Origin of the sequence: Xanthomonas sp. 3793, from assembly GCF_024806835.1 — a bacterium.
Lineage (GTDB): Bacteria > Pseudomonadota > Gammaproteobacteria > Xanthomonadales > Xanthomonadaceae > Xanthomonas > Xanthomonas arboricola_F.
In genome coordinates this window covers 108,616-223,958 of sequence record NZ_JANTYU010000002.1, presented here as the reverse complement: position 1 = coordinate 223,958, position 115,343 = coordinate 108,616, and the positions used below count along the sequence as shown (strand labels likewise).

Genomic DNA, 115,343 nt, shown 5'->3' with positions numbered 1-115,343 from the left:
CATCGGTGCTGGAACTGCCGCTGGATGCCTACAAGCGCTGGGCTGACCCAGTTGAACAAGGGTTCCTGCGTGCGGCCAAGTTCCTGCGCCAGGAATGCTTCACTGCGCCACGCGACCTGCCTTACCGCACCCAGCTGGCGCCGTTGGCAGCGGTGCTGGCATTGATCGGGGCCAACGAACACTGGCGCGAGCCGCGCATCCACCAGAAGCTGGCGCAGTGGTTTTGGTGCGGCGTGCTGGGCGAACTCTACGGCGGCGCGGTGGAGACCCGTATTGCAAATGATGTCGATGAGTTGCTGAGCTGGATCGAACACGATGGCCAACCGCCGCGCACGATTGCCGATGCCACCTTCCAGATCGACCGCCTCGCCTCGCTGACCTCGCGACTGAGCGCCGCCTACAAGGGCATCAACGTGCTGGTGCTGCGCGAAGGCGCACAGGACTTGTTCTGGAAATCGCGTATCCGCGACCTGGAAGCCGACGAGGTAGCGCTGGACATCCACCACATCTTCCCGCGCGATTGGTGCGAAAAGCAGGACATCCCGCGTCGGCGCTACGACTCGATCATCAACAAGACGCCGATCTCCTACAAGGCCAACCGCATGATTGGCGGATCGGCCCCCTCCAGCTATCTGGCCGCCCTGCAGGCCCACAAGCAGGTCCAGCTGGACAACGTTGGCATGGATGCGCTGCTGACCAGCCATCGCATCCCGGTCGCCGCCCTGCGTGCCGATGACTTCGACAGCTTCTGCGATCAGCGCCAGCAGAACCTCTTGGCGCTGATCGAAGCGGCAATGGGAAAGCGCGCTGCAGCGGTGGAGACTGATTGACAGCCATCGCTTAGAGCTTCGCCACAAGCTCCTACTGCAGCGCCCCAGGGCGCTGCGTTTTCCAGCTCAGGGGGTAGGTATCGAAGACATCCGACGCCATGGCGCGCTTGCGGTTCGCGTAGACCACATCCGCGTTTACCGGACTCCAACCGTCTTTCGACGACATTGAGGACGTCCTCCAGGTCGTGACTGGAAAGTAGGTCCAGGCCTGGCTGGCCTGGGCGACCTGCTCGTACAGCACCACCAGATCCTGGGGCTTCAGTTCCACAGCCGGCCCGCCATATTCCATATTCTGGAATATGGAATATCCGTCGAGCGACAGGTTTTTGCAGCACGTGGTCAATCCGCTCGATCCCGTGCTCTTTTGCCAGACTGGCCAGGCTGGCGCTCAACCGCTCGCTATGCGCATCGCTGGCGCGGCCATACTGGCGTCCAACCGGCCAACCAAGGTGCTGGCCTGTGCATGCAACGGGTGAGACGCGGGTTGGGCGTCTTCTGCTGCGTGTCGCGGCCTCCCAGGCGCGGGCGCTACAGGCCCGCCGTTCTGCCGCTGCGGCTGGGCCGGCGGATGCCCCCGCTCTTTCTGCCCTGGCTGTGCCCCTTCATGCACTTGCCCTTGGTCCCGTGGCTGCACCCGCACCGGCCCGGGTGTGGTGCTGGTCAGCACGTATTGCCAGCGCGTCTGTGCAGGGTTGCTTTGAACCGCTCGGCCTGGATGCCAACATAGCGATCCAGGCTTTCTTGTACCACCTCTGGCTGCCCTTGGCGATGCGGTTCCAGCAAGGCAACTGCCACTGCGGAACGGTTGGCATTGAACAACGCAGCCACCTCGTCTGCACGCGCTTTGATGCTGATCTCTATGATCCTTGCCATCCGTGCTCTCCCTGCATGGAAGGCGTGACAAAGCGATCGCCCCTGCTGTCCAGCGCGTTGGAACAGGCAGGCTTTCCTTCGGCCACCGGCCTGCACGGCCATCGCGAGCGATCAACCTTGTCCATCAATTCAAAGCGCTGCCCGGTCCAGACCAGAAATCCGAAATGCAGATACGCCCAGTCGTTGTAATAGCGCGGGTCATTGGCAAGCGGCGCATCCGGATCCGACTCGATGACCCAGCGCAACACGGGAACCTGCCACAGGCGCGATACATCCAGAAGGGGAACCGGCTCGGCATAGGCTTGATAGCGCCGAACCTCCTGTTCGGACAAGGTGGGCGCAGCTGGCAACACCTCTCCACTGACATCCACCAGCCGGCCTTGCCCCTCAAACCGGAACGCGCGGACGCCCCCCGAATCCTTGCAGTCCATTGCCTGATCGGTGCACGTCGCCCCGCCAACCAGGTAAACGGTATTGCTCGGCTCGCGCGACTCGAACGAGCGCACCCAGAAAGCATTGGTCGCCAACGTGAAATCCGCGCGTGCGCCCAACCCAGGCGAAGCAACGTACGTGGCATTCTTCAAGGCCTGCATACGTGCCTCGGGGGCAACCGCCAGATCAGACGATGGGAGCGACAAAATGACCTCGGCCAGCGGACGCGGCGCAGGGCCGATGCATTCGTCGGCAGGCAGCAGCGCGCTGCGACCGGAAGCGCTTCGCTGCGACCGCGTTGAACAGGCTGCCCCCATGCCCTGCTCCAGCGCGAAGCGCTTCCAAGGTTTTGGAGAAGACGAAGGCACTGCCGGGTAAGCATTTCCGGTGGCGGGTGCTGTCGCAGGGGGCCGGGGTGCCGAGCGGGCGCTGTCTTGGGCGCATCCAGCTGCGACGATGAACACGGCCCCCACAACCAGTCCGTTCAAATGGCGATGCCGCATGCTCTGCTCCGTCTGGATGGCCTGGCTTAAGACAGGCCGATTTTTACCAGATGACACTCTTAGTGTTCTGTCGCACCGGTTACTGCTCTGGCCTGGTGCGACCTGCGCGTGAGCCGCTCACCTCATGCCGCACGCCATGCTTGGCAATCTGCACTGCCACACTGCATTACCGGGAAACGAAAGGGTCCTCACTCTCTGGATACTCCGCACATGCCGGTTCGCCGGTGCGCTGCTGGCGACAAGGCCACTGCGCTCTAGCGACTCGTTCTACCAGCTCGAAGCGTTCGTCTGTCCACCGAAGAAAACCAAAATGGGCGTAAGACCCGACGCGCTTCGGGTCATCGGTGGCCAGCGGCTGGTCAGGATCGAATTCCATCAACCATCGCATTGTCGGCGCCAAGGGCAGTTTGTCATCGAACAGAAAAAGCTCAGAGCCGCCGTGGTCGTTTTGCCGGGCAACATCTTCTGCAGTCAGGCTAGGCGCTGGTGGAAACACCGCTGCACTGACATCGCGTGCGGTGCCGTCCTTGGTGACGCGATACGCCTTTCGCCCTTTGCCTGACTGGCACGCGAGGCCAGCTTCGCCCGCGCCACATTTCACCGGCCAGACCAAGTACACCGTTTTGTCGGGATCAGCACTTTCAAACGAACGGATCGTTAGATCACCGGCAACCACGGTGAAGTCAGCGCGCCGTCCCAATCCGGGTGCGGCCACGTACACGGCATCGCGCAGGCTCGCTTCGCGCGCTTGCGGCGAGGCATCGACCGCATCTGCAGGCAGGGCAAGCAATGCAGCCGCCATATGCGCAGGTGCCGGGCCTTTGCAAAACCCGTCCCGTAGCAAAGGCGCAGGCGAGGAGCCCTGTGATTGCGTACGGTCCACACAGACGGCGCCCATCTGCCGTTCCAGTTTGAAGGGCACCCAAGGTGAAGGCGTGGCAGCAGGCGCCTGAGGAAAAGACGCTGCTTCGTGTGCACCACTTGGGGGCTTTGCGGCAGCCTGTTCCATCGAAAGCCGTGCACACCCAAGCGTCATGATGGGCACCAGCGCGGTCGCCACAATGCAATGCGTCAGCTTCTTCACGGGCATCCTTGAACGCAGAGGGCGAACGTCCCGGACTGTGGCCGCATGAAGAGGATGGGTCAAGCGACTGATCAAAGACGAAAAATGGTCCTGCAGCGCTCCCATTGTTGGACCGAAATAGACACGGGATCTCGCAACGATGCCATCTGGTAGGCATTCAGTGCGACCGTCCGGTTTGGACAGCAATTCGGCTAGTTTGAAACGTTCAACCAACACGCTGCGCGCGGCTCCCTGTGATCGCCAGCATTGCACAAGGAGGTTGAAGTGGCCTGTGTTGAAGCCAGCCTAGAACATGGAATGGCTCATAGACGCTGCCCTGCCCCATCCCGATTCACCGCACCAGTCACCCGACAACGACTTCGCCAGAGCGACGGCAGATCGCGACCATCCTGTACCACCTGCCGATTGACCGTACTGCGTAGTTGCAAGGTCACCTCGATTAGCGGGCAGGTGCGCTCACGCCACCGACAGCCCTCTGCCCGCGCGCGCTTTGCCTATCCGCGCAGCGCCACCCGAAGCGCCTCCCCCGCCAACCGCGCACTCGCCAACAGACGCCCCAGGCTCTGCCCATGCCGGGCGCTGGCGGAAAGCCCGGCCATGGTGGTGCTGACAAAATCCGCCAGCCGGTCTGCGTCGTGCGGGCACTCCTGGGCGATGTGGGAGCGGATCAACTCCTGGGCTGCGACATGAAAACCGCAGGCCGCCTCACGCGCCTGCGCGTCGTTGCTGCGCGTGCCTTCCAGCACCAGGCAGCCAGTGGCGGCGGGGTCTGCGGCGTAGCAGCGGGCGGCCTGCTCCAGTACGTCGGCCAGCGCGTCGGCCAGCGGGCGGGCGGTGCCCAGGATCTGGGGCAACGGGATGGCCCCGGTCTGCGCGTAGCGGTCGAGGATGCGCGCGTACAGGCCGGCCTTGCTGCCGAAGGCGGCGTAGAAACTGGGCGGGTTGATGCCCAGTGCCTGGGTGAGGTCGGCCACGCTCAGTGCGTCGTAGCCGCGCGCATGAAACAGCTGCTGCGCAGTGGCGACCGCTTGGTCCGGGTCGAATGCGCGTGGCCGGCCGCGGGCCCGGGAGATTTTTGTAGTCATTGTTACAAAATCCTTGACGGCAAGCGAAATCTATTATGTATTACTCGCTACATTAATTGCGAGGTGATGCATGTCAGCATTCAAAGACAAGTCGGTATTGGTGCTCGGTGGCAGCCGGGGCATTGGGGCCGCCATCGTGCGGCGCTTTGTGGCCGAGGGCGCGCGGGTGACGTTTACCTATGCCGGCTCTGCCGAGGCGGCGCAGCGCCTGGCCGGTGAAACCGGCAGCACCGCGGTGCTGGCCGACAGCGCCGACCGCGATGCGGTCATCGACACGGTGCGCGGCAGCGGGCCGCTGGATGTGCTGGTGGTCAACTCCGGCATCGCGCTGTTCGGCGATGCGCTGGACCAGGATCCGGACGCGGTGGACCGGCTGTTCCGCATCAACGTGCACGCGCCCTACCACGCCGCCGTGGAGGCCGCGCGGCAGATGCCACCCGGCGGGCGGATCATCGTGATCGGCTCGGTCAACGGCGACCGCATGCCGCTGCCCGGCATGGCGTCCTACGCGCTGAGCAAATCCGCGCTGCAAGGGCTGGCGCGCGGGCTGGCCCGCGACTTCGGGCCGCGTGGCATCACCATCAACGTGGTGCAACCAGGCCCGATCGATACCGACGCCAACCCGGAAAACGGGCCAATGAAAGACCTGATGCACAGCTTCATGGCGATCAAGCGCCACGGCCGCACCGACGAAGTGGCCGGCATGGTGGCCTGGCTGGCAGGCCCGGAAGCTGGCTTTGTCACCGGGGCGATGCATACGATCGATGGTGCGTTTGGGGCGTGACGCGGCGACGTCTGCGTTGATGGCACTGCAGCTCGACACGTGCGACCGATGGCGGCAAACGCCCTCCGTCAACACACATGGCGAGCTGCCGTTGCATGGCCAGCCTCCTGGTCCGCCTGTAATCCTGCCGGCAGCGCGTGATCGCATTCCCATGCCATGCGGCGCATGGCAAGGACAATTGCAGGCTTGGCCCTTGCTGTCGCGCTGAACCCAGGTTGCCTATAGTTGCGGCGAACCCTGCAATGGATTGACCAATGCACATGATGTCATCCGGCCGGTGCCTGGCCCTTGCACTCGCCGTCGCTGTGACCGGCAGTGCCTGTGCACGGACGCCATCACCCGAACAGAAAAGGACCTCCCCCATGCCAGACAACGTCACCACAGGCCGCACCATCAACGGGCACACATATTCGGATGCCCCCGTCGATGTAAAGCTGGGGCCGAACACCTTCCGCATCCCCGCCAACTACCTGGACAGCCAGATCGCACCGTGGCCGGGCGAAGGCGTCACGCTGGTCATCGAGTGGCCAGATATGACCCCCACCCCGCCTGGGGCACGGGCCAACCCGCGTACGAATGATTTCCGCAAGGAAATCCATGCCTCGGTTGACTATGTCGACCGCGTCCCCATCGAGGCATTGCTGGCACGCTACTCATCCAACGAAGCAATTACCGAGCCTGATTCGGTCGAACGAGGTGATCCCGTCGACAGACTCGATCTGCGTATCGCACAGCCTGAAACACTCGGATTGACGCCCTATGCCATCGATGAAGACAAGATGGCGGTGTACGTTAGAGCGTACGAAGCTCGCTACAGCAAACCTCCGACACGCAACCCCGCGTTTGAGGACGATTGGTATGTCGCGCGCGATTCCGGCGGCAATCTCACCACTTTCATCAAGTGCGATAGCGTCAAGTTTCGTAAGGACGGCATCCGGCTTGAGGGCGACCAAGTCATCGACGACGAAGAACCAGTTGTCGCCGGATGTACGCACTACCTTGTGGATGTCGAGAACAAACTATCCATCACGCTCAACTACCATCGCGCGTTTCTAAGGGACTGGAAACGTATGGAAAACGCGATTCGGGACGTTTTGGCACGCACCAAAGTTGGGTGATCCACACTTTTTTGCAAGGAGTACATCATGAGTGGATTAACTCAGCAGGACTTGACGATCCTGGGCAGCTACGCAAAAGCAGGCAATCGTGAGCTGTACTGGAATTACCTCTCGCAACTGCCCGGTGCGGACGGCTACGGGACGCTCGCGCTTGGTGTCGTGCGTAATGACAGTCTGCCGGGGCGCGTTGCGAACAGTTACGCGCAGGATTATGCGAACACGCAGCACGACAGCGGCTCGCGCTTTGCTAATGCTCAACTGAGCGAACGTCAGTGGGAGAGCTTCGGACAGACGTTGCTGGAGAGGGATTTGGAACTTCGGCAAGCATGGCTCCGTCGAGACCGTCCGGATCTGGCACTGAACCTACCAGGCGCCTCCGTCATGCTCGCGCACGACCGCGCGTTTGAGCAGCATCGTCTCGACCCCAACTGCTGGACCCCACGCGTGCTCCTGCAAGCGGCCCTGGAAAAAAGCGGCCCCCAGAAGCTGGAACAGATCTGGGTCAACATGCTCGACAACGAGTACGTCGGCGCCACTCGCATCAGCAATACCGGCTATGAGACCTTTGCGCAGATGGGACTGGCGGCCGGCAGCCAGTACCTGGCCAAGCTGGGCACCACCGAGGCGATCCAGATGCTGGAGGGCCGCTCCGCCGTCGACCCAAACGTCATCGGCAGCAACAGCTTCTACGCGATGTACTTCGAGAAAGAACAGAAGTGGGTGAACGTCAGCGCAGGCGGCGGGCATCTGTCCATGCGCGAAGAGACCAATGCCGGCCGTATCGCCGAACTCGATGATGCCCGCGCCGTGCGCCTGGAGCGGCAGCAGAAAACCACGCAGTTCCACGAAGACGATCCGCACCGCTCCATCACCCGCAGCCCGTTCACGGCATCGGTCGACGGGCTGCCCGATCGGATGCAGCCGCCCACCAAACTCGCAGATATCGGCCCTGAGCACCGGGACTACGCATTGCTGCAGCAGGTGCGCGCAGGCGTGAACGCGATCGATGCGCAAGCCGGGCGCACACCGGACGAGAACAGCGAGCGCCTCATCGCCAGTGTGATGACCCTCGCCCGCCAGAACAATCTGGACCGGGCCGACCACGTGGTACTGAGCGAACAGACCGCCGACAGCCCGGCCGGGCGCAACGTGTTTGTGGTGCAGGGTGAGTTGAACAACCCGGCGCACCTGCGCGCCCACATGCCGACCGACGTGGCTGTGCAGACGCCGGTGGAAAAATCGCTGCAACAGCTGGAAGTCGCCACTACCGACCGCCAGCAGGCGTTGGCACAGAGCCAACAGCAGGAGATGGATACCCGTCAGCGTGAGAGTGCGTCGATGCGCATGGGATAACGGCGCTAGGCGGGTAGCGAGGCATTGCGGCGGCTTCTGGGCAATGGCGTGCAGGCGATACCGGTTGGCAACGTCGGCGTGGCGCGCAACGATCTCCGGCACCGGCTTGCGCGGGTCAAGTGGCAGCGCATCGAATAACAGGGACGCCGGGCTACAGCAATCAGAGAACTGCGGACGTCACGGCCCGGCAAAGCCCGCCTCACGTTGCAAGCGAACGGCCAGCACAAACACCGTGTCAATATCTGCGCGACATGGCAGTACAGCGCCAGATAGCCGTGCGCGCCGCGACCGATCACCAGTTCGCGCTTGTCCCCGCCAGCCGGCCGGCCGATCAGCGGATTGGTTTCCAGCACATCGATTGCCTCCCGCAACCTCCCGGTGGCCGGCAGCGCGGCAAAGAAAAAGCCCGGCAAGGCCGGGCTGTTTCCTGTGCTGCGATGACCGCAACGCTCAGCGCTTGCGCGCCTTCAACCACGCCTTGATCTGCGGCAATGACGCCTCCCGCAGCTTCACCCGCGTCTGGATCGTGTTGATGGCGTTGTCTGCGGCCTGCCGCGAGGTCGGCGCGATGTACTGGTCGGCATAGGCCTTGATCCTGTCGGCGGTGGCAAGCTCTGCCGAGTCCATGCCCAGGCTGGGGTAGTAGCGGGCACGCGAGGTGGAGTCCACCAGGGTGTCCACCTGCGTGCGGTGCGCCACCGCGAAATCGAAGGCAAGCTCCGGATGCTGGGAAGCGACCCCGGCGATCATGCTTGCGCCGGTGGTGGCGCCCGGCTCCGGCGTCAACGCCAGTGCCAGCGCGCGCCTGGCCAGCGCCTCGTCGATGGGCATGGAGAGGAAATCGTAATAGGTGTCGCGCACCATCGAGGAGGTTTCCTGCTTGGCCAAGGCATGCAAGGCGTCCCAGGTGGCAGTGTCGGCATTGCGCGCAACCGCGCCCAGCACACTGTCACGCAGCTCCGGCGACAGCGATGCGGGAGTGGCCTGGAAAGCGGCAAAGCGCCGACGCGCCTCCGCGATCACTGCGGCATCTCCCATGTCGCTGAGGCTGGCGATCAGGCGGGTACGCAACTGCTGGATCTGCGCCGAGTCGCCATCGCGGTTGTCCCAGCCCAGGGTTGCGAATTCGGCCGACAGCCGCGGCACGGCATAGGCACGCCACGCGGCGCGCCCAGCCGGGTCATGCTCGAAGCTGCCATCCACACCATCGTAGATGCTGGCCACCATGTCCCAGACGTCGGGCGATGCGCCGACTGCCACCTGTGCGGTGAGATCCAAGACATCGGCCTGTGTCTGCACGCCCGCGTCGGCCAGTGCGTCGGTGTCGTTCAACACGCCCAACTGGTCCACCACCGGTAGTGCGCCAAACCTGCTGGCCAGCGCCTTGAACTGTGCGGGCGCATACGAGGTGCGGAAGTAGCCCTTTTGCCCCGCGTTGACCACCACCGCTGCGTCACAGCCCGGCACCTGCACCTGGGCGGTGCCGTCTACCAGCACGCGCACCGGCGTGGCGTCGCCGCTACGCACGACCACCGGCACATGCCAGCGCAACGGCTGCTTGTCGGGGCGGTCCAGCGTGAACTCGCCCTGCTCCAGCGTCACCGCGGTCTGGCCACCCACACAGCGGGTGCTGGCCTTGATCAACGGCACGCCCGGCTGCAGGGTGAAATCGTGTGCCACCTGGGTGAATTGCTTGCCCGGCGCCACGGCGTCGATCTGCTGCCACAACTGGTCGGTCACCGCATTGCCGTACTGATGCTGCTTGATGTAACTGCGTACGCCTTCGCGCCAGTGATCCGAGCCGACGTAGTCTTCCAGCATGGCAATCACCGCCTCGCCCTTGGCGTAGGTGATGGCGTCGAAGGCCTGGCTGGCCTGCTCCACGGTGGCCACGTGCTGCACCACCGGGTGGGTGGTCACATACGCATCGCGCCGCATGGCCAAGCGGCTCTTCTTGGCCGGGCCGGTCTTGTCGATGTCCCATTCCGGATGCAGTTTTGCCGTGGTGCGCGCTTCCATCCAGTTGGCGAAGCCTTCGTTGAGCCACAAGTCGTCCCACCACGCCATGGTCACCAGATTGCCGAACCACTGGTGCGCGATCTCGTGCGCGGCGACGGTGAACACGCCTTGCTTGGTATCGATGTTGGACACCGCCGGATCCAGCAACAACGAGTACTCGAAGGTGAAGATCGCACCCCAGTTTTCCATGGCGCTGAAGAACTGGCTGCGCCCGGGCGCGGCGATGTTGTCCAGCTTGGGCAGCGGATACGGGACGCCGAAGTAGGCGTTGTACTCGTGCAAGACATCGCGACCGGATTCCAGCGCGAATTGCGCCTGGTCCACCTTGCCCTTCTGCGCGATCACACCGATCTCGGTGCCATTGTCGGCGGTGACGGTGGCACGCTCGAAATCGCCCACGCTGACGAACAGCAGGTACGTGGACATCTTGGGCGAGGTCTGAAACGCGATGCGGGTGCGCCCGTTTGCGCCCGGCCGCGACGAGGCGACCGGCATGTTGCTCACCGCCATCTGCCCGGCCGGCGCATTGATCGCCAGGTCGAAGGTGGCCTTGAAGTTGGGCTCGTCCCAGGAAGGAATGAAGCGGCGCGCATCGGAGTTTTCGAACTGGGTGAACAACGCGCGACGCGCACCTTGCGCGGTGGTGTAATCCAGCGCGAACAAGCCGTTGGCCTGCGTGTTGATCACGCCGCTGTAATCGATGGACAGCACGTACTCGCCCGCTGCCAGCGGCTTGCCGAACGCGAACGTAGCGGTCTGCGCATCGGCATCGGTGCTGATCTTGGCCGTTTGCGGCTTGCCGCCTTTTTGCGTGAGCGTGCCGCGCGCAAAAGTCAGGTTGGCCGCCTGCAACACGATGCGGTCGGTGGATTGCAGCACGACGATATCGATGGCGACCTTGCCGTCGAAGCGCATCTTGTCGGCATGCGGAGTGATCTCCACTGCGTAATGCGTGGGCTTGGCGGTGCGCGGCAACTGGGTGGTGATGGACGCGGCGTCGGCGCTCTGCGGCACGGGCGCAGCTGCGAAAACGGAGGCAGCCGGACTTGTACCGACCAGGGCCAGTGCGATGGCGGTCACCAGGGGAAGACGCATGGAAAATTCTCGATGTGGGCGAAGTGGGCACGCGGTGGCGTCAGGCCGCGGATGATCCGCTGGAACAGTGCACGCAGGCACCGCCAAAAGTCATGCCAAATCTCAGTAATCCTCAAACGCCAACGGCCCGGACAAGCCGGGCCGTTGCGCAATGAGGTGTGCAGCCTCAGCCGATCAGGCGAACGGGTCCTGCAGCACCATCGTGTGGTCGCGGTCCGGGCCGGTGGAGACGATGCTGATCGGGCAGCCGGCCAGCTCCTCCAGCGCGCGCAGGTAGGCGCGTGCGGCAGGCGGCAACTCGTCCCACACGGTGATGCCGTGGGTGTTCTCGGTCCAGCCCGGGAACTCCAGATACACCGGGGTGCATTCTTCCCAGCCCTGCGCATCCAGCGGTGCGTATTCGGTGCGCTTGCCGCGGTATTCGTAGGCGATGCAGACCTTGAGCTTTTCCATGCCGTCGAGCACGTCGAGCTTGGTGATGCACAGGCCGGAGATGCCGTTGATGGCCACCGCACGCTTGAGCGCGACGATGTCCATCCAGCCGCAGCGACGCGGACGGCCGGTGGAGGCGCCGTACTCGGCACCGCGGTCGCGGATGCCCTGGCCCACTTCGTCGTCCAGCTCGGTCGGGAACGGGCCGCCGCCCACGCGCGTGGCGTAGGCCTTGGCGATGCCCAGCACGTAGTCGATGGCGTCGGCGCCCACGCCGGTGCCGGCCAGCGCACCGCCCACGGTGGTGTTGGAGCTGGTGACGTACGGATAGGTGCCGTGGTCGATGTCCAGCAACGCGCCCTGCGCGCCTTCGAACAGCACCCGCTTACCCTGCTTGCGCAGATCGTGCAGGATGCCGGCCACGTCGTACTTCATCGGCTGCACGTACTCGCCGAACGCCAGCGCTTCGTCGTAGGTCTTCTGGAAGTCGACCGCTTCCACGCCCAGGTACTTGGTCAGCACGAAGTTGTGGTAATCCAGCGCGGTGCGCAGCAGTTCTTCCAGCTGCGGCGGGTAATGCAGGTCGGCGATGCGGATCCCGCGGCGGGCCACCTTGTCTTCATACGCCGGGCCGATGCCGCGGCCGGTGGTGCCGATGGCCTTGCCGCCGGCCGCCTTTTCGCGCGCCTGATCCAGGGCGATGTGGTACGGCATGATCAGCGGCGCAGCCGGCGAAATCTTCAGGCGCGAACGCACTTCCACGCCGGCGCCTTCGAGCTCGCTGATTTCCTTGATCAGCGCGGCCGGGGAGATCACCACGCCATTGCCGATCAGGCACAGCGCGTCGTCGCGCAGGATGCCGGACGGGATCAGATGCAAGACGGTCTTCTTGCCGTTGATGACCAGCGTATGGCCGGCGTTATGGCCGCCCTGGAAGCGGACCACCGCACCGATCTCCTCGGTAAGCAGATCGACGATCTTGCCTTTGCCTTCATCGCCCCACTGGGCACCGAGCACGACAACTGACTGACCCATGACGGGTGGACTCCTAAAGTTTTGCTGCGGCCATCGGGGCCGCGGGATGGGACCGGTTCGGGGCTGACGGCGCCACCTTGCGCGCGGCTCCATCGGGAAGCGTTGCAGAGGCGACCAGCCCGGACACGGAAAAAGCCGAACGGGGTGCTCTGGTTGGAGCATGCCCGGCCGGCTTTTGTGCATTATCCGGGTTTCGGGTGACGTGCACTACCCCTGCCGGGGCGGCAGAACGGGGACTGGTCAGATTGCAGCGGGCGGCCGTTGCCGGGTGCTCCGGGCGCTGCCGGTCCCTAGCCCGGACGGATCACCACAGCGACAAGCCCAACCGCCCATCGTGGGTCGCAGGAGCGCACCTGGGCGCGACAGGCATTACCGGTGAAACCGTCGCGCCCAGGTGCGCTCCTACGCTGCCGTTGCTGTCGGACTGGACCACTCGCTCAGTGACGCACAACCCACAACGCGATCACGCCCAGCAGCAGCGTGACGCCGCCGATGGCACGTAATTGCACAGTGGGCAGGCTGAACAACTGCTCCACCATCCGTTTCCAGGCGGTGGGCGCGGCGAACAGCAGCAAACCTTCGATAACGGCGATCAGGCACAACGCTGACAGAAACTCGTGCATCAACAGCACCAGGACAACATGGGGGACTACAGTGTGCCGGTTCGGCCACCCGACCGCCCTACCGCGTAGGAGCGCACCCGGGCGCGACAGGCATTACCGGTAAAGCGGTCGCGCCCGGGTGCGCTCCTACGTGGCAAGGTGGCGAGCCTCGCCAGATCTGCAGACCGTCCGAAGCACGATCATTCGATCCACGAAGCAACCGCATCAACACCCCGACACGCAGCACCTCGTAGGAGCGCACCTGGGCGCGACGGGCTTTACCGGTAAAGCCGTCGCGCCCAGGTGCGCTCCTACGTGCGGAGTAAGGCAACCAGTGGGCACGCAATGGTTTTGCTCAAACCCAGATTGCGTCCCAGAACGGATAATCACCGATATGGGTGACCAGCCCGGCCCGCAGCGGATTGGCGATGAGGTAACGCGCGGCTGCGTGCAAGTCATCGTCTTTGCGCAACGCGTGGTCGTGGTAGCTGCGGCTCCAGACCGGTGCGTGATGCTGCCGCTGATCGTTCACCGAACGCGCTGCGCACGCTTTCATGCGGGAAACGGCGTCGGCCAACGAGGTGACGCTCCCCAGCTGCAACAGCCAATGTGCGTGATCCGGCATCAACACCCAGGCCAGCAGCCTGGCATCGCAAGGCGTTGCTGAGGTGAATGCCCGGCAGGCGGGTGCTGCAAGCAGAAAATCTGCGAACACGGCGCGACGCTGCCATGTCGTGGTGGTCAGCAGGTAAACGCTGTTGGGCGAAGACTGCCTGCCGCGGCGCAGCGCGCGATGCCCTGGAGAGTCGATGTTGTCCATGGCGCGATGCTCACGGCCCTGGACAATGCGGGATATCGGAGATTGCCGCGCTCTATGCTAGGGGGATCCATGTGGCGACTGACTGTCAACGGCAATCCGTGGGGGCGGCCGGTAAGACACGTCGCGCCCAGGTGCGCACCTAGCGGAACGAGTCTGACCAACACGATGCGAGAGCGGCGCCAAGCATTTGCCGATTCCGGACATGCCCATCAACGTGGCATTCCACGAAAGGCCATGCCATGCCCCCGATCCGTCGGCAGACGCGCGCCACGCGTAGGGGCGCACCCGGGCACGATGGGCATTGCCGGTAAGGCGGTCGCGCCCGGGTGCGCTCCTACCAGGCGATGTGGCGAGCCTCGCCAGATCTGCAGACCGTCCGAAGCACGATCATTCGATCCACCAAGCAACCGCATCAACACCCCGACACGCCGCGCCTCGTAGGAGCGCACCTGGGCGCGATGGGCATTACCGGTAAAGCGGTCGCGCCCGGGTGCGCTCCTACCAGGCGATGTGGCGAGCCTCGCCAGATCTGCGGACCGTCCGAAGCACGATCATTCGATCCACGAAGCAACCGCATCAACACCCCGACACGCCGCACCTCGTAGGAGCGCACCTGGGCACGACGAGCATTGCCGGCAAGGCGGTCGCGCCCGGGTGTGCTCCTACCAGGCGATGTGGCGAGCCTCGCCAGATCTGCAGACCGTCCGAAGCATGATCATTCGATCCACGAAGCAACCGCATCAACACCCCGACACGCCGCACCTCGTAGGAGCGCACCTGGGCGCGATGGGCATTCCCGGCAAGGCGGTCGCGCCCGGGTGCGCTCCTACGTGGCAAGGTGGCGAGCCTCGCCAGATCTGCAGACCGTCCGAAGCACGATCATTCGATCCACGAAGCAACCGGATCAACACCCCGACACGCCGCACCTCGTAGGAGCGCACCTGGGCGCGATGGGCATTACCGGTAAAGCGGTCGCGCCCGGGTGCGCTCCTACGGCTGGGGGCGCGTATCTGCTCGGTCGGCAGGAGAGCGCCATACAAAAACGCCCGCGTTGGGCGGGCGTCTTTGGTTCAAGCAGAGCGATCAGCGATCGCTCTTGAGGTACTGCAGGAACGGGTCGTTCTTGTCCAGGACCACCACGCCATTACCGTCGGTCATCGACTCGCGGTAAGCCTCCAGGCTGCGGTAGAAAGCGTAGAACGAGGGATCCTTGGAGCCGGCCTGCCCGTAAATCTGCGCGGCTTGCGCATCGCCTTCGCCACGCAACTTCTGCGCATCGCGTTCGGCGTCGGCCTTGATCACCGTGCTTTCGCGGTCGGCTTGCGCACGGATGGTCAGCGCCTGCTCTTCGCCTTCGGCGCGCAGCTTGCTTGCTTCCTGTTTGCGCTGGGCGCGCATGCGCTCGTAAACGTCGGTGATCACCTGGCTGTCGGTCGGCAGGTCGATCTGCTTGATGCGCAGGTCGGTGATCTGCATCCCCAGGCCCTTGATGGCGCCGTTGATGCCCTTGAGCTGGCTGGCGATCAATTCGCTGCGGTCGCCGGAGACCAGCTGCTGCAGGGTGCGCGAGTTGATCTGGTTGCGCAGCGAGTCGGTGATGATCGGTGCCAGGCGCGAATTTGCCACCGACTCCTCGCCGCCGGTGGCGCGATAGAACGCACGAACATCGGAGATGTAGCCGATGGCGAAGAAGTCCACGCTCACGTCTTTCTGCTCGGCGGTGAAGTAACGCGCCGGGGCGGTATCGAGCACCTGGAAGCGGCGGTCGAACACGCGCACCGATTCCACCACCGGAATCTTGAAGTGCAGGCCGGGCTTGAGATCGGCACGCACCACGCGGCCCAGGTTGAGCACCATGGCGGTCTGGTCTTCGCGCACCACGAACACCGAGCCCATCAGGGTCAGCAACACGGCAACGATCAGGCCGATGACTAGCGAATTCTTCATTGTTCGGTTCCCTCACGGCCGGTCGGACGCGGGCCGCGTTCCGGGTTGCGGATGGCCTCGCTGGTGGCGCTTTGCGGCGGATTCAACAGCACGTCCTGCGGCACCATCGACGGCATCCCGCCCGTGCTCGCGTTGCCGCCGGCGTTGGCAGCCCTGCCGGCATCGGCCGGCAGCGGCACATAGATGACCTGCCGGCCGTCGCTGCCGATCACCTTGCGGTTCTCCGACAGCACCTTCTGCACGGTTTCCAGCCACAGGCGCTTGCGCGTGACCTCGGGGGCACCGGCGTACTGCTCCTGCAGCAGGGTGAAGCGGTCGGCGTCGCCTTCGGCCTTGGAGATCACCGCCTGCTTGTAGCCTTCGGCGCCGGTGCGGGTGCGTGCGCCCTGGCCGCGTGCCTCGGGCACCACCTTGGCGGCATAGGCCTGGGCTTCGTTGATCAGGCGCTCGCGCACCTGCTGGGCACCGTTGACCTCGTCGAAGGCCGGCTTCACCTCTTCCGGCGGACGCGCATCGGGCAGGGTCACGCCGGTCACGGCCAGGCCGGTGTTGTAGGCATCCAGCGCCAGCTGCAGGCGATCCTTGGATGCGATCGCCAGCGGGCCGCGGTTGTTGAGCACGGTATTGAGGTCCGACCGCCCCACCTGCTCGCGCACCGCACTTTGCGCGGCCTGCTCCAGCACCAGATCGGCATTACGCGAACCGAACAGGTACTTGCGCGGGTCGCTGATCTGGTATTGCACGTTGAGCGAGACATTGACGATGTTCTCGTCGCGCGTCAGCACCGGCACCTGATTGCTGAAGGTCTTGATCTCGGTCGCGTTGACCTTGCGCACCGATTCGATCGGCCAGGGCAACTTGAAGCTGGGGCCTGGCTGCAGGATGCGCGAGAACTGGCCGAAGCGCAGCACCACACCACGCTGCTGCTCGCCGATGAGCTGGAAGCTGGAGAACAGCACCATCAGCACCACCGCGACCAGGATCCAGCGCCCGACGCCGCCGTCGAACAGCTCCTTCAACGGCGCGGGCAGATTGCCCCAGCCACCACCGTTGCCGCCACCACCGCGCGGGCCCCAGGACCTGCGACGGTTGGGATCCGGGCCGTCTCCGCCCTTGTTGCCGGGTGTGTTCCAGGCCATGCACGCTCCATGATCGAGGGGCTGTGCGGGCCAGTCCCGCAGTGCCGCCGTGTTGTTTGATTCGCCGATTCTACTAGATGGGGCAGACCGGCCGTTTTGAAAGGCCCCACCTGGTGCATCGACGGTTTAGCCGACGGGATGAATCGAGGGGTCGGCCGGTGCTGCCGGGTTGGGGACGAAGTAGCGCCGGCAGGTGATGGCTCGGCAGGAGCCCTCGACGCGCGAGGACGGCGCCAACAGCGAAGGCGCGGAGCCGGCCGCCCCGCTGGCGGGAGGTTTGCTCGAACACACCCCCCGTGGCGGACGCACCACGCCGCACCGAACGCATCCCATGGCAGGCGCGGACAAGCCCACAGTGGGCAGTTGGCGGTAGCCGTTGGCATCCAGACGCTTGCCACTCGGTGCGGCGATGACGCCGGACGCCATCGCCTGCCCGTCGGAGAGTTTCAGCTCGGTCGCTGCGGAATGGCAGCGATCACGCCTTCGGTGGTTCGTCCTTCTGGTTGAACACCCGTTCCATCACTTCCAGCAGTTCGTCTTCGGAAAACGGCTTGGTGATGTAGGCGCGCGCACCCTGGCGCATGCCCCACATGCGGTCGGTGTCCTGATCCTTGGTGGTCACCAGGATCACCGGGATGTGCTGGGTGGTGGGCTCGCGCTTGAGCGTGCGCGTGGCCTGGAAGCCGTTGAGGTTGGGCATGACCACGTCCATCAACACCAGATCCGGCAGCGACTCCTTGGCCGCTTCCACGCCGGCGGCGCCATCGGTGGCAGTGATGGTTTCGTGTCCCAACTTCTCGACGATGCGCTGAATCCCCAGCAGCTGCGACGGCGAGTCGTCAACGATCAAGATGCGTGCCATGTGTTTCCCCTAGTGTGCGCGGCGAGTGTAGTGCCAAGGCTGCGCTTGCGGTAGCTGGGCCTGGCCAACTGCTTGGCGATTTGCGATTGCTGGCCGATGAGTGTCGCGATCCACGATGGACTGACGCGCTGTCTCTTCGAGTCGCCGCAACTAGTACGTCGGACGGCACACACCGGATTCAACGCAGGACTCACCGGACGGCGATTCCGACTGCCTTCTCATGGGGAGACGGCGTCGCGCAGCGCCGGATGAGGGTGCGGACGCACTGCGATGGCGCAGAGAGACGTCAACGGCTGTACGACCGGCCCACGTCCCCTCCCCCCAACCCCTCTCCCGCCGGGAGAGGGGTTGATCTGGCTGACTCCTTCGCCGGGAGGGCACCTGCCTGCTTTGCCGCATGGCAAGCGACGCATCCGGCTTGCCTTGATCGGCTCAGCTCACCGTCTCGCCGAAGGCCTTGGCCAGGTTGCGGTAGGCCTTCTTCTGGGCGTCGTCGGTGGGCGCCGGAGCCAGGATTTCCAGCTCCACGATCTGATCGCCCGGGGTGGTCCCCGGCAAACCGCGGCCGCGCAGGCGCAGCTTGCGGCCGGCCTCCGAGTCGGCGGGCACCTTCAACTCCACCGAGCCGCCCAGGGTGGGCACGCTGATGGTGGTGCCCAGCGCCGCCTGCCAGGGCATGACCTGCAGGGTGTAGAGGATGTTGCGCCCGTCCACCTCGAACTGCGGGTGCGCGGCATATTCGATTTCCAGCAGCAGATTGCCGCCGCCGTTGCCCTGCCCGCTCAGGCGGATCACCTGGCCGGGCTGCACGCCCTTGGGCACGCGCACGTCCAGCTGCTTGCCGTTGATGGTGATGCGGACGCTGTCGCCGGAATGCACCGCTTCCAGCGGTACCGCCAGCTTGGCGCGGGTGTCGCCACGCGCCTGCGGACCGGCGCCTGCACCAGGACCGGCACCGGGGCCGCGCGGACGGCCGCCGCGCTGGCCGGCGAACAGGCTTTCGAAAAAGTCGCTGAAGCCGCCACCGGCGCCACCGTTGCCGAACACTTCTTCATAGTCGAAGCCCTGCCCGCCGCCGTAGCTGGGCGGTGCCTGGAACTCGTCGCCCGGACGATAGCCCTGCGCCTTCAACTGGTCGTAGGCCTTGCGCTTTTGCGGGTCGCGCAGCGCCTCGTAGGCTTCGTTGATCGCCTTGAACTTGTCTTCGGCGCCGGCTTCCTTGCTGACGTCGGGGTGGTACTTGCGCGCCAATCGACGGTAGGCGGTCTTGATCTCCGCGTCGCCTGCGCTGGGTTCAACGCCCAGCGTTGCGTAGTAATCCTTGAATTCCATCTGTTCACCTCTGGAAAAAAAACGGCCCGCAGCCAGGGCCACGAGCCAGTTCGAGAGGCAGACAACGGGTTGGGACGGCCATGCGTGACGCGGGGGTGGGAATCGTCAGATACGTGCCGTACCTGACGATTCCAGACACCAACCGCGCCCGCGGGGCGGTCACGCAACTGGGTTGCTGGCCGATCTCTTCGCAGCCGGGCGGGCGACCGCGCCTATTCTACGGCGCGGCCGTCGCCGGGGAGCGAAGTCGGCGACCCCGCTCCAGGTCCATTGCCTGACAGCACGTACCCGGCAGCGCGCCGCGCTGCCGGGCGCCTGCAACTGGCGACCCGGGTCCGGGTGTCATGCACACCCCAAAGCCCTGGCCCTGACCAGCCGCCGCTGCACGTGCTGGCGCTTACTGCACCGTGCTGCCGCTGGTGTCGTGCCCGTTGCCCACCTGAATACGACGCGGGGTCGCTGCCGGGCGCTTGGGGATGCGGATTTCCAGCACGCCGTTATGGCCGGCCGCCGTGATGCCGTCGGCATCGGCGCTATCGGGCAGCGCAAAGCGGCGGTGGAAACTGCCGTAGCGGCGTTCGATGCGCGAGAAGCGCTCGGTCTCGGTGCTGGACTCGCTGTTGCGCTCGCCCTTGATCGACAGGATGCCCTTGTCCATCTGCACCTCGATCTGGCTGGGGTCGATGCCCGGCAGGTCGGCATACAGTACGAAGTGGTTGGGCTCTTCCTTGATGTCCACACGCGGCACCCACTGGGCGGTGACCACGGCCGATTCGTCGCTATCGCTGTTCTGTTCGAAGAAACGATCGAACACGTGCTTGATCTCGTTTTGCAGGGCGTGCGTGGGCCACTGGGGATAACGAACGATGTTCATTGCAAGCCTCCAAAAGGTTGGGTGAGGGGCCGGCGACTGCGGCATGCACCGCCGCGCCGGCCATGTGCGTCAGATAGGCGTGGCCTTGCGGATTTCAAGCGCGTTGACGCGCTTTTCCCCTGCCCTTTTCTAGAATCCGTTCAGCCACAGGAGCCCAGCACCATGACCATCGCCGTTGGTGACAGCATTCCCGAAGTGGTGCTCAAGCGCATGCGCGAAGGCATCGAAGCGGTCGACACGCATAGCTTGTTCGCCGGCCGCAAGGTCCTGCTGTTCGCCGTGCCGGGCGCATTCACGCCTACCTGCTCGGCCAAGCACCTGCCGGGGTATGTGGAGCACTTCGAGGAGTTCCGCAAACGCGGGATCGAAGTGTTGTGCACCGCCGTCAACGACCCGTTCGTGATGCAGGCCTGGGGGCGCAGCCAGCTGATTCCCGATGGCCTGCACCTGTTGCCCGACGGCAACGCCGAACTGGTGCGCGCGCTGGGCCTGGAAATCGACGCGAGCGGTTCGGGCATGGGCCTGCGTTCGCGCCGCTACGCGCTGTATGCCGACGACGGCGTGGTCAAGGCCTTGTTCGTCGAAGAGCCCGGCGAGTTCAAGGTGTCTGCGGCCGATTACGTGCTGCAGCATCTGCCAGATTGAAAGAGCGATTCCCCCGTCCACTCAGAAGGAAAACGGCCAGCCATGTCTGATCAGCCAGCCAGCAAAACCTCCGCCGGTATCACCGATACCGCCACCTTGCGCGCACGCGCACGCCAGAGCATCGAAGACGGCGCCATCACCGAGAGTTACCACGCCGATCGCGAGAAGGTGATCGAACTGCTCAACACCGCGCTCGCGACCGAGTACGTGTGTACGCTGCGCTACTACCGCCACTACTTCATGGCCAAGGGCATGCTTGCCGACGCGGTCAAGGGCGAGTTCCTGGAACATGCGCAGCAGGAACAGGCGCACGCGCACAAGCTGGCCGAGCGCATCGTGCAGCTGGGTGGCGAGCCGGACCTCAATCCGGACACGCTCACCAAGCGCTCGCACGCCGAATACAAGGAAGGCACCGATCTGCGCGACATGGTCAAGGAGAACCTGATCGCCGAGCGCATCGCCATCGACAGCTATCGCGAGATGATCGACTTCATCGGCGACAAGGACACCACCACCAAGCGCATCCTGGAAAGCATCCTGGCCCAGGAAGAAGAGCACGCCGACGAATTTGCCGACATGCTGGAAGGCTGGATCGGCGAGTAAGTGTGTTGCATGGGTGCGGATCGCGCCGATGCGGCGACGCTGTTGAAGATGCAAGAAAACAGGGCGCCATTGGCGCCCTGTTTTCTTGGCGGCTTGTGTGGACGGCGGCCACAACCATCCCATACCCACACCGTAGGAGCGCACCTGGGCGCGACGAAGCCTTGCCGATAACGGCCCATCGCACCCAGGTGCGCTCCTACGTGCAGTTCACTCTGTTCACACCTGCCGATCGCCATCGCGGTGAGCGTCTGCTGGCCTGCCTGGCCGTACAACGCCGATATGGATACCGCATTGAAGACGATGCCATTGAGCGCCCTGCTCGTATCTGATGGCAGGTGAGGACGGCAGCACAACCCTGCCCACCGTAGGAGCGCACCCGGGCGCGACGCAGCCTTACCGAGAACGCCCCATCGCGCCCAGCTGCGCGCCAACGTGCGCGGCGACTTCCCCACTCAACGCAAGACGCGGAACCGCACCTGCGTCCAGGCGCCGTCGCTGGCCATGGCGGTGAGCGTGTGCGCGCCCACTTCGGCAAAGTCGCGCTGAAATCCCTGGCGTCCGTCGGTCTGGGCAATCCAGCGACCGTCCAACAGCCAGTCGATGCGCGCCTCGCTGCCGAGCGCGCGCAACTGCAGGCGTACCGGGCGTGCGGTGTCGTTTGCGCGGGCCAAGGTGGCGCGGTCGCTCAGCCCGTCGATGCGCAGCACGCCGCCGCCGGTCATGCGCCCGTCCGGCAGGCAGTCCGCTGCCAGTGGCGGCAACTGTGCGGCCGTGCGTTCTGCCGCACTGAGCCAGGGCGATAGCAGCGCCGGCCAGCGCGCCAATGCACGGGACGTGCGTACGTGCGGCTGCGTGCACTCCTGCGACAGGCGCTGGCCGCTGCGCGCGTCCACTTCGAACTGCAACCGCCCGCTTTGCCACAGGCGCGCGTCGCGTTCGGCGAAGGTGGGCGGCAACGCGCCGTCCAGTGCGTAGGCCTCGGCACGGCGTGCGCACAGGTCCGGCGGCGTCTGCTCCAGCGCGCCACCAAGGGGCCAGCAGATCTCCCTCGCCTGCACCGTGGCCGGCATCGGTGGCGGCGCACTGTCGCCGGCGTTACGCGGCAATGCATCGATGACTTCGAACATCAACGGCAATGCGGTCACCGCACCGTACTGGCCCGGCAATGGCGTGCCATCCGGGCGGCCCACCCAGACGCCGACGGTATAACGCCGCGTGCCGCCGATCGCCCAGGCATCGCGGTAGCCATAACTGGTGCCGGTCTTCCAGGCCACACCTGGGCGCGCGGCGGTGTCGAAGGTGCCGCTGCCGTAGCCGGGGCGCGGATTGCTCTGCAAGATCTCGCGCACGATCCAGGCCGCACCTGGCGACATCAGCCGTCGGTCGATCCGGACATCGTCCGGCGTGTAGCGCACGCGTCCGGCGATACCGCCACGATTGAGCGACGCGAACGCGCCCACCAGTTCCTGCAACTGCGCGCCGGTGCCGCCCAGGATCAACGCCAGCGACGGCGTGCTGCCACGCGGGAAGTGCAGCGCGATGCCGGCATTGGACAGCCGTGCGGCAAAGCGTGCCGGGCCGATGCGATCGAGCAGATCCACCGCCGGCACATTCAACGACAGCCGCAGTGCGGTGGCCGCACCCACCGGCCCGTTGAAGGCCGCATCGAAGTTGCCGGGCCGGTAGTTGCCGAAGCTTTGTGGCGCATCCACCAGCAGGCTTTCCGAATGGATCAGGCCATCGTCCAGCGCCATGCCGTACAGGAACGGCTTGAGGGTGGAGCCGGGCGAGCGCCAGGCCTGCACCATGTCCACATGACCGAGCCGCTTGCGATCGCCGAAGCTGGCCGAGCCGACATACGCTCGCGCTTCCATGCTGGCGTTGTCGACCACCAGCAAGGCGGCCGAGGTGCGCTCGGGCAATTGCGAAAAATACGTGGCCACGCGTTCTTCCAGCGTGCGCTGCAACTCCACATCCAGCGTGGTCACGATGCGCGCGGCACGCGGTTGGGCGCTATGCAGACGCTGCGCCAGCAGCGCGGCATGCAGCGGCGGCTTGAGCGAGCGAGTGACCACCGGCTCGATGCGGGCATCGTCCACCTGCGCGCGCGACCACACGCCCAGCTCCACCATGCGGTCGAGCACCTTGTCGCGCGCACGCTGCGCCGCTTCCGGGTGACGGTCCGGGCGCAACCGGCTGGGCGATTGCGGCAGCACCGCCAGCAACGCCGCTTCGGCCTGCGACAACGCCTTGGCCGGCTTGCCCAGATACGCCCAACTGGCCGCCTCCACGCCTTCGATGGTGCCGCCGTAAGGTGCGCGCTCCAGATACAGGGTGAGAATCTGGCGCTTGCTCAGATGCGCTTCCAGCTGCAGCGCACGCAGTAGCTGCTTGACCTTGCCCCACGGCGTGCGCGTGTGCGGGTCCAGGATGCGGGCCACCTGCATGGTCAAAGTCGAACCGCCGGAGACGATGCGTCCCTGCCCCATCCACTGCCCGCCGGCACGCAACAGGCCCCATGGGTTGACCCCGGGATGCCGCCAGAACCAGCGGTCTTCGTAGTTCAGCAACGCCTGCAGATACAACGGCGACACCGTGTCCGGGCTGGCCGGATAGCGCCACACGCCATTGCGGTCGGCGAACGCGCGCAATGGCGTGCCGTCGCGCGCCACCACCAGCGTCGAGGTAGCGCGCGATTTGGGCAGCGGCAGCGGGAAGGCCAGGTCGAGCACCAGCAACGTGGCCAGCACGGCCGCCGCGCTCCAGCGTAGCCACTGTCGCCAGCGGCGGCTGCGCTTGGGCGTCACTGCCTTGTGCCCGGCCACACTGTCCTGTGTCGTGGTGCTCATCGTGTCGGTGCGTCGATCATCCATCGCGCAAAGCATGCAGCGGCACGCGAATTTCGGCCACTGTGCCAAGCGCATCGGTACGTGCATGCAGACTCAGACTGCCGCCTTGCGCCTCGATGATCTGCCGCGACAGCACCAGCCCGATGCCGGAGCCACCGGGCTTGGTGGTGAAGAACGGCACAAACAGGTTGTCGCTGGGCGGTAGCCCGGCACCACCGTCGACGATCTCGATCCGGGCGTCCGTGTCGCCGGGCCACGCGCGTAGCCAGACCTGTGCCTGTCCACCAGCTTCCAGCGCATTGCGCACCAGATTGATCAGCACCTGTTCCAGCTGATCCGCATCGGCCTGCACCTGCAGCGCAGGCGCGATGTCGATGCACAGCCGTGGGTCGTCGAGCAGCTGCTGGACGCGCGCGCACAGGGGCTGCAATGCAATCGGCATCACGCTCGGTGGGGGCAGGCGTGCCAGGCGTACATAGCCGCCAAGGAAGCGTTGCAGCGCGACGCTGCGCTGTTCGATCACCGCCAGCCCGCCGCGCAGATCGTTGTGCAGCTCCGCGTCCACCACCGCTGCCGGCGGCGGCACCATGCGCGCCAGGGTGTCGGCGATCGAGCCGATCGGCGCCAACGAATTGTTGATCTCATGGCTGAGCACACGCAGCAAGCGCCGGAATGCCTGCGCCTCTTCATCGCGCAATGCGCGCTCCATCGGCTGCAGCACCAACAGATGACCGGCCTGGCTGCGGCTGCGCAAGGCCGCGTGCCCCACTTGCCAGCGCCCTTGCTGGCCGGCAAATGTCTGCACGTGGATGCTTCCGGAGGGCACCGCGAACAACTCCGACAGGCCAAGCGACTCGGCAGAGCAACCGAGCAGTGTGTCGGCAGTGGCTCCCAGCAAGCGTTCGCCGGCCGGGTTGATCAGGCGCAGGCGCCAGTCCTGCTCGAAGGCGAACACCGCACCGTCCAGCGCTGCCAAGGTCTTGCTCAACAACTGCAGGCTTTCGTGCACGTCGCGCTGCTCGTCCTGCAAGCGCTGCGCCAGCAAATTGAAACGTGCGAACAGCATGGCATCGCTGTCGGCGACCGAGACGGCCCGCACGCTGTAGTCGCCCTCGCGCAATGCGTCCAGCAATCCGGCCAGCGTGCGCTGGCGGTGACCATCACGGCGCCGACGCAGGCGTATCACCACCGCGGTGAGCAGGAGCACGCAGGCGAGTAACAGCGCGGCCTCGGTGGGTGCCGGCGCTCCCACGCACAGCACCACCGCCAGTGCGAGCAGCGCGGGCACCGCCCCCCACCACGCTTGCCAGCGCAGTGGCTTACCCGACATCGTCGCCACGTAGCCCGTGCTTGCCGATGCGCCGGTACAGGCTTTGGCGGGTGATGCCCAGTTGCTCTGCGGCGCGCTGCAGGTTGCCCTGCTGGTCGGCCAGCGCGGTGCGCAACAGCAGCGCCTCGGCCTGGTCCAGGGTCATGCGTGCCGCGACTGTCGTTGTGTCCTGGGCCGCGGTACGCATGCGCAGGTCCTGGGCACCGATCTCGCTGCCATCGACCAGCAGCGCAACGCGCTCCATCGCATGCGCCAGTTCGCGCACGTTGCCCGGCCATGCATAGCCGAGCAAGGCCTGCTCGGCATCGCGGGCCAGCGTGGGCAGGGCGCGCCGATAACGCGTGCACGCCGCAGCGAGGTAGTGCCTGGCGAGCGGCAGGATGTCCTCATGGCGTTCGCGTAGCGGCGGCACGCGTACCTGAAACGTGTTGAGGCGATACAGCAGATCCTGGCGGAAGCGTCCGGCAGCCACATCCGCCCCCAGATCGGCGTTGGTTGCCGCCACGATGCGCACGTCCACGCGCTGGGTGCGCGAGGCGCCCACCCGTTCGAACTCGCCGTCTTCGATGGCGCGCAACAGCTTGGCCTGTTGTTCCAGCGGCAGATTGCCGATTTCATCGAGAAACAACGTGCCGCCATCGGCCAGCTCGAAGCGCCCGCTGCGGTCCTGGCGCGCATCGGTGAAGGCGCCACGCACATGGCCGAACATCTCCGACTCGAACACGCTGGCGGCCAGCCCACCGATGTTGACCTTGATCAGGGGCTGCGCATGCCGTGCGGACCACTGATGCAGCAGGTCGGCCACCACGCTCTTGCCGGTGCCGTTTTCGCCGAGCAACAGCACGCCGACGTCGCTCTTGGCGATGCGCGACAGATCGTCGAGCAGACGCTGCATTACCGGCGATTCGGCGATAAAACCGCCGGCCGCCTCCTGCAGCCGCAACGCCTGCGCCTGGCTGAGGCGGCGCTCGCTGCGGCGGCTACGGTCCAGCGCGATGCGGCTCTCCAGCACACTCAACACGCGCGCGTTCTGCCAGGGCTTTTCGACAAAATCCACCGCACCATGCTGCATGGCGTTGACCGCCAGGCCGACGCTCGCCCAGGCCGTCATTGCGACCACCGGCAAGCCCGGCCACTGCGCGGCGATCTGCGCGATCAAGCCCAGCCCTTCTTCGCCAGAGGTGGTGTCGCGACGGTAGTTCATGTCCACCAGCACTGCGGCGAAGGTATCGCCACGCAGGCAACCCAACGCGACCTCCGGCGACTCCGCGCCCACCATGCCGTAGCCGGCGCTCTTGAGCAGCAGCCGCATCGCCTCGCGGACGTCGGGCTGGTCGTCGACCACCAGGATGCGGGATACGGGAGTTGAAGGAACCGTCATGCGCAGAGTCTAGCGGCCATGCGCCGGATCGCGACGCGGCGCGATGCGCATGCCCGCAATGCGCGGGCAGCGGACACCAGCGCGCAGGCGGCCGCATGCGTGCCCGACCGCATCGTGCATGCGGCCTGCCCGCGTGTCGGTGGAGCTGTGCCTGTCTTCATTCCAGCCGCAACGCCTGCATCGGCGAGACGCAGGCCGCGCGCCAGGCCGGGACCAACGCGGCGAGCAGGCCCGTCAGACCCAGTGCCAGCAGCACGCCACCAATGGCCAGGGGATCGGCCACCCGCACGTCGAACAAGAATCGCTGCAACACGCGTGATAGCGCCATGGCGATGCCCAGACCGATCGCCAATCCGATGCCCAGCTGCAGCGCCGCTTCGCGCAACACCTGGCCCAGCAAGCGCGCAGACGAGGCACCCATCGCGGCACGCACGCCGAACTCGTGCCGCCGCGCGGTCACCGCCACCGCCATCACCGCGTACAGGCCGACCACAGCGAGCAGCAAGGCCAGCCCGGCAAACAGGCCCACCAGCAACAGGTTGAGCTTTTGGTCGCTGGTGGTGGTGGCCACCACGGTTTGCATGGATTGCAGGTCGGCGATGGGTTGTTGCGGAGCGACCTCGGCAAGGGCGGCGCGTAACGCGCGCTCGTCCACACGCTGCGCCTGCGCACGCAGTTGCACCGCGTAGGTCAGGCCGCCGAAGCTGCGCAGGACCTGGTACATCGCATCGCTCATCTGCGCCAACGGTTGATAGACGATGGGGGGCGCAGGCTCGGCCGGCCCGGCCTGGCGGACATCGCCGACAACGCCCACCACACGCATGGGCACGCGCTGATTGTTGCCATCATCTTCCAGCACGACCTGCTTGCCGATGGCCTCATCGCCCAGATAGCGCTGCGCAAACGACACGCTGACCAGGCAGACCTTTTCGGCGCCTGCGCTGTCGTTGCTGCCGATCGCGCGGCCGGCAAGCAGCGGGATCCGAAAGACTTCCATAAATCCCGGCGTGACCAGGCGGTATTGCGTATTGAACGACGGCGCCTGCGCGGTCGACACGCTCCAGCTCAGCTGGGTGGTGGTGGGTGGATTGGTGGACACGCCTGCCAGCGCGATTCCGGGCTCGCGCTGCAAGCGTTCGACGATGCGCCGCGCCTGCTCCACCGCGTCCGCCGCCGTGGCGTAGCGCTGCTTGACCGGTGCCAGGGTAAAGATGGCTGCGGCCCTGCTCTCGAACCCCATCGGCACCTGCGAGAGTTGCTGCAACGAGCGTGCAAACAAGGCGGCCCCCACCAGCAACACCACGGCAATGGCCACCTGCACCACCACCAACACACGCGCCAATCGCCCGGCCTGCAGACTCCATCCGCCACGCCCCCCGCCGACCAGTTCCAGCACCAGGTTGCGGTTGCGATTGCGCGCGACACCGAGCGCGGCGGCGAGCACGGCGGTGCCGATCCCTGCCAGCAGCGCAAACAGCGCACTGCCACCGGTGAGATGCGCACTGTCGCCGCGCAACCACATCACCGGCACCCAGCTGGCCAACAGGCGCAGGCCGATCCACGCCAGCAGCACACCACCCAGGCTGCCGATCAGGCCGATCAAGACGCCTTCGGCCAGCGCCGGCAGGCTCAACCGACCCAGCGATGCACCGAGCGCCGCACGCACCGCGCTGTCGTGACTGCGGCCAAGTGCACGCAACGCCATCAGGCTGACCAGGTTCACCGCCGCAATCACCAGCACGCACCCTGCGGCGGCAAAGAACAGCCACAGCATGTTGCCGCTATTGGCGCCATACAGCGCGTTCTTCAGCGGCAACGCGTTGGCGGGATGCCGCTGCAGCTCCTGAAACCAGGTATCGGTCATGCCGGGGTTGGTCCGCAGTGCGGCCTCCAGGGCCGTTGCCACCTGCGCAGAGGCCTGCTCCGGACGCACGCCCGGCTTCAGCCTCCCGACGATGATTTCGTTGGTGGAGAGATTGGTGGTGGCCAGGTCAGGCTGCATGGTCTGGATCAGATCGAACGGCTCGGCCCACGGAAACTGCGCCGGCAACACCCCGACCACCGGGACCGCACGGCCTTCCACCTGCAACAGGTGCCCCACTGCGCCCGGGTCGCCGCCGAAATAGCGCTGCCAGAATGGGTAACTCAGGATCACCGCAGACGGACCACCTGGCTGATTTTCTGCATCGTCGAAGTTGCGCCCGGCCGCCATGCGGACACCCAGCGTCTGCAGGAAGCCGCGGTCCGCGCTGATCGATTGCACCACATCGGCGCTGTCGCCGCGGGCGATATTGATCGGCAACGGCCAGGCACGCAGCATCCCGGTGGCCGACAGGCCCGGCAGGCGGCGTAGCGGCGCGTAATAGCCGGGCCCTGCCACGTTGCGTCCCTGCTCGGAAGGGCGCCCCAGGGTGACCAATTGTTCGGCCTGCGGAAACGGCAACGGTGCCAGCAGCGCCTGGTCCAGCAGCGCGAATACGGCCGTGGTGGTCGCCACGCCCAGGGCCAGCGTCAGGCTGGCCAACAGCAGATAGCCCGGCCGGCGCAACAGGCCCCGCCACGATTGCCTGGCTTCGCGCCACAGCAGCGCGTGCGCCATCACGGCGATGGCTCCGTGACCCGCGTCGGCAAGACGCTGTCGTGTTCGTGGCGAATGCGCTCGAAGGTGTCTTCGTCGACGATGCGGCCGTCGAGCATGTGCACGATCCGCGAGGCCCGGCGCGCAAACGCAGGATCGTGGGTGACCATGCACAAGGTGGTGCCGGTGAGATTGAGCTGCTCCAGCAACTGCATCACCGACTCGCCGTTGCGGGTGTCGAGGTTGCCGGTGGGCTCGTCGGCGAGCAGGATCGCCGGCTCCCCCACCAGCGCGCGCGCCACCGCCACGCGTTGCTGCTGGCCGCCGGACAACTGGCCGGGATAGTGCCGCTGCCGGTGGTGCATGCCGACCAGTTCCAGCACCTCGCGCACCCGCTGGCGCAGCGCGGCAGTCCCGATGCCATCGCGGTAGGTCAGCGGCAAAGCCACGTTTTCTTCGACGGTAAGGTCTGCGATGAGGTTGAAGGCCTGGAAGATGAAGCCGATATGGTCGTTGCGCACGCGGGCACGTGCGCGGGCAGTGAGATCGGCGACATTGCGGCCCTGCAGCAGGTAGTCGCCGTGGCTGGGCGCATCCAGCAGGCCCAGGATCGACAGCAGCGTGGATTTACCGCAGCCCGAAGGCCCGGTGATCGCGACAAAATCGCCCGGCGCGATCTCCAGCGCAATCTCGGCAAGCGCGTGGGTTTCCACCTCATCGGTGTGAAATACCTTGCTCAATCCGTGCAGGCGGATCAGCGGAGCGGCGGGGGTAACAGTGGGCTGCATGGAGCTCTCCTTGAAGGTCTAGCGTAGACGTAACCGTGGAAACCTTGCCCACTGGCTGGTATCGGACAGGATGAGTTGGTCGCCGGGCCGGAGCCCGGCACGTATTTCGATACGGTCGCTGGAGACGGCGCCAAACCGCACCGGCACGCGGACGGCGGCATCGCCACCGGGCTGCACGACAAACAGTGCGGCCGATGAATTCGGCGCGGCCAGCGCGGGGCGCGCGACGCTGATGACATCGCGCAGCATGCCAAGCCGGATGCGGCCATCGACCGACAGGTCCGGCCGGGCGCCGGCCGGCAAGGGCTGCACGAAGCGCACATCCACGCTGACGCTGCCGTTGCGCACCGCAGGGTCGATACGGATCACGCTGCCGGCGACCAGACCGTTGCGGGTATCGACACTGACCGGCAGATCCAGCAACAGATCCTTGGCCAGCACTTCCGGCACCTGCAGCCGCGCCAGCAGCTGATCCGGCCGCGCCACCCGGGCCAGCTTGGCCCCTGCAGCCACCTGCTGCCCGGGCTCTACGTCGACCTGTTGCAGGATGCCCGCGATACCGGCACGCACCTGCAGCGCGGCCAGTTGCTGACGCGCGATCGCCAGGCTGCTGGCCACCTCGTCGCGACGTGCCTGCGCCGCACGCAACTGGGCGGCCATGTTCTGCCGGAATGCCGCAACGCGCTGCTGTTCGATCTGCGCGCGGCCGCGCTGCTGCGCCTCGGTGATCTGGCTCTCGCGCAATTCGATCGCCGAAATGACACCGGCCGCATGCGCGCGCTCATAGGCCTGCGTCTTGACTTCGGCAATGCGCCAATCGGAACTGGCCCGCGTCTGCAGCGCCTGTTGATCGAGCAGTTGCGAGGCCAGTGCAGTGCGTGCGGCGGCCACCTCCGCCTCGGCGCCGGCCAACGCGGCGGTGGCCTTTTCCTGGTTGGCCACCAGCTCGGGATTCTGCAACCGCAGGATCAGCGTGTCTGCTTCGACCCGGCTGCCGGCCTGCACCAGCACCTGCTCCAAGGTGGCCGGCGCGCCAGCGGTGATCCAGCGCGTGTCGCGCGGGACCAGCACACCGGTGGCGCGGATCTCGCGCAACATATCGCCGCGTTCGGCGGTGCCGATCCACACGCTGGCACGCTCCACGCGGGGGCTGGCGCGGCCAAGGCCCACGGCCGCGATCCCGGCAACCAGCAGCACGGCGCCACCAACCAACACACCCACGTGCAGGCGGCGCAGACGAAAACGACGGGGAGACTTGGCGATATCCATGCCAAGGTGACAGCAGGACGCGTGCCATGTAGTCGCCGACTGCAACGCCTTGATTTGCAACGCGATCGCCGATTCCATGCGCGTACTGCGCTGTACGATTCCGTACATGCACATCCGATACCGGACAGTGGCGCGGCCTGTCCATGCATGCGCGCGGCAGCGTGGTGCAGACCGGGATCCGCAGATGCTGCTGGCGCACGTCAGTGCAAGCTGCGCATGTCATGTCGGCAACGGCGTGCTGCACCTCGCTTTATCGAGCACGACCGCCCCGCCTCATCGAGACGCGTGGCGCCGGTGATGCAGCTCATCTACCAGACATCGGCCGCAGCGTGATCGGTTTAGCGCGGCTGACCAACGGATGCGCTCACCGCCAGGCGGACGCGGACGATGCTCGGTGCGGCATGGACTGCTTGTCCACTCCGGTTCCGGGCCTGCTGTCCGCGCCCACCTGACGACTGCTGGCCAAGTGTGTCGGCGGTTTTCTCAACGTCTCGATGTCATCGCAGTGCGAACTGGCGCCTGCGTGCCCGATAAGACCCAGCGGTTAGCTGCGCTCAGCCTGCGGCCCTCATGTGCGCAGTACCAACCGCACCCGCTGCGCTCATCTGCAGCCAGGCCGGTGGCACGGCGCTCTCCGTTACTGCGACTCAAGCGTCTGCCGATACCGCAACAGCGCTTCCGGTGCGTCGGTCTGGATGATGGAAATGCCGTCGCGGTGCAGGCGGCCCCAGACCTTGTCCGGATCGCGTTCGGCATCGGCGTCGCCGCCGTAGCCGGCAATGAACCCTTCCCACAAAGAGTTGACCATCAGCCGCACGTTGTGCGCCTTGCTCACTGCCGCCAATGCCGGCAATTGCGATGCGGCCATCTTGGGCAGCTCGAAGGCCATCGGGCGCGCATTGCGGGTTTGTGCAGTGGCGATCGCGGCCAGATCGGCAGTGCCGTGCGCGTTGATCAGGATCGGGAAGAAGTACACGCGGTCGAACGGCTGCATCGCCGCCAACGGCGGGGTCGCGATGCCCGCTTCGGCCTTGACGATCACCTGGTGCTGCATGCCGGCGCGCGTGACCGCATCGACCACCTGCACGTAGATCGCATCCTTGACGTCCAGATTGAGCAGGATGTGGCCCTTGGCGGCGTCCAGCATCTGCTCCAGCGTGACCACGCGCTGATCGGTCAACGGCGCTTGCGCGCCGCCTTCGTCGCTGCGCAAGCGCAGCTTCTGCAGATCGGCCAGCGTGAGCTCTGACAGCTTGCCGGTGCCATCGGTGGTGCGGTCCACGGTGGCGTCGTGCAGCATCACCAGGGTGCCGTCGGCCGCGCGGCGCACGTCGGTTTCCATCACATCGGCGCCGATGGCGATGCAACGCCGCAGCGCTGCCAGCGAGTTCTCCGGTGCGGTGTCGGTGAAGCCATGCTGCGGTGCGGCCGCGTGGCAACCGCGATGGGCGACCACCACGATGCCGCCCTGCGGGTTGGTCAAGCGGGCCTGGATCGCCGCCACCCCGGTGGGGGCTGCATTCACAGGGCTGGCGAGCGCCGCGCACAGCATGGCGGCGACAGTGGCAACAGAACGTAATGTCATTGAACAACTCTCGAGTGGGTGACTGATCGCCTGACGGCATCTGCACCAGGCGATGTGCATGCAAGCCGGATGCGGCAAGCAACGCTTGTACTTGCGATCCAACGCGCCATCGGCATCCGGCCCATGGCAGGCCCTTCAAACGCTACGCTCAGAACGTCGGCGTGAAGCGCAGACCGAACCAGTAGGTGGTGGGCACCGAGTAACTGTCCTTGAGCAGGTTCTGCCCTGGGCCAGTCACGCTGGTGATGCGGCTGTGGGTGATGTTGCTGACCTGGCCGATCAGGCTGAGTTGCTTGCTGATGGCATAGGTGGCGGTGAAGTCCAGCTGCGAGCGCGGCGACCAATACAGGTCCTGCCAATCGATATTGCTGACGATGGCACGCAAGGCCTTGCCCTGGCGATTGTAGGCCGCACGCAGTTCCAGCCCGCCGGTGTTGTAGAACACCGTTGCGTTGGCGGTGTAGTCCGGCTGGCCGACCAGGTTGGCGAGCTTGCGTTCGCGCTGGGTGACAGCCGTACCGCTGCCGACGCTGTAAGGCACGTCCAGGCTGCCATCGAGCACGGCAAAATTTGCACTGAAGCCCACACCGCTGAGCCACGGCGCGATGGGCGCCAAGGTGTTGACGATGCCGTTGAACTCGACCCCGCGGATGCGCGCCTTGGCGGCATTTGCCGGTGTGCTGATCAAGGCATTGGCGTAGGTGGTGCCGTCGAAGGTGAAACTGTCGGTGCGCGAGAGCGTAAAGATCTCGTCCTGGATGCGCTTGTCGAACACCGCAGTGGACGCGAAGGCATCGAAGTCGCCGGGCAGGCGCCATTCCAGCGACAGGTCCAGGTTATTGGACACACGCGGCTTGATGTCCGGGTTGCCGATGGTGACGGTGACGCCTTGCGCATTCGGGTTGCCGGCGTCGGTCGTGTTGACGAAGCCGATCGAGGTGCGGGCTGCGTACGCGTCGTACGGCGGGCGGCCCAGCGTGCGGCTGGCACCGGCGCGCAGGTCCAGCGTGTCGGTCAGGTGGTAGGTCATGATGGCCGACGGCAGCAGATAGTCGTAATCGGCACTGGTCGGGTTATCGACATAGACATAGCGGTTGCTGGCAGCATCGAGTTGGCGCTGGCGGCCCACCGTGTCGAGCTTGGTGCTGTCGAAATGCACACCGGCCTGCACGTTGAGCCGATCGCTGCGATAGCTCACCAGCCCGTAACTGCCGAAGGTCTTTTCGGTATGGGTGAAGTTGTCCTGGTTGCTGAAGGCCTGCTGGTCGGTGCTGTTGAATGCGCTCAACGGCGCTGCCGCCAGCACGCGGTTGGCCTTGTCGGGATCGATGGTGATCAGGTTCAATCCGGCGTAACGCATCGGCGCCCGGCCGGTGCCGGCCACGTCGGCCAGGCCGAACGCCGGCGCGCTGGTATTGGGCTGATACTCGACGCGATAGATGTCGTAGGACGGCTTGTCGGTGGTGTACGACACGCCTGCCGCAAAGCCGATGCCCTGGTCGCTTTCGCCCTGATTGAAGCCGTAATCGAGCCGTCCGGTGAGGATGCGATCGGCAGCGGTGCGCTTGTAGTCCGGCCGCCAGTACGACAGGCTGTAGTTATCCAGGGTGTTGTAGGCCTGCGGCGACACCCCGAAGCGCTGATCGAAACCGGAGGTGTCGTAGTTGAATGCGTAATTGGGCGTGGCATTGACGGTCACACCACTGCCGGTCTGGCCCACCGGCACCGGCGCGGCGCGGCTGATGCCGGTGGCGTACTTGATCATCCGGATCGGCTCGTCGTAGGTGGCGTCGGACCACGCGCCGCGCGCAGAAAACTGCTGCCGATCGGTCGGCCGCCAGATCGTTCCCAACTGCGCAACCTTGGTGCGCGTGGTGACGATCTGATTGGAATATCCCACCTCGATATCGCCGCCCGGATAACTGCCGGAGGTGGCGGTCTGATTGAACACCCGGTTGCGGTTGCGCGGGTCGATGATGACCTCGTTGCGCTCCATGTTGTCCTTGAAGTAGTAGTAGCCGGCCATGGCATAGGCTTCGAGCGCAGCGCTGGGGCGCATTTCGAACTTGCCGGTGACGCCATAGCGGTCGCGCTGGTTCTGCACGTACCAGTACTTGTCCTGCTGCGGCACTGCCCAGCCGTTGCCGAGATTGGCGCCAGTCTGCAGCACGCCGTTGTTGTCGTAGAACCCGTAATGCACCGTATCGGTGGTCATATGGGTTTCGGTGTAGCTGCTCAACGTCTGGTAGTTGGCCGACAGCGTAACGCCGTATTGCTGCTCGCTGCCGAAGGTACGGCTGCCGGTGGCATTCAAGCGATACCCCGGGTCGTCCTGATCGCGCGGCTTGCCGACATCGTTGGCGTGGCCCAGCGCAGTTTCGGCACTGAAGAACGGCTTGCCGCCGTTCTCGAACGCGCTACGCGTCTTGAGATTGATCGCGCCGCCGGTGGCATTGGGGTCCAGATCCGGCGTAAACGTCTTGACCACCTGCAACTCGCTGACCATCGAGGCCGGCAACAGATCCAGACGCACGCCGCGGGTGATCGAGCCAAGCGTGCCGTTGGGCGTACCGGGCGAGGCGATGGTCAAGCCATCGATGGTGACGTTGTTGTACGAGGGCCCCAGGCCGCGCAACACCGGCGTGGCCGCCTCGTCGCGCGGATGCTCGTTATCGGTGGCCGGCAGTACCGACAACCCGGGAACGCGACGCAACGCTTCAACAATCGTGCTGTCCGGCAGTGCGCGCACATCGGTGGCGCTGATCACGTCGGTGATGTTGGTTGCCGCGCGCTTGCTCTCCACCGCCGCCGCATTGGCGCGCCGCACGCCGGTGACCTGCATGGCGTCGAGGGTCTGCACGCCGGTTCTGCTGGTGGTGGCCGGTGCGCCGCTATTGGCTGCATCGGCTTGCGACGATACAGGTAAGACAGCCGAGGCAGGGTCTATCGCTGCGGCGTTCATGGAATCTGCAGATGCATCTGCTGACACTGCAGAACGTCGATTTGCAGTCGCAACTTCGGCATCGGGCGTGGCTTCCTCGTCGTTACTGACTGTGGCTGAAGCTGTGGCGTTGGCTGTCGCCGTACCTGCGCTCGTCAACGCACTCGCGGTCGTGGCCATAGCCGCAGAAGCCGCCTCAACTGAGGCCTCGACTGGAATCCCCGCACGCGCGCTGGCCCATGCCTGCGAAGCAGGCGAGCAGGCCGCAATGGCCACGGTGAGAACGGACAGGTGTAAACGGTACGAATCGGAGCGCTGCATGGAATCCCGGGATCGCGCAGCAAGGACGCCGCGCCGGTGAGAAAGCAGGCCACCGTAGCCAGTAACAATGACCTTTGCGTGTCACCCGCATCGCATCGAAAAGACAGTGCGCAGCGATGTCCCCGCATGCGAAGCAGCGGTATCGTCGACGTAGGAGCGCGCTTGCGCACGATGAGGCTCTCCCGCTGACGCCAATCGCACGTAGGAGCGCGCTTGCGCGCGATGAGCTTTCCCGGTGACGCCGCATCGCGCGCAAGCGCGCTCCTACGGAAGCCGGATGGCATACCCGAATGGATAGTCGCCAACCCGTGCAGCCAACCCGGCGCGCAGCGGATTGGCGATCAGGTAAAGACGCCCCGCTGTTAGGAAGGCGCGCCAGCGTGACCAGTCGCAATGACCTATGCGTGCCACCCGCATCGCATCAAAAAGACAGCGCGCGGCGATATTCCCAGCGGCTTTGAGCGCGCTTGCGCGCAATGTGGCTTTCCCGCTGACGCCAATCGTACGTAGGAGCGCGCTTGCGCGCGATGTGGCTTTCCCGGTGACGCCGCATCGCGCGCAAGCGCGCTCCTACGGAAGCCAGATGGCATCCCAGAACGGATAAGCGCCAACCCGTTCAACCAGTCCGGCACGCAGCGGATTGGCGATCAGGTAGCGAGCCGCGATGCGCAGATCGTCGTCATTGCGCAAGGCACGGTCGTGGTAGGCGCGCGTCCAAACCGCATCGCGCACCCCGCGTTGCTCATTGACTGCACGCGTGCTTGCCGCCTTCATGCGTGACACCGTCCGCGCCAATGGCGTCACATCCCCCAACTGCACCAGCCAGTGGACGTGGTCCGGCATCAGCACCCAGGCAAGCAACGAGGCATCTTCCGGCACTGCGGCGATAAAGGCGCGGCACGCCGACGCGGCCAGCGGAAAATCGTCGAACACCCGTCGCCGCTGCCAGGTTGTGGCGGTGAGGAGATAGCAGCCCCTTGCAAGCGAGCGCCGGCCACGACGTAGTGCTCGATGTCCTGCGGAAATGGAGCTGGTCATCGATGCATGCTGGCCCGCCCGCGCAAACCCTTGCATCGGAGTCGGACGCTGGCTTCGGTGAGAAAACTCCCAACCGTAGGAGCGCGCTTGCGCGCGATGGGGCTTTCCCGGTAACGCCCCATCGCGCGCAAGCGCGCTCCTACCTTGTTGCTTTACGGCTGCACCACCGTTCGCCGCTGCCAGGTTGTGGCGGTGAGGAGATAGCAGCACCTTGCAAGCGAGCGCCGGCAGCGACGTAGCGCTCGATGTCCTGCGGAAATGGAGCTGATCATCGATGCATGCTGGCCCGCCCGCGCAAACCCTTGCATCGGAGTCGGACGCTCGCTTCGGTGAGAAAAACTCGCAACCGTAGGAGCGCGCTTGCGCGCGATGAGGCTTTCCCGGTGATGCCCCATCGCGCGCAAGCGCGCTCCTACCTTGTTGCCTTACGGCTGCACCACCGTGATCGTTGCCGGGGTGGTGCGGCCTACGCCACGCAACTCCGGCCGGTACATGTCTTCCACCAGCGACGGCGGCACCGTGTAGGTGCCCGGCGTCACCGCACGCACCAGGTAATACACCTGCGCCTTGCTGCCCGACGACAACGCCAGCGCGGCCACATAACGGTCGTCGCGGAACTCTTCGTGCTTGACGTCGGCGGCGCTGGAGCGCTCGCTGATGCCAATGCCGTCCACCACCACATCGGCCCATTGCTTGGCATCGCCGAGATTGAAATTCTCGATTTCCAGGCCGGCCGGCAACAGATCGGTGAGCAAGGCGTCGGGCATCGATTCGTTGGCGGTGATGGTGACGCGCACGATCAGCGCCTCGCCTTCCTTCAACGCGCGCGGCGTCCACGGCTTGCCGTCGGTGGTGTACCAGCTGCGCTCCACGCTGAGGTGACGCGTGTCCGCCTCCGGTGCGGTACGGGGGATGCCGGCCACTTCAATGCTGGCATACATCGGCGCCTCGCCCTGCGGCGCGAACTGCACGCCGCGGGCCAGCGCCGCACTGTCGAAGCTGCGTGCGAACACGCGGGCCGGTGCGATCTGCTGCACCTCATCGCCCACCGTCAAGCTGCCCGAGACCTGCTTGCCCTGCCCCACCATCAACGCCTTGCCCAGCCGCGCCAGCGCGATCTGCTCCTGCGTGCTCAGCCACAACACACCGCCAGCACGGCGTGCATCCAGCGCCTGCCCCAGGGCCACCACGCGGGTGTCGTACTCGGGCTTGGACAGGCCACGTTCGTGCAGCAAGGCCATCATCAAGGCATCGTCGCGAATCGCACTGCCGTAGTCGCCGAAATACGGCGGCCGCTCGGAACTGTCCTTGGCGAAGCCGGCCTTGATCGCCGCCTCGCCCCGCTTGGTGTCGCCCTGCAGCGACAGCGCCGCACCCAGATGCACCAGCGACAGGCCAGTCAGCGCCTTGCTGCGCTGGTTGTCGTACAGCGCGCGCAGCGTGCCCAGCGGAGCGCGGTTGACGCGTGCCAGCACGTAGCCGGACCACGCCTGGTTGGCGAACTTCAGATTGTCGCGGCGGTCCTGCCCATAGAACTCGTTGCCGCCGGACAGCAGGTCTTCGCTGAGGCGGTTGAGCGCCTTCTGCAGCACGTTGTCGGGCACCGCAAAGCCGGCGTCCTTGGCATCGAGCAGGAACTCGGCGATGTACGGGGTCAAGCCCGGATTGACGTAGCCATCGTCGCCCCACATCGAAAAATGCCCGCTGGCGATCTGCATCGACGCCAGGCGGCCGAACGCGCCTTCCATGCGCTCGCGGCGCGTGGCCGCATCCAGCCCCTTGGTGCCCAGCGCCTTGGCAGTTGCCTCGTCGAGCAGCAGCGCGGCATACCCCTTGCTGGTGGTCTGTTCGGCGCAGCCATACGGATACTCCAGCGCGCCCTGCATGGCGCTGGCGAACGGAATCGGCGGTAGCGGGCTGACCAGCATGCGCGCGGTGACCGAACCGGCCATCAGGCCATCGGCATTGGCGCTGTCCAGGGCGACCGGTGCCAGCGGGTCGAGCACGCGCGTCTGCGTGCGCAGCACCTGCGGCCACCCGGCACGTACCGGCAGCTCGTAGTTGCGGTCGGCCTTGAACCCATTACCGTCCACACGCACGCGCACCTTGGCCACGCTATAGCCTTCAGTGGCCGTCAGCGGGAAGCTCAGCGTCTGCTTGGCATCCACGTCCAGCTTGATGCTGCGCGCCGCCTCGGCAATCGACAGCGGGCCGATGCCATCCACACGCACATTGAACTCGCCCGGCTTGCCGGTGAAATTCTGCACGTCCAGCGTCACCGTACTGCGGTCGCCCGGCGCCATTACGCGCGGCATGCTGGCTTCGGCCAGGATCGGCGCACGCACGATGGTTTCCATGTCGCGGTTGCCGTAGCGCGTGTCCGAATACACCAGTGCCGACACCCGCAAGGTGCCGTTGAAATCCGGCACCGGCAGTTGCACGCGCGCATTGCCACGGGCATCGAGCGTCACCGACCCGGAAAACAGGTCCACGGTCTGCACGCGCGCGGTCGGGCGCTTGGCCTGCGGCAAGGCTTCCAGCGCCATGTCGCCGCCGAACTTGAGCTTGCCGCTGGCGCCTTCGAAACTTTCGATCACGCGGCCATAAATGTCGTAGGCATCGGTACCCAGGCGCCGCTGCGCAAAGAACTGCGCGTTGGCATCGGGCACCGGGAAGCGGGTGATGTTGAGAATCCCCACATCCACCGCCGAGATGGTGACGTGCGCCGCCTTGCCCGCCAGTTCCGGCACGCTCACCGTCACCGGCAGCGATTGCTCCGGGCGCATCTGCTTGGGCGCGGACAGGCCGACCGCCACGCGGCGCGCCTTGCGATCCATCGGCACATACGCCACACCCACCGCACGCGCGGGAGTGATCTTGCTCGGCGCGGTGCCGCCGCGGAACACCAGCGCGGTGACGTAGACGTCGTGACGCTCCCAGGCCTCGGTCACCGGAATGTCGAACGTGCTACCCGGCTTGACGTCGATGTCCTGCACGTACAGCAGCTTGTCGCTTTCCACCAGCAGCACGCCCTTGCCGGCATGCGGCGGGGTCAGCGTGACGGTGAGCGTGTCGCCGGCACGGTAGCCGGTCTTGTCCAGCGCCAGCTTGACCTTGTCCGGGCGCGCGTCCAGGCCGCGGTTTTCGTCGTTCCAGCTCCAGCCGGCACGGAACGGGTAACGCGTGGTCAGCCCGGTGGCCGGGTCGAACACATCCAGGCGGTACTCGCCCCATTCCACCGGGAAATCGAGCTTGGCATTGCCGCTGCCCACATCGAGCGTGCGGGTGTCCTTGTTCTCGAAGCGGCGAGTGAAGTCGTAGTCCCAATGGTCGTCGGTGTAGTTCCAGTGATAGTCGCGCAGCTCGCGCACCAGGGTGGCCTTCAGGCCCTTGGCCGGCTGCGGCTTGCCGTCGGCATCCACGCGGGTGAGCTCGAACCGCGCGCTGCCGTTGGCATCGGCGCCGTCCTTGTCGTCGAACAGGGGGCGCACGCCGACCAGCGCCTTGGCCGGCCACAGCACCCGCTTGACGGTGCGGGTGACGGTGCGCCCGCCGGTTTCGTAGACGCTGCCGGAGACTACCGCGGCGATCGTGCTGACCGGCTTGGCTTCGGCCGGCAGCGCGATGTCTTCGCGCAGGATGCCGTCGCTGCCGAACGTGGTATCGATCACGTCCTTGGCTTCGCGCGGCAGCTCCAGCGTGGGGTCGCCGAAGAACCAGCCCGGCAAGGACTCGAGCGGATGCTGCTCGACGCTGACCGCCAGCTTGGCGGTGAAGCGGTTGCCATCGGCCGGCGCGCCATACAGATACGCGGCATTGGCGACCAGCTTGAACGGCTGGCCGGCGCTCAAGGTCTTTTGCGCGGCATCCAGATCCAGCTTCATGCGCTCGGGCAGGAACTCTTCCACCCGCACCGTCATGCCCTGCACGGCATCCTTGCTGGCCGGGTCGGTACGGAACTCCACCTGCCAGCGGCCGGTGGGCGCGTCGGCCGGAATCTGCTGGGTGAATTCGAAGTAGCCCTGTTGGCCGGGTTGCAACTTGGTTTCGCGGAAGGTCTTGCCGTCCGGCTGCTTCAGGCGCAGGAACACCGGTTGCGGCTTGGTGGGCTTGCCGTCGTTGTCGCGCAGGATCGCCGACACGCGCATGGTCTCGCCGGGGCGATACAGATCGCGACCGGCCCAGGCGAACACGTCGAACCACGCACTCTGGCGACCGGCCACCGCAAACTCGCTCAGGTCCAGCGCCGGCTGGTTGAACGGCAGCAACGAAACGTCGGTCTTGCTGCGCGCCACCAGCACGTGGCCGGCATCGAGCGTGTAGTTGAGCAGCGCATTGCCGTTGCCGTCGGTGGCGCCCTTGAGGAACAGCTCGCCCTTGGCATCGAGGATGCGCACTTCCACGTTCTTGATCGGCTCGCCGCTCTGCAGCGAGGCGGTGTGCACGAACAGCTTGTCCTTGTAGGCGCGCGTATGCAGGCCGATGTCGCTGACGGTAAAGAACGCGGTCTCTTGCTCGCTCTCGAAACTACCGGCGCGCTTCATCACCGCAAAATACAGGCCAGGCTCCTGCAGTTCCTTGATGTCCTGCGTCGGCAGGTAGGTCAGCACACGCTCGTTCTGCTTGCCGCCCAGGATGAAACGGTTGACGTACACCGGGTCGGCCAGCTTGGACAGCGGTTGTTTGCCGCTGTATTGGCTCTCAAGCTCCCAACTGCCGCGACGACCGCCGCGCTGAAACTGCTGGAAGAACGCCGGCAGCGACTTCTCGCGCACGCGCAGGAACTCCACGTCCACTTCCGGCACGTTGACCGATACCACCGGCAGGCCGCGGCTTTCGCGCGCCGGCAGCACGCTGCCTTGCGAAGCGAACCCGACCACCGGCTTGAGCGCGCCGGTATAGACCTTCTGCTTGAGCGGCTTGCCCAGGCGACTGCCGTCGGCGGCCAGCAAGTTGGCGTCGATCAGTACCGTGTAGTCCTTGGCCGCTTCCACATACGGGTAACGCAGCGTCTTGCCGTCGTCGGACAGCGTCCAGCTGCTGTCGCCGGTGCCGACCTTCTCCTCGAAGCGCACCAGCGCATCGAAATCCTGCGTGCCGACCAGCGGACGCGAGAATTCCAGCGCCAGCGACAGACCGTCGCCGGCCTGGTCGGGATAGGCACGCGCCAACGCGAATCCGGTGATGGCCTGCCTGTCGGCCTTGATCGCCTCGCCGCTGGCAGTAGGCAGCTGCCCGCTTTCGTTGCGCTTGCAGGCCACGCTGCCCAGCGCCACCGTGAGCAATACCACCCACAGCAACATGCGCCGCGTACCCAACGCCCTCATCCCTGATTCCCGGCTGTCCATTCGTGCTATCCCATGAAGGAGGCGGCCAGTATAGCGACGCGCCTGACCTGCATGCGCTGCGCGGCAGCACAGGGATCGCGCCATGCGTTTTGCGACAGCCTCGGGCAGTCAACAGCCCCCTCATCCGCCCTTCGGGCACCTTCTCCCGCACGCGGGAGAAGGAGTACCAGGAATTGATGGACGTACGGCGCAATGCTTGGCACCGCGCGTCGTGTCGCTGCATTCGAGCAAGCGACGTGTGTCCTTGTTCGTAGGCTCGCCTGCCTCGCACCCGCGGAAGCTGTTTCGACACTTGAGCCGTACCAGCAGCTCCAAAAAGCTCATGACTCTCCCTTCTCCCGTTGACGGGAGAAGGTGCCCGAAGGGCGGATGAGGGACGATTCACGCCGCCGTGCCTGACCAATAACCCGGCGTAGTACCGACAGCGCCACCTGCGCAGGCGCATGCCGGCAATGTCGCGGCCCGGGTCTCAGCGCAGCAGCTGTCGCCTGCCTCGTACCCACGGAAGCTGTTTCGACACTTGAGCCGTACCAGCAGCCCCAAAAAGCTCATGACTCTCCCTTCTCCCATTGACGGGAGAAGGTGCCCGGAGGCGGATGAGGGACGATTCACGCCGCCGTGCCTGACCAATAACCCGGCGTAGTACCGACAGCGCCACCTGCGCAGGCGCATGCCGGCAATGTCGCGGCCCGGGTCTCAGCGCAGCAGCTGTCGCATGTACATGTCGATCAACGCCGGCTTGTCCGCGCGCAGGCACGCCTGCACGTTCGCGGTGCCTTTGCTGCCCTCGCGGGTGTACCCCTGCGCATCGACCTCCAGATGCAATGGCGTGGTCGGGCACAGGTCGGGGCGCAGCAGCCAGGCCACCGGCACTGCGTCGAACAGGGTCGGCGTGGCGCTGGCCCAGGGCTGGTCGGTATTGCGCCACTGGTAATACAGCTGGGTGAGCGCATCGGTCAGATCATCGCCGTGCGCAAACAGCGCGACGCGTTCGGGTTCTTCCAACGTGATCTGGGTGGCATCCAGCGGCAGCAACACGATCGGCACGCCGGCTGCGAACACCTGCTGCGCCGCCGACACATCGGAGAGGATGTTGTACTCCGGCGCCGGCGCACTGGCCGGCCGATACGCCGACTTGCCATAACCAACGCGCACCGACCCGCCCATCGCCACGATGCGCTTGAGCTTGGCAAAGCCGGCCGGGTCGCGCTGCTGCGCCAGTGCGGCGTCGGTCATCGGCCCCAGTACCAGCAAGGTCACCTTGCCAGGATGCAGGCGCGCCTGCTGCAGGATCATCGCCGCCGCATCCGGCAACTTGCCCGGCAACCGCCCCTTGGACGCCCAGCGCGCCTGGCTGAAGGGAATCGTGCTGGTGGTGCGCGCGCCCACCGCCAACGGAATCTCGCTACGTCCGGCCTGCTGCAACAGGCGCTGCAGCAGCTGCGCACGCAAACTGGTATCGCCCCAGGCCGATGCGATGCCCAATACCCGCAGTTGCGGGCTACGCAGCAGCAACCCGAGCGCAAACGCATCGTCGATGTCGTCGCCGATATCGGTGGAGACCACCAGCAACTCGGTGGATGCGGGCGTTGGCGCCGCCTGCGCTGCGGTCACGGCAGGCGTCTGCGCCCATGCCACTGCCGACACACACCACAGCCCCAGCATCCACCACATGTTTCGCCATCTGCGCTGCATGCACCTACTCCTGCCGCCATAAAAAAAACCGCCGGCATCATAGCCGGCGGTTCAATCGTGCTACACCACCACGCCGATCAGAAGTTGGCGCGGAACTGCGCACCGACGATGCGCGGGTCGTTGATGAAGCCGGTGAGGTTGTTGAAGTCGATCGCACCGGTCACGCGGATCTGGTTGGTGCAGTTGCGGCAGAACACCGACAACTCGTACGCGCCCGCGCCCCAGTTGTAACCGATCTTGGCGCCGCCTTCGACCAGCGGCTGGCCGGTGAATTCCTTGGAGTCGTACAGGAAGAAATTCACTTCGCTGCGGTAGGACCAGTCGGTGTAGAAGAACAGCTCGCCATCGTTGCCCATCGGGATGCCGTAACGCAGCGTGGCGTTGGCCATCCACTTGGCAGCCTGCGGCAGGTCGTTGCCGTCGATGATGGCGTTGCCGGCCGCATTGAGCGGGTCGGTCACCGTGCAGGTGCGGCACACGCCCACCGACAGGCTCGGGTCGTCGATGCGGGTCCAGTTGTAGGCGCCGCCGGCGGTGACGCGCAGGTTCTGGGTGAGCAGCGCTTCGAAGTCGAACTCGGCGCCGCGCGCCTTGGTCTTGTCGGCGTTGAGCAGGCGCACGTCGTTGGAGACGCCGCCCACTGCGGTGAGCTGCTGGTTCTTGACGCGGAAATCGTAGATGTCGAAGCTCAGGCGCGCGCGGTTGTCGAACAGATCCGACTTGATGCCGATCTCGAACGAATCCACCGTCTCCGGCTCGGCCACGGTCAGCGGCGCGGTGCCCGAGGGCACGCCGAAGCTGGCGCCGCGGAAGCCGCGTGCGGCACGGGCGTACACGTTGACGTCGTCGTTGATGGCGAAGGTGGCCGCCAGATCGCCGGTGACCTTGGAGTTGTCGGTCTCGCCGCTGGACGGCTCCACCAGCGTGACGCGGTCCAGCGCCAGCACGTCGAAGGTCTTCTTGTCGTAGGTGTAGCGGATGCCGGCGCGCAGGTTAAGGCGATCGGTGGCCGCATAGTTCAACGAGCCGAATGCCGCCCACGAGGTGTTGCGCTGGCGGGTCAGCTGGTAGCTGGCCAGATCGCCGCCGCTGAAGGTGTTGTAGGTGTAGTTCTCGCCTTCCACATCGTCGTGGAAGTAGTACAGGCCGGCCTGCCAGTTGAGCGGGCCCTCGTACTGCGATTCGGCGCGCAGTTCCTGGCTGTACTGGTCCAGGCTCTTGATGCCGCCGGCGGTTTCCACCGGGAACGGAATCACGCCCGGGCCGGACGGCGGTGCGAACACCGCGCCGAAGCCACCGTCGATGTCGCCACGGCTGTAGTACTTGCCGATGCCTTCATACGCGGTGATCGAGTGCAGCGCGATGTCGCCCAGGTCCCAGGTCAGATTGGCGCTGCCGCCATAGGTCTGCAGTTCCTGGGTGTTGGCGCCGTCGATGAAGGACTTCTCTTCGTCGAAGCCGTCCACCAGCTGGTTGGTGCCGGGCTGGATGATGTTGGCGCGGAACAGGCGCGCGGTGCCATCCAGGTGACGCGCATGCGCGTTGAACAGGGCACTGAAATCGTCGCTGGCCTGGTACAGCAGCTGCAGGCGCACGGCCGAGTCGGTATAGCCTTCCAGATCGCGGCCGTCGCGGTTTTCCACCCAGTCGTCGCGGCGCTGGCCCAAGGTGGACAGGCGCGCTGCCCAATGCTCGCCCATGGCGATGCTCAGGCCGCTTTCCAGCGTCATGGTGCCGTAGGTGCCATAGGACAGGCTGGCGTAGCCGTCATTGGCGCCGATGGTCGGCTTGACCGAGTTGAACTTGACCACGCCGGCCGGCGTATTGCGGCCGAACAGCGTGCCCTGCGGGCCGCGCAGCACTTCCAGGCCTTCCAGATCGAAGATCGGGAAGCCCTTCAGGAACGCGTTTTCCTGCACCACGTCGTCATAGATCAGCGACACCGGCTGCGAGGCGTAGGTATTGAAGTCGGTGTTGCCGTAGCCGCGGATGTACACGCGCGGGAACACACGGCCATTGGACGATTCGATGTTAAGGCTGGGCGCCTTGCCAGCCAGCACGCGGATGTCCGAGCCGCTGGTGGAGATGGCGTCCAGAAATTCCGGGCGCAGCACGCTGGCCGACACCGGCACATCCTTGGAATCTTCCGAACGACGTTCGACCGTGACCTTGACCGCATCCAGACGCACGACACCGTCGTCGCCAGAAGCCTGCTGTGCAGCAGCGTGGAACGGGAGAAGCGAAACGACGGCAACGGCAAGCGCGCTGATCTTGAGCGACCGGCTGGCTGACATGGGAAGACTCCGAATTCTGGTGGCGGGGCGGCTGCCTGGCCTGCATGCCGCGGTGCAACAGAATTAACACGATTTACACAAATATGGCAGGGCACGTGCGAAAAAGTTTTCGGAATTCGCAAGAGTGTTCTAATTAATGCAACAGAGTCATGCAATTTGTGCGCTGGAACGCCGCCGGTCTCAGCGACGCGCTACGGTGGCCTCACCGTCGAATCGGCGCGTAGACGCCAAGCGGGCCTGTTTCGCTGCGTCGATTACCCCAGCCCGGCAACATCGCCCGGAACCCGCACCCAGCCCTCCATCAACACCCGCGCACTGCGACTCATCAGCGCCTTGGTCACCTGCCACTGCCCATCGACCAGTGTCGCCTCCGCACCGACGCGCAAGCTGCCGGACGGATGGCCGAAGCGCACCGCCGTCCGCGTAGTGCCCCCGGCGGCCAGATTGACCAGGGTGCCGGGAACCGCAGCAGCGGTTCCGATGGCGACGGCGGCAGTGCCCATCATTGCGTGGTGCAACTTGCCCATCGACATCGCGCGCACCAGCAGATCGATCTCGTCCGCATGCACCGGCTTGCCGCTGGACGCGGTGTAGTCAGCGGGCGGCGCGACGAAGGCCACCTTCGGCGTGTGCTGCCGCGTCGCTGCGTCTTCCACCTTCGCAATCAAGCCCATCCGCAACGCGCCGTGCGCGCGCAAGCGCTCGAACATCGCCAGCGCACGCGCATCGCCGTTGATCGTCTCCTGCAATTCGGTGCCGGTGTAACCCAGCTCGTGCGCGTTGACGAAGATGGTCGGGATGCCGGCATTGATCAGCGTCGCGGCGATCGTGCCCAGGCCGGGAATCTCCAGCTGGTCGACCAGATTGCCGGTGGGAAACATCGCACCGCCCTCGCCCTCGGTCGCATCGGCGGGGTCGAGAAATTCCAGCTGCACTTCGGCAGCAGCAAAGGTCACTCCATCCAGCTCGAAGTCGCCGGTTTCCTGCACCTGGCCATCGCTCATCGGTACGTGCGCCACGATGGTCTTGCCGATATTGGCCTGCCAGATCCGTACCGTCGCAATGCCATCGCGGGGCACACGCGCGGCATCGACCAGGCCATTGGCGATCGCGAACGGCCCCACTGCCGCCGACAGGTTGCCGCAGTTGCCGCTCCAGTCCACGAATGCGCTGTCGATGGATACCTGCCCGAACAGGTAGTCCACATCGTGACCGTCGCGCATGCTTGCAGAGACGATCACGCTCTTGCTGGTGCTGGAGGTCGCCCCGCCCATGCCATCGATCTGCTTGGCATATGGATCGGGGCTGCCGATCACGCGCAGCAACAAGGCATCGCGCGCCGGCCCGGGCTGCTGCGCGGCAACGGGCAGATCCTGCAAGCGAAAGAACACGCCCTTGCTGGTGCCGCCACGCAGGTAGGTGGCGGGGATGCGGAGTTGGGGAGCAAATGCCATGAAGGTTCCTTGAAAACGAGGTGCGGACGTACCGGAAATTCTGCGTATCGCATCGATACGATATGGCAATGCGTCACCGTGAAAATCTCAAGCATGCAATCCTGCGCAGATCAGAACGGCAAGTGCGCCTGGTCAGGCAGGAGGCCGTCGGGTCGCAACTGCCAACATGCAATGGGGGCACAGTGATACGGCCGCCCACCGCCCTCGACCAGTAACACTTCGGTAGCGTGCCACGTGATGGGCACAATGGGCTGCGTCAACTTGCTCGGCGCCGCATAGCTAATCGTTACGTGCGGCGTATGTCCGCTCGCAACGTGAAAGCCTTCGGCACGTAGCGCTGCTGCGATAGCAGCCTGTAACGCAACGAAAGCAGATGGATTGCCCTCTGCCCGAAATGCCCAATGCACTGGGTCTGTTCCGCGACTTGTAATCCGGTTCAAGCAAAACGTGACTACCTGGGCATCGAGGCGATCACCCGCACGTAGCATGGCCGCACGCGCAGCAGGCCCTTCGAACCGATCCGAGACCGACTGATGCCAGTTGTCAGGATCGAAATAGGCATCGCCAAGCATCGCATCGAGACGGTGTGCAGCCACGGCACCGACCATGGCGTCAAGCACCTGCGGTGGCGGCTTGAGCATGAAGATCAATCGCGAAGGGTCGGCCATGATGCTGCCCTATGCGGCCTTGCTTGCCTCAAGAAAATCCTGCGCAAACCGCTGCAGCACACCACCGGCTTCGTAAATAGAGACTTCCTCCGCGGTATCCAGCCGGCAGATCACCGGCACCTGCACCTGCTCGCCGTTGCGCCGATGGATCGACAGCGTCAGCGTGGCGCCCGGCGTGCGCTCGCCGACCACATCGAAGGTTTCGCTGCCGTCGATACCCAGCGTCTTGCGATCGGTGCCGGGCTTGAACTCCAGCGGCAGCACGCCCATGCCGATCAGGTTGGTGCGGTGAATGCGCTCGAAGCCCTCGGCCACGATCGCTTCCACGCCCGCCAGCCGCACGCCCTTGGCGGCCCAGTCGCGCGAGGAGCCCTGGCCGTAATCGGCACCGGCAACGATGATCAGCGGCTGTTTGCGGGTCATGTAGGTTTCGATCGCCTCCCACATGCGCAGCACCTGGCCTTCCGGTTCCAGCCGCGCCAGCGAGCCTGCCTTCACCTGTCCATCGATCACCGCCATCTCGTTGACCAGTTTCGGGTTGGCGAAGGTGGCGCGCTGCGCGGTGAGGTGGTCGCCGCGATGGGTGGCATAGGAATTGAAGTCCTCTTCCGGCACGCCCATCTGCGCAAGGTATTCGCCGGCCGCACTGCTGGCCAGGATCGCATTCGATGGCGACAGGTGGTCGGTGGTGATGTTGTCGCCCAGCACCGCCAGCGCCCGCATCTCGCGCAGGCTGCGCGCACCGGCCAGCGCGCCTTCCCAATACGGCGGGCGGCGGATATAGGTGCTTTGCGGGCGCCAGTCGTACAGCGGGCTCACCCGGAGTCCCTGCCCCACGTTGCGCTTGAACATCGGGTCGTAGACGCTGCGGAAATGCTCCGGCTTGACGCTGCGCGCCACCACCGCATCGATCTCCGCATCGCTTGGCCACAGATCCTTGAGCGTCACCGCCACGCCTTCGGCGTCGATGCCCAGCACATCCTTTTCGATATCGAAGCGCACCGTCCCGGCGATGGCATAGGCGATCACCAACGGTGGCGATGCCAGGAACGCCTGCTTGGCATACGGATGGATGCGGCCATCGAAATTGCGGTTGCCCGACAACACGGCGGTGGCGTACAGATCGCGCTCGATAATCTCCTGCTGGATCGCCGGATCCAGCGCCCCGCTCATGCCGTTGCAGGTGGTGCAGGCGAACGCCACGATGCCGAAGCCCAGCTGCTCCAGCTCGCTCAACAGGCCGGCTTCTTCCAGATACAGCTGCACCGCTTTTGACCCCGGCGCCAGCGAACTCTTGACCCACGGCTTGCGGGTCAGGCCGCGCGCATTGGCATTGCGCGCCAGCAGGCCGGCGGCGATGACATTGCGCGGATTGGAGGTATTGGTGCACGAGGTGATCGCAGCGATGATCACCGCGCCATCTGGCATCTGTCCAGGCACCTCGTCCCATTGCCCCGCGATACCGCGCTGCGCCAACTCACTGGTCGCCACGCGCTTGTGGGGGTTGGAGGGCCCGGCCATGTTGCGCACTACGCTGGATAGATCGAACTGCAGCACGCGCTCGTAGTGCGCCGTCGCCAGGTCGTCTGCCCACAGGCCGGTGTGGCGCGCGTAGGTTTCTACCAGCGCCACCTGCGCATCGTCGCGACCAGTCAGTCGCAGGTAGTCGATGGTCTGCCGGTCGATGTAGAACATCGCCGCGGTGGCACCGAATTCCGGCGTCATGTTGGAAATGGTGGCGCGGTCGCCGATGGTCAACGCACTGGCGCCGGCGCCGAAGAACTCCAGGTACGCCCCTACCACGCGCTGCCGGCGCAGGAACTCGGTCAATGCCAGCACGATGTCGGTGGCGGTGATGCCCGGCGCAGGCCGGCCGGTCAGTTCCACGCCGATGATGTCCGGCAGCCGCATCCACGAGGCGCGCCCCAGCATCACGTTCTCCGCTTCCAGCCCGCCCACACCCACAGCGATCACGCCCAACGCATCCACGTGCGGGGTGTGGCTGTCGGTGCCCACGCAGGTATCCGGAAACGCCACGCCGTCCAGTGTGTAGATCACCGGCGACATCTTCTCCAGATTGATCTGATGCATGATCCCGTTGCCCGGCGGAATCACTTCCATGTTCTCGAACGCGCGCTTGGTCCACTCGATGAAGTGGAAGCGGTCGGCGTTGCGGCGATCTTCCACATCGCGGTTCTTGGCGAACGCCTGCTTGTCGAATCCTGCGTATTCCACCGCCAACGAATGGTCCACGATCAGCTGCACCGGCACTACTGGGTTGACCTGCGCCGGGTCGCCGCCTTGTTCGGCGATGGCATCGCGCAGGCCGGCCAGGTCCACCAGCGCGGTCTGCCCCAGGATGTCGTGACAGACCACACGCGCCGGAAACCACGGAAAATCCAGGTCGCGCTTGCGCTCGATCAACTGGCGCAGATAGGCCTCCAGCATCTGCGGCTGCGCGCGTCGCACCAGATTTTCGGCGTGCACGCGCGCGGTGTACGGCAATGCCGCATACGCGCCGGGCTGCAACGCATCGATGGCGGCACGTGCATCGAAGTACTCCAACGACGTGCCCGGCAGGGGCTTGCGGTACTGGCTATTCATGGCTGGCGATATCACAAAGCGGGCGGGGTCTGTTGCTGTTGCTGTTGCTGTTGTTGCTGTTGTTGCTGTTGTTGCTGTTGTTGTTGCTGTTGTTGTTGCTGTTGTTGTTGCTGTTGTTGTTGCTGTTGTTGTTGTTGTTGTGGCTGGTGTTGTTGTGGCTGGTGCTGTTGTGGCTGGTGCTTGTGCTGGCATTGCTGTCACCACGTACTGCTCGCCACGCTCCCTTCTCCCGCAACGCGGGAGAAGGTGCCCGAAGGGCGGATGAGGGCGAGTCGCACGCAGCGGCTTTCAAGAGCGCTGATCCAGCGGCACAAACACCTGATCTTCCGGACCGGTGTAATTGGCCGACGGCCGAATGATCTTGCCGTCCACGCGCTGCTCGATGATATGCGCGCTCCAACCTGCAGTGCGCGCCAGCACGAACAGCGGCGTGAACATCGCCGTCGGCACGCCCATCATGTGGTAGCTGACCGCACTGAACCAATCCAGGTTCGGGAACATCTTCTTGATGTCCCACATCACCGTTTCCAGGCGTTCGGCGATGTCGTACATCTTGCGGCTGCCCTGCTCATCGGACAGCTCGCGCGCCACGTCCTTGATCACCTTGTTGCGCGGGTCGGACACCGTATACACCGGATGACCAAAGCCGATCACCACTTCCTTGCGTTCCACACGCGCCTTGATGTCGGCCTCGGCTTCATCCGGCGTGTCGTAGCGCTTCTGCACTTCGAAGGCCACTTCGTTGGCGCCGCCATGCTTGGGACCGCGCAATGCGCCGATGCCACCGGCGATGGCGCTGTACATATCGCTGCCGGTGCCGGCGATCACGCGACATGCAAACGTGGAGGCGTTGAACTCGTGCTCGGCATACAGGATCAGGCTGGTGTGCATTGCACGCACCCACGAGTCCTTCGGCGCAAACCCGTGCAGCAGATGCAGGAAATGCCCACCGATCGAATCGTCGTCGGTCTCCACTTCGATGCGCTTGCCGTTATGGCTGTAGTGGTACCAGTACAGCAGCATCGAGCCCAGCGAGGCCATCAACTTGTCGGCGATGTCGCGCGCGCCCGGATGGTTGTGATCGTCCTTTTCCGGCTGCAGGCAGCCCAGCACCGAAACGCCGGTGCGCATCACGTCCATCGGATGCGCCGACGGTGGCAGTTGCTCCAGCGCGGCCTTCACCGCGGCGGGCACGCCACGCAAGGAACGCAACTTGGCCTTGTAACCGCGCAATTCGCCGCTATTGGGCAGTTTGCCGTGCACCAGCAGGTACGCGATCTCCTCGAACTCGCTGGTGGTTGCCAGATCCAGGATGTCGTAACCGCGATAGTGCAGGTCGTTGCCGCTGCGCCCCACGGTGCACAGCGCGGTGTTGCCGGCGGAAGTGCCGGACAGGGCAACGGATTTTTTTGGCTTGAAACCGGGAATGGCAGTGTCGTTCATGCGATGAGCTCCCAAGCGGTGGCGTGTTGCGATGTCACTGAGGATTGACCAGGTGGACGCAGCAAGCGGCGATCATGCGCCTTTGCGCGCAAACAGTGCATCCAGGCGTTGTTCGTAATCGTGGTAGCCGATGCGCTCATACAGCTCTTCGCGCGTCTGCATCGTTTCCAGCACCGCTTGTTGATGGCCGTCGCGCCGGATGGCGGTGTAGACGTCCTCGGCGGCCTTGTTCGCCGCGCGAAATGCCGACAGCGGAAACAACTGGATCGCCACACCGGCAGCGGCCAGTTGATTGCGGGTAAACAGCGGCGTCTTGCCGAACTCGGTGATGTTGGCCAGCACCGGCACGCCCACCGCATCGACAAAACGCCTGTAGGTCTCCAGGTCGTAGGCGGCCTCGGCAAAGATGCCGTCGGCGCCCGCTTCCACGCACGCGATGGCGCGCTCGATCGCCGCGTCCACGCCTTCCATCTGGATGGCATCGGTCCGCGCGATCAAAAAGAATGCCGGATCGATCTTTGCATCGGCCGCCGCCTTCACCCGGTCCACCATCTCGCCCTGACTGACGATCTCCTTGCCAGGCCGATGCCCGCAGCGCTTGGCGCCGACCTGGTCTTCGATATGGCAGCCGGCCGCGCCCGCCTTGATCAGCGATTTGATGGTGCGCTCGATGTTGAACGCGCTCGGCCCGAAGCCGGTGTCCACGTCCACCAGCAGCGGCAACGCGCAGACATCGGTAATGCGACGCACATCGATCAGCACGTCTTCCAACGTATTGATGCCCAGGTCCGGCAGCCCCAGCGAACCCGCCGCCACGCCGCCGCCCGACAGATAGATGGCCTGATATCCGGCACGCTGGGCCAGCAGCGCATGGTTGGCATTGATGGCGCCGATGACCTGTAGCGGCGACTCGGCAGCCAGCGCCGCGCGGAAGCGGGTACCGGCGGAAGAAATGGGCGAGGACGTCATGGCGATTCCTGGGATGGGATGTTGGGATAAAGCGCAAACACCATGCCAATCGTAAGTGCTTGATTGCAATACAGCATGCCCGTCCATCGTTGCAGATATGAAACGATTGACGCAACATGAAACACCCATGCAACACGCCAACTCCCATGCGTAGCCCCGCACCTGCAGCGCTGGCCGATACATCGCCTCCGGTGATCTGGACCGTCAGCGTGTCGCGGCTGACCGGTCTGCTGGCCGATGTCATCCCCGAATTCGACCAGCGCGCACGCATCGAGCAGATCAACCTCGGCTTTGCCGATGCAGTGGACGTCATCGGCCAGCGCCTGCGCCGCGAGCGCTGCGACGTCCTAGTCGCCGGCGGCTCCAACGCCGCCTACTTGCGCAGCCGGCTCGCGCTGCCGCTGGCGCCGATCCAGGCCACCGGCTTCGACCTAATGGAAGCGTTGGCGCGTGCGCGCCGTATCGCCCCACGTATCGGCGTGGTCACCCATGCCTCCGACGTGCCCTCGTTTCGCGCGTTCCAGGACAGTTTCGATCTGGACATCGAGCACCGCCGCTTCGTCACCGCCGAAGACGCGCGCGACCGCATCGCCGACCTGCGCGCCGGCGGCATTCAGGTCATCGTGGGCACCGGCATGGCGATCGATTTCGCCGAGCAGGCCGGCCTGCCGGGCGTGCTGCTGTATTCGGCCGATTCGGTCCGTCACGCGCTGGAAAACGCCATCGCCCTGGGCAACGCCTCCAGTCAGGAACGCCCAACCGCACGCAGCAACGCACGACGGCTGCGCCGCAGCGAAACCCTGCTCGGCGACGACGCGGCAATGGTGCATGTCCGCGAGCTGGTGCAGTTGTATGCGCCGCACACCGGCACCGTGCTGATCAGCGGCCAGACCGGTACCGGCAAGGAGTTGGTGGCGCAACAGCTGCATGCAGGCAGTCGCCGGCGCGGCCGCTTTGTCGCGATCAATTGCGGCGCCATCAGCGAATCCTTGCTGGAAGCGGAGCTGTTCGGCTACAGCGATGGCGCCTTCACCGGCGCACGCCGCGGCGGCCACACCGGCCTGATCGAAGCCGCACAGGGCGGCACGCTGCTCCTGGACGAAATCGGCGACTTGCCGATGCCGCTGCAGACGCGCCTGCTGCGTGTCCTGGAAGAACGCGAAGTCCTGCGTGTCGGCGCTACCGTGCCAATTGCCGTGGATGTGCGCGTGATCGCAGCCAGCCTGCAGGATCTGCATACGCTGGTCGAGCAAGGGCGTTTTCGTCGCGACCTGTTCTACCGTTTGACCGCACTGCGCATCGCCCTGCCGCCGTTGCGCAATCGCTCCAACGACATCGCGCTGCTGCTGACGCACTATTTTCAGCAACTGGGCAGCATTGCATCGCCCTTGTCGCCCGCAGCGCTGCAGCGGCTGCAGCAACATGCATGGCCGGGCAATGTGCGCGAGCTCCGCAACCTGGTCGAACGCTTATGCATTCACTGGAAGGCGCAAGCGCAGGGCCACCTGAGCCTGGAACAACTCCAACGCTGGGCGCCGGAACTGTTTGACGCACACACCGTCCCTGCACCGCAGGTCCACACCGAGCTCGCAGCATCCCGCCTGCAGCTCACCGCCACAGCGGTGCGTACGGCCCTGGAACACGCCAACGGTAACCGCGCCCTCGCCGCCCAGACGCTCGGCGTCTCGCGCACCACGCTATGGCGCTGGATGCGCGGTGACCACTGAGTCAAGCGCAGATGGCATTACATCCCATTGAATGACGAGATGTCCGTCACTCGCGCTCGTCTTTGGAATCGAACGCGTATCACGCTCCAGGTCTCCTCCAGCGCACAGCGATGACATCACCATCCTGTTTGTGTCGACAGCGGCCGCATGCGTTGGATCCAGCGCCGTATGCTCGATTGGCCCATGGCATGGAAGCGCTACTCAAAACGTAGGCCAGCGCCCTGGGCGAACGTGTCATCACACCTGGAGGGAAGCTGTGAAAATCCGTATTTTCTTGAACGGGAAAGCCATCAGCGAAACACCCATCGATATCGAAAAAAAAACCTTGCAGGAATTGCGAGCCGACATCGACAACCTCGGTCTCCCGCTTCCATCAGCATGGCAGTTCCAAAAAATGAACGATGCACTGCCGATGCAATCGGAGCGCGGAATCCTGGCTGGACTGATCGCCGCCGATGGCAAGATTGCAATCGCGGCCTCGCCAGCCAAGACCTCGGCGAAATCTGCCAACGGCACGGCAAAGCCGGTCGCCAAGCCCGAGTCAGCCGCAACAACGTCGGCCGGTGCTGGCACGCGTAAGGACGCCGATGGCATTCAGCGCCGCCCGTCCAGCCAGGAAAATACGAACGCGCCTGCAACAGGTAAGCCAAAAGCAACTCCAGCCAAACCATCAAGCGCTCCAGCCTCCGAGGGCACTCACACTCCTGCCAAGGCAGCGACAACTCCCGCTCCAACGCCTTCTCCGGTCCGCAAGCGCAATCCGGCCCTGGTCCTCGAGCTGCCGAAGCCTCTTGAGGGCAAGCTGGAGGCGGATCCGTTCAAGTCCTTTGAAGAGCTCTGGAAGTCCGCCCTGCAAGGCGGCGAGGCGATCAAGAGTCCCAGCGGCACCCAGACCGCCTTTTCGGTCTTCGACTCCGCGCGCCGACGCGGGAAATTCCCATTGCTGGTCATGGCCGACAACGCGCTGTCGCTCAAAGACGATGCCATCTCGTTGGGGATGCCCCACGACCCTGGCGCCGACAGCGCAGCCATCAATCAGGCACTGCAAGCAAGCATCCGAATCAACGTGCGCAGCGAGGACGTCAAGGACGTGTGGGCCAGCGAGTCGTTGCTACTGCGCGACCTGCACGGCTCATCCGCATTCAAGCTGGTTTACTCCGCAGGCGCTGAAGGCACCGTGGACGGCATCATGGTCGGGGGCGAAGACCACTTTTCCTATCAAAGCAGCAATCGGCAGTTGACTAAGCAGCGAGAGCGTTCGGTGCATGTCTCCTCCGTGCGCCGGGTGACCAAGGCATCGATCACACTCCCCCGCGAAATCATCCATGTTTCTCGAGACATCCAATCCGTTTTCGAAAATGCATTAGATGCGCTTGAAAGCAGCGCAAACTTCGCTGGTGAAAGCCTGCAAGACCCAGGAAAAGCACTCGAAGATGTCTTGCGCGTGCTTGGGTCGAAGGGCGCGATGATTCCGAGGACTTATCTGCTTGGCGGTCAGATCACCATCAAGGACCAGATGCAAAGCGACCAAACGCTGACCTCCATCGAGGATGAGAAGAAGGTGACCTTTGAGCAGGATGTGGCTGCCGAGGCAAAGCAGGCCGGCGTCAAGATCGATGCGCAGACTCAGATCGGCAATGCAGAGAACAAAGGGACGACCACCAGCAACAGCAAGCAGGCCGCAAGCAGGCGGTTGCATATGATCGGCGGTGCTGCCGGACTGGCGGAGTCGCCTGCCGAGTGGATCAAGTCACTGGAAGATCCGGCCAACTGGGACATCATCGGATACGACAATTGCCTGCCCATCTGGGAATTTTTCGATACCCCACTGCGTGTGCGCTGGAGAACGTTCGCAAACCGCTTCAGGCAGCTATTGGAATCGGAGATCAAGAACGAATACATGAAACACGATAACCTGATCGGCATGCTCAAGGATCGGGCGCGGCTGCAGGAACGTGGTACCGATTCGATCCGTGCATCGTTTGGCATCGCCAACCTTCCCCAAAGCAGCATCGCGCAAGAGACGCCCTGGCAGATCAGTGAGGACTGGAAGATCACCGGCTTTTCCTCCGATAAAGCCGTGCAGCTGAGTCAGGATGAGGTGATCACCTATATTTCCATCTTTACTGTCTTCTCTCCACCAGGTACCTGGCAAGTCACTTCCGGGGGCCTGATGGAAAGCGAGTTACGCATGACGTTCAACCAGGAATCGTTACGCGGCATGTCCTGGCATGTAGACGTGCAGAAGGCCAAGCGCTCCGCCATTGAGGTGGCGCCGCGGTTTCATGCGATCAACGCGCTCTATCAAGCAATGATTGCGTCTCCAAAATAGGTCCGTAAACGCCAGCAGCAGGCGATGCTGCTGGCACCGGGTCCAGTGCAGCAGCATGCCCCCGAATCACGGAGGCAGCGACGCCTACCTGCGCACCCAACCTGGAACAGCGAAACCCGTTGATGCGATAGACAGCAAGCAGCGCCACATCGCATCCACGTAGACACGATCATCGAATGACCACGCGCGGCTTGGCCAGCGGAAAGATCCGTCGACAGCGGATGCACGCTCACTTGACCCGCGTGTACTCGGTATCCCCGGTGCTCAGGCGCCCGGTCGCCTCATCGATCGCGTAGTTGAGCGTGCCGCTACCACTGGACACCTGCAGCACCCCCTTGGTCAGCAGCGCCGGATAATTTCGGGTCCGGACCCCACTGCCGAACAATTCAGGCGTGGTGTCGCGAATGATGAAGCTCTCGCCGTTGTGCTCGATGCTCAGCACATTCTTCTGCGACTTCACGTTGACCCACTTGCCCACATACTGCTCACCAACATCGCGCGCGCACCCGGCCAACAGCAACATCGCAACCAGCGCACTTCCAAGCAGCGTCTTCATCGCCACTCCATCTCGACCCGGGCCTTGCAGGATGGCAAGTCCCTGTCGAGCCCGCAAGGCATCGACCCTAGCGAAAAGTGCTTACCTACGGCGTCTATCGAAACGCAACGCAGGCGTACGCTTCACAGCGACACCGGCCAGGCATTCATGACCGGTGCGATCGATAAAGCCCAGCGCCAAGCCACGCAGATCGCAGACTCTGATCGAACGCACAAAGACGAACATCGCCGTGCCCTTCGCCAAGGCGATCGACCGCACCGCAGGGCCGCTGGGTTCGCGGCAGTGACTGCCGAGCAGTCGATTCAAAGAAGGCTGGCGCGCTGCCGTATCCACAGTCCCCACGGCAGCAGCTATCTTGCGACCATAAAAAAACCGGCTGTCGCCGGTTCTTTATCTGACACTGAATGCATGGTGGGCGGTACAGGGTTCGAACCTGTGACCCTTGCCGTGTGAAGGCAATGCTCTACCGCTGAGCTAACCGCCCGGTGACGCGAGCCGCACATTATAGGGTAGCTGCGGCAATCGTCAACAGGTGTCCATCTGGGCAGGTCGCGTGCCCGCGCCGCAGCCACATCGTCCTTGCTGCGCCCGCGTCTGCAACGGGTTCGGCCGCACTGCAACGCATCCACAGCACGCCGGTTTGGCCGCGCCCACGGCCCCGGGTCACATCGTATGGGTAGGCTTGTCCGAGGTGGTCAGGCCGGCCAGCAGGGTTTCGATCTTGTTGCGCACCGCCTCGCCTTCGGGGCCATCCGGGAACTGCACGCCGATGCCGGCGGCGCGGTTGCCCTGCGCGCCCGCAGGCGTGGTCCAGATCACCTTGCCTGCCACCGGCAGGCGTTCGCTGGAATCGGGCAGGGTCAGCAGCAGGAAGACTTCGTCGCCCAGCATGTAGCGCTTGGGGGTGGGCACGAAGATGCCGCCACCTTTGACGAACGGCATGTAGGCGCTGTAGAGCGCCGGCTTGTCTTTCAACGCCAGCGACAAAATGCCTTGGCGTGCATTCATTGCACTCATCGAGTTCCCCTAGAACGTGGCTGGCGCTCTCCCTCGCGCCAGGCCAGCAGCAATTCCGTCACTGCCAGGTCGGCGCGGACGGTGGTGCGCAGCAGATCGCGCGTGCGATTGGCGGCGTCGAACCAGGTCGCCAGCTTGTGCAACCGCGACGGATCGGTCAAGCCGGCCGAGGCCTGTGCCAACGCCAGGTCGGCCGCATGCCGCAAACGCTGATCGGCCTGGCCGTCGTTGGTCCAGCGCTGCGCAACCTCCACCGCACCAACGCGGCCGCTGGCGATCTGCTCCAGGTCCTGCGCCACTGCGCGACGTACCGCCAGGCCATCCTCGCGCAACCACTGCGCCGCAAGACCGGGATGGCCGCGCGCAGCCTCCAGTGCGTCCTGCGCGGCGCGCTCGCTGACGCCTTGCGCCAGCAGCCAGGCCAGCGCTTCGTGCGCAGGCGGCAGCTTGAATTCCAGACGCTGGCAGCGGCTGCGGATGGTGGCAGGCAACCGCGCCGGCTGCGCACTGATCAACCACAGATAGCGCCCCGGCGAGGGTTCTTCCAGGGTCTTGAGCAAGGCATTGCAGGCCGCGCGATTGATCGCATCGGCCGGGTCGACGATCACCACCTGGGCGATGCCGTACTGCGGCGTCAGCGACAGCTTCTGCGAAATCTCGCGCACCTGTTCGATGACGATCTCCGTCCGCAGCTTGTCGCCGGTGCGGTTGGGAATGAACGAAATCAGCTGCAGGTCCGGATGGGTACCGGCGGCGATCAATTGCCGGGTGCGCTGCGCCAGCGCCGGGTCCGGCGAGCTGGCCAGCACGTGCTCGGCCAAGGCCAGCGCGACTTCGCGCTTGCCCAGCCCTTCCGGGCCGCAGATCAGCAGCCCGTGTCCGAGCCGGCCGGCATCCAGCGCCGCCACGGTCTGGTCGAAGGCGCGCTGCTGCCAGGGCGAAAACGCGGCGGTCATGGCGTGGGCTCCTTCTGCGGCAGGGTCGGCTCGCGGCGACGCTGCAGATAACGCGCCACCGCAGCGTTGTGTTCGGCCAAGGTGGCCGAGAAGGCGTGGGCGCCGGTGCCGTCGCCCACCGCCACGAAGTACAGCGCATCGCCGGGGGCCGGGCGCACCGCTGCCAGCAGCGCCTCGCGGCCGGGCATGGCGATCGGCGTCGGTGTCAGGCCGGTGCGGGTATAGGTGTTGTAGGGCGTATCGGTGGTCAGGTCGCGGCGGCGGATGTTGCCGTCGTAACTGCTGCCGATGCCGTAGATCACGGTGGGGTCGGTTTGCAGCTTCATGCCCAGCTGCAGACGACGCAGGAACACCCCGGCGATCAACGGCCGCTCGCTGCCAAGCGCGGTTTCCTTTTCGATGATGGAGGCCAGGATCAGCGCCTGCTCCGGCGAGGTCAGCGGCACGTTGGGCGCGCGCTGCTCCCAGGCCTGCGCCAGTGCCTTGTCCATTGCCGCGTGGGCGCGCTTGAGCACATCCAGATCGCTGTCGCCGCGTTGATACAGATAAGTCTCCGGCAGGAAGCGGCCTTCCGGATGCTGGTTGGCAACCCCCAGCCGCGCCATCAGCGCGGCGTCATCCAGTGTGCCCAGGGTCTGCTGCAACGGCGTGGCGGTCGCCAGTGCGGCACGCAGCTGACGGAAATTCCAACCTTCCACGATGGTGAAGCGGTACTGGATCACCCGCCCCTGGCGCATGCGGCCGAGCAATTCGCGCGGCGACAGGGCCGGCGCCAGTGCGTATTCGCCCACCTTGAGTTTGCCGGCCGCATCGACCTGACGCGCCAGCAGCTGCCATTCCAGATCGGTGCCCTGCGCAATGCCGGCCTCGCGCAATTTGCGCAAGGTGGCCTTGAGCGAATCGCCGGGCGCAATCACCACGCTGGGCGCGGTGGCGCTCACCGGCGTCTGCGCAAAGTGCAGGTAATGCCGCCATGCCACCAGAGCGGCAATCGCCAGTAGCGCTGCAAGCAGCAATGCCGTGCCCAGCACGGCCAGACATCCGCGTTTGCCAGTCACCGCCACACCCACCTCGTCATTGCTCCATCGCCGCGCAGGATACCGCGCACCGGTGATGTCCCGTTGAAGCGCTCATGTCCGCTCGATCGCGCGCAGCACGCCACGCGCCTTGGCGCGGGTTTCGTCCAGCTCGCGTTGCGGGTCCGAGTCCACCACGATGCCGGCCCCGGTGCGGAAGCAGACCTGGTTGCCGGCCACCTCGGCGGTGCGGATCAGGATGTTCAGGTCCATGTCGCCATCGCGATTGAGCCAACCGAACGCGCCGGTGTAGGCGCCCCGCGCGGTCTGCTCCAGCTCGGCGATGATCTGCATGCAGCGCACCTTCGGGCAACCGGTGATGGTGCCGCCCGGGAACACCGCCGCAATCACCTCGCCCGGGGTGACGCCGGCACGCAGGCGACCGCGTACGTTGCTGACGATGTGGTGCACGTGCGCATAGCTTTCCACCGCCATCAGCTCATCCACCTCGACCGTGCCCGGCGCGCAGATCCGGCCCAGGTCGTTGCGTTCCAGGTCGATCAGCATGACGTGCTCGGCGCGTTCTTTCGGGTGGCCGACCAATTCGCGGATGCGTGCCGCGTCGTCGTCGCCGGCAAAGCGCGCACGGGTGCCGGCGATCGGACGCGTCTGCACCACATCGCCATGCACCGACACCAGCCGCTCGGGCGATGAACTCACCACCGCGCGACCGGCCGCCACGAACACACCGGCGAACGGCGCCGGGTTGGCCGAGCGCAACCGGGCATGCAGCGCCGCCGGATCCACCGCAGCGGCAAACCGTGCATTCCAGGCCCGCGAGATATTGGCCTGGAACACATCGCCGGCATGCAGGTAATCGAGCACCCGCTGCACCGCATCGGTAAAGCGCCCGGGTACGTCTTCCTCCACTGCCTCCGGCCCCGCCCAGGCCGGCAACGGCGGCAGCGCGGCGCAAGCGCCGATGTCGTCGACGATACGGGCCAGCAGATCGTCGCGACCCGGTTCGGCCAGCGCGATGCAGCGCCCTTCCACGCGGTCACGCAACACCGCCGCCGGCGCACGCAGGGCCAGCGCGCTCGGCAGGCGGTCGGTGCGCACAGGCAGCTGCAGGATTGGTTCGACCTGCACGGCCAGTTCGTAATCCAGCAACACCGCCCAACCGCCACGAAACGGCCATACGCTGCTCGCATCGCGCGGCACCCGTTCGGCCTGCCAGGCGGCGTCCAGCGCGTCCAGGAAATTGCTGTCGATCACCCGCCCATCGCCATCGCGCGTGCGCCCGTCCGGATCCAGCCGCAAGCTGGCGCCGTCTGCCAGCAACAGCACGTCCCAGCGCCCGTGCTCGGTGCCGGAGGCGGTGGATTCCAGCAGCGCCGGATAGCGCTGCGGCGCCAGCCGGTGCAGCGCCAGCAAGTCGATGTCCGCGTGCAGTGATCGGGTGAGCGTCATCGGTCCGGGGTGGCGTGGGATACGAAAGCGCGCCGCCCCTGAGAAAGGCAGCGCGCGCAATGACTGGATCAGGGATATGTCGAACCGACACCGTCCACTGGCCGCACGCACGCAGCGCATGCGGCGGCCAGGGACTGTTGCATGATGCGCCATGCGACAGCGCAGACGCGCCGGCTCAGACGCGCTTGAACACCAGCGTGCCGTTGGTGCCGCCGAAGCCGAAGCCGTTGGACATCACCGCGTCCACCTGCACTTCGCGCGCCACGTTCGGCACGTAATCCAGGTCGCAGCCTTCGCTGGGCTCTTCCAGATTGATCGTCGGCGGGATGATGCCGGTGTGCAGCGCCATCACCGAGAAGATCGCTTCCACACCGCCGGCAGCGCCGAGCAGGTGGCCGGTCATCGACTTGGTCGAGCTGACCATGGTCTTGTAGGCATGCTCGCCCAGCGCGCGCTTCATCGCCAGCGTTTCGGCCAGATCGCCCAGCGGCGTGGAAGTGCCGTGCGCGTTGAGGTAACCGATCTGTTCGGGGTTGAGCTTGGCATCGCGCATGGCCGCGACCATGCTGCGCGCCGCGCCTTCGCCGTCTTCGCTCGGCGCAGTCATGTGGAACGCATCGGAGCTGGCGCCGAAGCCGACCAGCTCGGCATAGATGCGCGCGCCACGCGCCTTGGCGTGTTCGTACTCTTCCAGCACCAGCACGCCGGCGCCGTCGCCCAGCACGAAGCCGTCGCGCTGCTTGTCCCAGGGACGCGATGCAGCGGTGGGGTCGTCGTTACGGGTGGACATCGCCTTCATTGCACAGAAACCGCCGACCGAGCTCGGCGAGGAACCGCGCTCGGCGCCGCCGGCCAGCATCACGTCGGCATCGCCGTACTGGATCATGCGCATCGCCGTGCCGATCGAGTGATTGGAGGTGGCGCAGGCGGACACTGCCGAGAACGTCGGTCCCTTCAGGCCTTTGATCAGGCTCACCTGGCCCGGCAGCATGTTGATGATGGTGCTGGGCACGTAGAACGGCGAAATCTTGCGCGCGCCGCCCTCATGGAATTTGATGGTCTGCTCTTCAATGCCGAGCAGCCCGCCGATGCCAGAGCCGAGGATGGCACCAATGCGTTCGGCATTGCTTTCGTCGATCTCCAGTCCGGAGTCATCCAGCGCCATGAACGAGGCACCGACACCGTAGTGGATGAACGAATCCATCTTCTTGACGTCCTTGGCGGACACAAAAAGCGTGGGGTCGAAATTCTTGATTTCGCCGGCGATCTTGGTGGTGAACTGCGAGGCATCGATCTGCGTGATCGGGCCAATGCCTGAGCGCCCGTGGATGATCCCATCCCAGCTGCTGGCCAGATCATTGCCCAGCGGCGACACCATGCCCATGCCGGTAACGACAACACGACGACTCATTGCAGATCTCCTCACCACGGAACGGACGGTGCTTGCGGTTTGCGGGTGACGCTTGAAAAACACAGGGCCGCATCAGCGGCCCCATGGAATGTCTGACGCAGCAGCGGCATGACGCACGCCGCCGCCATCAGGAACAACGCATCAGCTCTTGACGTGAGCCTTGACGTAGTCGATCGCCTGCTGGACCGAGGTGATCTTCTCGGCCTCTTCGTCCGGGATCTCGCACTCGAACTCTTCTTCCAGCGCCATCACCAGCTCGACGGTGTCCAGCGAGTCGGCACCCAGGTCATCGACGAACGATGCGCTGGTGGTGACTTCCTCTTCCTTGACGCCGAGTTGTTCGACGACGATTTTCTTGACGCGTTCTTCGATGGTGCTCATTGGGGATATCGCTCCAGCTGGAGTAGTGGTGGTTCGAGTTTTAGGATCCCCGCACATGGATGTGCGGTGCTCCTGTGAGGGACTCACAAAACGCCATCGCCGCTGCGATGGCCGCGTTGGATAGTGTAGTGGAAGCGCCCGAGCCTTGCATTGCATCACAAGTCCCGGCCGATCAGCCACTTAGCGCCTCCCGGCGGCGCACGCTCACGGCATGTACATGCCACCGTTGACGTGCAGGGTCTCGCCAGTGATGTAGCGGGCAGTCGGGCCGGCCAGGAAGGCCACCGCGTTGGCGATGTCCTCCGGCGCGCCCAGATGACCGAGCGCGATCTGCTGCAGCAAGGCGGCCCTGGCCTCCTCCGGCAATGCCTTGGTCATGTCGGTGTCGATGAAACCGGGCGCCACCACATTCACAGTGACCCCGCGCGAGCCGATTTCCTTGGCCAGCGACTTGGAGAACGCGATGATGCCGGCCTTGGCCGCGGCATAGTTGGTCTGGCCGGGGTTGCCGGTCACGCCCACCACCGAAGCGATGTTGACGATACGGCCCTTGCGCGCCTTCATCATGCCGCGCATCACCGCCTTGGAGGTGCGGAACACGCTGGTCAGATTGGTGTCGATGATCGCCTGCCAGTCGTCGTCCTTCATCCGCATCAACAGGTTGTCGCGGGTGATCCCGGCGTTGTTGACCAGGATCGAGATCGCGCCGAACTGCTTGCCGATCGCATCGATCAGGTCATCGACCGCCGCAGCGTCGGTGACATTGAGCTCACGGCCGTGGCCGCCGTCGGCAGCCAGGCGCTCGCCGATCGCCGCGGCGCCGGAGGCCGAGGTCGCGGTGCCGATCACGGTGGCGCCCTGGGCGGCCAGCGTAGCGGCGATGGCCGCACCGATCCCGCGGCTGGCACCGGTAACGAGGGCGATCTCGCCCTGCAGAGGCTTGCTCATGAATGCTGTTCCTCGAGTGAAAAGCGCGCGACCGCAGCCGCGAACGGTGAGGGATGCCGGCAGGACCGGCAGGTGCGTCGAATCAGTGCGTCCACGCCTCGAGCGCGCCGGCATAATCGGCAGGCGTGGCCAGCGGACGGGCGTCCAGGCGCTTGTCGATGCGCTTGATCAGCCCGCTCAGCACCTTGCCGGGGCCGCATTCGGCGATCCGGGTGATGCCCTGAGCGGCCAGCGCCTGCACGCAGCCGGTCCACTGCACCGGCAGGTACAGCTGCTCGGCCAGCGCCTGGCGAATCGCCTCGCTGCCGGTATGCACGCGTGCATCGACGTTCTGCACCACCGGAATCTGCGGCGTCTGCCAGCTCAACCCGGCCATCGCTTCGGCGAGCTGATTGGCGGCATCGCGCATCAACGGCGTGTGCGAAGGCACGCTCACCGCCAGCTTGACCGCCTTGCGCACGCCGCGCTCGGCCAGCAAGGCCAGCGCACGGTCCACCGCCGCCGCGTCGCCGCCGATCACGATCTGACCGGGCGAATTGAAATTGGCCGGCACCACCACCTGGCTGCCGGCCGCCTCGGCGCAGACCTCCATCACCAAGGCATCTTCGGCGCCCAGCACGGCGGCCATCGCACCGACACCGGCCGGCGCGGCGGCCTGCATGAACTGCCCGCGCAGGCGCACCAGGTGCGCGCCGTCGTGCAGCGACAAGGCACCGGAGGCCACCAGCGCGGTGTATTCGCCCAGGCTGTGCCCGGCCAGCAAGGCCGGTCGCGCACCGCGCTGCACAGTCCACAGCCGCCACACCGCCACGCCCGCCGCCAGCAAGGCCGGCTGGGTGTATTCGGTACGGTTGAGCATCTCTTCCGGGCCACCCTGGGACAGCGCCCAGAGGTCGACACCGGCGCCCTCGGAGGCTTCGGCGAAGGTTTCGCGGATCTGCGGATGCAGCTCGGACAGCTCGGCCAGCATGCCCAAGGACTGCGAGCCCTGACCGGGAAAGACGAAGGCGAGAGTGGTTTCGGTCACGCGTTGCTGCCTGCAAAAATCGAGCCGGGATGATACGTGCGAAATCGCCCCGGCGTCTGTACTGCCGCGTATGCAAGGCCCGGCCAGCGCGACCGCGGGGACACCTACAGCAAGGCGTTGAGCAGATCCATTTCGCCATCGGCCAGCCAGTCCACGCACATCACCAGTACCAGCAAGACGCCGAGCGAGGTCGCCGCGTGGATGGCCAGGATGGCGCGCGCCAGCGCCCCCGCGGAGCGGCCCAGGCGACCGGTGAGCTGCGCAAACCGCTGCAGGCGCCCGGTCACCACATGCGCATGCGCCGCCACCGCCGGGCCGGCCGCATCGAAGGCGCCCGTCATCAACCGCTGCAGCACCTCGCGGCGGCCGCGGTAGTACTTGGCCACGCCGTAGCCGAACACCAGCCAGTCGCGCGCCTGCGCCTGCGCCAGGTCCATCACTTCCAGCGGGTCTTCTTCGAAATCGATGAAGCCGACCGCCTGCCCGTCGAAGGTCATGTTGCGCGGAAGCGGCTGGCCGAAATACGCGCCATCGCGATGGGCATCGGCAATGGCGGCCACCGCCAGCGCGATCAGCCGGTCGCGCTCGGGCGCATCGGCCTCGCGCAGGCAGCTGGCAAAGGAGCGGCCGTTGTCGCTGAGTACCAGGGCCGCCTGCCCGCAACCGACCACGCGCGGCACATTCACCGCTTGCGCCTGCAGTTCGCCGAGCCGGCGCGCTTCCAGATCGCGCGCAGCATCGCCGCCACGGTGCGGCGGTGGACGCAAGGCGTGCAGGCCCCAGCGGCGGGCGACGAAGTTGAGTGCTCCGAGCGAGACCGCCCGGCTGTCGCGGCGGTACTGCTTCAGCCAGACGCGCTGTCCGGCGATGACGATGGGTTCTGCCATGACGGGTCCGTCCCTGACGCTGTCAGGCGCCGCCGGCGGACGCGGCGGCGCCTGTGGGACTCAATAGCGCAGCAGCGCCGAGCCCCAGGTAAATCCGCCGCCGAATGCTTCCAGCAGCAGCAATTGACCGCGCTGCACGCGGCCGGAGCGAACCGCTTCGTCCAGCGCCAGCGGCACCGAGGCCGAGGAGGTATTGCCGTGGCGGTCCACGGTGACGACCACCTGTTCCATCGGCAGATCCAGCCGCTTGGCGGTGGCTTCGATGATGCGCAGGTTGGCCTGGTGCGGGATCAGCCAGTCCAGGTCGTGCTTGTCGTAGCCATTGGCGGCCAGGGTCTCGTCGACCACCGAATCCAGCGCCTTGACCGCGTACTTGAACACGTCGTTGCCCTTCATCAGCAACGCGCCGCCACCGTTCTTGCCTTCGCCGAAGCCCACCGACACGCCCACCGGATCCCACAGCAGCTCTTTCTTGCTGCCGTCGGCATGCAGATGGGTGCTGAGGATGCCGGTCTCTTCGTCGGCCTTGAGGATCACCGCGCCGGCACCGTCGCCGAACAGCACGCAGGTGGTGCGGTCGGTCCAGTCGACGATGCGGGTCAGCGTTTCCGCACCCACCACCAGCACGGTCTTGGCATCGCCGCTGCGCACGAACTTGTCGGCCACGCTGAGCGCGTAGACAAAGCCCGAGCAGGCGGCATTGACGTCCATCGCACCGCACCCGACGTTGCCCAGCAGCGCTTGCAGCAGGCAGGCCGTGGACGGGAAGATCAGATCAGGCGTGGTGGTGCCGATGACGATCAGGTCGATCTCGTCGGCGGTGACGCCAGCCGCTTCCATCGCCTTCAGCGAGGCGAAATACGCCAGATCGCTGGTGGTCTGGTCGTCGGCGACGATGTGGCGTTCACGGATACCAGTGCGCGAGAAGATCCATTCATCGCTGGTGTCGACGATCTTGGACATGTCGTCGTTGGTCAACACCTTTTCGGGCAAATAGCTACCCGTGCCCGCGATTCTGGAATAGATCCGCTTGCTCATGCTGTTTCCTGGTGCAAGAGCCGCGGTGATTGGCGGCTCCGGAAGTATCGAGGGTCACCCGCCGGTAAAACTGCGGCGGGTGCCACGGATCAATCTTCTTGGACGGCCGACGACTTGGTCGCGATCACCTTCTTGCCACGGTAGTAACCGTCAGCGGTGATGTGGTGGCGCAGATGGATCTCGCCGCTGGTCGGATCGGTCGACAGCTGCTTGGCGGTGAGGGCATCGTGCGAACGACGCTGGCCGCGACGGGACGGGGTGACACGGGATTTCTGCACAGCCATGGGATTGCTCCAACTTTAGTTCGATAACTTGTCTGTTGAGTCGAACAGCACGCTCTACGCCCGCGTCGACCTGTCTTTCCGCCCTTAACAGCGGCGGTTACTGTTTCTTCAACGCTGCCAGCGCCGCGAACGGACTGGCCTTGTCTTGCTCTTCCTGGCTCGGCACCCACTCGGCCTCGACGGCTTCGCTGCCGGGCGCCATGGGCACCACCGGCACCGACAGCACCAGTTCGTCCTCCACCAGATCCGTCGCCCGCAGCATGCCGTCGTCGGGCACCAGCAAGGCTTCGTAATCGGGCGGCAACGCCGCCTCTTCGTCCTCGTCGCGGATCAGACCAAGACGCTGCCTGATCTGCACCGGATACAGAAAACGCTGCAAGGTGCGCTGGCAGGCCAGCGGCAGCTCGACATCGATGCTGAGTTCGACATAGGCGACCTTGAGCAGGGCGTCCTGATCGAACTGGAGCGAATAGACGCATTCGCCCTCGGTATCGACCAGACTTCCCTGCAAACGGGTCATCGCAGAGAGCGGGATGCGGCCATCGAAGCGCCTGCGCGCTGCGACCATCCGCCAAGCATCCAGCATTTCGGGTACGTTCGCGGACATAAGCCGCAGAATGTTAAAGACCCGCAGTAGCCATGTCAAATGCACCCATTCACATGTGCCGCACGACGCGCGGGCTGGCAGACTCCCCTGCCCGCCTCTTTCGACGTTCATGATGCCACGCCTGATCCTTGCCTCCACCTCCGTCTATCGGCGCGAGCTGCTCGGCCGCCTGCGGCTGGACTTCACCACCGCCCGCCCGGAGGTCGACGAGCAGGCGTTGCCGGGCGAAGCGCCGGGCGCGCTGGCAAGCCGCCTGGCTGCCGAAAAGGCCGCCGCAGTGGCCGCGCAGGCGCCCGAGGCCTGGGTCATCGGCTCGGACCAGGTTGCCGACCTGGACGGCCGGGCCCTGGGCAAACCGGGAACCCTGGACCAGGCGCGCGCGCAGCTGAGCGCCATGTCCGGGCGCGCGGTGCGCTTCCACACCGCCGTCAGCCTGGCCGGCCCCGACCGCCACCTGCATGCGCTGGATGTGACCGAGGTGCAGCTGCGCCCGCTGACACCGCTAGAAATCGAACGCTACCTGGCCGCCGAACCCGCGCTGGATTGCGCCGGCAGCTTCAAGTGCGAGGGTCTGGGCATCGGCTTGTTCGATGCGATCCGCTCGGAAGATCCGACCGCCCTGGTCGGCGTGCCGCTGATCGCGCTGGCGCGGCTGCTGCGGCAGGCCGGGTTTCAACTGCCTTGAGCTGTCACTGGTCTCATCGATCGAGCCTGCAGAACTGGTAGGGATACTCCCCCTGCCCGATTTGCGAAGAAAGCCTGCGACAGCTGGCCGGATCCAGTTTTACCCCATAGACAAGCAACTGTTGTTGCGCCTGCTCCAGCAGACGGCGATCGGCAGCGACCAGTTCCATCGCCTTATGCTCGGGAACGCGCAACTCACACAGTCCGGGCCGGGATGCATCGAGTTCGGCTCGCAAGCCATGCGCCATCAGCCATCGCAATTGGGTGCATTCCGGCTGAGTGCTCAATCCCAGGCGCCGCGCCCACCGATTCATCCGTTCCACGCGCGGACCCTGCTTGTCCTGCGTGGCATCCCATAACGCATACAGCTGCGGGCGCTCGGCCACCAGCGCGCGTACGCGGGCCCGATAGGCATCCGACTCGGCAAGGTTGCTGGCTACACCGACATAACGCGCCGCTGGCGCAAGCAACGCAATCCGCCATGCCTGCGGCTGATTTCCGACCAGTAACACGGTACTGGTCGCTGGCGCATCGATCGGTGGTGACTGCACCTGGATGCTGTGCCGTGCCCAGGATTCATGACCCCAGTCGTTCCAGCCTCCGAGCGCGATCACCGCACTGAAGAGCACCAGGCAGGCCGCCACCGTGCGGGCTTGGGCGGCGGCAAACAGCCGCTGGCAGCAGAGCCAGAGTGCCAACGGCGCCAGCAGTTCCAGCGCCGTTAGGTAGCGATGAATCGAAAACATACCCTGCCAGAGCAGATAACCCACGCCGACAAACACCAACAACGTAGTGGCCTGTGCATTCCAGCCGGGAACGGGCAAAGACCTGCGCCATAGCGCACGCCCCACGATTCCCAGCACGGCCAGATAAAGCAGCGCCCAGATGCATTGAAACAGCGCAATTTCACTGACCCGCCAGGGGTTGAAGGTCAGTACAAGCGGCCACGCCAACCATTCGCCCACACCACGCGGCAGCCAACGGGTATCACCGAGCGAGACAGGTTGCGCGAGCGGCGCGTGAAACACGCCATTGAACTGCGGAAACAAGGGATTGCCGAACTGCTCCCAGACCCGCAGATACCAGGGTGCGGCGATCAGGGCAAAGACCAGCAACGCCGCCAGCGCCATGCTCACCACGCCAAGCGCCCGTGCGCGCAGCCGTCCACCGGCGCAGAGCGCCGCACAGGCCAATGCCACTGCATAGGGCGCATTGGTCAACTTGCACGCCACGGCAAGACCAAGCAAGAGCCCGGCGAGCAGCCAATGACCGGCGGCAAGCGCGCTACCGGCCTGTTGTCGGCGCTGCGCGCGCATCACCAGTGCCAGCGCCGCCAGCAACGGTAGCGCGGTGCTCGCATCGCCCATGGTGTTGGCAAATTCGGAAAGGAATGCCGCGCTGCACAGGCCAGCCAGCGCCAACAGCGGGGCCAGGCGGGCGCGCTGGGAGTCTGCGTCCAGCACATACCAGGCAATTGCCGCCACCGGCACGAACACCATTGCATGCAGTACGCCCATCAACGCGCCGGCCAACGGCCCGGGCCAACCTGTCAGCAGCCCGTACTGGACGATATCCAGCGCCGGATTGAAGTAGCTCTGCAATTGCGCCGGGGCCAGATCCTGGGTCAGACGGCCGTGCCACCACGCATAGCCGTTATAGACGTGGTAATTGCGCAGGTCCCAGTTCGCATCCTGTCCAAGACACAACGCCACCAGGCCACCTAGCAGCGCAACGACGGTCACCGCAGCGACCACGTTGGCTGGGCGCCGAAAAGCGAAGCGGGGATCGGCCCAGTGCAACAAGCGGGCGATCGCGCGCGCCGGTCCGGATGCCGCAGCGCCGGCGTAGACGCGCGCGAGCAGGGCACTCATCGACGCCCCTCCGGCCCCAGCAAGGGCTCGGCAAGATAGGCCAGATGCTTGGCTTCGATGCGTCCACGGGTGACGGTATCCAGGATCAACCCGCAGGCCAGCAGCAAGAACCCCAGCAGCATCAGCGCCACGCACAGGATGGCGGTGGGAAAGCGCGGAACCAGGCCAGTCTGGGCGTAGGTTTCAAACAACGGGATCGCCAACCCCACCGAAGCCAGGGCACAGGCAATAAAGCCCACCGAGAAGAACAACAACGGCCGCTCGGCCTTGAACAGCTTGGCGATGGTGGTGAGGATGCGCCAGCCGTCGCGCCAGGTGTTCAACTTGCTTTGCGAGCCTTCCGGGCGCACGCCGTAGGCGGTTTCGACCTCGGCCACCGGCATACGCAACTGCAATGCGTGCACGGCCAGTTCGGTTTCGGTTTCGAATCCGTGCGCATGCGCAGCGAAGGATTTGACGTAGCGCCGCGAGAACACCCGATAGCCAGACAGCATGTCGTCGAAGCTGCGACCGAACAGCAGCCCCGCGCAACGCGTCAGCAACACGTTGCCGACGCGATGACCGGGCCGATACGCGGACTGCTGCTGATCGCGCCGCGCCCCGACCACCATGTCCAGGCGCTCGTCGATCAGCTTGTGCACCAGCACCGGTGCGGCAGCCGCATCGTAAGTGGCATCGCCATCGACCAGCACATAAATGTCCGCTTCCACATCGGCAAATCCACGCCGCACCACATTGCCCTTGCCCTGCAGCGCCACGCGACTCACCTGCGCGCCCGACGCCGCCGCGATCGCCGCAGTGGCATCGCTGGAATTGTTGTCCAGCACATGGATCGCCGCGCCCGGCAAGGCAGCAGCAAATGCAGCGACCACCGAGGCGACCGTCGCCGCCTCGTTATGGCAGGGCACCAGCACGGCGATTCGGATCCGGGGCACAGGCACGGGAGGGACAACAGTCATGGTGTCGGTCATTGCGTGATCTAAGGTGTGGAAACGGTGACAGGCTGCTCCCACCAGTCCTCGACGCTGCCGTCGCGGCCGTGCAGGCGCAGGCCCAACCAATGCGTGCCGGGTGGCAGCGCGCGCGTATCGAGCGTGGCGGAGAAGCCGACGTTGGGATGCTGCGGGTCGGTGGAGATCTTCCAGTACGGACGGACATCCATCGGGCTGCCGTAGTCGGCTCGCGCGACCGCACGGCCATCGAGGAGCAGCTCCACATCGGCCAGGCCGATACCGTCCTTGAACGCCCAACCACGCACCTGGACCTGGCCGGACACGCGCACATCCGGCAGCGGCGTGTCGATCCAGGCCATCGCCGGGGCGATGCACGGCCCGGGAGCGCGTTGCGCCGACAGTGCGAACAGCAGAAAACGTTGATACCCGTGATCGGTGGACACCACCGTGGGCGGTGGCAACGGGCCGACCATGTCGCAGATGGCGTGATAGCGCTTGAGCAGGTCGCGGTAACGCTGATCGCTGGGCGACAGCACCAGCAGACGTGGGCCATCGCGGCGTCCGTCGCTGAGCAGGCCCCATTGCTGCAATTGCGCGCTGCGCCCGTGCTTGTCGTTCAAGTCGGCACGCAATACCTCGATCTGCGCATCGTGCAACTGAAAACCAAGCTCGGCGCCCACCTTGAAGTTCTCTGCCAGCACCCGCGTGCCCGGCGGCAGCTGCGCCAGCTGACGTTTGACCGCGCGCGCCAGATCGTTCCAGCCGGCGAAATTGCGCGGGTAGTATTTTTCGCCGGCCGCATGCGCGCGGATCGACGGCACCGACACCGCCAGGTAGTAGCCGTAAGCCCCCAGCGTGCCGAGCAGCGCAAGCAGCCATGCGGCACGGCGCACCGGAAGCGGCCAACGCAACAGGATCACCGGCACCGCCACCAGCAACGCCAGATAGCCAGGCAGCGGCCAGTGGAAACTGATCCGCTCGGCATCGCTGAAGAAGCCGAGCACGAAGATCGCCACGGTCGAGATGCCGCCCAGCAATCCGAAATACCGCCATTGCGCGCGCGACCCGCCGCCGGAACGCGTGCCGGCCTGGGCCACCTTGAGCATGGCCCAGGCCAACAACGGCGTCACCGCCACCGTCTGGATCAGCAGGAACCACAGTCCGCCGATCTGGAACCGCCACGGATGCCGGTCGACCAGTTGAAAGCGCAGCCCTGCCTCGTCGTGGTCGGTATTCCAGAACAGCAGCGGCAGCCAGCTCACCGCTCCGACCGTCAGCGCCAGCCAGATGCGCGGGTCGCGCAGCACCGCACGCCCTTGCGGGATGCACAGCAGCGCGATGCAGCCCACGCCGATCACGCCGACGAAGCGGTAATGACTGAGCGCGCCGATCACCAGACCGATCGCCAGCTCCAGCGCGCTGGTGGCATCGACCTCGCGCAGCAGGCGTGCGCCAGCGTCCATGCACAGCACCGCTGCCAGGGCCATCGGCACGTCGGGCACGGCCAGGATGCCCAGCGTGGCCGACAGCGGCATCAGCAGCGTCAGGCTGCCGGCCTGCCAGCCCAGGGTGGAGCCAAACCAGCGGGTGGCGATGTGCGCAACCAGCCACGGCAGCAGCGCGGCGATGGCCAGAAACGGCAGGCGCAGCGCCAACAGGTGGTGGCCGCCGGCCTCCACACCCAGCCGCGCCAGCCAGGCGGTCATACCCGGCAGATCCGAATACGCCGCAGCCAGGTGCTGGCCTTCCTGCCAGTAAAACGCCTCGTCGACGAACAGCGGCAACCGCGCGGCAATCAACAGCTTGACGGCCGTCGCCAGTGTCCACAGGATCACGAAGGTGCGATGTGCGCGTTGGTCCCCCTGCATTGCCCTGTGCACTCTTCTTTCACCTACGGAATTGTGATGTCGACACCGCTGCGTTCCACGGAAATGCTAACCGATGCGCTGCGTCAATCGCTGCGGCGCGCGCAAGACCAGGTCAATTCGCTGCTGCTGGGCAAGGCGCAGGAAGTGCGGCTGGCGTTCGTGGCGCTGCTGTCCGGCGGACATCTGCTGATCGAAGACCTGCCCGGCCTGGGCAAGACCACCCTCGCCCACGCGATGGCCTCCAGCCTGGGCTTGGGCTTCCAGCGCGTACAGTTCACCTCGGACCTGTTGCCGGCCGATGTGCTGGGTGTGTCGGTCTACGATGCCGCCTCGCGCCAGTTCCAGTTCCATCCCGGCCCAGTGTTCACCAACGTGCTGCTGGCCGACGAAATCAATCGCGCCCCGCCGCGCACGCAGAGTTCGCTGCTGGAGGCGATGGCCGAACAACAGGTCACCCTGGATGGTGTGACCCACGCCTTGCCGGAACCGTTCTTCGTGATTGCCACGCAGAATCCGGTCGACCTGTCGGGCACGTTTCCGTTGCCGGACTCGCAACTGGATCGCTTCCTGCTGCGGCTGAGCCTGGGCTACCCCAGCGCCGATGCCGAGCGCGCGTTGCTCTCCGGGGTGGACCGCCGCGAGCTGATCGCCCAGGCCGCACCGCAGCTCAGCGATACCGACGTGGTCGCGCTGCGTGCGGTGGTCAACCAGATCCATACCAGCGACGCCTTGATCGGCTATGTACAGGCGCTGCTGTTGCGCAGCCGCCAGCATGCCGGGGTGCGCGTGGGCCTGTCACCGCGTGCCGGCATCGCGCTGCTGCGTGCCGCCAAGGCGTATGCGCTGCTGCTCGGGCGCGAGCACGTGCTGCCGGAAGACGTGCAGGCGCTGTTCGTGGCAGTGGCCGGTCATCGGCTGGTGCCGGAAGCAGAATCGTCCTCCGGGCCGGCGCTGGCAAAGGCGCTCCTGCACAGCGTGCCGGTGGACTGACACAGGTGCGTGCACTCTTGCGCGGCATCGGCCGCCGGCTCAGCCTGCTGGCCCGTCCGCGGGGAGCGGAAGCGTTGCCGATCGTGCTGGATCGGCGGCGCATCTATGTGTTGCCGACCCGCTTCGGGTTGTTCGTCACCGCCCTGCTGCTGGCGATGCTGCTGGGCGCGTTGAACTACAACAACAACCCGGCCTTGCTGCTGGCCCTGCTGCTGGCCACCGCCGGGATCGCCAGCAGCATCATGGCGCACCTGCAGTTGTCGGCGCTGCGCATAGAAGCGGTCTCGGCCGAACCTGTGGTGGCCGGCGAGCCGCTGCGGATGCGGGTGTCGTTGGCACGTCGCGATACCCGCGTGCGACGGGGGCTGCGACTGGACCATCTGCAAAGCAGCGGTTTCTGCTCGCTGGTCGAGCACGATATGGCCGAGATCGACCTGCTTGTACCTACCGAGCGGCGCGGCTGGCAGGACATCGAACGCATCCGGTTGTCCAGCACCCAGCCACTGGGGCTGGTGCGCGCCTGGTCGTGGGTGTGGCCGGAAACCCCGCTGCTGGCCTATCCCAAGCCCGAAGAACAGGGCCCGGCATTGCCCGAGGGCGCAGGCTCGCCCAACCAGACCCGCCTGCATGCGCAAGGCGAAGAACTGCATCAGCTGCGTCCGTACCGCGCCGGCGATGCGCCACGCACGATTTCCTGGAAGCACTCGGCGCGCCGCGACAGCCTGCTGGTACGCGAATACGAACAGCCGCTGGGCATCGAAGTCACGCTGGACTGGCGTGCGCTGCACGCACTGCCGTACGAACGCCGCATCGCGCGGCTTGCCCGCTGGGTGAATCTGGCCGAACGCGACGGGCGGCGTTACCGCCTGCTGCTGCCGGGCCAGCCGCCACTGGGGCCTGCACAAGGTCCGTCCCACCACCACCTGTGCCTGCGCGCCCTGGCGCTGCTTCCCCATGACTGAGCCGCCCCTTCCGATCAATCAGGCCAGCCGCGGCTGGGTGCTGGCCACCAGCTGGCTGGCCCTGGCGCCGCTGCTGTTGCAGTTGCCTGGCCTGCTTGCCACCACTATCGCGGTGGCCGCGGTCCTGGTCGGCGTGCTGAGCTGGCGCGGCACCGTGATGGCGCCGGTGCGGGTGTTGCTGGTGATCGCGATGCTGGCGGCGGTGTACTGGCAGATCGGCATGCGCTTCGGCCGCGATACCGGCTGCGCGGTGCTGGCGTCGATGCTGGCGATCAAGGCCTCCGAGCTGCGCACCTTGCGCGATGCGCGCAGCCTGCTCGGCTTTGCGTTGTTCGCCCCGTTCGCGGCGTTTCTGCTCGACCAGGGGCCGGCGACGATGGGGCTGGCGTTGCTGGCAGTGGTCAGCGCACTGCTCAGCATGCAGCGGCTGGCCGACGAAGAACATCGCACCAGCACCCCTGGGCTGCGCCTGCAGTTGCGCGGGATCGGCAAGCTGGTGGCCATCGGCGTGCCGCTGGCCATGGCCACGTTCTGGTTGCTGCCGCGCCTGAGTTCGCCGCTGTGGGGCGTGCCCGAGCGCGCGCTGTCGCGGCCCGGCCTGTCGGACAACATGTCGCCGGGCGAATGGATCGACCTGATGGCCGACGACAGCCCGGCGCTGCGCGTGCAGTTCACCGGCAAGGCGCCGCCGCCGCAGCAGCGCTACTGGCGCGGGCCGGTGATGTGGGATTTCGACGGCCGCACCTGGCAGCGCGCGCGCTGGACCGGTCGCGGACAACCCGCATCGGTCACACCCGGCCCGCAGACCTATCGGTACCGACTGGATTACGAGCCCACCGACCGTCGCCAGCTGGTGTCGCTGGACCTGCCGACCCAGGGCGTCGCCAGCGCCGAGCTGTCGCCCGATTACGAACTGTTCGCGCAGCGGCCATTGAGCGCACTGACCCGCTGGGAGCTGCAATCGGCGCCACCGGCACGTTTCGATACCGACCTGCCCGAGCAGTTGCGCAAGCGCGCACTCGCGCTGCCACCCAGCTTCAATCCGCGCACCGTCGCGCTCGCCAGGCAATGGCGGGCCGACGCCGGCAACAACGACGATGCCGTCGTGCAGCGCGCACTGGGGTGGATCACCCGCGAATTCGCCTACACCCTGGATACGCCACTGCTTGGCCGCAACAGCGTGGATGAGTTCCTGTTCCAGCAGAAGGCCGGGTTTTGCGAGCACTTCAGCTCCTCGTTCGTGGTGCTGATGCGTGCCGCAGGCATCCCCGCACGCGTGGTCACCGGCTATGCCGGCGGCACCTACAACGGGCTGGGCAACTACTGGGTGGTGCGCCGCATGGATGCGCATGCCTGGACCGAGGTATGGCTGGCCGGTCGCGGCTGGGTGCGGGTGGACCCGACTGCCGCCGTGGCGCCCGAACGCATCTACGACACGCTGGAAGATCGCCTGCAGACCGATGGCAACAACTTCGCCCAGCTCGGCACCTGGGCCGGCCTGAGCCAGGTCGGCGACTGGCTGCGCCGCGGCTGGAACGATCTGGTGCTGTCCTTCAATGCCGACCGCCAACAACGGCTGCTGCAGCCGCTGGGCATCGAGCGCCTGGAGCCCACCCAGCTGGCCGCCATCTTCGGGGTGTTCGCAGTCGGTGCACTGGCGTGGATGAGCTGGTTGCTGGCGCGCGGCGAACGCGAGCGTGATCCGCTGCTGCGTGCCTGGCATCGTCTGGGCCGGCGTTACGGCAAGCTGGGCCTTGCCCGCGAACCGCACGAACCGGCCATTGCCTGGGCGCAACGCGTCGCCCGCACCCACCCCGACACCACACTGTTGGCACTCAGCCAACGTTTCGCTGCCGCGCGCTACGCTGGCGCCGATTCGGACAGCGCCTCACTCCTTAAAGATCTGCAGCAGCATCGCCCGCGAACCGGAGTTTCCTCATGAGCACCCGCTTTCTTTTTCCCATTGTCGCTGTGCTCGGGCTCGCAGCCTGCGCCACCGCGCCCAAGCCGCTGCAGGGCCAGTTCCCCACGGTCAGCCCGAGCGACTCCACTGCCAGCGCACAACTCGGCACCTCGGTGCGCTGGGGCGGCAAGATCATCCAGACCAAGCCTGGCCAGGGCCAGACCTGCTTTGAGCTGATTTCGCGCCCACTCAACGCCAGCGGCCGTCCGGATCGCAATGCCGTGGATGCCAGCGATGGCCGCTTCCTGGCGTGCCGTGCAGGCTTCTACGACCCGGCAGTGTTCGAACCCGGCCGCGAAGTCACCTTCATCGGCAAGATCGAGGGCTACGAGACCACCAAGATCGGCGAGTACGACTACAAGCTGCCCAAGGTGGCGGCAGACGTGGTCTATCTGTGGCCGGAAGTGCGCGACGTGGACGTGATTCCGGCTTACCCGTACGGCCCGTGGGGCGACCCGTGGGGTCCGCGCTGGGGCGGCGGCTGGGGCTGGGGCCGCGGCTGGTGGTAAGCAATCGCTGAGTCAGCTGTGATGCAAAACGCCGCTCTTGAAGGAGCGGCGTTTTTGTTTCTGTGGCTAGGCCGTCGATACCAACGCGCTCGTGCTGAATCTGTAACCGCCGGTCCCGCGCTGCGCCCCCCCCTACTGTGACAGCGGCTGCACTGGCGCGAGTGCCTGCTGATGCGCATCGTCGTGTGGCCGCAGCAGATGGGCGATCGAGCATGCTCGCCCCCGGCCTATCCTTGCCACTCAACGACCGGTCCGCTCACATCGATGGCAATGCCCAGCGATGCCGTCAGGGCGTGCCGAAGCGGCCCAGCGGGGCACCGGCCAGCAGATGCAGATGAATATGGAACACCGTCTGCCCGGCATGCTCGCGGCAATTCATCACGATGCGGTAGCCGTCCTGCGCCAGGCCCTGCTCACGCGCGTATGCAGCAGCGGCGAGCGCCAACTTGCCGACCAGCAACGCCTGCTCCGGCGGCACATCGTCCAGGGTGGGAATGGCGTGCTGCTTGGGGATGAAGAGCACATGCACCGGCGCCTGCGGCGCGATGTCTTCAAAGCCCAGCACCTCGTCGTCTTCATAGACGATGGTGGCAGGGATTTCGCGACGGATGATCTTGCTGAAGATGGTGTCGGTCATGAGTCGGGATTGGGGATTGGGGATTGGGGATTGGCAAGAGCTTACCGCGCGCGCCGACCGGCTTTTGCCAATCCCCAATCCCGACTCTCCAATCCCGACTCTCCAATCCCCGCCCTCAAAGCACCTCACCGCGGGTGCCGAAGGCGTGCGACAGGGTGCCGCGGTCCACGTATTCCAGCTCGCCGCCCAGCGGCATGCCTTGCGCGAGCCGGCTGGGGCGCACGCCATGCTGGCGCGCCAGCTGCGCCAGGTAATGCGCGGTGGCCTCGCCCTCCACGGTGGCGTTGGTGGCGATGATCATTTCGGTGATTTCGCCGGCAGCCAGGCGTTCGCCGAGTTGGTCCAGCCCCAGCTCGCGCGGGCCGATGCCATCCAGCGGCGACAGGCGCCCCTGCAGGATGAAGTACACGCCGCGGTAGCCGGTGGCGTGCTCGATCGCCAGGCGATCGGCCGGCGATTCCACCACGCACAGCTGCTGACGATCGCGACTGCTGTTGGCACAGATCGCGCAGATCTCGGACTCGGTGAAGTCGCGGCACTGCACGCAATGCCCGACCTTTTCCACCGCATTGCCCAGCGCTGCGGCCAAACGACGCCCACCCTCGCGCTCGCGCTCGAGCACGTGGTAGGCCATGCGCTGCGCCGATTTCTGGCCGACACCCGGCAATACCCGGAAGGCCTCGATCAGTTGTTCGAGAAGAGAGGACATTGAGTGGCCGGGATTGGGCATTGGAGATTCGGGATTCGCAAATGCAGAAGCAAACCCCGCTTCTGGCGAATCCCTAATCCCCTCGCTCAGAACGGCAACTTCATGCCCGGCGGCAGCTGCATGCCGGCAGTAGCCGAACCCATGCGGTCCTTGGACTCGGCGTCGATCTTGTTGGAGGCGTCGTTGAAGGCGGCGGCGATCAGGTCCTCGGCCATTTCCTGGTCGGAGAGGATGCTGGGGTCGATCCGCACCTTGCGGCACTCCTTGGCCCCGGTCAGTGTCACGCTGACCATGCCGCCGCCAGCGGTGCCGGTGACTTCCAGCTTGGCCAGTTCTTCCTGGGCGCGCTGCAGGTTTTCCTGCATCTTCTGCGCCTGCTGCATCAATTGGGCAATGTTTCCACGCATGGGTCGTTACTCGTCGTAAGGGCGGATGGAATCGGGAACCACCCGCGCGCCCTGCTGCTGGATCAGCTGCTGCACATTCGGGTCGTTCATGAAGGCGGTTTCGGCTGCGCTCTGGCGCTCGCCTTTCTGCCGGTTGGCACGCTCGTGCAAGGTCTCGACATCGGCGCTGCCGGTTTCGATCACGATGCGCGGCGTGTTTCCTAGAACCGGCGCCAGTGCCTGCGCAAGGTTGGCGATGGAGCGCTCGGAGTTGAGATATTCGAAGCCTGGCGCCAACGCCAGCCGCAGCACGCCATCGCGATGGCCGATGAAGGCGGCATTGGCCGCGAGCTGGCGCGACGGGCCGTTCAATCCGCTACGGGTGACCAGCTCTAGCCATTGTTCGGCGTCGGCAATGCGGCCGTCGTCGATCAGCGTGCCAGACTCGTTGCCGGGTGCAGACACGGATGACGGTGCTGAAGCTGGCGACGCCTCGGCGGGCGCAGCCACAGAGGACGCCTCTGCAGCCATCTCTGCCGATACGGGAGCAGCGGCACCTGCAATCGTAGGCACGAGTTCGGGTATCGCCGTGATCGGCGCCGCGGCAGCGGCTTCCGGCGGCGGCGCCATTGCAGACTCGGGCGCAAGCACGACTGCCGTGTCGGCCACCGGCGCAGCATGCGTACGCACCGGCGCATCGTCCACCGCCCAAGGCGGCGTATCGTCGGTGCGCGCAGCGGCGGACGAGCGACTATCAGCCAACGCATCCGGCGCGGGAAGCACCACAACCGGTGCCGGTGCCGCGGCGACTGCTGCTGCCGTTGGTGTTGGTGCGGATGTTGGGATTGGTGCCGATGTCGAAGCGGACGTTGCCGTAGCCACCGGTGCCGCAGCAGTCCCTGCACCCGGTAATGCTTCAACCACTTCGACCGGCTTGGCAGGCACTACCGCCGCAGCCGTCGCCGGTGCCGCCGCCTGCACGCCCGCAGCGGCCGTGCGTGCGCCGCCGCCGGTGCTGGCGCCGCGTCCATCGTCGCTGCTTCCCGCCGGCACTGCCGCAGCGGGGCGGAATGCCAGCATGCGCAGCACTGCCATCTCGAAACCGGCGCGCGGGCTCGGCGCCAGATACAGATCGCGACGCCCGTTGAGTGCCATCTGGTACCACAGCTGCACCACTTCCGGTCGCAGCTGTGCCGCGAACGGCGTCGGGTCGATACCGTCGCCGACGAACGCCACCGACGGCACCAATTGCTGCACCTGCACGCGGTGCAGGGCCTCGGCCAGGGCTTCCAGCACCCCGCTCCAGTCCGGCGAAAATTCCGCTAGTGCTGCAACCACTTGCAGCAGGCGCGCGCCATCGCCGTCGGCCAGCGACTGCAGCATCGCCCCGACCTGGGTGCGGTCCACCGTACCCAGCATCGTGCGCACGACATCCTCGCGCAGCGCACCGCCGGCATAGGCGATCGCCTGATCCAGCAGCGACAAGCCGTCGCGCAGGGAGCCATCGGCCGCCTTGGACAGCTGCACGATCGCCGACGGATCCGACTCGATTTCCTCGGCGGTCAGGATCCGGGTCATCTGGCCCTGGATCTGGTCCTCGTCCAGGCGCTTGAGGTTGAACTGCAGGCAGCGCGACAACACCGTCACCGGCAGCTTTTGCGGGTCGGTGGTGGCGAGCAGGAACTTCACGTGTTCCGGCGGCTCTTCCAGGGTTTTGAGCAGCGCGTTGAACGCCGCCTTGGAGAGCATGTGCACTTCGTCGATCAGGTAGACCTTGAACTTGCCGCGCGAGGGCATGTATTGCGCGTTCTCGATCACCTCGCGCACATCGTCCACGCCGGTGTTGGACGCGGCGTCGATTTCCAGCAGATCGATGTAGCGGCCGGCATCGATGTCCAGGCAGGCCGGACAGATGCCACACGGGTCGGCGCTGGTGCCGGTCTCGCAGTTCAGCGACTTGGCGAAAATGCGCGCGATGGTGGTCTTGCCCACGCCGCGGGTGCCGGTGAACAAGAACGCGTGGTGCACGCGCCCGCTGTCGAGCGCGTTGGTGAGCGCGCGGACCACGTGTTCCTGGCCCACGAGCTCGGCAAAACGCTTCGGGCGCCACTTGCGGGCGAGAACGAGATAAGACATCGGGCAACCAGCTTGTTCTGAGCCGATATTGTGCCACGGCGCGTCTCACCGGCCGCGCCGGGAAGATTCAGCTTGTGGTACGGGCCGGCGACCGCTAGAATCTGCGGCCCTGTTAGACCCCGGTCGTACAGGTACGGAGAGGTGTCCGAGTGGTTGAAGGAGCACGCCTGGAAAGTGTGTAAGCGTCTAAACCGCGCTTCGGGGGTTCGAATCCCCCTCTCTCCGCCAGTTTCATGATTTGCGCAATGACACCAATGCCGCAAATCGCAGGGCCATGCCAGTGGCCCACGTCTTATGGTGGCCCCGTCGGTCCCTCGCGACGCTAGATCGAAAATCCCGCCAGGGCCGGAAGGCAGCAACGGTATCGATTGATGCGGGCGCCGAGGTCAACCGGCGGGGACACCACCCTACTTGTCTGTGCACGCGCTGGATCGACCCGGTCGATGTTCCAGCCACGTGTCGTTGCCTGCAGCGGCAGCATCACGAATGCGCCTGCGCCATGCCCAAGATCTTCGTCCGTTATGGCTGACAGTCTTAAATGGATCAGGCATTTCCACGATGGACGATGGTTCCGCCCGTCGGTTATCGATCGATGCAGCGCCGAGGTCAACCTGCGGGACACTCCCATCCTTCAGGCAAGTCTCGGCTCGCAGACCATCTGCCTTACGCGTTTCAAGGTAGCTGCGGAACCTTCATGGATCACGCAGACCGGCTTTGACGCGGCGGGGTCGAAGACGCGGCGCGATCGAACGCGATGGCGCCGGTCAAACCTGCAGCGCAGCGCGCCAGTGCAGACACGTTGTTGCACAGGTCATTGCGACCGAGAACCTCACTGCGCCTCGGGATGCAGCCAACCCGCGTCGCCTTCCAGGTAGTGCTCGTGCTTCCAGATCGGCACGCGCGCCTTGACCTCGTCGATGATGTAGCGGCACGCGTCGAACGCAGCGCCACGATGCGCCGCACTGACGCCCACCCAGACCGCCATGTCGCCGATCTGCAGCTCGCCCACCCGATGCACGCAGTGCGCATGCACGATGGCGAACCGGCGCGACGCTTCGTCGAGCACGCGCTGGCCTTCGGCCTGCGCCAGCGCGGCATAGGCTTCATAGCGCAACCCGGCCACGCCACGGCCTTCGTTGTGATTGCGCACCCAGCCTTCGAAACTGGCGAACGCACCGGCCTGCGGATGCGCTGCGCCGGAGCGCAACTGCTCCACCGGCAATGGCACATCGGAAAGCGCAAAGACGGCTACGACATCATCGCTCACGCTCAACCTCCCGACACTGGCGGAATAAACACCACTTCGCTGCCATCGCGCAGTGCATCGTCCCAGCGCGCGAATGCGCCATCGACGGCAACACGCAACTGCGCAGGCGTCCAGCGCAGGCGGTGCCGCGCATCGAGTTCGGCATACAGGCCACACAGGTCCGGCGCGCCGGATCGCACGCGCTCGTCGGCGATCCCGGCTGCTTCGCGCAGACTGGCGAAATACAACACCGTTACCGTTGCCGTCATTGCGCCGCTCCGATATCGCGCTTGCCGCCCCGCTTGGACAGCAATTTTGTCGGCCCGATCGTCATAGCATGCGATAACGCCTTGCACATGTCGTAGATCGTCAGCGCTGCCACGCTGGCACCGGTCAGCGCTTCCATCTCCACGCCGGTGCGATGCACGCAGCGCACGGTGCAGTGAATCTCCAGCACCTGCTCGCCTGCCCAGTCGATCTCGAAACGGCAGGCATCGATCGGCAATGGATGGCAGAACGGAATCAGCTCATGCGTGCGCTTGACGGCCATGGTGCCGGCGATCACCGCCGTCTCGACGATGCCACCCTTGGCGCTGCGCAAGCCATTGGTGCGCAGTTGCGCCGCCACCGCGGCAGGAAACCGCACCCGGCTGCTTGCCGTGGCACTACGTGCGGTGACCTGCTTGCCCGAGACGTCCACCATGGTGGGCAGCCCGGCATCATCCAGGTGGGTGAGGCGTGCGGAAGTGGTCTTTGCTGGCATGGGAGGCGGCACGAAAACAGGATGTCAGGATGCGGGATTGTCGGTGAACGTGGTGGCTTGATGGAACAACATCCGCCGGCACGCACCGTCCAGGCGCCATAACGAACTGCGCAAGGCACACCGCACGACGCCGTCGGCGTGCGCACGGGTGCGATAGTGCAGCTGCGGGGCCAACAGCACGCAGACGAAGCCGTCGGCCACGTAATCGGCAGCCGCCGCACTGGTGGTCAATGCAGCGATGACCTCTTCACGTGCATAGCGCCGGCCCGAGGCACCAAACTCGATGAACGCCGGCTCCAGCAGTGCCTCCAGCTCCTCCGGCACCGAGCGACGCAGCTGCGGATCCAGCAGACGCAGCTCCAAGCCACGCAACTGCGTCAGCAGCGCACAGGCGCTCACCCGCCGATCAGGAACATCTCGACCGGCTTGCCACGCCGCGGTGCGGCGGATGCACGCACCTCGCTGTAGCGGTCGCCGCGCATGCTCCAGCGTTGACGCAAGTGCGTGGCCAGGCCTTGCTCACCGTCGGCCAAGGCCGGCTTGAGATCGTGGCCCTGGCTGGCGAACAGGCAGGTGTACAGATGCCCGTCGGCCGATACGCGGGCGCGCTGGCAATCGCCGCAGAACGGCACGCTGACCGAACTGACGAAACCCACCTCGCCCGCGCCGTCGACAAACGCATGGCGTTGCGCAACTTCGCCGGTGTAATTGGCATCCAGCGCCATCAGCGGCCAGCGCGCGTGAATGCGCGCGTGCAACTGCGCCGAGCTCACGACCGCATCCGGGGTCCAGCCGTTGCAGCTGCCCACGTCCATGAATTCGATGAAGCGCAGCACATGCCCGGTGCCACGGAAGTGTTCCACCAGCGGCAACACCTGATCCTCATTGACGCCACGCTGCACCACGCAATTGATCTTCAGCCGCGTGAAGCCGGCCTGCTCGGCGGCAGCGATGCCGGCCAGGACCTGCGCGATGTCGCCGCGATCGCCGCTCATGTGCTTGAACAGCGCCGTCTCCAATGCATCCATGCTCACCGTGATGCGCCGCAGCCCGGCCTGGCGCAGCGCCTCGGCCTGGCGCGCGAGCAAGGCGCCATTGGTGGTAAGCGCCAGGTCCTCGATCCCTTCGATGGCGGTGAGCCGCGCAATCAAGGTCGGCAGATCGCGACGCAGCAGCGGCTCGCCGCCGGTCAGGCGCACCTTGGTGACGCCCACCGACACGAACGCCCGCACCAGCGTTTCCAACTGATCGAAGCTCAGGCGCTGTTGCGCGTCGAAGCCATAATCGTCGGGCACGCGGTCGGCCGGCATGCAATAGCCACAGCGGAAATTGCAGGCTTCTATCACCGAAAGGCGCAGATCGCGCAGCGGGCGGCCGTAACGGTCCTGCATCGGGGCGCCGGTCAGGGTCGGCAGCGACAAGGCGCCCATCAGCGCACCGTGTCGGCGGTCGGGTCCGCCAGTGCCAGGTGTTGCCCGGGCACGGCGACGCGATGGCCGCGTGCGCGCAGCACGTGGCCGTCGGCGTCGCTGGCGTAGTGGTACAGCAGCATGCGGGTCAACAGGTCCTGCGGATATTCCCGCTCCAGGTCATCCACGCCAGTATGCGACGGGTTGCCGTGAACGCCGCAGTCATGCGCGATCAGCTCGTTGTCGTCGGCGTAACGCTTCAGCATTTCCGGAATCGGCCGGGTGTCGCCGGTCCACACCAGCGCGCCTTTCAGACGCAGCCCGTAGGCGGTCTCCGGCCAGTGGTGGCGCACCGGGAACACCTCCAGCCGCATCCCGTCGTGCCAGAACGCATCGCCGACCGGCACCAGCTGGAACGCATCCCAGAAGTTCGCCCCGCCCTCGGCCAGCACATTCGGGTAGTCGGCAATACGCCGCTGCAGCAGCGGCACCACCGGCGCCGGCACGTACAGGCGCGTGCGCCCGCGCCGCTCGGAGAAATAGCTGTCGACGAACACCCGCTCCAGCCCGCCGACATGATCCAGATGCACATGGGTGATGAAGATGGCCTGCGGCAGCTGGCCGTAGTGCGCCTGATAGGCGGTGAGCCCTTCGCTGCCGCAGTCGATGGTCAGCCACGGTGCGCCAGCGCGCTCGAGCGTGGCCATCGGCGAACCAAGCGCCACTGCCGACGCATTGCCGACCCCCTGCACGCGCAACGCCCACTGCATCAGTAGCCCCGGCCCCAGGCCAGCTCGTAGGCGCGGTGCAGCCGCTCGTAATCCTTGTCGACCTCTTCGCGGCTGCGACTGCCGCGCAGCTTCAACAGCGACCGATGCAGCCGCTTGAGATTGCGCTCGCGCCAACGCGTGGCCGGAATGCGCAGCACGCCCCGGTCGAAATCGATCATCCAGCCATGCCCGCCGGCATCGAACAGGATGTTGTGCGCATTGAGATCGGCGTGATCCAGGCCGGCGCGATGGAAACGCGCGATCAACTGCCCGGCGGCTTCCCATGGCGCACCGCGGCCGGCCACCTGCGCGTGGTCGGCCAGCGAGCGCACGTCTTCCAACCGTTCCATCAACAACGCCGCGCGATAGCCCAGGCCTTCGCGCAGATAGCAGGCCGCCAACGGACGCGGCACCGGCAATTTGCGCTTGATCAGTTCGCGCATCAAACGGAATTCGGCAAAACTGCGCGTGCGACCGGCACCTTTCCACAGATACCGGTCGCGGCTGACGCGTGCGGCCATGCCGCCGCGCAGGTACTGCCGCAACACGCTGCGGCCGAACGGCGCATCCACGAACCACGCACCGCCCCGCCCGCCTTCGTCGACCGGCCGCGCCCTGTCGCCCCAGCGTTGCGGCGAAAACAGCCCGGCATCGGCTTGCCGCAGCCGTTCGCGGTCGAACAGAATGGCGCCATAGCCGCGAGCTTCGCGGTACGGCGTCAGCGCTTCGGTGGCGTCGAAAGAAACCATCTATCGAGTCTAACAACACCATGGCTTCTACGCCCGCTTCGGTATGCCTGCTGCGCCTGTCCGCCCTGGGTGACGTCACCCACGTGGTGCCGCTGGTGCGCACCTTGCAGGCGGGATTTCCGGCAAGCCAGCTGCATTGGATCATCGACAAGGCCGGGCTGAAATTGCTCGACGGTCTGCCGGGCGTGCAGTTCCATGCGTACGACAAGCGCACCGGCGTGGCCGGCATGCGCGCACTACGCCAGTCGCTGGCGCCCCTGGGTCGCTTCGATGCCCTGCTGCAGATGCAGGTGGCTTTGCGCGCCAACGTGCTGTCGGCCTTCGTGCCGGCGCGCCGCCGCATCGGCTACGACCGCAGCCGCTCCAAGGACCTGCATGGCCTGTTCGTCAAAGAGCGCATTGCCGACCGCCCCGGCATCCATGTCCTCGACGCCATCGGCAGCTTCGCCGAGCCGCTGGGCCTGCGCCAGACCCAGGTGCGCTGGGACCTGCCGGTCCCCGACCAGGCGCATGCCTGGGCGCGCGCGCAGTGGGACGACGATGGCCGCCCGGTCCTGATGATTTCGCCCTGCTCCAGCCACGTGCGGCGCAACTGGTACCCCGACCGCCACGCCGCCCTTGCCGACCATGCGGCGGCCCAGGGCTGGCGCGTGGTGCTGTGCGGCGGACGTAGCGAACTGGAGCGCAGCACGGCTGACGCCATCGTGGCGACCACGCGCGCGCCGCTGCTGGACCTGGTCGGCAAGGACACGCTCAAGCAGCTTCCCGCGCTGCTCGCCCGCGCCGATCTGGTGGTCACCCCGGATTCGGGCCCGCTGCATATCGCCAATGCGATGGGCAGCAAGGTGCTGGGGTTGCATGCGGCCAGCAATCCGCGACGCAGCGGCCCGTATTCGGACGTGCGCTATTGCGTGGACCGTTACGACGCGGCAGCGCGCAAGTTTCTGCGCACGCCGGCCGATCAGCTCAGCTGGGGCACCAAGATCGAGTTCGACGATGTGATGTCGCTGATTACCGTCGACGACGCAGTTGCTGCGTTCGAGCGCTATCGGGCCGATCATCCCCGCTAACCCCTGTCCAACGCCGGCGTCCACCTGATCGTCAGATCGGTTCGGCCCACCACGCGCGGCTTTTCGTTTGCACCAGGACTCAAGTCGCCTGGCATCCAGCCTTCAAGCCGATGTCACCGGCATCGCACCAGCCGTCTATCGCGAAGACAGGCGGCTCGGCGCATCAGTGCGCAGGCTGGTGCCGGCACACTTGGCGCATCAATCCACTCAGGCGCCGGTCGCGCGATAGTCCTGGTAGGACTTCTCTTCCACGTACGAAGAACCCAGCGCCAGGTTGATTTCCTTCTTGATCCGCGCGCGCTCGTCGTTTTCGATATAGACGCTGCGCGCCAGCTGCACGAAACCGTCGTCGAAGTTCTGCGCCTGCTCCTTGAGCCGGATGTCGTCCTCGATCACCCATAGCCGCTCGTTGACGGCCTTGAGCGCGGCACGCAGACGCACGATGTCGTGGCCGGCGGCCGGATGCGCCATCCAGCTGGTCTCCAGCGCCGACAGCTCGCTGCGCACATTGGCCAGCTTGGCGGGGTCGCTCATGCGCTCGGACTTGATCTGCAGGATCGCGATCTTGTCGAGCAGCTCGCCAAAGGACACGGGTACCAGGATCTCGGACATGACAGGCCTCCAACGGATATCGAGCGGATTGTAGCCATCGCAGCAACGGGCGGTGGCGGCACATAAACAAAAGCCCCCTTGCGGGGGCTGATGCGGGATCTGGCGTCAGAAGGGGATTCGCCCGGCACTGCGTGCCTTTGCCCTGCGGGCGGCTCGCCGTGCAGACAGCGATGCTGCCTGTCGAACCTGGGGCTTCTCACCCTCCCAATGACGCCGGCAACACTCACGCGCCACTGGCGCAATTGCTTGCCTCAATCTGGCGGAGAGGGGGGGATTCGAACCCCCGAGGCGCTATAAACGCCTGCCTGATTTCGAGTCAGGTACATTCAACCGCTCTGCCACCTCTCCAGATGGTCCCCAGTGTCCTGGGGCCGTGCATCATACGGGCACACGCGCCAGGCCACAAGCGGCCCGGGCCAGCGCTCCACCGCCCGGGTGTCGGCGCGGCGTGAACAGGCACTGCGACCGGCGCGAGCGCTCTGTTGCCGCTGGCCGGCCGGGCCGCGATGATTGGCACGCATCTTCTCCCTGGCGACCCGGCCCCATGCTCGAATTCGGACACCTCACCCACGTCGGCCTGCGCCGTGACCTCAACGAGGACACCTATTACGGCGACAGCGAACTGGGGCTGTGGCTGGTGGCCGATGGCATGGGCGGACATGCCTGCGGCGAAGTCGCCAGCGCGCTGGCACGCGAAACCATCGTGCGCGAAGTCCGCGCCGGCACCCCGCTCGCGCAGGCCGTGCGCATCGCCGACGAAGAGATCATCAAGACCTCGCGCCACTGCAACGACACCTTGCCGATGGGCACCACCGTGGTTGCCGCACGCGTGTTGGGCCAGCGTTTCGAGGTGGCCTGGGTCGGCGACAGCCGTGCGTACCTGTGGCGCGACGGGCGCCTGGCACAGCTGAGTCAGGACCATAGTTACGTGCAGGAACTCATCGCCCAAGGCACGCTCACCAGCGAGCAGGCGCGTGCGCATCCGCATCGCAACGTGGTGACCCAGGCACTGGGCGTCACCGATCCGGTCCATCTCAACGTTGCCACCATGCAGGGCGAGCTCAAATCCGGCATGCAACTGTTGCTCTGCAGCGATGGGCTGACCGAAGAAGTGGACGATGCGGCGATTGCGGCAACCCTGTCGCAAGCGGACTGCAGCGCACAGGAGTGCGTGGAATGCCTGGTCGCCGCGGCACTGGATGGCGGCGGTTCGGACAACATCACCGCGATCCTGGTGCGTAGCTACTGAGCACGGCAAGACAGCGTCGAGGCCGGCCCTCGAACGCGCGACAGAAGCTCACGACGTCCTGATCATGCGCTGCACCCGTTGCCGGCGCGGGCAAGGGTGCAGCGCCACTTCAGCCGGCGACAGCGCTCTCTTCGACAGGCGCGTCCCACAGCGCGCGTCCGGCCTTCTTGCGCAGCTGCGCCAACCGCGCCTCGTGCGCCTGCGATTCCGACGCAGTCACCATCACGCGCGGGCGCGGCAGCAGCAACGCGGGGTCGAACGCGATCATGCCGTTGTCCTCATTGCTGTTCTGGCCGGCATCGGCGCTGGCAAAGCCGATCTCCTCCTGGCCCGAGGTCAGCGCGATGTACACATCGGCCAGGATCTGCGCATCGAGCAAGGCGCCGTGCAGCTGGCGATGCGCGTTGTCCACGCCCAGGCGTTTGCACAAGGCATCGAGCGAATTGCGCTGCCCCGGGTAACGCTCGCGCGCCATCATCAAGGTGTCGACCACGGTGGCGCGGTCGACGATGCGGCCGTAACCATTGCCCAGCAGCGACAACTCGTTATCCAGAAAGCCCAGATCGAACGCAGCGTTGTGGATGATCAACTCCGCGCCGTCGATATAGGCGAGGAATTCCTCCACCACATCGCCGAACAAGGGTTTGTCGGCCAGGAATTCCAGGGTCAATCCGGTGACTTCCTGCGCGCCCGGCTCGAAGTCGCAATCGGGCTTCAGATAGCGATGAAAATTGTTGCCGCTCGGGCGCCGCTCCAGCAGCTCCACTGCACCGATTTCGACGACGCGGTTGCCCTTGCGCCATTCCAGGCCGGTGGTTTCTGTATCGAGAATGATCTGACGCATGGATCCTCTTACGCAGTTGCAGCGCCGCCGCGCTGGGCGATGGCCTGATTGCGGGCAAGCACGTCGACGCGCTCGTTGTCCGGGTCGCCATTGTGACCCTTCACCCAGCGCCAATCGATGCTGTGGCGCTGGGTGGCCGCATGCAGCCGCTCCCACAGTTCGCGGTTCTTGACCGGATCGCCGCCGGCGGTTTTCCAGCCACGCCGCACCCAACCGGACATCCACTCGGTGATGCCCTGGCGCACGTACTGCGAGTCGGTATGCAGCACGATCTGGCACGGCTCGGTCAGCGTCTCCAGCGCCATGATCGCGGCCATCAATTCCATGCGGTTGTTGGTGGATACCGCTTCACCGCCGGCCAGTTCCTTCTCGCGGCCGTTGTAACGCAGCAGGGCCGCCCAACCGCCCGGCCCCGGATTGCCGAGGCAGGAGCCGTCGGTATGCACTTCAATTGATTTCATCAGCTTCCAGAGTTGTCGCGTACTAAGGTCAGATCGTGGCCACCGGTTGCGGCCAGCGCGTGGGCCGCGCGATCGGCGTCGGCGCGATCGGTGCGGAGGCGCGTTTTTCCACTTCGAGTAAATACACCGCGCGCCATGGAGCGCGGCCAGGATCGGACGAACCGCGCCCGGTCCGCCAGATGGGCCCAAGGAAGCGCTCCGTTTCCACGCACTGCAGGCCGGCCTGCTGTGCCAGCGATCGCCAGCGATCCGGGCGCAATGCCACCGGGCCGCGACGCGCCCAATGAAAGCGGTACGGGCTCAGCGGATTGAGCGTGAACAGCCACAGCCGGCCTCCCGGCATCAGCAGCCGCTCGCATTCGGCCAGAAATTCCGCCGCGCCGCCAACGACCGCATGCTGCACCACGATGGCCTGCAGGCTTTCGGTGGGCAACGGAAACGGCATCGCGCAGCGCGCATCGCCCGCGAAGCGTCCGGCGCTACGAAACAGGCGCAGGCCGCGGCCATCGAGCATCTCGCGCGGCGGCAATTCCTTGGTTGGGGCCACCCACAACCAGGGCTGGGATGGCCGCCGCTGCAGGGACTCCAGCGCCAGGCGACGCTCGGATTGGAGCAGGCTTCGCCCCGCCTCCGTATCAAACCAGGATGAGACGCCAGCTTGACGGGAGAATGGGACGGCAGGCATGGTCCCAATTCTATGCGACTGACCGCCCTGCCCGCATTCGACGACAACTACATCTGGGCGCTGGTCGCCGCGGATGGCCGCGCCGTCGTTGTCGACCCCGGCCAGGCCGAGCCGGTCATCGCCGCCGCGGAGCGCGATGGCTGGGCCCCCAGCGCGGTATTGCTCACCCATCACCATGACGACCACATCGGCGGCGTAGCCGCGCTGCAGCAGCGCTGGCCGGAACTCGAACTGTTCGGTCCCGATGACCAACGCATCCCTGCAGATGCCCGGCGCGTTGCCCAGGGCGAGCGCTTGCAGCTGCTGGAAACCAGCTTCGAGGTGATCGAGGTCCCCGGCCACACCCGCAGCCACATCGCCTTTGTGACAGATCGCCATCTGTTCAGTGGTGATACCCTGTTCAGCCTAGGCTGTGGGCGGATGTTCGAAGGTACCGCTCCTCAGATGTTCGACTCGTTGCAGCGCCTGGCATCTCTGCCCGGCGAAACGCTTGTGTGTTGCGGCCATGAATACACCCTGGCCAACGCAGCCTTCGCGCTGCACGTCGATCCAACCAACGCTGCCTTGCAGCGCCGTCAACAGGAAGCCCAGGCCATGCGTCAAGCAGCCCGTCCTACCCTGCCGATTTCGCTCAAGAGTGAACTGGCCACCAATCCGTTCTTACGTACCAGCCGTCCTGAAATCCGCGCCGCCGTGGCACCACACGCAGCCGGCGCACTTTTCTCCGAAGTAGACGTTTTCGCCGAACTTAGGCGCTGGAAAGACGAATTTCGCGCATGAGGCGGGTGATTTTGGCAGCGTTGGCCGCCGTTGCGGCCATCGCGCCGGCAGCGGCCTGGTCCAACGACGCAAGTCGCTCCGTCGCCACCGCTGCTGCCGGATCCGCTGGGCCCGATACGCGCAATGGCCGCGAGATCTTCTCGTCGTTCCTGGAAGGCCGTGCCGATCCGGGTTGCGACAGCGAGCATAGCGATACCCGCTGGGAACAGCATTTCTCGCGGGCCCCCGCGCGCCTGGCCGACGACGGTCAGGACGTCCTGCCGTTGTTTGGTTACGTGGTCGACGAACTGCGAGCCGCGGACATGCCGACCGAATTTGCGCTGATTCCGTTCGTCGAGAGCGGATACCGCCCCGGCGCACGCAACGGCAGCGGCCCGGCAGGGCTGTGGCAGTTCATCGCCACCACCGCGCGCAATCACCATGTGCCGGTCGGCGCGCAGTACGACGGCCGCCTGTCGGCCGTGGATTCCACCACCGCCGCGGTGCGCTACCTCAAGACCCTGTACGGTATGTTCGGCGGCGACTGGCGCCTGGCACTGATGGCCTACAACGCTGGCGAGTACCGCGTCCTGCAGGCCATGCGCAGTGCCGGCATGAATGCGCAGAACGCGCGCCCGTCCGAGCTGCCCGGCATGTCCAAGGTCACCTACGACTATGTCGAAAAGCTGCATGCACTGGCCTGCGTGCTCGATCATGCGCAGCAGCAGGGCACCTTGCTGACCTCACTGGATCGCCAGGTGCCGGTACTGACCGAGCACGCACTGCCGGCCGGCACCAGCCTCAATACCTGGGCCGGGCAGCGCGCGATCGAGCCGCAGTTGCTGGCGCGCCTGAACCCTGCAGTGGCAAGCGCCCGTGCGGCACCCAAAGGCGTCCACGTACTCGCCCCCGCAGCGGCAGCGCAGCCCGGCTCCAGCGGTGCGGTGGTCGCATCTACCCCTGCGGGCATGAATGCTGACACTGCAGGCCCTGCGACAGCGGTCGCCAGCACCACGACGACCAGGATGTCCCGCCCTTCACCCGCCCGCACCCATACCGTGCGCAACGGCGAATCCGCGTGGGCCATCGCCCGTCGCTACGGCATTACCGTCGCCACCCTGCTCGCCAGCAATGGCCTGGACAAGCGTGCCGTCTTGAAGCCGGGCATGGTGTTGTCGTTCAACGACACGCCCTGAGCAGGCCGCCTGATCGGCCGCGCGCGACTGGCTGCCGCGTGCCTGGCTCTCCTGTCGCTGTCGCTCAAGAAGACCCCAGGCCTCCAAGCGCCCTGACTGACTGCTGCGCATGTATCGAGTGACATCGCGCATGTCTTGATCGCTTGCCGGCATCGGTCGACGCGGCAACGCGCCACCGGCGTTCCAGTCATCGGCCCTGCGCGCTTCCCGCACGGATTTCAGCTGTCCGAATCAGAGGAAGATGTGCGGCGCGCTCCAAGAACGGTTGGCGCAGCGCTGGTCAGGTATCCGCACTGCCAACATCCAAGCCTCACGTCCCGGACAAGAGCAATGCGTCGCCGCACCGCTACGGGCGACTGGAGGTATCGAGTGCGTCCTCCAGCCGGGTGTGGGCGGCGCTCAGCATCTGGTGAGTGCACGAGCGCTACATCCCGATTCCTAGCACCGGCTGCACCCGCCCGCAGCCACGCGATTGCTCATCGGCGGCACCTACCGCGCAGCCCACGTGCACTCGCCAATCACTTAAGCGTTGACTTCGTCCCCGTTCGTATCAGCGGCTGCAACACATGCGCACCGTACCGACACCCAACGCCACCAGCGCACAAAGAAAAAGCCCGGTCGCCCGGGCCCTTTCCTTGTATCCATTGACAGCCAGCCGTTACAGCTGCGCCTCTTCGATCTGGATCTTGTAGCGCTTGCGCATTTCCTTGACGTAGGCCTGCGCGGCATTGTTGCCATCGATCTGGCTCAGCTGCTCGCGCAGCATCGTCTGCTGCTCGGCCGGCATCTGCTTCAGGTCGCCCGGCGTCGCCTTGCTGATCACGAACACCGCAAAGCGGCCGCCATCCAGTTCCACCTTGCCCACCGAGGGCTTACCCTCGGTCGGACGGGGCGCACTGAAGATTGCGCGATTTGCCGCCGGCGTCGGAATCGGCGCCGTGCGCGGCAGCCCCGGGATCGGCTGCACCTGCAGCTTCTCGGTTGCCGCCAGCGCCTGCAGGGTTTCACCCTTCTGCACGCGTGCCAGCAGTGCATCGGCGGCGGCGGCGGCGGCTTTCTCGGTACGGTCGGCATGCACCGCGGCAATCACCTTGTCGCGCACCTTGTCCAACGGCAATGCCTGCTCGGCAGTGTGATTGGTCACGCGCAGCATCACGCTGTGGTTAGGGGCGATGGTGATCGGGTCGCTCACCGTGCCGTCCTGCACCAACGTTTCGGAGAACGCCGAACGCAGCACCGCCGGGTTGGCCGCAATGCCGCTGGCGTTGGTACGCGAGAACGGGCCCAGGGTCTGCACCGGCAAACCGACCTGCTTGGCCGCCGGCTCCAGGGCAGTCGGATTCTTGTAGACCTGATCCACCAACTTGCCGCTGACATCGGCGTACGCCTTGTCGGCGTCGGCCTTGAGCTGCTCGGCAGCAAGCTGGTCGCGCACCTGCTCGAACGACTTGCCCTGCCCGCCCTTGACCTCGCGCAACTGGATCACGTGATAGCCGAACTCGGTCTTGATCGGCCCGACCACGTCGCCGGCCTTCATCGAAAACAGCGCGTCTTCGAACGGCTTGACCATGGTGCCCTTCTCGACCCAACCCAGGTCGCCACCGGCATCCTTGGAGCCCGGGTCCTGCGAATTGGCCTTGGCCAGCGCGGCGAAATCGGCACCCGGCTGCTTGGCTTCCGCAGCGAGCTTGGCCGCCTTGGCTTCGGCCGCCTTCTGCGCAGCGGCATCGCCACCTGCACTGATCAGGATGTGCGACGCCAGACGCTGGTCCGGCTCGACAAAGCGCGCCTTTTCCTCTTCGTAACGCTTGCGCAACGTCGCCTCGTCGGCAGCAGTCGCCGGCGGCATCGTGGCGGCATTGAGCTCGACGTACTCGATGCTCACGGTCTCCGGCTGGCGGAAATCCTGTGCATGGGTGTCGTACCACTGCTTGATCTGCGCATCGCTGACCGGTGCGGTATCGGCAGCCGGAGCCGGCAACATCGCCAACTCCACATCGCGCGTTTCACCCATCAGCTTGAGCAGGCGCTCGAATTCGGTCTTGGTCGCAAACCCCGATTCGGCAACGGCCTGCGGGATCACCGACTGCTGCAAGCTGTCGCGCACCAGCGCATCGAACTGCGCCGGCGTGCGCGGTGGCGTGCCCTGCGCCAATGCGGCGCGGTACTGGTCCGGGCTGAACTTACCATCGACCTGAAACGCCTGAATATTGGCGATGTAATCGCGTACCGTGGCATCGCCGATCACGATGCCGGCGTCTTCGGCGCCAAGCCGTACGACTTGCTCGTCCACCAGCTGGTCGAGCACCTGCAGCTTGTTTTCGCGGGATTCGAAGGTGCGCGGGTCGAAGTTCTCACCCTGCCGCTGGCGCTCCTGCATGCGCGCCTGTTCGAAGCGCGCACGGAAATCCTGCGTGCTGATCTCATGGTGCTGCCACAGCAGCGAGACCGGCCACCACGTGGGTGCCGATTTCCACCAGGTCGGTGGCGCCTGCACCTTGGCGACATTATTGGCGCCAATGCCGCCCAGGTAGCTGGAGTCGATGACGAACAGGAACGGAATCATCAGCAACCCCAGGATGGCGGTAGCGATCCAGCCTGACGTCTTGTCGCGAAGTTTCTGCAGCATTGGCAAATCACGGCCTGTGGGCGAGCCGCGCAGTGTAACCCGCCTGACGCCAAGCACCCAGCCCAACGCCCGCCAGCCCCGGGTCAAGATGCAGCAAAGGTGAGGCACTGCATCGGCACAGACGGCAAGCGCCGCGATGAGATCGCCATGGGATCGGGTTACCGCCGCGCCCGATCCGAGCTCCCACCACCAAAGGCCAATGCGCCATCCACTCGCCGGACAACTTCAAACAGCCAACAAAAAAGCCCCCGGCACAAGGCCGAGGGCTTGGGTATAACTGGCGGAGCGGACGGGACTCGAACCCGCGACCTCCGGCGTGACAGGCCAGCATTCTAACCAGCTGAACTACCGCTCCGCTTTAAACTTGGACATCTACCCCACTGCAGTCGCATCGCGAATGTCGTGGAGAAAACGAAGCCCCCAATTGCTCAGGGGCTTCGGTGTAACTGGCGGAGCGGACGGGACTCGAACCCGCGACCTCCGGCGTGACAGGCCAGCATTCTAACCAGCTGAACTACCGCTCCGCGCTTAAAACTTTGCTTGGTGCTTAGTGGTGGGTGCTGAGGGTTTCGAACCCCCGACCCTCTCCGTGTAAGGGAGACGCTCTACCGCTGAGCTAAGCACCCTAGCGAGTCGATTAGTTTACTGCATCCTTCAGGGCTTTGCCAGCCTTGAATGCAGGATTCTTCGAAGCAGCGATCTTGATGCTGTCGCCGGTCTTCGGATTGCGGCCGGTACGCTCAGCGCGCTCGCGGACCTGGAAGGTGCCGAAGCCAACGAGGGTGACAGCGTCGCCCTTCTTCAGCGCCTTGGTGATTTCGCTCACAACCGCGTCGACAGCACGGCCAGCTTCAGCCTTGGAGATGTCAGCGGCAGCGGCAACGCCATCGATCAATTCGGTTTTATTCATTCTTGAAACTCCCTTTGCGGCAGATGCCGCGGAATCGACAATCGGCGCTCTTGCCGTTAGCGAAGAACCCGACACAAGTGGTATCGCGTGACGCATCACATTTTGCCGCGCCCACGAGTCGTGCATTTATACCAGCGCCCCCAACAGCACGCAAGCCAAAACCCAATAACGACGCGGGTTTTGGCTTGTTTCGGGACGTCTTAGACAGCGCACGTTAGTGCTTGACGCGGGTACCCGGGGTAGTGCGCGACTTGCCACGCACAGCAACGCGCGACGCAGTCTTGCGGGCTTTTTCCTTACCCACCTTCTTGGGTGCCAGCGGACGCTCCAGGGCGAGATCCAGCACTTCGTCGATCCACTTGACCGGCACGATCTTCAAGTCGCGCGTGACGTTGGCCGGGATGTCCGCCAGGTCCTTGCGGTTCTCGTCGGGGATCAACACGGTGCGGATGCCACCACGTAGTGCCGCCAGCAATTTCTCCTTCAAGCCACCGATCGCCGACACGCGACCGCGCAACGTGATCTCGCCGGTCATCGCCACATCGGCGCGGATCGGCACCCGGGTCAACACCGACACCAGCGAGGTCACCATCGCAATACCTGCGCTCGGGCCATCCTTCGGCGTCGCGCCATCGGGTACGTGCACGTGCACGTCCTGCTTCTGCAGGAAATCCACATCGATGCCAAGACGCTCGGCGCGCGAACGCACCACCGACAAGGCCGCCGATGCCGACTCCTTCATGACGTTGCCGAGCTGACCGGTGAGGATCAGGTTGCCCTTGCCCGGCACCAGTGTGGATTCGACCTGCAACAGCTCGCCGCCGACTTCGGTCCAGGCCAGGCCGGTGACCAGACCGATTTCGTTTTCCTCTTCGGCGCGACCGAAGTCGAAGCGACGCACGCCCAGGTACTTGTCGAGATTCTTCGCGTTGACCGTCACCAGTGCCTTTGGCTTGCCCTTCTTGGCGACCGCCTTCTTGGCAACCGGTTGCGGACCGGCAAGCGCAATTTCCTTGACCACCTTGCGGCAGATCTTGGCCACTTCGCGCTCAAGATTACGCACGCCCGATTCGCGCGTGTAGTAACGCACGATGTCCTGGATCGCATCGCTACCGATCTCGATCTCTTCTGGCTTCAGGCCATTGGCCTTGATCTGCTTGGGCACCAGGTAACGCATGGCGATGTTGAGTTTCTCATCCTCGGTGTAGCCGGGGATGCGGATCACTTCCATGCGGTCCAGCAACGGACCGGGAATATTGAGCGAGTTGGAGGTGGCGACGAACATCACCTCCGACAGGTCCAGGTCCACTTCCAGGTAATGGTCGTTGAAGGAGTTGTTCTGCTCGGGGTCGAGCACCTCCAGCAGCGCCGACGACGGGTCGCCGCGGAAGTCCATCGACATCTTGTCGATCTCATCCAACAGGAACAGCGGATTCTTGCTGCCGACCTTGTTGAGGTTCTGCACCAGGCGGCCGGGCATCGAACCGACATAGGTCCGGCGATGGCCACGAATCTCGGCCTCGTCGCGGATACCGCCAAGGCTCATGCGCACGAACTTGCGGTTGGTCGCCTTGGCGATCGACTGCCCGAGCGAGGTCTTGCCCACGCCCGGCGGGCCGACCAGGCACAGGATCGGGCCTTTCATCTGCTTCACCCGCGACTGCACGGCGAGGTACTCGAGGATGCGCTCCTTGACCTTGTCCAGGCCGTAGTGATCGGCGTCCAGCGTGTCTTCGGCAACCTTGAGGTCCTTGCGGACCTTGGTGCGCTTCTTCCACGGCACGCCCAGCAACCAATCCAGATAGTTGCGCACCACGGCGGCTTCCGCAGACATCGGCGACATCTGCTTGAGCTTGTTGAGCTCGGCCTTGGCCTTGGTCTCGACCGGCTTGGGCATGCCGGACTCGGCGATCTTGCGCGCCAGCTCTTCCAGCTCGCCCGGCGCGTCGTCCAGATCGCCCAGCTCCTTCTGGATCGCCTTCATCTGTTCGTTGAGGTAGTACTCGCGCTGGCTCTTTTCCATCTGCGACTTCACGCGACCGCGGATGCGCTTTTCCAGCTGCTGCACGTCGATTTCGCCGTCTACCAGCCCAACCAGCAGCTCCAGCCGCTCGCCGATCTCGGTGATCTCCAGCAGGCGCTGCTTGTCGGCCAGGCGCACGCCGATGTGCGCGGCGATGGTGTCGGCCAGGCGGCCTGGCTCGTCGATGCCGGCCAGGGTCTGCAACAGCTCGGGCGGCAACTTGCGATTGGTCTTGACGTACTGCTCGAACAGCGACATCAACGAGCGCGCGATCGCTTCCACTTCCCGCGCCTCACGGCCATCGCTGGCCTCGACTTCGATGCCCTGCCCCTGCAATGCGCCGTCCAGCTCGACGACCTTGTCGACGGTGACCCGCGACAAGCCCTCGACCAGCACCTTGATGGTGCCGTCGGGCAGTTTGAGCAGTTGCAGCACCTGGGCCAGGGTGCCGACGGTGTACAGATCGCCGGCAGCCGGGTCGTCGGTCTCGGCTGACTTCTGCGCCACCAGCAGGATGCGCTTGTCCGCCTCCATGGCCTTTTCCAGCGCGCGCATCGACTTGTCACGGCCGACGAACAGCGGAATCACCATGTGCGGAAACACCACCACGTCGCGCAGCGGCAACACCGGCAGATCGAGAACTTCTGGTTGGGACTGGGCCATGGGGCGCTCCGCAGGAATGGGGATTTGAGGCGTAAAAAAAGCCGATGGCCCCGTTATGGGGCCATCGGCGAGGTGTTGCAAGTAGCGCTTGGATCCCCTTTAACCGCGAGCCGGGGCTGGGCCTGGCTCCACGGCCACAGGACTCAGTCGCCCGACGCGGCCTTGGCCGGAGCCGGTTGCGCCTGGTAGATCAGATACGGCTCGGATTTGTGCTCGATGACCGACTCGTCCACCACCACCTTGCTCACGTTTTCCTGCGATGGCAGCTCGTACATCGTGTCCAGCAGCACCGATTCGACGATGGTGCGCAGGCCACGCGCGCCGGTCTTGCGCTTGAGCGCCTTCTTGGCGATCGCAGACAGTGCGTCCGGGCGGAACTCCAGTTCCACGCCTTCCATGTCGAACAGCTTCTTGAACTGCTTGGTGATGGCGTTCTTCGGCTCGGTCAGGATCTTGATCAGGGCCGGCTCGTCCAGTTCCTCGAGCGTTGCGACCACCGGCAGGCGGCCGACGAACTCGGGGATCAGGCCGAACTTGATCAGGTCTTCCGGCTCGACCTCGGCCAGGATCTTGCCGACTTCCTGCTTGCGCTCGCTGCTCTTGACCTTGGCACCGAAGCCGATGCCGCCGGCATCGTTGGAACGCGCCTGGATCACCTTGTCCAGGCCAGCGAAGGCGCCGCCGCAGATGAACAGGATGTTCTTGGTGTCCACCTGCAGGAACTCCTGCTGCGGATGCTTGCGCCCGCCCTGCGGCGGCACCGAGGCGACCGTGCCTTCGATCAGCTTCAGCAGCGCCTGCTGCACGCCTTCGCCGGACACGTCGCGGGTGATCGACGGGTTCTCGCTCTTGCGCGAGATCTTGTCGATTTCATCGATATAGACGATGCCCTGCTGCGCCTTCTCGACGTCGTAGTCGCACTTCTGCAGCAGCTTCTGGATGATGTTTTCCACGTCCTCGCCGACATAGCCGGCTTCGGTCAGAGTGGTCGCATCGGCGATCGTGAACGGCACATTGAGCAGGCGCGCCAGCGTTTCGGCCAGCAGCGTCTTGCCCGAGCCGGTCGGACCGACCAGCAGGATGTTGGATTTGGCGAGTTCGACGTCGTCGTTCTTGCTGCGGCTCTCGATCCGCTTGTAGTGGTTGTACACCGCCACTGCAAGCGTGCGCTTGGCACGCAACTGCCCGATCACGTACTGATCCAGCACTTCGAGGATCTCGCGCGGCTTGGGCAGGCTGGAACGGGCCGACTGCGCCTTCTCTTCGAGCTCTTCGCGAATGATGTCGTTGCACAGCTCAACGCACTCATCGCAGATGAATACGCTGGGACCGGCAATCAGCTTGCGGACTTCATGCTGACTCTTACCGCAGAACGAGCAGTAGAGAATCTTGTTGCTGTCGCCGGAACGACCTTGGCGGTCTTCGCTCATGCTTCTGTTACCCAGTTACCCCACCCGATGCACGGGGGTTCGATTTCGAGAATAGCACAGGGTCGGGAGGACATTCGCCCAGCCCGACCCTGCCGGTTTTTCCTGCAATTTCAGCAATCTGGCGATCAAGACGGCTGGATCGACTCTTCCGGACGACGTTCCAGCACCTGATCCACCAAGCCATAGGCCTGTGCGTCGACCGCGCTCTTGAAGTTGTCGCGCTCGGTGTCGCGCGCGATGGTTTCCAGCGACTGGCCGGTGTGCTTGGCCAGGATCTCGTTCAGGCGCGAACGCAGGGTCAGGATCTCGCGCGCATGGATGTCGATATCGGTCGCCTGGCCCTGGAAGCCACCGAGCGGCTGATGGATCATCACGCGCGAATTCGGCAGCGCATAGCGCTTGCCGGCGGCACCGGAGGCCAGCAGCAATGCGCCCATCGAGGCAGCCTGGCCGACGCAGATCGTGCTTACGTCCGGCTTGATGTACTGCATGGTGTCGTAGATCGCCATGCCGGCCGTGACCACGCCGCCGGGCGAGTTGATGTAGATGCTGATGTCCTTTTCCGGGTTATCCGCTTCCAGGAACAGCAGCTGGGCCACGATGACGTTGGCCATATGGTCGTCGATGGGACCGACCAGGAAGATCAGACGCTCCTTCAGCAGACGCGAGTAGATGTCGTACGCACGCTCGCCACGGCTGGTCTGTTCGACCACCATGGGCACCAGGTTCAGGGCTTTGGTCACAATGCTCATCAGTCTTCCCGTTATGGCAGCGGCCTGTGCCGCTGCCCGTGTTCGACATCCACGCCCCCGATCCTGCAGGGCGCAGTCCTTCTCTTGCTACCGCATCAGACGCGAATGGCGTCCTGGAACGACAGCGGCTGCTCGGTATGCTGGGCGCGCTCGGCGATCCAGTCGATCACCTGCTCTTCCATCACACGGCTCTGCAGCCCACCCATCAGTTGGGGGTCGTTACGGTACATCTCAATGACCTGTTCCGGCTCTTCGTAGGTGGAAGCGATCAGACGCAGCGTTTCGCTGACGCGCTTGGATTCCAGGCGCAGCTCGTTGCGACGGGCCACTTCGCCGACCAGCAGGCCGACCAGCACGCGCTTGCCGGCGGCATCCATGAAGCCCTGGTAGGCATCGTCCGGCACCTGGCCCGGATCGCGCCCGCTGCGACGCACCTGCTCGACCTGCTGGGCCAGCATGGAACGGGCCTCGTTCTCGACCAGACGCGGCGGCATTTCGACGTGCGCGTAGGCGGCGATCAGCTGCTCGCCCACTTCGCGACGCAGGCGGTTCATCAGCGCGCCCTTGAGCTCGCGCTCCAGGTTGGTGCGGATATCGGCGCGGAACTGCTCGGCATCGCCACTCTTGACGCCGAAGCTCTTGATGAACTCCTTGTCCACCACCGGCAGCACCGGCTCGGAGACTTCGACCGCCTTGACGTGCACCTGCACGGTCTTGCCGGCCAGCTGCGGCACGCGCCATTCGGCCGGGAAATCGACAGTCAGGGTCTTGTCTTCGCCCTTGGCCAGACCTTCCAGGCCCTTTTCGATCTGGTCGAACATCACGCCCGAGCCCAGCACGCTGCTACCGGTCTCCACGCCTTCGGCGGGCAAACGCTCGTCGCCGGCCTGCGACCAGGTCTCCAGCGCCACCAGGTCGCCGACCTGCGCGCCGCGCTCGACCGGGTTCCAGGTACGGCGCTGCAGGCGCAGGTTTTCGATCATCTGGTCGATGTCGGCATCGGTCACTTCGGCGGTGTGACGCACCACCGACAGCGTGGCGACATCGATATCGCCGAAGTCGGGCACCACTTCGAAGGTGGCGACGAAGTCGAAGTCGCTTTCGCCCTGGTCGATGCGCGGGTTGCCGGCCAGACGCAGCGAGTGCTCGCGCACGGCCGTGTCGAAGGTTTCGCGCAACAGACCTTCCATCGCCTCGGCACGCACCTGCTGACCGAAGCGCTGCTCGATGACCTTGGTGGGCACCTTGCCGGGACGGAAGCCCTTGATGCGCGTGGTCCGCGCCAGCTCGCGCAGGCGACCGCCGACGTGGGTCTCCAGACGCTCCTGCGGCAGGGTGAAGGTCAGGCGGCGTTCCAGATTGCCGGTGGATTCGATCGATGCTTGCATGTTGACTCCTGCCACCGACTGCACAAGCGTCGGCACGAGATGGAAGATGCGGGTTGACGGATGGCGAGAAAGCCGCCGAGCCTTGTAGTTTCGCCGATAACGGCGGCGGCTACCAGCGGGACGCGCGCAATGGCGCCTGCAGCCTGAAGCCGGTTTGCGGGAGCTGCAGCGGCCGGAGCACTCACGGCCGCACTGCATTGGTGCGAAAGGGGGGACTCGAACCCCCACGCCTTGCGGCGTCAGAACCTAAATCTGGTGCGTCTACCAATTCCGCCACTTTCGCGATGTCGCAGGTGCCTGCGCATTGTTGCAGGGATGCCGGCAAAGAAAAAGCGCTGCGAACGGGCCGGCAAGGCGGTGCGACTGGTCTGTGGCAGGCCGGCACGCGACCGCCTGCCCTCGCTTTCTGGAGACCAGTGCGAACCGGACTCGACTGAACGGTTTACGCTGCCAGCCTGATTCCAGCCCAAACCCGGTGATGTCGCGTGCGCATGACTGCGTCAATATTTGCGAAAATTCCGTTAAACCCAAGCCCAGAGAGCGCGCTGTCGCAATGAGAGACCGATACCGTCAGATCGTGGCACTGTCGCGAGACTGCATCAAAGAGATCGACCTCGACGGGCGGATCACAGCGGTCAATGTCAATGGATTGACCGCCCTGGGCGCCAGTGGTCCGGAGCAGATGCTTTCTCGCCCCTGGCGGGAGTTCTGGCCGGCCGAGGCCGTCGCGTTGGTCGATACGGCGCTGGCGGCATCGCTGGCGGGCTCGATCCATGAATTCGAGGCCAGCTGCGTCAACTTCGCAGGCGTACGCCAGACCTGGCAGGTGGTCACCAGCCCACTGTTCGACGAGGCCGGCAACGTCGAGGCAATCCTGGCGGTCAGCAAGAACATCTCCGACCGCCGTGCGCTGGAAGCGGCTTTCCACACGCTGGATCGCACCCTGAAGGCAGAGCGCGAATTCTCCATGGACGCGCTGATGCTGGCGCGCACGCGCGCGGACACCCTGTCGACCGAGCTGCATAACCTGCGCGATCTGCGCGAACGCATCGAAGACGATCTGGACATTGCGCGCGCCGCGCAAGGCGCTGCCGAAAAGATCTCCGAGCAGGCACAAAAGGGCGAGGCGGTTGGGCAACTGCTGGCCGGCGTCGTGCACGATCTGAACAATGTGCTGCAGGCCGCTACCTCGGCGATCGACCTGGTGGTCCAGCGCGGGAAGATCGATGCGCAGGACACCAAGTTGCTCGGGGTTGCCGACGCAGCATTGCAGCACGGCTCGGTGATGGCGCAACGCCTGGTGGGCTTCTCGCGCCAGTATCCCTACAGCCCCGACGTGGTCGACCTGGGCGCATTGGCAGCACAGCTCACCCCGCTGCTGGAGCAGGTCATCGGCGCGGACTTGCGCCTGCAGGTCCGCAACGACGCAGGCGCATGTTGCGCCATGGTTGACCAGCACACCCTCGAGCGCGCAGTACTCAACCTGGTCATCAATGCGCGCGATGCATGCGACGGCGGCGATACCATCCGCGTGGAGACTGGCCATGCAAGCGTGACAGACGCCGAAGCCAGCCTGACAAAACCCGCTGGGGAGTACGTCACCATCGCAGTCGCCGACGATGGACATGGCATGGATAGCGATGTGCAATCGCGGTTATTCGAGGCCTATTTCACCACCAAAAGTGCGGACAAGGGCGCGGGTCTGGGCCTGGCGCAGGTGTACAGCGCAGTCCGGCAGGCCGGCGGATTTGTCGACGTGACGTCGGCACCGGGTCTGGGCGCGCGCTTTACGCTTGCCTTCCCACGACTGCAACCTGCCGACGCCTGATGGGCGCTTGCGGATGCGTGCACGAGCAACGCGTAGACCGTGCTGACTGCATGATGGCCGGCAGCTCGGCTGCGGTGAGTCTTATTGTTCCAGCAACGGCAACAGGCGGACACGGGTGGCGTCGGCGATGAGCGATGGATCGAGGACGAGTGCGCCTGCCTGCAAATCGCCATGCGAAACTTGATGGTGCCGATGCGTGCAATCCATCGGTAACAGCACTGTCTTATCGATCTACGCATGCCTGATGACCGACTATTCCGACAGCTCTGCCTGATGACCGTCGCTGCTGCATCGGTACGTGACGCATCCTCTGCATGCAGCGCGCGCTTCGGAACACCGCCTGCAATGCGCTATCCCAGATCGAATCGCTGATACGCGCCGATGCAACGTCGTCGCTGGCGTCGGTCGCATGCTCATATGCACTTACATGCAACGCATCTGCATTGGTCGGCCATCGACCCCACATTTCCTGGCGTAGCCACTACCCGATAAACACATCCCGGCGATGGGGTGACCCGAGCATCTCGCGTTCGCGCCGGGAGTGCGCGCTTCGCGGATACGGAATCCTTGCCCGATCCACAAGCCCATAGTCTGGCGACCCGAACGTCCCGGCATTTCTGGCTACCACCACATCGACTGCATCGCCATCGAACATTCACGACCAGCGCGTGGCAATGGCTCGTCGCCGACTGCGGTCGCGAACAGAGCACATGTATGGCAGTCGAGAAACATCGTGTCTTGCTATCGACCGACATCACCGTCAAGCGCCTTGCCAATCCCCAACACCCCGGTCACGGGGCAACCTCGCTGAGGAAATGCATCATGGTTCAGACACACCTTCGCAAGTCGTCCGGCCTGTTTACCGCCATTGCAACTGCCCTGGCGCTGTTACCCGTGATGGCATTGGCATCGCCCGCACGAGGTACCTTGCTCAACAGCAATTTCCTCACCAGCTATACGCGCAGTGCGCTTGCCGCGTTGCTGCCCGACGAGAAGGCCGCCGAGCAGCCCAGATGCGATGTCCGCGTTGCCGAAATCACCTATGCAACGATCGGCGTGCACGGAGAGCCAGCCACCGCGTCGGCCGTGTTGCTGGTGCCGGGCGGCGCAACCTGCAACGGACCCTATCCCCTGCTTGGCTGGGACCAGGGCACCGAACCACTACGCACTGCAGAACAGGCGAAGGAAATTCGCGACGCGAAGGGCGATGACCCGTTGGTCACCCGGCTCGCCGGCCAGGGCTATGTGGTGGTGAGCACCGATTACCTGGGACTGGGCAAATCCAACTATGCCTTCCATCCGTATCTACATGCCGCCAGCGAAGCCAGTGCAAGTATCGACGCGATGCGTGCCGCACGGCAGGTGCTGACACGCTTGAACACGCCGCTGTCGGGCAAGGTCATGCTCGCGGGGTACTCGCAAGGCGGACACGCCGCGATGGCAACCCAGCGCGAAATCGAGGCGCATTTCTCCAAGGAGTTCAACCTGGTTGCCAGCGCACCGATTTCCGGGCCTTACGCGCTCAGCCAGAGTTTCCTGGACAGCTGGAGCGGGCATAACGCGGTGGGCGAAAGCAGCTTCGGACTGGTGCTGGCGACCTACGCACTGGTCGGTATGCAGCACGCCTACCAGAACCTCTATCTGGCGCCGTCGCAGGTCTTCCAGGACCCGTGGGCCGGAAAGGTCGAAGCGCTCTTCCCCGGCACGCATGAACTGACCGACCTGGCGCTCGGCGATTCGCTGCCAACCATCGACAAGGTGCGCAGCTACTTCCAGCCAAGTTTCTACAACGACTTTGCGCGCAACCCGAACAACGCCTTCCGCAAGGATCTTGCCCGCAACGATCTGCTGGACTGGACACCGCGGACACGCACGCTGCTCTGCGGCTCTTCCAATGACGCCACGGTGCCGTTGAAGAACGCCACCACTGCCATCGCTGCATTCAAACAACGCGGCAGCACGCAGGTGTCGGTGGTGGATCTGGGCAGCGGCAATCGCGCAGACAACAGTGCACTCGAGCATTTGTTGACCAAGGAGAGCTGCATCATCGCGGTGCGCCAGCAACTGCTCGACAAGCAGCGCTAGCGGCAGGCGCACGGCGCCACGGACGCAGGATGAGACCACGGCGGACGGCGCGCAGGACACTGCCGCCGCTCGTCAGTCGGTCCGTTGCAACGTCCAGGCAGCTACTGCCTGGGACCTGTCGACCGCGCGCGACAGCGTGGCGCATGTCATGCGATCGATGCAGAGACAAGAACGCGCGTCCATGCCGACACCACGGTTGCAGCGCCGCTTGCACCAGCGCTTGCCACAAAGAAAAACAGCCACTCAACTTTCGCTGAGTGGCTGCCTGTCTGGTGGGCCGTCAAGGATTCGAACCTTGGACCTATTGATTAAGAGTAAGCCTCATTAAGACTATAAATCAATAGCTTAAGCCTATTTTTTCTCCCGGCAGGACGGCGCGAACATCAAGTCCCTCAATGGCCCTGCTGTGCATTTTCCCGCTCCGGGAGGAGCCTGAGTGCCGTGGCTGGGCCACCGGCAGCCTTCTAGTGACACAGCCGCCATGGCGAAGATCAAGAAGGCTATCTGGCTAAACCTGTCTCATTCGCGACTGATCGGTGTTAGTCATAAGTAAGAACTGAGTCAGCACGCTGCCTTGCCTAAGTACGCCCCCCCCCCCGGACCTTGCCCCTCTATCTACGCGGCTGCACCGTCGCCAGCGGCCGAATAGACGCCGTCCTAAGTACTGCGGGATCAGCACTGAGCGAGTAAACCTGCGCAGCACCGTCCGCTGCACCGGGCGTGCCGGGCGTGCCGATACTCCAGCCTGCGACTTCGGCGCCAAGCGGCCCTCAATCTTTTTTAGATAGGACACAGGCTAGCGCACGCGCGTGCAGTACGCCCCCCTCCCGCAATCCTTCACTAGCGTCCGCCAAACGATCCGGCCAATCGTCGGTTCGTGACGCTTTGCAACGACGAACGTCACACATTGACAATTATGCAATCTTGGATATAATAGCCGAGCCCGCACAACTGTGCTGGTAATGAAGGTCGTCACTCCGACGACCAAAAGAGAGGAATCGTCATGAACGTCCGAGCAATAAAACTACAAAAGGGTCTTAACCAAAATGAAAGAAAACGCAGAAAAGATTGAAGCACAGTTTGTGCCGTTAGAACTTGTCTTTGTGGATTCCACCCTCAAAGACTTGAAAAAGCTCCCCAAGGATAAGCGCACCCAAATCGGGAACAGCCTTACCGCTGTTCAACATGGACGGGCGCCATTTCTTCAGTTCGCTCATCTGCATCTTCCCAAAGGCATGTCGGCCATTGAACTCAAGATCAATGGCAGCCCAGGTTTCAGATGTGTGTACACCACCAAGGTAGCAGGCAAGCTTCATGTGGTGTACGTGGGCAAGAAGACAACCGACGGGACAGATCGTCAGCTGATAGAGTTGGTGATCAAAAGAGTGCGAAAGCTGAGCTAGCTCAGGGGGGCGATGTTGATCATCGCCCTTTTTTTACTTCCATGGTCAGGGGAATAGAACTGTTCGACGGATCGAAGGTTGAGTCGATCTTATAACCGGTCCTCACCAACATGCTTAGAAGCGCGTCAATGGAAAATTTGTCCAACTTGCCTCGCACCAAGTTGCTGACGCGCGGCTGAGATATTTGGAGCTGTTCAGCCGTTGCGGTCTGGGTCCAGCCTTTTTCTCGGATGAGCTCAACTAACGCTATTGCGAGCTTAGCCTTGAGCGAATTTAAGGTGTACTCGACGGGGTCGTCGGTTAGAAGTTCAAAGATATTTTGTGTATTCATAATTCTTCAAGTAGCTCATAGAGCCATCACTTGACCAGTCCAATGGACAGACGCGGAACTATATATCCGTACTTGTATTTCTGTCAACCCCTTGCTGCATTCTGATGGATGACTCCGCTTATGTTTGGTGCGGTTGTCCACGGCCAGAGCCGTAATCGTTAGTAATTTTGCTAACTTGGCAGGCCGTCTCGACTTGTGAGACATCGTCCCGCGAGAGTTCGCGCCATGTTGTCCCTGCCGCCGCCCCATACCTACGCCCGCCTGCTCGGGCCTGCCTGCCTTGAGCCAGCGCCGCTGAACCTGCCGGTCAGCGCACTCCGGATCCAGCTGGGGTTCCCCTCGCCCGCTGAAGACTTTCAGGACGACGAGTTCGATCTGAACCGGGTACTGATCCGGAATCCGCCGGCTACCTTTCTGTATCGGGCCGAGGGCTGGAGCATGATCTTGGCCGGCGTCTGTGACGGGGACATCCTTGTGGTGGATCGTTCAGTGAGTCCGATCAATGGCGACATGGTGCTGGCCATCTGGGACGGCAATCAGCCGGTCTGCAAGATCCTTCAGGTCGCGGACGACCACATCGAGCTCCACAGCCGCAGCCCACACTGCGCGCCGATCGTCCTGGCGCCAGGCACAGAGGTCGAGGTGTTCGCGGTCGTGGGCGTGGTCCGCCAGGTCACGCGCGCTCATTCCCGCGCTGGCCGCTGATGTTCGCGTTGATCGACGGCAACAACTTCTACGCCAGCTGCGAGCGGGTGTTCCAGCCCGAGCTGCGCGGCAGGCCGTTGGTCGTGCTGAGCAACAACGATGGCTGCGCCATTGCGCGATCGGACGAGGCCAAGGCGCTAGGCGTGACGATGGGACAGCCCATCCACAAGGTGCCCACGCAGATCCGCCGGCGGCTGGCGTTGCGCTCCGCAAACTTCGGTCTGTACGGCGACATCGCCTCGCGCATCGGCGTGATCCTTCGCCAAGCCGCGCCGCGTGTGGAGGTTTACTCCATTGACGAGTCGTTCCTTGACCTGGCCGGGATCCGCGATCGCCGGCAGCTCGCGGTCGACCTACGCAAGCGCGTTCACCAATGGACTGGCATCCCGAACTGCATCGGCATCGCGCCGACGAAGACCTTGGCCAAGTTGGCCAACCGGGTCGCCAAGGATGCGGCGCGCAAACCGGGCAGCTACCCGGCCGACCTGGCCGGCGTCTGTGACTTGGCAGCGCTCAGTGCAAGCGAGCTCGATGCCGTGCTGCGGGCCACGTCAGTTGGCGACCTCTGGGGCGTTGGTAGGCGCTGGAGCGCCAGGCTGCAGGCACGCGGTGTGTATACGGCAGCGGATCTGCGGGATGCGGCTGCAGACGACCTGCTCGCGGAGTTCGGAGTGGTGATGGCGCGCACGCAGCGCGAGCTGCAGGGTCACGCCTGCCTCGAGCTCGAGGAGGTCGAGCCAGACCGGCAGCAAATCATGGTCAGCCGATCGTTCGGGACATGGGTAAGCGACCCGCAAGATATGTCAGAGGCGCTGGCCACCTTCGCCATGCGTGCCACCGAGAAGCTGCGCGCTCGCGGATTGACTTCGAGCGCGATTGGCATCTTTGCCGAAACGGATTCGTTCAAGCCGGGCGTACCGCAGCACAACCCATCACGCACCGCCCCACTCGCCTCCGCCACCTCTGACAGCCGCATCGTGCTCACGACTGTACGCCGGCTGTTCCAGGGCTTCATGCGAGAAGGCTTCGCCTACAAAAAGGCCGGCGTGTGCTTGATGGATCTAGCCAAGCCTGAAGACCTGCAGGGCGACCTATTCACACCGGCTCGCATCGGCGACGAGAAGCTGATGAGCGCCTTGGACGCTATCAACCGACGCTTCGGCCGGGGTACGGCCGGCCTCGGTGCAAGCGGGTGGCAGAACTCTCCAGCATGGGCTTCGCGGCAAGAGCTCTTGTCGGGACGCTTCACTACCTCACTGGCAGATCTTCCGCGCGCCACGTGCTGACGGCGCGCCAGCAGGCCTGACTCAGGCAGCTCGGTCTAGTTCGAACTTCTGCGGCACCCTGCAGGCGTTGCCAATCACGCAAGGCGGGCGGTCAGTGCGCGAGTGCTCAAGCGTGGGCGCAAGGCGGTAGCTGGAGCCCCCTTAAAGGCCCCTAATGGGAAATTTTTGGGATGACCATCGGAACAAGGTAATTTAGGTAATCCTCGCCACGATACGCCACAATCCCCATATTTATCAATAACCTATTTAACAATATCAAAGGTAATTAAAGGGTAATTGGGAGGTAATGGGATTACCTTTTGGGGAGGTAATCAACCTCCCAAAAAATACCCTTAAATTTCAATCACATAACTTTCGTATGGGAGGCTGATTACCCTAAATCACCCCAAAAGGTAATCTTAAATTTCCCAGTTGCATCAATCGCTTAGATCCTGTTTCAGGTCACCGATTACCGATTACCTGGTTCCGATGGTCATTTGCCGAAATGCGCCGGGAGGTCTAGCCACGGAACGCAGCCGCGCTCCCCCGCAAAAGCCCCAGGGCGCGCAGGGATCCGCAGGGAAGAGCGGCCCCCTCGAACCGCGCGGATCGGCAGCAGCAGCGCGGCCTAGTGCCACCCTGCGGGGGTGCAGCGAAAACCATGCATGAAGCCCGCAGGCGTGGCGGGGCGACGATTGCGCGCGCCAGCGTTCGCTCTCTGTAAAGGCGTGGCGGCTTCTCACACGGTGGGACTGGCGTCGGGCAGCCTCAATGGCGATACTTCGTTTGTACGGAAGGAGTTGCAATGAGAGGCGAGCCAGTAGTGGGCATCCAGCCTAGCGTGATGCGCTGGGCTCGAGAGAGCGCCGGTATGTCAGTGGACGACGTAGCAAATCGGTTGAAGCGGCAGCTGGCCGAGGTGGAATCGTGGGAGTCTGGGCAAGGCGCTCCTACCTACCCACAACTCGAGCGCCTCGCGTACGAGCTCTACAAGAGGCCGCTCGCTGTCTTCTTCCTTCCGGCACCTCCACAAGAGGTCAGCCCTAAGCAACAGTTCAGGACCCTACCTGAAGAAGACTTGGCTAGCCTTTCAAGGGACACCTATCTGCACCTGCGCAAAGCGCGCGCTTATCAAGTTGGGCTGGAAGATCTTTACAGCCATATCAATCCAGCCCCAAGGAAAATCTGGCATCACATTTCGCTAAATTGGGACCAAGATCTAGCTGCTCAAGCGACCTTGATCCGAGAAGAACTCGGAATCGATAGCGCCAGCCAGGCTGGTTGGGGTAACGATGATCGTGCTTTGAAAGCTTGGCGCGCAGCGATCGAAAAAGCTGGGATATTCGTTTTTAAAGACAGCTTCAAACAGGATTCCATTTCCGGCTTCTGCCTGCGGGATCAAGATTTCCCGTTGATCTACATCAACAACAGCACTACTAAAACCAGGCAAATATTTTCGCTACTGCATGAGCTCGCACACATTCTTTTTAATGTTAGCGGGATTTCTAAATTTGATTCTTCTTACGTCACTGCACTTCCCGCACGCGAGCAAGCTTTAGAGGTTTTCTGCAATGCAGTGGCTGCCGAAGTACTCATTCCGCGAGAAGAATTTGCGCGAGTGACCGCGATGGCGCCTGGTAATGTTGAAGCACTAGGTGACACATACTTTTCGGCTATTGCTCGGCACTTCGGAGTAAGCCGCGAGGCAATATTGCGCCGCTTCTTGAATGAAGGCCGAGCGACCAAGGTCTTCTACGAGGGCAAGGCTGAAGAATGGAATGCTCAGATGTCTGAGCGCGAACCAGGCGGCGGGAGTTGGTATGCGAGTAAAGGAGCCTACCTAAGCGATACGCTCTTAAGGGAAGTATTCGCACGTCGACTACGAGGACAATTATCGTCTGAGCGCGCGGCTGAGTATCTAGGTGTGAAGGCAGCAAACATCCCCGGTCTGGAAGACCTTGTTCTGCACAGGACGAGCAACTGATGTACGTCTTCGACACAGGCTCTTATAGCAAGCTTAAACACTATTATCCGCAAGTATTCAGCTCTCTTTGGCAACACTTGAGTGCTCTTGCTCAAAGCGGCGTGATAGTTTCAACGCGTGAAGTGCGCAGGGAACTGGGCAATGGAGCCCCTGTCCCCCATCTGATCCAATGGTTCGACTCTCATTCACAGATGTTCACGACTCCAAACGCGAACGAGCTGCAATTCGTTGCAGCAATCTTCGTGATACCGAACTTCCAAAACATCATCGGCGAGCAGCAGAGGCTGACGGGCTCACCGGTTGCCGACCCCTTCGTGATCGCAGCAGCCGCAACACGCGGATTCACCGTTGTTACCGAAGAAGTCTTTAAACCAAATTCTGCCAAGATACCCACGGTATGCCAGCACTTCGGCATACCGTGCATCAATCTAGAGCAGTTCATGGCGAACGAAAAACTCAGCTTCTAAAGTGGCTGCCGATAGGCAGCCCTTAAACTTAAGTGCAGGCTGTTAACCTTCCAGAAGCAATTTCGAAGTAAGAAGCAGTCATTTCGATGCCTGTCCACTTGTAGCCCTCTAAATCTGCCGCAACTACTGTTGTGCCACTTCCGGCGAACGGGTCGAGCACTCTTCCCCCGGACTCGCAGATCCGCACCAGCTGTCGCATCAACCCTGTTGGCTTGCCGGTTAAGTGGTGCTTATCGGCCTTGCGCACTGACTCGCGAATCACACCAGGCAAAACCGGCGCACGACGATCCAGCGGCATGTTGCCCTTGCTGCCCCACACG

At 64.8% G+C, this 115,343-nt stretch carries 94 protein-coding genes, 7 tRNA genes, 2 other RNA genes and 2 pseudogenes (2 of these 105 only partly in view); 28 read left to right on the top strand and 77 right to left on the bottom strand.

What is annotated here, in order from left to right; translation table 11 throughout:
* Window positions 1–830, top strand: partial view of a DUF262 domain-containing protein gene (locus FHY18_RS07305; RefSeq protein WP_259153142.1) — the 3' portion only. It extends 973 nt beyond the left edge of the window; the window shows 830 of its 1,803 coding nt (coding positions 974–1,803); its start codon lies beyond the left edge, outside the window; it ends in the stop codon at window positions 828–830.
* 196 nt (window positions 831–1,026) lie between these two features.
* Here FHY18_RS07305 and FHY18_RS07300 read toward each other — a convergent pair.
* The 5 genes and pseudogenes from FHY18_RS07300 to FHY18_RS07280 all read right to left on the bottom strand — a co-directional run.
* Window positions 1,027–1,119 (bottom strand): annotated as a pseudogene (locus tag FHY18_RS07300) (MarR family transcriptional regulator); the annotation flags it as partial.
* Between the two features lie 40 nt (window positions 1,120–1,159).
* Window positions 1,160–1,536: pseudogene (locus FHY18_RS07295) on the bottom strand (XVIPCD domain-containing protein); the annotation flags it as partial.
* Between the two features lie 151 nt (window positions 1,537–1,687).
* Window positions 1,688–2,638 (bottom strand): hypothetical protein, encoded by a 951-nt coding sequence (locus FHY18_RS07290; RefSeq protein WP_259153141.1) that lies wholly within the window; start codon window positions 2,636–2,638, stop codon window positions 1,688–1,690.
* Between the two features lie 166 nt (window positions 2,639–2,804).
* On the bottom strand, window positions 2,805–3,728 hold the full coding sequence (locus tag FHY18_RS07285) for a hypothetical protein (protein ID WP_259153140.1): 924 nt from the start codon (window positions 3,726–3,728) through the stop codon (window positions 2,805–2,807).
* Window positions 3,729–4,216: 488 nt separating this feature from the next.
* Window positions 4,217–4,807: a TetR/AcrR family transcriptional regulator gene (locus FHY18_RS07280; RefSeq protein WP_259153139.1), complete on the bottom strand. Its 591-nt coding sequence runs from the start codon at window positions 4,805–4,807 to the stop codon at window positions 4,217–4,219.
* A 70-nt stretch (window positions 4,808–4,877) separates the two neighbouring features.
* Between FHY18_RS07280 and bdcA the strand changes: the two genes are divergently transcribed.
* The 3 genes from bdcA to FHY18_RS07265 all read left to right on the top strand — a co-directional run bounded on the left by bdcA (window position 4,878) and on the right by FHY18_RS07265 (window position 8,062).
* The gene (bdcA, locus tag FHY18_RS07275) at window positions 4,878–5,591 is read left to right on the top strand and encodes an SDR family oxidoreductase (RefSeq protein WP_259153138.1); all 714 of its coding nucleotides are present in this window, start codon (window positions 4,878–4,880) and stop codon (window positions 5,589–5,591) included.
* Window positions 5,592–5,845: 254 nt separating this feature from the next.
* On the top strand, window positions 5,846–6,709 hold the full coding sequence (locus FHY18_RS07270; protein ID WP_259153137.1) for a hypothetical protein: 864 nt from the start codon (window positions 5,846–5,848) through the stop codon (window positions 6,707–6,709).
* Between the two features lie 27 nt (window positions 6,710–6,736).
* Window positions 6,737–8,062 carry an XVIPCD domain-containing protein gene (locus FHY18_RS07265; RefSeq protein WP_259153136.1) on the top strand — a complete coding sequence of 442 codons (1,326 nt, stop codon included), beginning with the start codon at window positions 6,737–6,739 and terminating at the stop codon, window positions 8,060–8,062.
* A gap of 5 nt (window positions 8,063–8,067) precedes the next feature.
* Here the strand turns inward: FHY18_RS07265 and FHY18_RS07260 are convergent, their stop codons facing one another.
* The 10 genes from FHY18_RS07260 to FHY18_RS07215 all read right to left on the bottom strand — a co-directional run bounded on the left by FHY18_RS07260 (window position 8,068) and on the right by FHY18_RS07215 (window position 20,219).
* Complete coding sequence (locus FHY18_RS07260; RefSeq protein WP_259153135.1) at window positions 8,068–8,475, bottom strand: hypothetical protein; 408 nt, start codon at window positions 8,473–8,475, stop codon at window positions 8,068–8,070.
* A gap of 37 nt (window positions 8,476–8,512) precedes the next feature.
* Window positions 8,513–11,176 carry a M1 family metallopeptidase gene (locus FHY18_RS07255; RefSeq protein WP_259153134.1) on the bottom strand — a complete coding sequence of 888 codons (2,664 nt, stop codon included), beginning with the start codon at window positions 11,174–11,176 and terminating at the stop codon, window positions 8,513–8,515.
* 174 nt (window positions 11,177–11,350) lie between these two features.
* A complete protein-coding gene (locus FHY18_RS07250) occupies window positions 11,351–12,643 on the bottom strand; it encodes an adenylosuccinate synthase (protein WP_005996152.1) in 1,293 nt (430 codons plus the stop codon).
* 437 nt (window positions 12,644–13,080) lie between these two features.
* Complete coding sequence (locus FHY18_RS07245) at window positions 13,081–13,266, bottom strand: DUF2065 family protein (protein WP_259153132.1); 186 nt, start codon at window positions 13,264–13,266, stop codon at window positions 13,081–13,083.
* A 334-nt stretch (window positions 13,267–13,600) separates the two neighbouring features.
* Window positions 13,601–14,065 carry a transposase gene (locus FHY18_RS07240; RefSeq protein WP_259153131.1) on the bottom strand — a complete coding sequence of 155 codons (465 nt, stop codon included), beginning with the start codon at window positions 14,063–14,065 and terminating at the stop codon, window positions 13,601–13,603.
* 1,083 nt (window positions 14,066–15,148) lie between these two features.
* Window positions 15,149–16,012, bottom strand: coding sequence for a protease modulator HflC (locus FHY18_RS07235; RefSeq protein ID WP_259153130.1), 864 nt, complete (start codon window positions 16,010–16,012; stop codon window positions 15,149–15,151).
* Window positions 16,009–17,151 (bottom strand): FtsH protease activity modulator HflK, encoded by a 1,143-nt coding sequence (gene hflK, locus FHY18_RS07230; RefSeq protein ID WP_259153129.1) that lies wholly within the window; start codon window positions 17,149–17,151, stop codon window positions 16,009–16,011. The genes FHY18_RS07235 and hflK overlap by 4 nt, the downstream gene beginning before the upstream one ends.
* Window positions 17,152–17,626: 475 nt before the next feature.
* The gene (pilH, locus tag FHY18_RS07225) at window positions 17,627–18,013 is read right to left on the bottom strand and encodes a twitching motility response regulator PilH (RefSeq protein ID WP_008578169.1); all 387 of its coding nucleotides are present in this window, start codon (window positions 18,011–18,013) and stop codon (window positions 17,627–17,629) included.
* A gap of 432 nt (window positions 18,014–18,445) precedes the next feature.
* Window positions 18,446–19,345: a DnaJ C-terminal domain-containing protein gene (locus tag FHY18_RS07220; protein WP_259153125.1), complete on the bottom strand. Its 900-nt coding sequence runs from the start codon at window positions 19,343–19,345 to the stop codon at window positions 18,446–18,448.
* Window positions 19,346–19,742: 397 nt separating this feature from the next.
* Window positions 19,743–20,219, bottom strand: a complete 477-nt coding sequence (locus tag FHY18_RS07215; protein ID WP_259153124.1) for an Hsp20/alpha crystallin family protein — start codon at window positions 20,217–20,219, stop codon at window positions 19,743–19,745.
* Window positions 20,220–20,381: 162 nt separating this feature from the next.
* Here FHY18_RS07215 and FHY18_RS07210 point away from each other — a divergent pair, with 162 nt between their 5' ends.
* Window positions 20,382–20,864 (top strand): peroxiredoxin, encoded by a 483-nt coding sequence (locus tag FHY18_RS07210; RefSeq protein ID WP_259153122.1) that lies wholly within the window; start codon window positions 20,382–20,384, stop codon window positions 20,862–20,864.
* A gap of 42 nt (window positions 20,865–20,906) precedes the next feature.
* Window positions 20,907–21,467, top strand: a complete 561-nt coding sequence (locus FHY18_RS07205; protein ID WP_046963150.1) for a ferritin-like domain-containing protein — start codon at window positions 20,907–20,909, stop codon at window positions 21,465–21,467.
* A gap of 452 nt (window positions 21,468–21,919) precedes the next feature.
* Here the strand turns inward: FHY18_RS07205 and pbpC are convergent, their stop codons facing one another.
* The 6 genes from pbpC to FHY18_RS07175 form a co-directional block, all read right to left on the bottom strand.
* Window positions 21,920–24,316: a penicillin-binding protein 1C gene (gene pbpC, locus FHY18_RS07200; RefSeq protein ID WP_259153121.1), complete on the bottom strand. Its 2,397-nt coding sequence runs from the start codon at window positions 24,314–24,316 to the stop codon at window positions 21,920–21,922.
* Window positions 24,317–24,332: 16 nt separating this feature from the next.
* The gene (locus FHY18_RS07195; RefSeq protein WP_259153956.1) at window positions 24,333–24,836 is read right to left on the bottom strand and encodes an ATP-binding protein; all 504 of its coding nucleotides are present in this window, start codon (window positions 24,834–24,836) and stop codon (window positions 24,333–24,335) included.
* A 799-nt stretch (window positions 24,837–25,635) separates the two neighbouring features.
* The gene (locus FHY18_RS07190) at window positions 25,636–27,027 is read right to left on the bottom strand and encodes a sigma-54 dependent transcriptional regulator (protein WP_259153120.1); all 1,392 of its coding nucleotides are present in this window, start codon (window positions 27,025–27,027) and stop codon (window positions 25,636–25,638) included.
* A gap of 157 nt (window positions 27,028–27,184) precedes the next feature.
* A complete protein-coding gene (locus tag FHY18_RS07185) occupies window positions 27,185–29,626 on the bottom strand; it encodes an ADOP family duplicated permease (RefSeq protein ID WP_259153955.1) in 2,442 nt (813 codons plus the stop codon).
* A complete protein-coding gene (locus FHY18_RS07180; protein WP_259153119.1) occupies window positions 29,626–30,393 on the bottom strand; it encodes an ABC transporter ATP-binding protein in 768 nt (255 codons plus the stop codon). Before FHY18_RS07180 ends, FHY18_RS07185 begins: the two co-directional genes overlap by 1 nt.
* 18 nt (window positions 30,394–30,411) lie before the next feature.
* On the bottom strand, window positions 30,412–31,662 hold the full coding sequence (locus tag FHY18_RS07175) for an efflux RND transporter periplasmic adaptor subunit (protein WP_259153118.1): 1,251 nt from the start codon (window positions 31,660–31,662) through the stop codon (window positions 30,412–30,414).
* A gap of 401 nt (window positions 31,663–32,063) precedes the next feature.
* Here FHY18_RS07175 and FHY18_RS07170 point away from each other — a divergent pair.
* Window positions 32,064–32,139, top strand: a non-coding RNA gene (locus FHY18_RS07170) — sX9 sRNA.
* 160 nt (window positions 32,140–32,299) lie between these two features.
* Here the strand turns inward: FHY18_RS07170 and FHY18_RS07165 are convergent.
* The 9 genes from FHY18_RS07165 to acnD all read right to left on the bottom strand — a co-directional run bounded on the left by FHY18_RS07165 (window position 32,300) and on the right by acnD (window position 51,610).
* Window positions 32,300–33,247 (bottom strand): glycerophosphodiester phosphodiesterase family protein, encoded by a 948-nt coding sequence (locus FHY18_RS07165; RefSeq protein WP_259153117.1) that lies wholly within the window; start codon window positions 33,245–33,247, stop codon window positions 32,300–32,302.
* A gap of 148 nt (window positions 33,248–33,395) precedes the next feature.
* Window positions 33,396–36,509: a TonB-dependent receptor gene (locus FHY18_RS07160; protein WP_259153115.1), complete on the bottom strand. Its 3,114-nt coding sequence runs from the start codon at window positions 36,507–36,509 to the stop codon at window positions 33,396–33,398.
* A gap of 570 nt (window positions 36,510–37,079) precedes the next feature.
* Window positions 37,080–37,547: a transposase gene (locus FHY18_RS07155; RefSeq protein ID WP_259153114.1), complete on the bottom strand. Its 468-nt coding sequence runs from the start codon at window positions 37,545–37,547 to the stop codon at window positions 37,080–37,082.
* A gap of 425 nt (window positions 37,548–37,972) precedes the next feature.
* A complete protein-coding gene (locus FHY18_RS07150; protein ID WP_259153113.1) occupies window positions 37,973–42,874 on the bottom strand; it encodes an alpha-2-macroglobulin in 4,902 nt (1,633 codons plus the stop codon).
* A 717-nt stretch (window positions 42,875–43,591) separates the two neighbouring features.
* Window positions 43,592–44,560, bottom strand: coding sequence for a nucleoside hydrolase (locus FHY18_RS07145; RefSeq protein WP_259153952.1), 969 nt, complete (start codon window positions 44,558–44,560; stop codon window positions 43,592–43,594).
* Between the two features lie 107 nt (window positions 44,561–44,667).
* Window positions 44,668–46,884, bottom strand: a complete 2,217-nt coding sequence (locus FHY18_RS07140) for a TonB-dependent receptor (protein WP_259153111.1) — start codon at window positions 46,882–46,884, stop codon at window positions 44,668–44,670.
* Between the two features lie 254 nt (window positions 46,885–47,138).
* Window positions 47,139–48,338: a 2-methylaconitate cis-trans isomerase PrpF gene (prpF, locus tag FHY18_RS07135; RefSeq protein ID WP_259153110.1), complete on the bottom strand. Its 1,200-nt coding sequence runs from the start codon at window positions 48,336–48,338 to the stop codon at window positions 47,139–47,141.
* A 110-nt stretch (window positions 48,339–48,448) separates the two neighbouring features.
* Window positions 48,449–49,006, bottom strand: coding sequence for a hypothetical protein (locus tag FHY18_RS07130; RefSeq protein WP_259153109.1), 558 nt, complete (start codon window positions 49,004–49,006; stop codon window positions 48,449–48,451).
* A 9-nt stretch (window positions 49,007–49,015) separates the two neighbouring features.
* Window positions 49,016–51,610: a Fe/S-dependent 2-methylisocitrate dehydratase AcnD gene (gene acnD / locus FHY18_RS07125; RefSeq protein WP_259153108.1), complete on the bottom strand. Its 2,595-nt coding sequence runs from the start codon at window positions 51,608–51,610 to the stop codon at window positions 49,016–49,018.
* Between acnD and FHY18_RS07120 the strand changes: the two genes are divergently transcribed.
* Window positions 51,609–51,875 carry a hypothetical protein gene (locus tag FHY18_RS07120; RefSeq protein ID WP_259153107.1) on the top strand — a complete coding sequence of 89 codons (267 nt, stop codon included), beginning with the start codon at window positions 51,609–51,611 and terminating at the stop codon, window positions 51,873–51,875. The genes acnD and FHY18_RS07120 overlap by 2 nt on opposite strands.
* Before the next feature lie 23 nt (window positions 51,876–51,898).
* Here FHY18_RS07120 and prpC read toward each other — a convergent pair whose 3' ends face one another.
* Both prpC and prpB read right to left on the bottom strand, forming a co-directional pair.
* Complete coding sequence (gene prpC / locus FHY18_RS07115; protein ID WP_259153106.1) at window positions 51,899–53,053, bottom strand: 2-methylcitrate synthase; 1,155 nt, start codon at window positions 53,051–53,053, stop codon at window positions 51,899–51,901.
* Between the two features lie 72 nt (window positions 53,054–53,125).
* Entirely contained in the window at window positions 53,126–54,022 is an 897-nt protein-coding gene (gene prpB, locus FHY18_RS07110) for a methylisocitrate lyase (protein WP_259153105.1), read from the bottom strand.
* A gap of 146 nt (window positions 54,023–54,168) precedes the next feature.
* On the opposite strand from prpB, the gene prpR reads away from it, so the two are divergent.
* Entirely contained in the window at window positions 54,169–55,749 is a 1,581-nt protein-coding gene (gene prpR, locus FHY18_RS07105; protein WP_259153103.1) for a propionate catabolism operon regulatory protein PrpR, read from the top strand.
* A 256-nt stretch (window positions 55,750–56,005) separates the two neighbouring features.
* A complete protein-coding gene (locus FHY18_RS07100) occupies window positions 56,006–58,081 on the top strand; it encodes an MAC/perforin domain-containing protein (RefSeq protein ID WP_259153102.1) in 2,076 nt (691 codons plus the stop codon).
* Between the two features lie 229 nt (window positions 58,082–58,310).
* Here FHY18_RS07100 and FHY18_RS07095 read toward each other — a convergent pair whose 3' ends face one another.
* The 14 genes from FHY18_RS07095 to FHY18_RS07030 all read right to left on the bottom strand — a co-directional run bounded on the left by FHY18_RS07095 (window position 58,311) and on the right by FHY18_RS07030 (window position 69,679).
* Window positions 58,311–58,637 (bottom strand): hypothetical protein, encoded by a 327-nt coding sequence (locus tag FHY18_RS07095; RefSeq protein WP_259153101.1) that lies wholly within the window; start codon window positions 58,635–58,637, stop codon window positions 58,311–58,313.
* A 409-nt stretch (window positions 58,638–59,046) separates the two neighbouring features.
* A tRNA-Val gene (locus FHY18_RS07090) sits at window positions 59,047–59,121 on the bottom strand.
* 179 nt (window positions 59,122–59,300) lie between these two features.
* Entirely contained in the window at window positions 59,301–59,654 is a 354-nt protein-coding gene (locus FHY18_RS07085) for a PilZ domain-containing protein (RefSeq protein ID WP_003483889.1), read from the bottom strand.
* The gene (locus tag FHY18_RS07080; protein ID WP_259153097.1) at window positions 59,651–60,610 is read right to left on the bottom strand and encodes a DNA polymerase III subunit delta'; all 960 of its coding nucleotides are present in this window, start codon (window positions 60,608–60,610) and stop codon (window positions 59,651–59,653) included. Before FHY18_RS07080 ends, FHY18_RS07085 begins: the two co-directional genes overlap by 4 nt.
* Window positions 60,607–61,680, bottom strand: a complete 1,074-nt coding sequence (mltG, locus tag FHY18_RS07075) for an endolytic transglycosylase MltG (RefSeq protein ID WP_259153096.1) — start codon at window positions 61,678–61,680, stop codon at window positions 60,607–60,609. The genes FHY18_RS07080 and mltG overlap by 4 nt, the downstream gene beginning before the upstream one ends.
* 60 nt (window positions 61,681–61,740) lie before the next feature.
* Window positions 61,741–63,096 (bottom strand): aminodeoxychorismate synthase component I, encoded by a 1,356-nt coding sequence (locus tag FHY18_RS07070; RefSeq protein WP_259153095.1) that lies wholly within the window; start codon window positions 63,094–63,096, stop codon window positions 61,741–61,743.
* Window positions 63,097–63,271: 175 nt separating this feature from the next.
* Window positions 63,272–64,507 (bottom strand): beta-ketoacyl-ACP synthase II, encoded by a 1,236-nt coding sequence (fabF, locus tag FHY18_RS07065; protein WP_259153094.1) that lies wholly within the window; start codon window positions 64,505–64,507, stop codon window positions 63,272–63,274.
* A gap of 141 nt (window positions 64,508–64,648) precedes the next feature.
* A complete protein-coding gene (acpP, locus tag FHY18_RS07060) occupies window positions 64,649–64,888 on the bottom strand; it encodes an acyl carrier protein (RefSeq protein ID WP_002814322.1) in 240 nt (79 codons plus the stop codon).
* A 204-nt stretch (window positions 64,889–65,092) separates the two neighbouring features.
* Window positions 65,093–65,836, bottom strand: coding sequence for a 3-oxoacyl-ACP reductase FabG (gene fabG, locus FHY18_RS07055; RefSeq protein ID WP_259153091.1), 744 nt, complete (start codon window positions 65,834–65,836; stop codon window positions 65,093–65,095).
* Window positions 65,837–65,918: 82 nt separating this feature from the next.
* The gene (gene fabD, locus FHY18_RS07050) at window positions 65,919–66,863 is read right to left on the bottom strand and encodes an ACP S-malonyltransferase (protein ID WP_259153090.1); all 945 of its coding nucleotides are present in this window, start codon (window positions 66,861–66,863) and stop codon (window positions 65,919–65,921) included.
* A gap of 104 nt (window positions 66,864–66,967) precedes the next feature.
* Window positions 66,968–67,750: a serine/threonine protein phosphatase gene (locus FHY18_RS07045; protein ID WP_259153089.1), complete on the bottom strand. Its 783-nt coding sequence runs from the start codon at window positions 67,748–67,750 to the stop codon at window positions 66,968–66,970.
* 60 nt (window positions 67,751–67,810) lie between these two features.
* Window positions 67,811–68,788, bottom strand: a complete 978-nt coding sequence (locus tag FHY18_RS07040; RefSeq protein WP_259153088.1) for a beta-ketoacyl-ACP synthase III — start codon at window positions 68,786–68,788, stop codon at window positions 67,811–67,813.
* Window positions 68,789–68,877: 89 nt separating this feature from the next.
* Window positions 68,878–69,072 carry a 50S ribosomal protein L32 gene (rpmF, locus tag FHY18_RS07035; protein ID WP_003483870.1) on the bottom strand — a complete coding sequence of 65 codons (195 nt, stop codon included), beginning with the start codon at window positions 69,070–69,072 and terminating at the stop codon, window positions 68,878–68,880.
* A gap of 97 nt (window positions 69,073–69,169) precedes the next feature.
* Window positions 69,170–69,679: a YceD family protein gene (locus tag FHY18_RS07030; RefSeq protein WP_259153951.1), complete on the bottom strand. Its 510-nt coding sequence runs from the start codon at window positions 69,677–69,679 to the stop codon at window positions 69,170–69,172.
* A 109-nt stretch (window positions 69,680–69,788) separates the two neighbouring features.
* Here FHY18_RS07030 and FHY18_RS07025 point away from each other — a divergent pair, with 109 nt between their 5' ends.
* Complete coding sequence (locus FHY18_RS07025; protein WP_259153073.1) at window positions 69,789–70,364, top strand: Maf family nucleotide pyrophosphatase; 576 nt, start codon at window positions 69,789–69,791, stop codon at window positions 70,362–70,364.
* A gap of 13 nt (window positions 70,365–70,377) precedes the next feature.
* Here the strand turns inward: FHY18_RS07025 and FHY18_RS07020 are convergent, their stop codons facing one another.
* The 3 genes from FHY18_RS07020 to FHY18_RS07010 are packed head-to-tail and all read right to left on the bottom strand — an operon-like array spanning window position 70,378 to window position 75,055.
* The gene (locus FHY18_RS07020; RefSeq protein ID WP_259153072.1) at window positions 70,378–72,234 is read right to left on the bottom strand and encodes a glycosyltransferase 87 family protein; all 1,857 of its coding nucleotides are present in this window, start codon (window positions 72,232–72,234) and stop codon (window positions 70,378–70,380) included.
* Window positions 72,231–73,205: a glycosyltransferase gene (locus tag FHY18_RS07015; RefSeq protein WP_259153071.1), complete on the bottom strand. Its 975-nt coding sequence runs from the start codon at window positions 73,203–73,205 to the stop codon at window positions 72,231–72,233. The genes FHY18_RS07020 and FHY18_RS07015 overlap by 4 nt, the downstream gene beginning before the upstream one ends.
* Window positions 73,206–73,213: 8 nt before the next feature.
* Complete coding sequence (locus tag FHY18_RS07010) at window positions 73,214–75,055, bottom strand: glycosyltransferase family 39 protein (RefSeq protein WP_259153070.1); 1,842 nt, start codon at window positions 75,053–75,055, stop codon at window positions 73,214–73,216.
* Between the two features lie 36 nt (window positions 75,056–75,091).
* Here FHY18_RS07010 and FHY18_RS07005 point away from each other — a divergent pair, with 36 nt between their 5' ends.
* Genes FHY18_RS07005 through FHY18_RS06990 form a run of 4 tightly spaced genes read left to right on the top strand, consistent with a single transcriptional unit; the run spans window position 75,092 to window position 79,479 of the window.
* Window positions 75,092–76,045 carry a MoxR family ATPase gene (locus tag FHY18_RS07005; protein WP_101363571.1) on the top strand — a complete coding sequence of 318 codons (954 nt, stop codon included), beginning with the start codon at window positions 75,092–75,094 and terminating at the stop codon, window positions 76,043–76,045.
* Window positions 76,046–76,050: 5 nt separating this feature from the next.
* Window positions 76,051–77,007 (top strand): DUF58 domain-containing protein, encoded by a 957-nt coding sequence (locus tag FHY18_RS07000; RefSeq protein ID WP_259153069.1) that lies wholly within the window; start codon window positions 76,051–76,053, stop codon window positions 77,005–77,007.
* On the top strand, window positions 77,000–78,949 hold the full coding sequence (locus FHY18_RS06995) for a DUF3488 and transglutaminase-like domain-containing protein (RefSeq protein WP_259153068.1): 1,950 nt from the start codon (window positions 77,000–77,002) through the stop codon (window positions 78,947–78,949). Before FHY18_RS07000 ends, FHY18_RS06995 begins: the two co-directional genes overlap by 8 nt.
* Window positions 78,946–79,479 carry a Slp family lipoprotein gene (locus tag FHY18_RS06990; protein WP_259153067.1) on the top strand — a complete coding sequence of 178 codons (534 nt, stop codon included), beginning with the start codon at window positions 78,946–78,948 and terminating at the stop codon, window positions 79,477–79,479. The genes FHY18_RS06995 and FHY18_RS06990 overlap by 4 nt, the downstream gene beginning before the upstream one ends.
* Before the next feature lie 286 nt (window positions 79,480–79,765).
* Here the strand turns inward: FHY18_RS06990 and FHY18_RS06985 are convergent, their stop codons facing one another.
* The 4 genes from FHY18_RS06985 to dnaX form a co-directional block, all read right to left on the bottom strand.
* Window positions 79,766–80,116, bottom strand: a complete 351-nt coding sequence (locus FHY18_RS06985) for a histidine triad nucleotide-binding protein (protein WP_058562265.1) — start codon at window positions 80,114–80,116, stop codon at window positions 79,766–79,768.
* 115 nt (window positions 80,117–80,231) lie between these two features.
* Complete coding sequence (recR, locus tag FHY18_RS06980; protein WP_259153064.1) at window positions 80,232–80,825, bottom strand: recombination mediator RecR; 594 nt, start codon at window positions 80,823–80,825, stop codon at window positions 80,232–80,234.
* Window positions 80,826–80,911: 86 nt separating this feature from the next.
* The gene (locus FHY18_RS06975) at window positions 80,912–81,232 is read right to left on the bottom strand and encodes a YbaB/EbfC family nucleoid-associated protein (RefSeq protein ID WP_005913896.1); all 321 of its coding nucleotides are present in this window, start codon (window positions 81,230–81,232) and stop codon (window positions 80,912–80,914) included.
* A gap of 6 nt (window positions 81,233–81,238) precedes the next feature.
* On the bottom strand, window positions 81,239–83,347 hold the full coding sequence (gene dnaX, locus FHY18_RS06970; protein ID WP_259153050.1) for a DNA polymerase III subunit gamma/tau: 2,109 nt from the start codon (window positions 83,345–83,347) through the stop codon (window positions 81,239–81,241).
* A gap of 135 nt (window positions 83,348–83,482) precedes the next feature.
* Here dnaX and FHY18_RS06965 point away from each other — a divergent pair.
* Window positions 83,483–83,575 (top strand) — tRNA-Ser (locus tag FHY18_RS06965).
* Window positions 83,576–83,650: 75 nt separating this feature from the next.
* Window positions 83,651–83,747: signal recognition particle sRNA small type (gene ffs, locus FHY18_RS06960), an RNA gene on the top strand.
* A 429-nt stretch (window positions 83,748–84,176) separates the two neighbouring features.
* On the opposite strand, the gene FHY18_RS06955 is transcribed toward ffs, so the two are convergent.
* Genes FHY18_RS06955 through FHY18_RS06925 form a run of 7 tightly spaced genes read right to left on the bottom strand, consistent with a single transcriptional unit; the run spans window position 84,177 to window position 88,284 of the window.
* Entirely contained in the window at window positions 84,177–84,620 is a 444-nt protein-coding gene (locus FHY18_RS06955) for a molybdenum cofactor biosynthesis protein MoaE (RefSeq protein ID WP_259153047.1), read from the bottom strand.
* Window positions 84,617–84,862 carry a MoaD/ThiS family protein gene (locus tag FHY18_RS06950; protein ID WP_259153046.1) on the bottom strand — a complete coding sequence of 82 codons (246 nt, stop codon included), beginning with the start codon at window positions 84,860–84,862 and terminating at the stop codon, window positions 84,617–84,619. Before FHY18_RS06950 ends, FHY18_RS06955 begins: the two co-directional genes overlap by 4 nt.
* Window positions 84,859–85,356 (bottom strand): cyclic pyranopterin monophosphate synthase MoaC, encoded by a 498-nt coding sequence (moaC, locus tag FHY18_RS06945; RefSeq protein ID WP_259153042.1) that lies wholly within the window; start codon window positions 85,354–85,356, stop codon window positions 84,859–84,861. Before moaC ends, FHY18_RS06950 begins: the two co-directional genes overlap by 4 nt.
* A gap of 24 nt (window positions 85,357–85,380) precedes the next feature.
* Window positions 85,381–85,755: a nuclear transport factor 2 family protein gene (locus FHY18_RS06940; RefSeq protein WP_259153040.1), complete on the bottom strand. Its 375-nt coding sequence runs from the start codon at window positions 85,753–85,755 to the stop codon at window positions 85,381–85,383.
* Complete coding sequence (moaA, locus tag FHY18_RS06935; protein ID WP_259153038.1) at window positions 85,752–86,786, bottom strand: GTP 3',8-cyclase MoaA; 1,035 nt, start codon at window positions 86,784–86,786, stop codon at window positions 85,752–85,754. Before moaA ends, FHY18_RS06940 begins: the two co-directional genes overlap by 4 nt.
* Window positions 86,786–87,535 carry an MBL fold metallo-hydrolase gene (locus FHY18_RS06930; protein WP_259153036.1) on the bottom strand — a complete coding sequence of 250 codons (750 nt, stop codon included), beginning with the start codon at window positions 87,533–87,535 and terminating at the stop codon, window positions 86,786–86,788. Before FHY18_RS06930 ends, moaA begins: the two co-directional genes overlap by 1 nt.
* On the bottom strand, window positions 87,535–88,284 hold the full coding sequence (locus tag FHY18_RS06925; RefSeq protein ID WP_259153035.1) for a 3-deoxy-D-manno-octulosonic acid kinase: 750 nt from the start codon (window positions 88,282–88,284) through the stop codon (window positions 87,535–87,537). Before FHY18_RS06925 ends, FHY18_RS06930 begins: the two co-directional genes overlap by 1 nt.
* A gap of 20 nt (window positions 88,285–88,304) precedes the next feature.
* Between FHY18_RS06925 and FHY18_RS06920 the strand changes: the two genes are divergently transcribed.
* Complete coding sequence (locus FHY18_RS06920; RefSeq protein WP_259153034.1) at window positions 88,305–89,354, top strand: glycosyltransferase family 9 protein; 1,050 nt, start codon at window positions 88,305–88,307, stop codon at window positions 89,352–89,354.
* A gap of 207 nt (window positions 89,355–89,561) precedes the next feature.
* Here FHY18_RS06920 and FHY18_RS06915 read toward each other — a convergent pair whose 3' ends face one another.
* A complete protein-coding gene (locus tag FHY18_RS06915) occupies window positions 89,562–89,966 on the bottom strand; it encodes a DUF6165 family protein (RefSeq protein WP_259153033.1) in 405 nt (134 codons plus the stop codon).
* A 257-nt stretch (window positions 89,967–90,223) separates the two neighbouring features.
* A tRNA-Ser gene (locus FHY18_RS06910) sits at window positions 90,224–90,314 on the bottom strand.
* Between the two features lie 196 nt (window positions 90,315–90,510).
* Here FHY18_RS06910 and FHY18_RS06905 point away from each other — a divergent pair.
* Window positions 90,511–91,215 carry a PP2C family serine/threonine-protein phosphatase gene (locus FHY18_RS06905; protein ID WP_259153032.1) on the top strand — a complete coding sequence of 235 codons (705 nt, stop codon included), beginning with the start codon at window positions 90,511–90,513 and terminating at the stop codon, window positions 91,213–91,215.
* 109 nt (window positions 91,216–91,324) lie between these two features.
* Here FHY18_RS06905 and dnaQ read toward each other — a convergent pair whose 3' ends face one another.
* Genes dnaQ through FHY18_RS06890 form a run of 3 tightly spaced genes read right to left on the bottom strand, consistent with a single transcriptional unit; the run spans window position 91,325 to window position 93,205 of the window.
* Window positions 91,325–92,059 (bottom strand): DNA polymerase III subunit epsilon, encoded by a 735-nt coding sequence (gene dnaQ, locus FHY18_RS06900; RefSeq protein WP_259153031.1) that lies wholly within the window; start codon window positions 92,057–92,059, stop codon window positions 91,325–91,327.
* Between the two features lie 8 nt (window positions 92,060–92,067).
* Window positions 92,068–92,520 carry a ribonuclease HI gene (gene rnhA / locus FHY18_RS06895; protein WP_039424918.1) on the bottom strand — a complete coding sequence of 151 codons (453 nt, stop codon included), beginning with the start codon at window positions 92,518–92,520 and terminating at the stop codon, window positions 92,068–92,070.
* 28 nt (window positions 92,521–92,548) lie between these two features.
* Window positions 92,549–93,205, bottom strand: coding sequence for a hypothetical protein (locus FHY18_RS06890; protein ID WP_259153030.1), 657 nt, complete (start codon window positions 93,203–93,205; stop codon window positions 92,549–92,551).
* Between the two features lie 12 nt (window positions 93,206–93,217).
* Here FHY18_RS06890 and gloB point away from each other — a divergent pair, with 12 nt between their 5' ends.
* A complete protein-coding gene (gene gloB, locus FHY18_RS06885; RefSeq protein WP_259153028.1) occupies window positions 93,218–93,985 on the top strand; it encodes a hydroxyacylglutathione hydrolase in 768 nt (255 codons plus the stop codon).
* Complete coding sequence (locus FHY18_RS06880; protein WP_259153026.1) at window positions 93,982–95,160, top strand: lytic transglycosylase domain-containing protein; 1,179 nt, start codon at window positions 93,982–93,984, stop codon at window positions 95,158–95,160. Before gloB ends, FHY18_RS06880 begins: the two co-directional genes overlap by 4 nt.
* Before the next feature lie 658 nt (window positions 95,161–95,818).
* Here the strand turns inward: FHY18_RS06880 and FHY18_RS06875 are convergent.
* The 10 genes from FHY18_RS06875 to FHY18_RS06830 all read right to left on the bottom strand — a co-directional run bounded on the left by FHY18_RS06875 (window position 95,819) and on the right by FHY18_RS06830 (window position 105,238).
* Window positions 95,819–97,789: a peptidylprolyl isomerase gene (locus tag FHY18_RS06875; RefSeq protein WP_259153024.1), complete on the bottom strand. Its 1,971-nt coding sequence runs from the start codon at window positions 97,787–97,789 to the stop codon at window positions 95,819–95,821.
* Between the two features lie 278 nt (window positions 97,790–98,067).
* Window positions 98,068–98,144 (bottom strand) — tRNA-Asp (locus FHY18_RS06870).
* A gap of 92 nt (window positions 98,145–98,236) precedes the next feature.
* Window positions 98,237–98,313, bottom strand: a tRNA-Asp gene (locus FHY18_RS06865).
* 27 nt (window positions 98,314–98,340) lie between these two features.
* Window positions 98,341–98,415 (bottom strand) — tRNA-Val (locus tag FHY18_RS06860).
* Window positions 98,416–98,426: 11 nt separating this feature from the next.
* Window positions 98,427–98,699, bottom strand: a complete 273-nt coding sequence (locus tag FHY18_RS06855; protein ID WP_002806049.1) for an HU family DNA-binding protein — start codon at window positions 98,697–98,699, stop codon at window positions 98,427–98,429.
* Window positions 98,700–98,913: 214 nt separating this feature from the next.
* The gene (gene lon / locus FHY18_RS06850) at window positions 98,914–101,385 is read right to left on the bottom strand and encodes an endopeptidase La (RefSeq protein WP_259153021.1); all 2,472 of its coding nucleotides are present in this window, start codon (window positions 101,383–101,385) and stop codon (window positions 98,914–98,916) included.
* 143 nt (window positions 101,386–101,528) lie between these two features.
* A complete protein-coding gene (gene clpX / locus FHY18_RS06845; protein ID WP_046963201.1) occupies window positions 101,529–102,815 on the bottom strand; it encodes an ATP-dependent Clp protease ATP-binding subunit ClpX in 1,287 nt (428 codons plus the stop codon).
* Window positions 102,816–102,940: 125 nt separating this feature from the next.
* Window positions 102,941–103,567: an ATP-dependent Clp endopeptidase proteolytic subunit ClpP gene (clpP, locus tag FHY18_RS06840; RefSeq protein WP_002806026.1), complete on the bottom strand. Its 627-nt coding sequence runs from the start codon at window positions 103,565–103,567 to the stop codon at window positions 102,941–102,943.
* Between the two features lie 95 nt (window positions 103,568–103,662).
* Window positions 103,663–104,955 (bottom strand): trigger factor, encoded by a 1,293-nt coding sequence (gene tig / locus FHY18_RS06835; RefSeq protein WP_259152968.1) that lies wholly within the window; start codon window positions 104,953–104,955, stop codon window positions 103,663–103,665.
* 198 nt (window positions 104,956–105,153) lie between these two features.
* Window positions 105,154–105,238 (bottom strand) — tRNA-Leu (locus tag FHY18_RS06830).
* Window positions 105,239–105,508: 270 nt separating this feature from the next.
* On the opposite strand from FHY18_RS06830, the gene FHY18_RS06825 reads away from it, so the two are divergent.
* From FHY18_RS06825 to FHY18_RS06815, 3 genes are all read left to right on the top strand, one after another.
* Window positions 105,509–106,783, top strand: a complete 1,275-nt coding sequence (locus tag FHY18_RS06825) for an ATP-binding protein (RefSeq protein ID WP_259153950.1) — start codon at window positions 105,509–105,511, stop codon at window positions 106,781–106,783.
* 822 nt (window positions 106,784–107,605) lie between these two features.
* Window positions 107,606–108,868, top strand: a complete 1,263-nt coding sequence (locus FHY18_RS06820; RefSeq protein WP_259152967.1) for a lipase family protein — start codon at window positions 107,606–107,608, stop codon at window positions 108,866–108,868.
* A 1,046-nt stretch (window positions 108,869–109,914) separates the two neighbouring features.
* On the top strand, window positions 109,915–110,271 hold the full coding sequence (locus FHY18_RS06815) for a type II toxin-antitoxin system RelE/ParE family toxin (protein ID WP_259152966.1): 357 nt from the start codon (window positions 109,915–109,917) through the stop codon (window positions 110,269–110,271).
* 19 nt (window positions 110,272–110,290) lie between these two features.
* Here the strand turns inward: FHY18_RS06815 and FHY18_RS06810 are convergent, their stop codons facing one another.
* Complete coding sequence (locus FHY18_RS06810; protein ID WP_259152965.1) at window positions 110,291–110,602, bottom strand: helix-turn-helix transcriptional regulator; 312 nt, start codon at window positions 110,600–110,602, stop codon at window positions 110,291–110,293.
* Window positions 110,603–110,827: 225 nt separating this feature from the next.
* On the opposite strand from FHY18_RS06810, the gene FHY18_RS06805 reads away from it, so the two are divergent.
* The 4 genes from FHY18_RS06805 (at window position 110,828) to FHY18_RS06790 (ending at window position 115,023) form a co-directional block, all read left to right on the top strand.
* The gene (locus FHY18_RS06805; RefSeq protein WP_259152964.1) at window positions 110,828–111,307 is read left to right on the top strand and encodes a S24 family peptidase; all 480 of its coding nucleotides are present in this window, start codon (window positions 110,828–110,830) and stop codon (window positions 111,305–111,307) included.
* Window positions 111,307–112,593: a Y-family DNA polymerase gene (locus tag FHY18_RS06800; RefSeq protein WP_259152963.1), complete on the top strand. Its 1,287-nt coding sequence runs from the start codon at window positions 111,307–111,309 to the stop codon at window positions 112,591–112,593. The genes FHY18_RS06805 and FHY18_RS06800 overlap by 1 nt, the downstream gene beginning before the upstream one ends.
* Before the next feature lie 850 nt (window positions 112,594–113,443).
* A complete protein-coding gene (locus tag FHY18_RS06795) occupies window positions 113,444–114,556 on the top strand; it encodes an ImmA/IrrE family metallo-endopeptidase (RefSeq protein WP_259152962.1) in 1,113 nt (370 codons plus the stop codon).
* Window positions 114,556–115,023, top strand: coding sequence for a PIN domain-containing protein (locus FHY18_RS06790; RefSeq protein ID WP_259152960.1), 468 nt, complete (start codon window positions 114,556–114,558; stop codon window positions 115,021–115,023). Before FHY18_RS06795 ends, FHY18_RS06790 begins: the two co-directional genes overlap by 1 nt.
* Before the next feature lie 28 nt (window positions 115,024–115,051).
* On the opposite strand, the gene FHY18_RS06785 is transcribed toward FHY18_RS06790, so the two are convergent.
* Window positions 115,052–115,343, bottom strand: the final stretch of a protein-coding gene (locus FHY18_RS06785) for a site-specific DNA-methyltransferase (protein WP_259152958.1). The gene runs 413 nt beyond the window's last position; only the last 292 of its 705 coding nucleotides appear in the window; its start codon lies beyond the right edge, outside the window — the gene reads right to left on this strand; the stop codon is at window positions 115,052–115,054.

Excerpts from the sequence above, each read along its gene's own strand:
- FHY18_RS07290 (WP_259153141.1), bottom strand. The coding sequence starts at position 2,638 with ATGCGGCATCGCCATTTGAACGGACTGGTTGTGGGGGCCGTGTTCATC.
- FHY18_RS07285 (WP_259153140.1), bottom strand. The coding sequence starts at position 3,728 with ATGCCCGTGAAGAAGCTGACGCATTGCATTGTGGCGACCGCGCTGGTG.
- FHY18_RS07280 (WP_259153139.1), bottom strand. The coding sequence starts at position 4,807 with ATGACTACAAAAATCTCCCGGGCCCGCGGCCGGCCACGCGCATTCGAC.
- bdcA (WP_259153138.1), top strand. The coding sequence starts at position 4,878 with ATGTCAGCATTCAAAGACAAGTCGGTATTGGTGCTCGGTGGCAGCCGG.
- FHY18_RS07270 (WP_259153137.1), top strand. The coding sequence starts at position 5,846 with ATGCACATGATGTCATCCGGCCGGTGCCTGGCCCTTGCACTCGCCGTC.
- FHY18_RS07265 (WP_259153136.1), top strand. The coding sequence starts at position 6,737 with ATGAGTGGATTAACTCAGCAGGACTTGACGATCCTGGGCAGCTACGCA.
- FHY18_RS07255 (WP_259153134.1), bottom strand. The coding sequence starts at position 11,176 with ATGCGTCTTCCCCTGGTGACCGCCATCGCACTGGCCCTGGTCGGTACA.
- FHY18_RS07250 (WP_005996152.1), bottom strand. The coding sequence starts at position 12,643 with ATGGGTCAGTCAGTTGTCGTGCTCGGTGCCCAGTGGGGCGATGAAGGC.
- FHY18_RS07245 (WP_259153132.1), bottom strand. The coding sequence starts at position 13,266 with ATGCACGAGTTTCTGTCAGCGTTGTGCCTGATCGCCGTTATCGAAGGT.
- FHY18_RS07240 (WP_259153131.1), bottom strand. The coding sequence starts at position 14,065 with ATGGACAACATCGACTCTCCAGGGCATCGCGCGCTGCGCCGCGGCAGG.
- FHY18_RS07235 (WP_259153130.1), bottom strand. The coding sequence starts at position 16,012 with ATGAAGAATTCGCTAGTCATCGGCCTGATCGTTGCCGTGTTGCTGACC.
- hflK (WP_259153129.1), bottom strand. The coding sequence starts at position 17,151 with ATGGCCTGGAACACACCCGGCAACAAGGGCGGAGACGGCCCGGATCCC.
- pilH (WP_008578169.1), bottom strand. The coding sequence starts at position 18,013 with ATGGCACGCATCTTGATCGTTGACGACTCGCCGTCGCAGCTGCTGGGG.
- FHY18_RS07220 (WP_259153125.1), bottom strand. The coding sequence starts at position 19,345 with ATGGAATTCAAGGATTACTACGCAACGCTGGGCGTTGAACCCAGCGCA.
- FHY18_RS07215 (WP_259153124.1), bottom strand. The coding sequence starts at position 20,219 with ATGAACATCGTTCGTTATCCCCAGTGGCCCACGCACGCCCTGCAAAAC.
- FHY18_RS07210 (WP_259153122.1), top strand. The coding sequence starts at position 20,382 with ATGACCATCGCCGTTGGTGACAGCATTCCCGAAGTGGTGCTCAAGCGC.
- FHY18_RS07205 (WP_046963150.1), top strand. The coding sequence starts at position 20,907 with ATGTCTGATCAGCCAGCCAGCAAAACCTCCGCCGGTATCACCGATACC.
- pbpC (WP_259153121.1), bottom strand. The coding sequence starts at position 24,316 with ATGAGCACCACGACACAGGACAGTGTGGCCGGGCACAAGGCAGTGACG.
- FHY18_RS07190 (WP_259153120.1), bottom strand. The coding sequence starts at position 27,027 with ATGACGGTTCCTTCAACTCCCGTATCCCGCATCCTGGTGGTCGACGAC.
- FHY18_RS07185 (WP_259153955.1), bottom strand. The coding sequence starts at position 29,626 with ATGGCGCACGCGCTGCTGTGGCGCGAAGCCAGGCAATCGTGGCGGGGC.
- FHY18_RS07180 (WP_259153119.1), bottom strand. The coding sequence starts at position 30,393 with ATGCAGCCCACTGTTACCCCCGCCGCTCCGCTGATCCGCCTGCACGGA.
- FHY18_RS07175 (WP_259153118.1), bottom strand. The coding sequence starts at position 31,662 with ATGGATATCGCCAAGTCTCCCCGTCGTTTTCGTCTGCGCCGCCTGCAC.
- FHY18_RS07165 (WP_259153117.1), bottom strand. The coding sequence starts at position 33,247 with ATGACATTACGTTCTGTTGCCACTGTCGCCGCCATGCTGTGCGCGGCG.
- FHY18_RS07160 (WP_259153115.1), bottom strand. The coding sequence starts at position 36,509 with ATGCAGCGCTCCGATTCGTACCGTTTACACCTGTCCGTTCTCACCGTG.
- FHY18_RS07155 (WP_259153114.1), bottom strand. The coding sequence starts at position 37,547 with ATGACCAGCTCCATTTCCGCAGGACATCGAGCACTACGTCGTGGCCGG.
- FHY18_RS07150 (WP_259153113.1), bottom strand. The coding sequence starts at position 42,874 with ATGAGGGCGTTGGGTACGCGGCGCATGTTGCTGTGGGTGGTATTGCTC.
- FHY18_RS07145 (WP_259153952.1), bottom strand. The coding sequence starts at position 44,560 with ATGCTGGGGCTGTGGTGTGTGTCGGCAGTGGCATGGGCGCAGACGCCT.
- FHY18_RS07140 (WP_259153111.1), bottom strand. The coding sequence starts at position 46,884 with ATGTCAGCCAGCCGGTCGCTCAAGATCAGCGCGCTTGCCGTTGCCGTC.
- prpF (WP_259153110.1), bottom strand. The coding sequence starts at position 48,338 with ATGGCATTTGCTCCCCAACTCCGCATCCCCGCCACCTACCTGCGTGGC.
- FHY18_RS07130 (WP_259153109.1), bottom strand. The coding sequence starts at position 49,006 with ATGGCCGACCCTTCGCGATTGATCTTCATGCTCAAGCCGCCACCGCAG.
- FHY18_RS07120 (WP_259153107.1), top strand. The coding sequence starts at position 51,609 with ATGGCTGGCGATATCACAAAGCGGGCGGGGTCTGTTGCTGTTGCTGTT.
- acnD (WP_259153108.1), bottom strand. The coding sequence starts at position 51,610 with ATGAATAGCCAGTACCGCAAGCCCCTGCCGGGCACGTCGTTGGAGTAC.
- prpC (WP_259153106.1), bottom strand. The coding sequence starts at position 53,053 with ATGAACGACACTGCCATTCCCGGTTTCAAGCCAAAAAAATCCGTTGCC.
- prpB (WP_259153105.1), bottom strand. The coding sequence starts at position 54,022 with ATGACGTCCTCGCCCATTTCTTCCGCCGGTACCCGCTTCCGCGCGGCG.
- prpR (WP_259153103.1), top strand. The coding sequence starts at position 54,169 with ATGCGTAGCCCCGCACCTGCAGCGCTGGCCGATACATCGCCTCCGGTG.
- FHY18_RS07095 (WP_259153101.1), bottom strand. The coding sequence starts at position 58,637 with ATGAAGACGCTGCTTGGAAGTGCGCTGGTTGCGATGTTGCTGTTGGCC.
- FHY18_RS07085 (WP_003483889.1), bottom strand. The coding sequence starts at position 59,654 with ATGAGTGCAATGAATGCACGCCAAGGCATTTTGTCGCTGGCGTTGAAA.
- FHY18_RS07080 (WP_259153097.1), bottom strand. The coding sequence starts at position 60,610 with ATGACCGCCGCGTTTTCGCCCTGGCAGCAGCGCGCCTTCGACCAGACC.
- FHY18_RS07070 (WP_259153095.1), bottom strand. The coding sequence starts at position 63,096 with ATGACGCTCACCCGATCACTGCACGCGGACATCGACTTGCTGGCGCTG.
- fabF (WP_259153094.1), bottom strand. The coding sequence starts at position 64,507 with ATGAGTCGTCGTGTTGTCGTTACCGGCATGGGCATGGTGTCGCCGCTG.
- acpP (WP_002814322.1), bottom strand. The coding sequence starts at position 64,888 with ATGAGCACCATCGAAGAACGCGTCAAGAAAATCGTCGTCGAACAACTC.
- fabG (WP_259153091.1), bottom strand. The coding sequence starts at position 65,836 with ATGAGCAAGCCTCTGCAGGGCGAGATCGCCCTCGTTACCGGTGCCAGC.
- FHY18_RS07045 (WP_259153089.1), bottom strand. The coding sequence starts at position 67,750 with ATGGCAGAACCCATCGTCATCGCCGGACAGCGCGTCTGGCTGAAGCAG.
- FHY18_RS07040 (WP_259153088.1), bottom strand. The coding sequence starts at position 68,788 with ATGAGCAAGCGGATCTATTCCAGAATCGCGGGCACGGGTAGCTATTTG.
- rpmF (WP_003483870.1), bottom strand. The coding sequence starts at position 69,072 with ATGGCTGTGCAGAAATCCCGTGTCACCCCGTCCCGTCGCGGCCAGCGT.
- FHY18_RS07030 (WP_259153951.1), bottom strand. The coding sequence starts at position 69,679 with ATGTCCGCGAACGTACCCGAAATGCTGGATGCTTGGCGGATGGTCGCA.
- FHY18_RS07025 (WP_259153073.1), top strand. The coding sequence starts at position 69,789 with ATGATGCCACGCCTGATCCTTGCCTCCACCTCCGTCTATCGGCGCGAG.
- FHY18_RS07020 (WP_259153072.1), bottom strand. The coding sequence starts at position 72,234 with ATGAGTGCCCTGCTCGCGCGCGTCTACGCCGGCGCTGCGGCATCCGGA.
- FHY18_RS07015 (WP_259153071.1), bottom strand. The coding sequence starts at position 73,205 with ATGACCGACACCATGACTGTTGTCCCTCCCGTGCCTGTGCCCCGGATC.
- FHY18_RS07010 (WP_259153070.1), bottom strand. The coding sequence starts at position 75,055 with ATGCAGGGGGACCAACGCGCACATCGCACCTTCGTGATCCTGTGGACA.
- FHY18_RS07005 (WP_101363571.1), top strand. The coding sequence starts at position 75,092 with ATGTCGACACCGCTGCGTTCCACGGAAATGCTAACCGATGCGCTGCGT.
- FHY18_RS06995 (WP_259153068.1), top strand. The coding sequence starts at position 77,000 with ATGACTGAGCCGCCCCTTCCGATCAATCAGGCCAGCCGCGGCTGGGTG.
- FHY18_RS06990 (WP_259153067.1), top strand. The coding sequence starts at position 78,946 with ATGAGCACCCGCTTTCTTTTTCCCATTGTCGCTGTGCTCGGGCTCGCA.
- FHY18_RS06985 (WP_058562265.1), bottom strand. The coding sequence starts at position 80,116 with ATGACCGACACCATCTTCAGCAAGATCATCCGTCGCGAAATCCCTGCC.
- recR (WP_259153064.1), bottom strand. The coding sequence starts at position 80,825 with ATGTCCTCTCTTCTCGAACAACTGATCGAGGCCTTCCGGGTATTGCCG.
- FHY18_RS06975 (WP_005913896.1), bottom strand. The coding sequence starts at position 81,232 with ATGCGTGGAAACATTGCCCAATTGATGCAGCAGGCGCAGAAGATGCAG.
- dnaX (WP_259153050.1), bottom strand. The coding sequence starts at position 83,347 with ATGTCTTATCTCGTTCTCGCCCGCAAGTGGCGCCCGAAGCGTTTTGCC.
- FHY18_RS06950 (WP_259153046.1), bottom strand. The coding sequence starts at position 84,862 with ATGACGGCAACGGTAACGGTGTTGTATTTCGCCAGTCTGCGCGAAGCA.
- moaC (WP_259153042.1), bottom strand. The coding sequence starts at position 85,356 with ATGCCAGCAAAGACCACTTCCGCACGCCTCACCCACCTGGATGATGCC.
- moaA (WP_259153038.1), bottom strand. The coding sequence starts at position 86,786 with ATGGGCGCCTTGTCGCTGCCGACCCTGACCGGCGCCCCGATGCAGGAC.
- FHY18_RS06930 (WP_259153036.1), bottom strand. The coding sequence starts at position 87,535 with ATGCAGTGGGCGTTGCGCGTGCAGGGGGTCGGCAATGCGTCGGCAGTG.
- FHY18_RS06925 (WP_259153035.1), bottom strand. The coding sequence starts at position 88,284 with ATGGTTTCTTTCGACGCCACCGAAGCGCTGACGCCGTACCGCGAAGCT.
- FHY18_RS06920 (WP_259153034.1), top strand. The coding sequence starts at position 88,305 with ATGGCTTCTACGCCCGCTTCGGTATGCCTGCTGCGCCTGTCCGCCCTG.
- FHY18_RS06915 (WP_259153033.1), bottom strand. The coding sequence starts at position 89,966 with ATGTCCGAGATCCTGGTACCCGTGTCCTTTGGCGAGCTGCTCGACAAG.
- FHY18_RS06905 (WP_259153032.1), top strand. The coding sequence starts at position 90,511 with ATGCTCGAATTCGGACACCTCACCCACGTCGGCCTGCGCCGTGACCTC.
- dnaQ (WP_259153031.1), bottom strand. The coding sequence starts at position 92,059 with ATGCGTCAGATCATTCTCGATACAGAAACCACCGGCCTGGAATGGCGC.
- rnhA (WP_039424918.1), bottom strand. The coding sequence starts at position 92,520 with ATGAAATCAATTGAAGTGCATACCGACGGCTCCTGCCTCGGCAATCCG.
- FHY18_RS06890 (WP_259153030.1), bottom strand. The coding sequence starts at position 93,205 with ATGCCTGCCGTCCCATTCTCCCGTCAAGCTGGCGTCTCATCCTGGTTT.
- gloB (WP_259153028.1), top strand. The coding sequence starts at position 93,218 with ATGCGACTGACCGCCCTGCCCGCATTCGACGACAACTACATCTGGGCG.
- FHY18_RS06880 (WP_259153026.1), top strand. The coding sequence starts at position 93,982 with ATGAGGCGGGTGATTTTGGCAGCGTTGGCCGCCGTTGCGGCCATCGCG.
- FHY18_RS06875 (WP_259153024.1), bottom strand. The coding sequence starts at position 97,789 with ATGCTGCAGAAACTTCGCGACAAGACGTCAGGCTGGATCGCTACCGCC.
- FHY18_RS06855 (WP_002806049.1), bottom strand. The coding sequence starts at position 98,699 with ATGAATAAAACCGAATTGATCGATGGCGTTGCCGCTGCCGCTGACATC.
- lon (WP_259153021.1), bottom strand. The coding sequence starts at position 101,385 with ATGGCCCAGTCCCAACCAGAAGTTCTCGATCTGCCGGTGTTGCCGCTG.
- clpX (WP_046963201.1), bottom strand. The coding sequence starts at position 102,815 with ATGAGCGAAGACCGCCAAGGTCGTTCCGGCGACAGCAACAAGATTCTC.
- clpP (WP_002806026.1), bottom strand. The coding sequence starts at position 103,567 with ATGAGCATTGTGACCAAAGCCCTGAACCTGGTGCCCATGGTGGTCGAA.
- tig (WP_259152968.1), bottom strand. The coding sequence starts at position 104,955 with ATGCAAGCATCGATCGAATCCACCGGCAATCTGGAACGCCGCCTGACC.
- FHY18_RS06825 (WP_259153950.1), top strand. The coding sequence starts at position 105,509 with ATGAGAGACCGATACCGTCAGATCGTGGCACTGTCGCGAGACTGCATC.
- FHY18_RS06820 (WP_259152967.1), top strand. The coding sequence starts at position 107,606 with ATGGTTCAGACACACCTTCGCAAGTCGTCCGGCCTGTTTACCGCCATT.
- FHY18_RS06815 (WP_259152966.1), top strand. The coding sequence starts at position 109,915 with ATGAAAGAAAACGCAGAAAAGATTGAAGCACAGTTTGTGCCGTTAGAA.
- FHY18_RS06810 (WP_259152965.1), bottom strand. The coding sequence starts at position 110,602 with ATGAATACACAAAATATCTTTGAACTTCTAACCGACGACCCCGTCGAG.
- FHY18_RS06805 (WP_259152964.1), top strand. The coding sequence starts at position 110,828 with ATGTTGTCCCTGCCGCCGCCCCATACCTACGCCCGCCTGCTCGGGCCT.
- FHY18_RS06800 (WP_259152963.1), top strand. The coding sequence starts at position 111,307 with ATGTTCGCGTTGATCGACGGCAACAACTTCTACGCCAGCTGCGAGCGG.
- FHY18_RS06795 (WP_259152962.1), top strand. The coding sequence starts at position 113,444 with ATGTCAGTGGACGACGTAGCAAATCGGTTGAAGCGGCAGCTGGCCGAG.
- FHY18_RS06790 (WP_259152960.1), top strand. The coding sequence starts at position 114,556 with ATGTACGTCTTCGACACAGGCTCTTATAGCAAGCTTAAACACTATTAT.